A 112551-nucleotide genomic window follows, 5' to 3' on the forward strand; every position below is an offset into this window, starting at 1 on the left:
AGTTCGAGCGCGAGATCGGGCGCCGAGCGCATTCGTTCGAACTCAACGTGCAGGTGCTGCCGTTCTCGCAGCGGGGGATCTGGTGGATCGGCGCTCTCACGGTCGCGGTGACCGACGGGCTGCGCCGCGACGTGGTGTCGTTCGACGCGGCGATCCGGCCGATCATCGCAGAGCTGGCCTGACGCGGCCTGCTGCGCACCGACCGGGTCAGTCGTTCTCGATGATCGTCTCGTGCTCGACCGTGACGACGTGATCATGGCGGCGGGCGAGCCGCTCGAGGATCAGCGCGACGATGCTCGCGAGGGCGAAGCCGATCGGCACCGTCCACAGCAGAAGGAACCCGAACACCTGCCCTGGCGGGTAGACGACGCCGACCGCGTCGGAGGGTTCGTAACTGCCCATCATCGTCAGGATGCCGGCGGCGATGATGCCGAGCACGACGCCGATGCCCATGAACACGCCGAAGCGCGGCACGCGGCGGACGGTCGCCTCGACCGTCTGGGAGGAATCGTGGGAGGACATGCATCCATTCTCCCACCGTTGCCTGTGGGTCGCTCCCCCGTCTTCCGAGCATCTCGACGTCGCTCTGGTGGGGCCCTCGACCTGAGGGTCCTGCGGGCGCTCAGGGTGCTGCGAGTGCTGCGGTCAGGGACGCAGCGGCAGGACGTCCGAGAGGTCCGCGCGGGTGCCCGATGCGCTCACCCGGCCCGAGCCCGCGGCATCCGCCCAGTGCTCCGTGCCCGTGGCGACGGCGATCCAGGTCGCCGGGTCCATCTCGACGACGTTCGGAGGGGTTCCGCGCGTATGCCGAGGGCCCTGGATCACCTGCACGGCGCCGAACGGCGGCACTCGCACCTCGACGCTGTTGCCCGGAGCCTTCTCGTCGAGCAGCTGCAGCAGATAGCGCACGGCAGTGGCGAGCGGGGTGCGCTGCGGCTTCTCGCCCGCGGCATCCGCTCTCCTGACCTCATCGAGCGCCGCGCGGCCATCGATGATGTCGATCTTCCTGGAGGGCATGGGAACAGGGTACGCCGAGCGCAGCACTGCCCTGGAGGCTCTTCGCAGGCATAGGCTCGAGGCGATGAGCCAGAATCCCGACACCCTGCACGGCGCGAGAGCCGAGCTGCTCGCCGCGGCGAAGCGCAGTGAGGGCTGGACGGGGCCTGTGCCACCGGTCGACGGCAGCGCGCATCCGGCGTCCGTGCTCGTGCTGTTCGGCAAGCTCGACAGCACCCCGGCTCAGACCGACGCCACGACCATGGCCGCCGACCTCGACGTGCTGCTGCAGCGCCGAGCGGCCACGCTGTCGTCGCACCCCGGCCAGGTGTCGTTCCCCGGCGGCCGGGCCGAGGATGCGGATGCGGATGCCGTCGCCACCGCCCTGCGCGAGGCCGAAGAGGAGACCGGTCTCGACCCGGCCGGCGTCGAGATCCTCGCCACTCTTGCCGAGATCCCGCTCGCCGCGAGCAACCACATGGTCACCCCCGTGCTCGGCTGGTGGCGTTCGCCATCGCGCGTCGCGGCCGTGGATCACGCCGAGACGGTCGACGTGTTCCGTGTGCCCGTGGCACAGCTGCTCGACCCCAAGACCCGGTTCACATCGACCATTCACCGCATGGGTCGCGCCTGGAAGGGGCCGGCGTTCGACGTCGACGGCACGATCGTGTGGGGTTTCACGGCGATGGTGCTCGATGCGCTGTTCGACGCCGCAGGCTGGACCATGCCGTGGGACCGGTCGGCGGAGCGCCCGGTCGAGCTCTGAGCCGCAACCCGCCGAAACGCGCGCGTCCGCCTCGGTAGTCTGGACGGGTGAAGATTCTCGTCCTCGGTTCCGGTGCCCGTGAGCACGCGATCATCCTCGCCCTGCGAGCAGAGACCGCGGAGCACGAGATCTTCGTCGCCCCCGGCAACGCCGGGATCGCGCAGGACGCGACGCCCGTCACCCTCGACATGCTCGACGGCGCCGCGGTGACCTCCTTCGCCAACGAGCACGCCGTCGACCTCGTGGTGGTCGGCCCGGAGGCCCCGCTGGTCGCCGGTGTCGCCGATGTGCTGCGCGCGCACGGCATTCCGGTGTTCGGCCCCGGCAAGGCTGCGGCGCAGCTCGAGGGATCCAAGTCGTTCGCCAAGCGGATCATGGATGCGGCCGGCGTGCCCACCGGACGAGCGGTGCGCGCCACCACGACCGCCCAGGTCGAGGCCGCGTTCGACGACCTCGGAGCCCCCCATGTGGTGAAGGCCGATGGACTGGCGGCAGGCAAGGGCGTCATCGTGACGTCCGACCGCGCCGAGGCGCTCGCGCACGCCGAGCACTATCTGTCCTCGGGCCCCGTGCTCATCGAGGAGTTCCTCTCAGGCCCCGAGGTCTCGCTGTTCTTCCTGAGCGACGGCGACACCGTGCGGGCGCTCAGCCCCGCGCAGGACTTCAAGCGTGCGCTCGACGGCGACGCAGGTCCCAACACCGGGGGCATGGGCGCATACTCGCCGCTGCCGTGGCTGGCCGACCAGTTCGGCAGCGAGCAGGCCTTCGTCGAAGAGGTCACCCGAGATGTCGCCCTGCCCGTGATCCGTCAGCTCGACGAGGAGGGCACCCCGTTCATAGGCCTGCTCTACGCCGGGCTCATCCTGACTCCCGCCGGTGTGCGCGTGATCGAGTTCAACGCCCGCTTCGGCGACCCCGAGACCCAGATCGTGCTGCCTCGTCTCGTGACGCCGCTGTCGGAGCTGCTGTTCGCCGCGGCATCCGGCACTCTCGAAGACCAGCCCGAGCCGGTCTTCAGCGACGATGTCGCCATCACCGTCGTCCTGGCCAGCGAGGGCTACCCCGAGGCTCCGCAGACCGGTCGCCCGATCGAGGGCCTGGCCGACGCCGCGGCCGTCGAGGGCGTCCGTCTCGTGCACGCTGCGACCGCGAGCCCCGATGCGCCCGGCGGCTCGCTGATCGCCACCGGTGGGCGCGTGCTGAACGTCGTCGCTGTGGCATCGGACTTCCGCACCGCGCGCGACCGGGCATACGAGGCCATCGGCCGCATCTCTCTCGAGGGTTCGCACTTCCGCACCGACATCGCGGCCCGCGTCGCGGAGTAGCTCGCCCCTTCGTCGTTTTCCTGCCGACTCGCGCAGGTACTCCGCCTTTCCGGACGCGGACTCTTGACACCAACAACTTTCTTCAAGAAAGTGACTGGATGCCGCTCCGCTCCGACTGGTCGACAGCCACGTGTCCGATCGCCCGCTCCGCCGATGTGCTCGCCGACCCGTGGGTGCTTCTGATCCTGCGCGAGCTGTTCTCGGGTCGCACCCGCTTCGATGAGCTGCGCGATGCCACGGGAGCCGCCGACTCCGTGCTCGCCCGGCGCCTCGCCTCGATGACCGAGGCGGGCCTCGTGCGGCGCGACGACGAACGGGGGTATCTCCTGACGGAGGTCGGCCGAGAGACCCTCCCGATCCTCCACGCCTACGCGAGATTCACGCGCGTCACCGATCCCGACGGCCCCTGGGGGCTGACCGTCAGCTGCGGGCGCTGCGGCGAGCTCGCGGCATCCGCAGACTGGTGCACGACCTGCGCCGCCCCGCTCGACGCAGACACCACCCGGTGGTCGCGTCGCAGCATGGGCGGCGAGCCGTTCGCGCTCGCATCAGGCACCGCCGCATGACCGCCGAATCGGTCGAGGAGCCGACCGACCTTCCGACACCCACGCCGCCCGCGATGCCGCAGCGCCGCATCCATCCCGCATGGATCGTCGCACTCGTCGCACTGATCGCACTGATCGGAGCCGCCGGGTTCCGTGCTGCACCAGGGGTGCTGATGCTGCCTCTGCAGGACGAGTTCGGCTGGACCACGGCCGAGCTCTCTCTCGCCGTCACGGTCAACCTGCTGCTGTTCGGCCTCACAGCACCGTTCGCCGCCGCCCTCATGCAGCGCTTCGGCATCCGCGCCGTCACCGTGACCGCTCTGCTCGTGATCGGAGCGGGTGCTGCGCTGAGCGTCTTCGTCGCCACCCCGGCGCAGCTCATCCTGACGTGGGGCGTGCTCATCGGACTCGGCACCGGGTCGATGGCGCTGGTGTTCGCGGCCACGATCACCGACACCTGGTTCGCGACCAGGCGCGGCCTCGTGTCGGGCGTGCTCACGGCCGGAAGCGCCACCGGGCAGCTGATCTTCCTGCCGGTGATCGCCGCGGCGGCCGAGGACATCGGCTGGCGAGGGGCATCGCTGATCATCGCCGGGGGTGCGCTCGCGGTCGTCCCCCTGGTCTGGATCTTCGTGCGCAACCGTCCGAGCGATCTCGGCGTCAACCGCTACGGAGACAGCGGACCCGTCACCGTGACCGCACGACCGAAGGGCAGCGCGTGGGGAGCCGCTCGACTCGCGATCACCACACTGCGCGACGCCGCGCGCACCAAGACGTTCTGGGCGCTCGCGATCGGATTCGCGATCTGCGGCGCCACGACCAACGGCCTGATCGGCACCCACTTCATCCCCAGCGCGCACGACCACGGGATGCCGACGACGACCGCAGCCGGGCTGCTCGCCGTGGTCGGGATCTTCGACATCGCCGGCACGGTGTTCTCGGGCTGGCTGACCGACCGGGTGAACCCTCGCATCCTGTTGGCCGCGTACTACGCGCTGCGCGGCGTGAGCCTGCTGTTCCTGCCGAGCCTGCTGTCGGCCGAGGTGCAGCCGAGCATCGTCGTGTTCATCGTGATCTACGGCCTCGACTGGGTGGCGACGGTTCCGCCGACCATCGCACTGTGCCGTGAGGTCTTCGGCGATCGGGGTCCCCTCGTGTTCGGCTGGGTGTTCGCCTCGCACCAGATCGGCGCCGGCATCGCCTCGTTCCTCGCGGGCATGGTGCGCGACCACACGGGCCAGTACACCGTCGCCTGGTTCGCCGCCGCCGGCCTCTGCGCCGTCGCCGCGCTGGTGAGCGCCACGATCCGCCGGCATCCGGCCGCGGTCACGTCGCCCTGATCGCCCGACGACGAAGGCCCCCACCCGGAATCGGGTGGGGGCCTTCGACACCGGAAGACGCTCAGAGGACCTTCGAGAGGAAGTCCTTCAGGCGCTCGTTCTTCGGCGCGCCGAACAGCTCGGCGGGCGGCGCCTCTTCGACGACGACTCCGCCGTCCATGAACACCGTGCGGCCCGAGACCTCGCGGGCGAAGCCCATCTCGTGCGTCACGAGCACCATCGTCATGCCGCCGGACGCGAGGTCACGGATCACCTGCAGCACCTCGCCGACCATCTCGGGGTCGAGCGCGCTGGTGGCCTCATCGAAGAGCATGATCTCGGGGTCCATCGCGAGCGCGCGGGCGATCGCCACGCGCTGCTTCTGACCGCCCGAGAGCGATGCCGGCTTGGCATCCGCCTTCTCGGCCAGGCCCACGCGATCGAGCAGAGCGAGCGCCCGCTCCTTCGCCTCGGCCTTCGACAGTTTGCCGAGCTCGACCGGCGCCAGCGTGATGTTCTCGAGCACGGTCATGTGCGGGAACAGGTTGAAGTGCTGGAACACCATGCCGATGCGCTGGCGCACCTCGTCGAGCTTCACGCTCTTGTCGGTCAGGTCGACGCCGTCGACGATGACATGACCCGACGTCGGCTCCTCGAGCTTGTTGAGGCAGCGCAGCAGGGTGGACTTTCCCGACCCGGACGGACCGATGACCGCGATGACCTCGCCGTCTTCGACCGTCAGGTCGATGCCCTTGAGCACGTGGTTGTCGCCGAACGACTTGTGCAGGTCTCTGACCTCGATCTTGCTCATGCGTTGAACTTCCTCTCCAGGCGGTTCGCGAGCAGCGTGAGAAGCGTGATCACGACGAAGTAGATGATGGCGACGATGGTCAGCACCTGGGCCGACAGGTACGTCGAGGCGATGATCTGGCGCGACACGAACGTGAGCTCGGCGAGCCCGATCACGCTGATCAGCGAGGTGTCCTTGAGGGTGATGATGCCCTGGTTCACGAACGACGGGATCATGATGCGGAAGGCCTGCGGCAGCACGACCTTCCGCATGGTCTTCCAGTGGCCGAGGCCCAGGGAACGCGACGCCTCGGACTGACCGGGGTCGACGGCCTGGATGCCGCCGCGGATGATCTCGGTCATGTACGCACCGGTGTTCAACGAGAGCGTGATGGCGCCCGCGACGAACGGGTTGAACGTGAGCCCGGGGAACAGCTGCGGGATGGCGAAGAACACGAAGAACGCCTGCACCAGGATCGGGGTGCCGCGGAACACGTAGACGTACGCGGTGGCCACCCAGCGGAACGGCGCGAAGGCCGACACCCGGCCGAAGCCGAAGATGAGCCCGAGGATGAACGCCGCCACGATCGCGACCAGCGTCGCGAGGATCGTGAGCCACAGGCCCTCCATCAGAGCGGGCCAGTACTTCACCGCCACGGAGAAGATGTCGGTCGCCTGCGTGCTCTCCTCGCCGCCTGCGAGGTAGCTGTCGACGATCTCATCGTACTCCCCCGAGGCCTTGAGGTTCTCGAGACCCGCGTTGAACATCTCGACGAGTTCGGGGTTCTGGCCCTTGTTGACCGCGAATCCGTATTCGCCGCCGAGCTCCGGCTCGCCGATCAGGCGGAAGCCGGACCCCTGCTGGATGCCGTAGGCGAGCACCGGGAAGTCCTCGAAGTAGCCGACGGCCTGGCCGGCCTTGACGGCATCCACCATGTCGGTCGTGTCCTGGTACGGCGTGATGCGGAAGCCGAATTCGTCCTGGTTCTCCTCGGCGAACGTCTGCCCCTGGGTGCCGGTCTTGACCGCCACCGCTTCGCCGTCGAGGTCGTCGAGCGACTGGATGTCGCTGGACTCGAGCACTCCGAGCTGGATGCCGCTGGTGAAGTACGGCTCGCTGAAGTCGAACGTCTTCTCGCGCTCTTCCGTGATCGACATGCCCGCCATGACGGCGTCGACCTGGTTGGCCTGCAGAGCCTGCACCGCGGCGTCGAACCCGAGCTGGCGGATCTCGACCTCGAAGCCCTGGTCGTCTGCGATCGCGCGCAGCAGATCCATGTCGATGCCGACGAGCTCGCCCTCGGGAGAGGTGAACTCGAACGGCGCGAACGTCGTGTCGGTGCCGATGACATAGGTCTCGGAGTCGTCGGCCGCGGTGGCCGCGGACGCGCCGCCGAGCAGCGCACCGGCCGCGATGAACGCCGTGAGCGCCATCGCCCCGACGGTGCGTCCGAACGCGCGCAGGCGCGCGGAAGCAGGAGAGGGATGTGGGATCACGACGGGTGCTCCTCGGATCGGATGGGCGACAGGATGCTGCCACCGGGATGGTCGTCGACCATCCACCCTAACCGGCGACGGCGTGTCGCCGTGATCCGAGGGCGGTCCGCGCGCTCGCCTCTAGCGGGTGATCCAGTATCGGCGGAGCATCGCGTGCCCCCGCGCCGACTGGTCGCTGACGTCCTGCAGCACGCCTCCGGCACCCTCGATCGTGCGATACGAGCCGACGTTGTCGTCGTCGCAGGTGACGAGCACGCGCTCGAGGCCGATCTCGCGAGCACGTTCGAGCCCGAGACGCAGCGCCGCAGAGGCGTAGCCCTGTCGGCGGCGAGAGGCGCGCACCGAGTAGCCGATGTGGCCGCCCGCCTCACGGAGCCATTCGTTCAACTCGTGCCGGAAGGAGAGGAAACCGACGACCTCGCCATCGTCGACGATCCAGTACAGATCGTTGTGCACGGCGTCGTCGGGCAGGTCGGCCGTGGTGTCGGCGAGCAGCGTCGACTTCTCGATCAGGGCCTCGAGCGTCTCGAGATCCGGGGTGACGGGTGCCTGCAGACCTGAACCGTCGACATGACCGTCGCCGAATTCGGCGACGGCAGCCGCCCAGGAGTCGAACAGGTCGGTGGTGGGCCTCGTGAGCTCGATCGTCATCGCCCGATGACATCACAGGGGCGTTCCCGGCCGCAAACCGGGCATTCCCCACGCGTGTGCGGAAGGCCCGGCTCGCAGGCAGGAGTGGGTCACGCCGCAGGCGCGGGCGCCTCCGTGGGAGCCGACGCGGCAGCATCCGCCCTGTCGTAGCGTCCGAGGAACAGCGAGGCGACGAGGGCGACGACCATCACGCACGCGGGAAGCAGGATCGCCTGCGACATGCCTGCGGCGAACCCCTCGGCGACCTCGGGCGGCAGCGAGCCGCCACCGCTGATGCCCGACGGGGCATCCGCGAGACCGGGCAGGTTCGCCTCGAGACGAGACTGCATGAACGTGGCGATGGATGCCGAGCCGATGACCGATCCGATGGTCCGGGTCGTGTTGTAGATGCCCGCGCCGGCGCCCGCCTGGCGCGGCGGCAGCTTGCGGGTCGCGGTGGTCGCGAGCGGCCCCCACATGCCCGCGTTGCCGATGCCCATGAGCGCCGACGGCAGCAGGAACATCCAGATCTCGGTGCCCATGTTGATCAGCGTCGAGTACCAGACGAGGGCGACGACGACGCAGAGGAGACCCGGGATCAGGATGATGCGCGGGTCGACGCGGTCGAGCAGCTTGCCCGCGAACGGGGCGAGCACGCCCGAGAGCACGGCCATCGGGATGAGCAGCAGAGCGGCCTCGGTCGGGGTGAGGCCGCGAGCGGTCTGCAGGAAGAACATCATCGGCAGCGACATGCTCGTCACCGTGAACCCGACCGCGGCGATGGCGACGTTCGCGCCCGAGAAGTTGCGGTCGCGGAAGAGGGCGAGCGGCACGAGGGCCTCACTGCGCGTGCGCGCCTGCTGCACGATGAACAGCCCGAGCACGATGAGGCCGGTGATGATCAGGCTCCACACCGAGATCGGGCCCCAGATCACACCCCAGTCGAACTTCTCGCCCTCCTGAAGACCGAAGACGATGAGGAACAGCGCGACCGCGCTCAGGATGACACCGAGGACGTCGAAGCGGTGCGGACTCGTCTGCAGCTTGGGCACGAGCCGCCAGGCGAGCACGAAGGCGACGATGCCGACGGGGATGTTCACGAAGAAGATCCATTCCCAGCCGAAGCCGTCGACGAGCAGTCCGCCGACGAGGGGTCCGACGAGCGTGGCGACACCGGCGGTCGCACCCCACAGGCCCATGGCCGCACCGCGGCGCTCGGGCGGGAACGTGCGGGTGATCACTGCCATGGTCTGCGGCGTCATGAAGGCGGCGCCGAGCCCCTGCACGGCGCGCGCCGCGATGAGCATCTCGAGCGAGCCCGAGAGTCCGCACCAGAGCGATGCGAGCGTGAAGATCGCGAGGCCGATGAGGTAGATGTTCTTGGGACCGAAACGGTCGCCGAGGCGTCCGGTGATCAGCAGCGGCACGGCGTATGCGAGCAGGTAGGCGCTGGTGACCCACACCACGTTGTCGAGGTTGTTCGTGGTGGGGTCGAGGGCGGCCTTGATCGCCGGGTTCGCCACCGAGACGATCGTCGTGTCGACGAGGATCATGAAGAAGCCGATGACCAGCGCCCACAGGGCGGGCCACGGGCTGGCGGGACGGTGGCCCGCCGCGAAGGTGCCGGTCGAGGGACCGGATGACGAGGATGCCACGGGCGTGCGTCCCGTCGAGGGAGAGTCGGTCATTGCTGTGCAGCCTTTCGCTGAGCGAGGTAGCGGTCGGTGTTCTCGAAAGCCGTGGGCCCCCAGGGGAACGCCTCGGCCTCGAGACGATCGAGGAGCGAGTCGAGCCAGCGCAGCTCGGCATCGAGCAGCACCTCTTGACGCTCGAATTCGACGAGCACCTGCTCGGGGGCGCCCTTGCGGCGGGCGCCGGTCAGTCCGTCGCGGTGCAGAGCATGCCCTTCCGCGAGTGCAACACGACGGATGCGGAGGCAGTCGACGACGTCGGGGCGCTCGAGGTTGTGCGCTTCCGCGAGTGCAATCCGGAACTCGGCGGGGCGGTCGATGATCGACAGCTCGCGGCGGAGCCAGCCGATGAGCGCGTCACGACCGGCATCCGTGAGCGTGTAGGTGGTGCGCTCGGGGCGATTGCCCTCTCGATCGGTGCCCACCTCGTCGATGAGTCCGCCACGCTGCAGACGACCGACCGTGTGATAGAGCGTCCCGTTGGTGACGGCGAGCAGACGCTCGTCGCGGCGAGCGCGCATCAGACGCACCATCTCATAGGGGTGCATGTCGCCCTCGCGCAGCAGCGCGAGCACCATCACCCCCATCGGGGTCAACCGCTCCGCAGGTTCCTTCGACACGTGCTCCACCTCAAATAGTCCACGTGGACTATACGCCCCTTCAGGCCGGTCGACAAGACGGATGCCGACTGCGGCCGATCTACGCCAAGGCGGCCGCGAGCTGTTCCGGCGTGAGCGGCCGATCCGCGTACACGAGCCGCACCACCCCGGGGTCGGGGTTGCCCGCGTCGGGCGCACGATGCACGAGGTCGAGTCCCAGCTTCCCGGCGACGCGAGCAGAGGCATGGTTGTGCTCGACGAGGTAGGCGATGACGGGCCGATCCGGCGCGATCGCCCTCGCTCTCTCGACTCCGGCCTGCGCCAGCTCCGTCGCCAGCCCCTGACCGTGGTGGTCCCCGGCGATGCGATAGCCGATGTTCCACACCGCTCCGCCCAGCAGGGTGCACCCGCCGTTGCCGACGACCTCTCCGGTGTCGCGCAGACGGGCGACCCACGATCCGAGACCGGCATCCGACCAGCTGCGCTCCCACCGCTCCATCATCCGGATCGTCGTCTCGGGGTCGGTGTGACGCAGGCTCGGATAGTGCGTCCACACCCGCGGATCGCTCTGGATCGCGAAGACCTCGTCGAGGTCGGCGGCGACGGGGCGCGACAGGCGCAGGCGTGGGGTCAAGGTGTCGTCGGTCACGAGTCCAGGCTAGGCACCCCCGCAGACACCGGGCGCCGCCCTCCGGGGTCGCTCAGCTGCTCAGCCTCCGCAGCGCCGAGCCCTTGTGCGCGGCCTTCTCGCCGCTCTTCTCGGACTTCACGATGTACGCAGGCTCATCGTCCGAAGCCGTGAAGCTCTGACCGGCGAAGCGGAAGTCCTTCGTCCGCTTCTCCTCCACCGTGCCGTGCGTTCGTCCTTGGGGCGTGTTCCAGCTCACCCGGTCACCCGTAGACAGGTCCTTCGTCATGACTCCTCCGCTCCGTCGATTCGAGCGTCGCCGATGCCGCGCCGTTCGCACCAGCCCTTGACACGACACCGGCGCCGTCTACCGGGATAATGGGCGGGTGACCACTCCTTCGGACAGCACCGCGCAGACCATCCCCGGCTGGCGCCACATCTACTCGGGCAAGGTCCGCGACCTCTACGCCTCGGATGACGCCGCCGACACCCGCATCCTCGTCGTCGCCTCCGACCGGGTGAGCGCGTTCGACTTCGTGCTGTCACCGGGCATCCCCCAGAAGGGCGCACTGCTCACGCGTCTCAGCCGCTGGTGGTTCAGCCACCTGAGCGACGTTCCGAACCACCTCGCCGAGGGCGACATCCCGGCGAGCGTCGCCGACCGGGCCATGCTCGCGCAGTCGCTGGAGATGCTGCCGGTCGAGTGCGTCGTGCGCGGCTACATCACCGGCTCCGGCTGGGCCGAATACACCGAGAGCGGCACCGTGTGCGGCATCCCGCTGCCCGCCGGTCTGGAGAACGGCGACCGCCTGCCCGAGCCGCTGTTCACACCGGCCTACAAGGCGCCGATGGGCGAGCACGACGAGAACATCACCTTCGAGCAGACCGTCGAGCTCGTCGGCGCCGACCGCGCGGCCGAGCTGCGCGACGTCTCACTCGCCCTCTACACGCGGGCCGCTGCGATCGCCGAGGAGAAGGGTCTGATCCTCGCCGACACCAAGTTCGAGTTCGGGACGGATGCCGACGGCGTGCTGCACCTGGCCGACGAGGTGCTGACGAGCGACTCGTCGCGCTACTGGGATGCCGAGGCCTGGCGCACCGGCTCGACCCCGAGCGAGCGCATGGCGAGCTTCGACAAGCAGATCGTGCGCGACTGGCTGGCCTCGAACTGGGACAAGCAGGGCGAGCCGCCCGTGCTTCCCGAGGACATCGTCGAGCGCACCGCCGCGCGCTACCGCGAGCTGATCGAGCGCCTCGGGGCCTGACGCGCGCACCCTCTCGGGAGGGAAACTGCGCCTCGGGAGGAGAGATTCTCGGGAATTCCCCTCCCGAGGCGCAGAAGTCCGCCCGAAGGAGCGACCGCGCGCACCCAGGGAACACTCAGGAATCGGTAGTGTTGCTCCAGCACTCCCACTCCCCCCGATCCTGAGGAGCCCGCATGCCCCTGTGGAAGACCCACGGAAACGGCCGCACGGTCGAACCCGGCGCCGTCGTCAAGCCCGAAGAGCGCCTGAACTGGCCGGCCACGATCGCGATCGGCGCCCAGCACGTCGTCGCGATGTTCGGCGCCACGTTCCTGGTGCCGACGCTGACCGGCTTCCCGGTCTCGACCACGCTGCTGTTCAGCGGTCTCGGCACCCTCATCTTCCTGCTGATCACCAAGAACCAGCTGCCCAGCTACCTCGGATCGTCGTTCGCGTTCATCGCGCCGATCACCGCCGCGGTCGCCGCCGGCGGCACCGGATCCGCCCTGGCGGGAGTCGTCGCGGTCGGCATCCTGCTCACCGTCGTGGGCCTGGTCGTGCAGTTCGCCGGCCTGCGCTGGGTCGACGCGCTGATGCCTCCGGTGGTCGCCGGTGCGATCGTCGCGCTCATCGGCTTCAACCTCGCCCCCACCGCGTGGAACAACTTCCAGCTCGACCCCGTGACCGCGACCATCACCCTCGTCGCGATCATCCTGTTCGCGGTGCTCTTCCGCGGATTCCTCGGGCGCATCTCGATCTTCCTCGGCGTCGCGGTGGGCTTCATCTACGCCGCCTTCACCGGGTCGTTCGAGGTGCCCAACGCGCTGCGCGGAGGCAAGACGCCCGCAGAGCTCATCGCCGACGCGCCGTGGGTGGGCCTGCCCGAGTTCCAGCTCCCCGACTTCGTCGCGCCCGGCACGTGGTCGACCATCGCCATGTTCCTGCCGGTCGTGCTGGTGCTCGTCGCCGAGAACGTCGGCCACGTGCGCGGTGTCGCCACGATGACGGAGGACCCCGCGATCAACAGGCACACCGGCCGCGCCCTGATCGCCGACGGCGTCGCCACGACGATCGCCGGCGGCTTCGGCGGGTCGGGCACGACGACGTACGGCGAGAACATCGGCGTCATGGCCGCGACCCGCGTCTACTCGACCGCCGTCTACTGGGTCGCCGGCCTCTTCGCGATCCTGCTGGCGTTCTCGCCCAAGGTCGGCGAGGTGTTCAACTCGATCCCCGCGGGCGTGCTCGGGGGTGCGACGACCGCGCTCTACGGCCTGATCGGCATCATCGGCATCAAGATCTGGGTCGACAGCAAGGTCGACTTCTCGCGTCCGGTGAACCAGTACACCGCCGCGGTGTCACTCGTGATCGGCATCGCCGGGTTCTCGATGCAGCTCGGCGACTTCGCGTTCGGCGGCATCGTGCTCGGCACGGTCGCAGCTCTCCTGATCTACCACGTGGGCAACGCGATCGCTCGCGCGCGCAAGACCGGCGCCGACGACCCGAGGCCGCTCGAGGCCGTGGGTCCGCTGGGCGGCGACCCCGCATAACCACGCTCGACCCGCGAACCCGAAGATCCCGGATGCTGCAGCTGCGGCGTCCGGGATCTTCGCGTCCGGCGGCGATCGCGATCAGGCGGCGATCGCGATCAGGCGGCAATCGCGCTCAGTCGATGACGGCGATGACTCCGTCCGGCGCGATCGCCGCTGAGAGCTCGGCGCGGTGCGACAGGATGCCGGCGCGATGAGCGGCGACCGTGGTCTCCATCTTCATCGCGTCGAGCACGGCGACCGGATCGCCCTCGGCGACGTGCGCGCCGTCATCAGCGAGCCAGCGCACGAGTGTGCCGGGCGCCCGCGAGCGCAGTTCGGCCGGGTCGGATGCGGAGGGCGCGGGCCCGGAATCCGCCAGCCCGCCGAGTCCCGCGAGCAGGGCGATCGGCAGCCCGAGCACGACCCGACGTCCGTCGATCTCGACGGGGAAGCGCTGGAGTGCGGCATCCGGAGCGGGAGCCGGGCGCAGCTGAGGCTCGAGCCTCGGCAGCAACGTGCTCTCGATCCACTGCGTGTGCACCGCGAAGGTGTCGGTGGCGAACGCCGCGTCGTCGAGCGCGAGCAGATCGAACGGGATGACGGTGGCCGGCCCCTCGACCACGAGCTCGCGCAGCGCCCGCCGGGCCCGCACGAGTGCCGCATCACGGCTGTCGGCGTGCACGATGAGCTTCGCGATCATCGAGTCGAACGCCGGCTGAACGGCGTCGCCCGCCTCGATCCCGCTGTCCCAGCGCACACCGGGTCCGCCGGGGATCCGCAGCGACTCCACACGACCGGGACTCGGAAGGAACCCGCGACCCGGGTCTTCCGCGTTGATGCGGAACTCGAAGGCGTGCCCTGTCGGCGTCGGGGTCTCGGTGAACGAGATGCCCTCTCCGAACGCGATGCGGAACTGCTCTCGCACGAGATCCGTGCCGGTGACCTCTTCGGTGACCGGGTGCTCCACCTGCAGGCGGGTGTTCACCTCGAGGAAGGAGATCGTGCCGTCTGCGGCGAGCAGGAACTCGACGGTTCCCGCACCGCGGTACTGCACCTCGGCGCAGATCGCTCTGGCCGCGTCGTGGAATCGCGTGCGCTGGTCACTCGACAGCCCCGGCGCCGGGGCCTCCTCGATGAGCTTCTGATTGCGTCGCTGCATCGAGCAGTCCCGGTCGCCGACGACCACGATGCCGCCGAGCCCGTCGCCGAGCACCTGCACCTCGATGTGACGCGGGCTCTCGAGGAACCGCTCGACGAAGCACTCGCCGCGGCCGAAGGCGGCGATGGCCTCCCGGGTCGCGGCGTCGAAGGCGTCGGCGACCTCCGACAGCTCCCGCACCACCTTCAGGCCTCGCCCGCCACCGCCGAATGCCGCCTTGATGGCGATCGGAAGCCCGTGCTGCTCGGCGAAGGACACGGCCTCCGCAGGGCCGGCGAGGGGCTGGTCGGTGCCGGCCGCCAACGGTGCTCCGACGCGCTGCGCGATCCGGCGCGCGGTCATCTTGTCACCGAGCGCATCGATGCTGTCGGGCGAGGGTCCGATCCAGACGAGCCCTGAGCCTTCCACGGCCCGCGCGAACTCCGCGCTCTCCGAGAGGAATCCGTAGCCGGGGTGCACGGCATCCGCCCCGCTCTTCCGCGCCGCAGCGAGTAGCGCATCGATGGAGAGGTACGTGGCGGCAGCGGTGTCTCCCCCCAGACCCAGCGCCTCGTCGGCGAGTCGCACGTGCAGGGCGTCGGCGTCCTGATCGGCGTAGACCGCGATCGACGTGTATCCGGCTTCGGCGCAGGCGCGGATGACGCGCACGGCGATCTCTCCGCGATTCGCGATCAGCACCTTGGTCATGAGGTCTCCTTGACGATGAAACGAACTCGCGCACCGGGCGGCAGCTGCCCGGCGAGGTCGAGGCTGCGATCGGTGAGGGCGCCGATGATCGGATACCCGCCGGTGAGCGGATGGTCGGGCAGGAACAGCACGGGCTGACCGTCCGGAGGCACCTGGATCGCCCCGGTGACAGCACCCTCGCTGGGCAGCTCCCCGCCGACCGACCGTTCCAGGGGCACGACTCCCTCGAGCCTGATGCCGACCCGATCCGAGCGCGGGGTCGCAGTCCACTCCTGAGCGGTGAGGGTGGCGAGCGCTGCCGTCGTGAACCAGTCGTCGCGAGGACCGAGGGTGATCTCGAGCTCGACCAGCTCGCCGGGTGCGGGGAGGGCCCGCGGCATCGCATCGGGCTCGACGGGATGCGGTGCGCGATCGCCGACACGGAGCACGTCGCCTGCGGCGAGCGCCGCCGGGCCGAGACCGGCGAGGGTGTCGCTCGCGCGGCTGTCCAGCGCCGGTTCCGCCGCCACACCGCCGCGGACGGCGATGACGTAGCGCAGCCCGCTCGCGGGGTGCCCGAGAGTGAGCTCGTCACCGTCGACGGTGGCGAAGGGCACTCCATGGGCGATCTGACGCGCCACGCCACCGGCATCGATCAGCTCGAGGGATCCGACGGCACCCGCGACGGCGGCGACCCCGGCACCCCGGAAGCGCAGCACCGCGCCCCCGACGCTCTCGAGCACGGCGGCACCGGTCTCGTTGCCCACGGCACGGTTCGCGTCTCGCATCGCACGACGATCGGCGACGCCTGACGCCGAGACGCCGAGTGCCGCGAAACCCGGGCGACCGGCATCCTGCACCAGCAGCTGCAGTGACGGCCGCACGATCTCGACTGCGGCCGGCATGGGAGAACCCGGGTCCGGCGCACCGGCGACGGCGGGTCGATCGGCGACACCTCGCTCGTCGGCCCGTTCGTCTGCGTCGCCCGACGTCACGACCTGCTCGCGCACGCGTTCGAACCGCACGGTCGTGCCCGGCGACAGCAGCGCAGGCGGGTCGCGGTCGATGTCCCACATCAGGGCATCCGTGCGACCGATGAGCTGCCACCCACCGGGACTCTCACGCGGGTACACCCCGGTGAACTGCCCGGCGAGCGCCACGGACCCTGCGGGCACACGCGTGCGGGGCGACGAGCGGCGCGGCACGTCGAACAGAGGATCGCTGCTCACCACATAGCCGAAACCGGGAGCGAAGCCCGAGAAGGCCACCTTCCAATCGGCACCGAGATGACGATTCACGAGCTCTGCCGCCGACACGCCCAGCAGGGCTGCGGCCTCGTGGAGGTCTTCGCCGTCGTACCGCACCGGCACCGTGACCTCGCCGGTGACCGGCAGGTGAGCGGTGTCGATGTCCGTCGCCGCGAGCGCCTCTGCGAGATCGCCGGCCGAGACGACGAGCGGATCGAAGCGCACGAGCACGGTGCGAGCGCCGGGGATGCGCTCGACCACACCGCGCACTCCGTCCCAGGCGAGGTTCAGGCGCATCGCCTCGTCGAGGTCGGCCGCCTCGACGAGAAGCGCGTGATCGGATGCGGTGAGGATGCGCATCAGACGAGGTACTCGGCATCCGGCACGTCGGTGATGAACATGTACCCCGGTGCGTGGGTGATGGCGAACGGCGGCTTCGAGGCCATGATCGCGGCCTGAGGGGTGACGCCGCAGGCCCAGAACACCGGCACTTCGCCGTCGCGCACCTCGGGGGCATCCCCGAAGTCGGGGCGGGCGAGGTCGAGGACTCCGAGGGATGCCGGGTCGCCGACGTGCACCGGAGCACCGTGCACAGCGGGGGTTCGGCCGGAGATCTGCACGGCATCCGCCACTCGGTCCGCCGCGATCGGCCTCATCGACACGACCATCTCACCGCTCAGGCGACCCGCCGGTGCGCAGGGCACCGAGGTGCGGTACATCGGCACATTGCGACCGAGCTCCTGATGACGGATCGGGATGCCGGCCTCGACGAGTCCGGACTCGAACGTGAAGCTGCATCCGATGAGGAACGAGACGAGGTCCGGATGCTCCGCCCAGGCCGCCGTCGCGTCGGCGACCTCCTCGGCCAGCTCGCCGTCGCGCCAGATGCGATACCGGCCGATGTCCGTGCGGATGTCGCTGCCCGGCGCGAGCCGTGACTCCACCTCTCCCTGCTCGATGACCTCGAGCACGGGGCACGGCTTCGGATTGCGCTGTGCGAAGAGCAGGGTCTCGAAGGCCCAGTCCCCGGGCACGGAGATGAGATTGGCCTGTGTCAGCCCGACCGCGACCCCGCTGGTCGGCTCGGCGTGCCCTGCCCGGATGGCGGCACGGGCCGCGCGCGCGTCGGCGAGCTGGGCTGCGGTGGCGAGGACGGTCATGTCAGACGCCCGCGAACGGTGCGATCGTGATGCCCGCCTGCTGCAGCATCCGCTTCGTCTCTGCCGCCATGGCCACCGAACCAGGGCTGTCTCCGTGCACGCAGATCGACTGCGCGCTGACGGGCACGTCGGTGCCGTCGATCGCGCGGATCACTCCCTCGCCGGCCAGGCGCACCATGCGCTCGGCGACCGCCGCGGGATCGTGCAGCACAGACCCGGGCTCGGTGCGCGAGACGAGCTGCCCGTCGGGCTGATACGCCCGATCGGCGAAGGCCTCTGCGGCAGTCTGCAGCCCCGCGCGCTCGGCGACGTCGAGCACGACACCTCCGGCCAGGCCCAGCAGCACGAGGCTCGGATCGATCGCGCGGATGGCCGCCACCACGTCCTTCGACTGCCGCTCATCGCGGGCGATCGTGTTGTAGAGCGCTCCGTGCGGCTTGACGTAGGCGACCTTTCCGCCGACGGCTGCGGCGAGACCTATCAGCGCCCCGAGCTGGTACTCGACGTGGGCCTGCAGGGTGGCCGAATCGATGTCGACCTTCGTGCGGCCGAAGTTCTCGTAGTCGCGGTAGCCGGGGTGCGCGCCGATCACGACGCCTCCGGCCACCGCGCTGGCGAGGGTCGCGCGGATGCCCTCGGGGCTGCCCGCGTGGAAGCCGCACGCCACGTTCGCACTCGTCACGAGGTCGAGCATGCTCTCGTCGTCGCTGACGATCCGGTCGGCGACGTTCTCGCCGAGGTCCGAGTTCAGGTCGATCGATGCCATGGGGTCACGCTCCGGTTCCGAGGAAGGCGAAGATCGGGCCGACCGAGACGATGCCCATGTACCAGGTGAGCAGCGTCACGACCGTGCCCGCGATGAGCAGCCACAGCGGGTACTTCTTCGAGCCGAGCAGGTCACGACGGAACCAGCCGATGTACATGAAGACCGTGAGGCCGATGGGGAGGATGAGGCCGTTGAAGCCGCCGACGAACACCAGGATCGCAGCAGGGGCCGTGCCGATCGACAGGTAGACGATCAGCGACACGACGATGAAGGCGACGGTGGCCAGCTGCAGCGGCCAGCCGCCCCTGAGCTTCTTCGTGAAGGTCGAGAGGAAGGTCGCCGACGTGTATGCGGCGCCGATCACCGAGCTGATGGCCGCGGCCCAGAAGATCGCGCCGAAGATGCGCAGCCCCGCGTCGCCGAGCACGGCGCCGAAGGCCTGTCCTGCCGGGTTGGCGGCCTGGCTCGACAGGTCGAGCGAGACGCCGGAGGCGACCACACCGAGGATCGCGAGGAACAGCACGTAGCGCATGATGCCGGTGACGAGGATGCCGTTCGCCGCGGCGCGCATCACCGGGCCGGCCTGCTCCGGACCGGTGTGTCCGGAGTCGAGGTAGCGGTGGGCGCCCGAGTAGGTGATGTATCCGCCGACCGTTCCGCCGACGATCGTGGTGATCGTGGCGAAGTTCAGTTCGTCGGGTACGAACGTCTGTCGCAGGGCCTCGCCGATCGGCGGCTGGGCGATCACCGCGACGATCACGGTCATCACGATCATTCCCACGCCGAGCACGATCAGCACGACGTCCATCACCGGGCCCGCCTTCTTGACGAGGAAGATGATGATCGCGAGGGCCGCGGTGAGTGCTCCGCCGAGCTTGGGATCGATGCCGAGCAGGGCGTTGAGGCCCAGTCCGCCACCCGCGATGTTGCCGATGTTGAAGGCCAGGCCGCCGATCACGACGAGCACGGCGATCAGGTGTCCGGAGAACGGGATGGCGCTGTTGGCGAGCTCTCCGGCGCGCTTGCCCGATGAGGTGATCATGCGCCAGACGTTCAGCTGCACTGCGATGTCGATGAGGATCGAGACGAGGATCGCGAACGCGAAGGCGGCCCCCATCGTCGCGGTGAACGTGGCCGTCTGGGTGATGAATCCTGGGCCGATGGCGCTGGTGGCCATCAGGAAGATCGCGCCGATCACGGCGCTGCGGCCTGCCCGCCTCTTGGCTCCGGCGAGGCGGACTTCGTCTTCTGCGGACAGCGGGGCTGCGGTGTTCTCTGACATTGCGGGGGATTTCCCATCGTCGTTGGTGGGTGTCGAGTGACATCCAGTGTAGAACGGATCGAGCAATATTGTTCAACAACTTTGTTTCAGCTGTGCTACGACCGAGTTGCGTTCGCGTGATGCCGCGGTCGCCTCCTCGAACGATCCGCCGCGCCCGCCGCCTACGATGAAGGCATGAACCAGCAGGGCATGCTCGCCGATGCGCTCCGTCAGCAGATCATCGACGGCGCCTTCGCCCCCGGTTCACGGCTGTCGGAATCGGCCCTCGCCGAGCACTTCGGCGTCGCGCGCAACACGCTGCGAGAGGCGTTCCGCGCGCTCTCCGAGCAGGGTCTTCTCGAGCACGTGCCGCACCGGGGCGTCTCCGTCGCGTCGCCCTCGATAGCCGACGTCATCGACATCTACCGAGCACGCCGCGTCATCGAGTGCACGGCGCTCCTGCATTCCGAGCCCGAGCACCCCTCGGTGCAGCGGATGCAGCAGGCGGTGCTCGCCGCCGAGAAGGCCGCCCAGGATGCCGTCCACGACGACGCGGGCGCCTGGCGCGAGGTGGGCAGCGCCAATATGGCATTCCACGTCGCCCTGGTCGATCTCGCCGACAGCCCCCGCCTGGCCCGCACCTATCGCGACCTGGCGGCCGAGCTGCGGCTGGCGTTCCTGAAGATCGACGATCCGCGATCGCTCCACGAGCCGTTCGTGCGCAAGAACCGCGCGGTGCTCGACACCTTCCTCACGCAGGGTGCGCAGGAAGGCGCGGCCGAGCTCGAGCGCTACCTCGTGCAGTCGGAACGCGTCGTGCTCGGTGCGTTCGCCCGGATGCAGCTGGGCTGATCCCGACCCTCGCCGATCGATGTCGGTGCCGGGGTCATTCCTCCGCGCGCAGCGCGCCGGACGCTCTGGTCCTCGCGTCGGGGTCCCGCGGGGCGAGCTGGAGAGGAAGCGGCGCCTGCGGCTCGGGGAGCCCGTAGAGCCGGTGCATCCAGCGGCGAGCGTCTTCGAGAGGATACGTGTCGCCGTAGACGGCGTACTTCATGAAGATGCCCTCGAGGGTGCTGCGCAGCATGATCTCCTCGAGCGCCGGATCCGCGGCGCCGCGTTCGCGGAAGACCCCGCGAACGATGTCCTCCGACGCCCTCGCCTCCTCCGCGTGGCGCTCTTCGGCCTCCGCATACAGGCGGTGGGTGGTCGGCTGCTGCTGCATCGCGAAGACCGCGCGCTGCACCGGAAGGGCGTAGCCCGTGGCGGTGAGGGCGCCGTCGATGATGCCGGCGAGACGGTCGTCGGCCGACCCCTCGGCCTGGGGGATGCCGAACAGCGTCTCGAACCACCGGTCGAGCACTGCGGCGATCAGCCGCTCCTTGTTCCCGAAGTGATAGTTCGCGAGGCCCTGAGCCACTCCGGCTCGCCGCGTGATCTCAGCGATGCTCGCGCCCGAGACGCCGCGCTCGGCGAACAGATCGACCGCTGCCCGCAGGATGGCTTCGCGGGATCGTTCACGCGCCGCCCGGTTGTGTTCGTCTGAACGTGCCATTCGTGTCCCGCTCCCCAGCATCGGACGACTTCGATTTCTCCCCCCGGACGCTATATATTAGCGACTGAATAGCTGTTCAAGCTATGAGCTACGCCAGGCCTCACCCTCAGGAGTGTGATGAGCGCGACAGGATGGTTCATGCGACCCCAGAGGCTCGCACCCTCCGAGCTGTACTCCACGGATGACACCGAGGCGAACGAGATCGCCCTGGGCCTGCTGCAGATCAGCAGCCTGCCGTCCGGCCCGTGGAACGACCCGACGGCCCCCGGCCTCGGAACCGAGGAGAAGTCGCTGCTCGCCGAGCAGTGGGGCATCCACGATCGCGCGGACTGGCTCGGCATGATCGACCACCTGACCACGGTGCGACGACGACGTCATGCCTGGATGCTCCATCTCGCCGTGCGCAACGACCTGCACACAGCCCTCGGGCGGGTGCCGACGACGGAGGAGTGGCTCGCCGCGATCGCCGATGAGGGCGGGGACCGACGCGACGCACGACCTTTCGTCCGCGGCATCGAGCACATCGAGCAGGAGGTGCGCAGGCGAGTCGTCCAAGACGTCGTGACGCCCGACCTCTACGTCCGCACCCTCGACGCGTACGCACTCGGCCAGGCCGTGGTGATGACGACCTGGGGTGTGGCGCTCGGATACGCCGACGTCGCCGAGGCGCGTCGCATCATCCACCGGATCAGCGTCGACACCCGCCCGTCGTTCGTGTCGTGGGCCGATTTCGGCCTGAGCTACATCGCCGGACGCGTCATGCACTGGAGCGACGGCGATCTCGACGAGGACTCGTTCGAGAAGTACGGCGATTCGTCGCCCGTCTTCGCGAGTGCATCCACCGCGAAGCGGAACGGCCCGTGGGCGACGATGCCGTGGCCCGCGGTCATCGATCAGCGGTCTCGGCGCCGTCACCAGTACCGGATCACCTGACCGACCCAGACCCACGGATGCGGGCCGACCTGGAGGGGCGTATGGTCCGCATCCGTGTTCACTTCCGCGCCGGCGGAGACGCGGATCGCGTGGAGCGGCTACGACGAGGCGCGCACCACGAGCTCGGTCGGAAGGATCGTCGTGTGCGCGGGGTCGCGACCGGCGAGGCGCGAGAGCAGCACTCCGGCCATCGCCTCCCCCTGCGCATACATCGGCTGTCGCATCGTGGTCAGCTGCGGTTCGGTGCTCAGCGCGACGGACGAGTCGTCGAATCCGACGAGCGCGACGTCTTCGGGAACGCGGATGCCGGCGGAGCGCAGCGCCGTCAGGGCGCCACGGGCCATGAGGTCGCTGGCGACGAAGATCGCGTCGGGGCGGCCCTCGGCGAGGATGCGGCGCGCCGCATCCGCTCCGCTGGCCTCGCTGTAGTCACCCGCCTCTTCGGCGAACGGCGAGAGCCCGGCGTCCGCCAGTGCGCCGCGGAAGCCCTGCACACGGTCGACCGACGAGACCATCGTCATGGGTCCCGAGATCGTCGCGATGCGTGTGCGGCCGGTCTCGATCAGATGCTGGGTGGCCGTGCGAGCTCCGGCGACGTTGTCGACGTCGACCACGTAGTCACCCTCGCGGATCCGCACCGGTCGGCCACCCCAGACCACGGGCACGGCGTCGGCGACCCGGTCGATGAAGGCGTCGCTGGTGTGGTGAGACACGATGAGCGCACCGTCGACACCGCCGTTGCGCACGAAGCTGGTCATCTTGTCGCCGGGATCGTCGCTCGCGATGAGCAGGTTGAGCAGGTAGTCCGACCCCCGGAGCGCACCCGTGATGCCCGCGACGATCGACGCGAAGAACGGGTCGCCGAAGAAGCGCGTGGTGTCTTCGGGCACGATCAGCGCGATCGCGTGAGTCTGCCTCGACGCGAGCGAGCGAGCCGCGCGATTGGGCACGTAGCTGAGCTCCTCGATCGCGCGCTTCACCGACTCGAGGGCCTCAGGGCTCACCGCCGTCGAGCCGTTGACGACCCGCGACACCGTCGATCTCGACACCCCTGCGGCCGATGCCACCTCTTCGATGGTCGCTCGTGACGACACGGCTCTCCCCTCTGTCCGGCCGCGAGACCGGATGCTCTCGACTGTCGCTGCCGGCGTCAGAGAGCGCGGGCGGCGATGATGCGAGCGTACTCCCGACCGGAGTCCTTCAGACTCCGCTCCTGGGTGTCGTAGTCGACGCGCACGATGCCGAAGCGCTTGTCGTAGCCCCATGCCCATTCGAAGTTGTCGAACATCGACCAGTAGAAGTAGCCGCGCACATCGACGCCGGCATCTGCCGCGTCGAGCACGGCCGCGAGGTGCAGCCGCAGGAACTCGGTGCGGTCGGCGTCGTGCACACGGGTCTCGCCGTCTTCGACCACGGCGACGTCGTCGTAGGCAGCACCGTTCTCGGTCATGTAGAGCACGGTTCCTGCGGGCTCGGCGTAGTCGGTCCACACGCGCTGCAGCAGACGGGTCAGCCCCTCGGGCTGCACCTCCCAGTTCTGGGCGGTGCGCGGCAGTCCGCGTTCGACCGCGTAGATGCCATCGCTCGACGGGTAGGGGCTGCGTGCGGGGCGATCCGTCGCGGGCCCGCCGCTGACCGGCATCTCCGCCGGCGCCGTGCCCGACACGAAGTCACCGTGGTAGTAGTTGACGCCCTGCGTGTCGATGGGCTGCGAGATCACGGCGAGATCGCCGTCATGGACGGCATCCGTGAAGCGCGACACCGCGTCGGCATCCACCGCCCTGATGTCCCTGATGATGTCGTCGGGGTACACGCCGCGGTAGATCGGGTCGAGGAACCAGCGGTTGAACTGGCCGTCGACCCGACGAGCCGCGTCGACGTCGGCGGGATTCGCCGGATCTGCCGGGTCTGCGACGGTGTGGTTCAGGGTGATGCCGAGGTTGAGGCTCGCATCCCGACCGCGCAGCTCGCGCACCGTCTCGCCGTGGGCGAGCAGCAGGTGGTGGGCCGAGAGCAGCCCCTCGGCGACGCTCGTGTGCCCGGGAGCGTGCTCGCCGCCCGTGTAGGAGAGGAACGACGAGCACCAGGGCTCGTTCAGCGTCGTCCACACGTTCACACGGTCGCCCAGTGCGTCGTGCATCGTGCCCGCGTACTCGAGGAAGCGTCCGACGGTGTCGCGGTTCGTCCAGCCGCCGGTCTCCTGCAGCGCCTGCGGCATGTCCCAGTGATACAGGGTCAGCCACGGCAGGATGTCGTTCGCGAGCAGCTCGTCGACGAGGCGCTCGTAGAAGTCGACGCCCTTCGCGTTGACCGCGCCGCCGTCAGGACGCACCCGCGACCACGAGGTCGAGAAGCGGTAGGTCTGCAGCCCGAGCTCCTTCATGAGCGCGACGTCCTGCGGGTAGCGGTGATAGTGGTCGCACGCCACGTCGCCGTTGTCCCCGCCGATGACCGCACCCGGCTCGCGGCTGAAGGCATCCCAGATCGACGCGGTGCGCCCGTCTTCGAAAGCGGCCCCCTCGATCTGGTACGCCGCTGTCGCGGCGCCGAACAGGAAGTTCTCGGGGAAGGCGCGGGTCATAGGGGTCATCCTTTCACCGCGCCCGCCATGATGCCACTGACCAGCTGCCGGCCCGCCACCACGAAGAGGACGAGCAGCGGAAGGGTCGCGAGCACCGCACCGGCGAGCACGATCGAGTAGTCGATGTAATAGCCGGACTGCAGCTGGCTGAGCGCCGTCTGCAGAGTCGGGTTCTGCGGGGAGAGCACGATCAGCGGCCACAGGTAGTCGGTCCACGCGGTCATGAAGGTGAAGAGCCCGAGGATCGCCATGGCGGGCCGAGCCGCCGGGAGGCCGACGGTGAGGAACGTGCGGAACTGGTTGGCGCCGTCCATGCGCGCGGCCTCGATCAGCTCGTCGGGGATCACGTCGACCAGGTACTGCCGCATGAAGAAGACGCCGAAGGCGGTGACCAGGGTCGGCACGATGACCGCGCCGATCGATCCCGTCCAGCCGAGCTCGCGCATCAGCATGAACAGGGGGATGATGCCGAGCTGCGTCGGGATCGCCATGGTCGCGATCACGAAGATCATCAGTCCGTCGCGTCCCTTGAAGCGGAGCTTGGCGAACGCGTATCCGGCGAGCGTCGAGAACGTCACGACCGACAGCGTGATGATGCCGGAGATGAGGAACGAGTTCCCGAGCGCCAGCCAGAACGGGATCGCGTCGAACACCTTGGCGGCGTTGGCGAGGAAGTTGCCGCCGGGGATCAACGGCAGGGTCTCGCCGCGCGTCGAGTTGGTGCCGCTCGCCACGACGACCGACCACCACAGCGGGTAGACGCTGCCGATGATGAATGCGGCGAGCAGCCCGTAGGTGAGGAATCCGGGGCGGCTGCCGATTCCGGCGTTTCCGCCGACGGCGCCTCGGCGCCTGCGGATCTTCTCGGGGACGCTCAGCGCCTGTGTGGCGGTCATCGCGCGTTCTCCTCGGTAGTGGTGGCGATCGTCGAGCCTGCGGCTGCGGCCGTCGCGGCTGCGGCCGCGGCGGTGCGTGCGCGCCGTCGCGCGGCACGGTTCTGGGGAGCATCGCCTGTCGAGATCCGCCTCGAGATGAGGAAGTTGATCACTCCGATGCCCACGATGAGCAGGAACAGCAGGATCGCGACGGCGGATGCTTCGCCGAGGTCTCGACGGAAGAAGGCGAGCTCCCACAGGAACAGCACCGTGGTCTGGAACTGTCGGTCGCTGCCGCCGATTCCGCCCGCGGTCGAGACGTCGAACAGACGGGGCTCGGCGAAGATCTGCAGACCGCCGATCGTGGCCGTGATGATCACGAAGATGAGGGTCGGGCGGATCGTGGGGATCGTGATCGAGAAGAAGCGACGCGCGGCTCCTGCGCCGTCGAGCGCGGCCGACTCGTAGAGGTCGCGAGGCACCGCCTGCATGGCGGCGAGCAGGATGAGGGCGTTGTAGCCGGTCCAGCGGAAGTTCACCATCACGGCGATCGCCAGGTGCGAGAGCGCGGTGTCGTGCTTCCACTGCTGGTCGGCGATGCCGATCAGGTTGAGCAGGTTGTTGGCGAGGCCGTCGGCCTCGTTGAAGATGCTCGAGAAGATGATGGCGACGGCGACGGGCGTGACCACGAACGGGATGAGGATGCTCATGCGCCAGAAGGTGGGGGCGCGGAGGCCGCGATCGAGCAGGTAGGCGATCACCAGGGCAACCGCGAGCTGCGGGATCGCCGACAGCAGGAAGATGCTCAGGGTGTTGAAGATCGAGTTCCAGAACATCGCGTCGCCGAGGATCTCGATGAAGTTCCCTGCGCCGATGAACTCACCCTGCCCCTTGAGCAGGTCCCACTCGTGCACGGCCACCCACACCGTGTAGAGCAGAGGGAAGAGTCCGACCAGCCCGAACAGCAGGAAGAACGGCGAGATGTAGAAGTACGGGGACGCGTTCTGGTCGAACCGCGAGAGGCGGTGCCGCCAGGGACGCCGGCCGGCGGCATCCGCCTTCGGCGCATCGGATGCCGTCTCGCGGCGTTCCGCTGTGAGGGTCATGAGGGGTTCCTTCGTCTGAGTGGCGCGTGTCGTCTCGCTCGGCTCCGCCGTGCTCGCTCAACGACCGGAGAGTCGTCGGTCGTTGAGCGAGGAGCGAAGCCCCGAGACGAGACGCGGTGAGCGTTTCGTCTCGGGCGGCTCCGCTGCGCTCGCTCAACGACCGGAGGGTCAGTCGACCAGCTCGTTCAGGAGCTTGACCGCGGCATCCCAGGCGCCCTGGGTGTCGGTCTCGCCGCGGTCGAGGCCGCTGAGGGCCGGACCGAAGACGTTCTCCTGGATCACCGAGTCATCGGCGCCCTTGAACTGCGCCACGACACCCTTCGCACGCTCGGCGAGGATGGCGCCGGTGGGCGCGTCGTTGAAGAACGCGTTCGGCGTCGCCTCTGCGGAGAGCGTCTCCTGTGCCTCGACGGTGGAGGGGAAGTTGCCCGCGGCGGCGGACTGCTTGACCTGCTGCTCGGGCTGCGTCAGCCAGTCGGCCAGGTCGGCCGCGGCTTCCTTGTGCTCGGAGCTCTCGGGGATCGACAGGAAGGCGCCGCCCCAGTTGGCTGCTCCGCCGGGGAACACGTCGGCGAAGTCCCAGCCGGTCGACGCGTCGCCGCCTCCGGCCTCGACCTGACCCTGCACGACTCCGAGCATCCAGCCGGGGCAGACGAACGTGGCGAAGGTGCCGTCGACGAACGACTTGCCACCGTTCCAGTCCCATGCGGTCTGCGCGGCGGACTGGCCGCCCTCGGTCGCGGAGCCGAGCAGTTCGAAGCGCTCTTTGAGCTCGGCGTTGTCCTCGACGTTGAGCTCGCCATCGGAGGTGTAGTAGCCCTCGTCGAGCTGGTTGACCATGGCGTTCCAGACGAAGCCGGAGTGGTCGTACCAGGCCTTGCCGGTCTTCGCCGTGTACTCGGCGCCCACCGCGAAGTAGTTCTCCCAGTCGCCGTTCAGCAGCTCGGCCACCGACTCGCGGTCGCTCGGGAGTCCTGCTGCCTCGAAGGCTGCGCCGTTGTAGCAGATGCCGCTCGGGCCGATGTCGGTGCCGTAGCCGATCACGCGGCCCTCGGCATCGGTCGCCTGTCCGTACTTCCAGTCGACCCAGTCGGCCTTGCGGTCTTCGATGCCGTAGTCGCGCAGGTCGACGAAGGTGTCGGAGACGTCCATGATGGCGCCGAGCCAGCCCTCCTCGATCGCGACGACGTCGCTGAGGCCCGAGCCTGCCGCGATCTTCGTGAACGCGTCGGTGCGGGCGTTGCCGCCAGTGTCGATGTTGGTCGCCTCGATCGTGACGTTCGGGTTCGCCTTCTCGTACTCGTCGTAGAGGTCGTCGTATCCGAAGGTGCCGAACGTCGTGACGGTCAGCGTGACCTTCTCGTCACCGGTGGCGCTGTCTCCCGAGTCGGCAGAGGCGCAGCCGGCGAGGGCCAGGGCAGAGACGGATGCGACGGCTGCTGCCGTCAGGATCCGCTTGCGGGCACGTGTGTTCACAGTTCACTCCTTTGTGGTGGGTCGTGCGGTTGTGGTGCGTGTGGTGCGTCGGGGCAATGCGTGGAACTCTCGTGGGAGCGCTCCCACGCATTGATGAGAGACTCTATGGGAGCGCTCCCACGAATGTCAAGCCCCCGTGTTGGCGTACCCTTGACCGGTGCCCGACACCGAACTCTCCCCCGCCCTCGTCCGCGCCGAATCGCTGATCCGCAGCATCCCGGACTACCCGGAGGCGGGGATCATCTTCCGCGACATCACACCGCTGCTCGCCGACGCCGAGGCGCTTCAGGCCACGACCGACGCGATCATCGCGCCGTTCGCAGGGCAGTTCGACGTGGTCGCGGGCATCGAGGCGCGGGGGTTCATCCTCGCCGGGGCGGCCGCCATCGCCGCCGGCGTGGGACTCATCCCGATCCGCAAGGCCGGCAAGCTCCCCCGGCCCGCAGCATCCGTCGACTACGCGCTCGAGTACGGCACGGCGACGATCGAGATGCACGACGACCTGCCCGCAGGATCCCGCGTGCTGCTGATCGACGACGTGCTCGCCACGGGTGGCACGCTCGCCGCAGGACGCGAGCTCGTGGAGCGCCTCGGCAGCCACGTCGTCGGGATCTCGGTGCTGTTCGAGATCGACGGCCTGGGCGGCCGCGAGGCCATCGGAGACCTGCACACCGTCTTCCACGCCTGACGCTCGCGCTCTCGCTCAAGGCGCCTGCCGCGAGCCGGTAGACTGGTCGCGCCCGTCCGCCCGCGACTCCCGCGTTTCGACTCCTCGCTGCGCTCGTCGCTCAACGACCGATAGCTGCGGCCTGCGGCCGCCAGGAGGATCCACATGCCCACCATCGTCGTCGACGTCATGCCCAAGCCCGAACTGCTCGACCCGCAGGGGAAGGCCGTCTCTGGCGCATTCTCCCGTCTGGGCGTCGAGGGCTTCACCGATGTCCGCATCGGCAAGCGCTTCGAGCTCACCGTCGAGGGCGAGGTCACCGACGAGATCCTCGCCGAGGCCCGTCGCATCGCCGACGAGGTGCTCTCCAACTCCGTGATCGAAGACGTCGTGGGCATCGAGGTCGCTGCGTGAGCGTCCGCATCGGCGTCATCACCTTCCCCGGCTCGCTCGACGACCGCGACGCTCAGCGCGCCGTGCGCATCGCCGGCGCCGAGCCCGTCGCCCTCTGGCACGGTTCGCACGACCTCGAAGGCGTCGATGCCCTGGTGCTGCCCGGTGGCTTCAGCTACGGCGACTACCTGCGCGCCGGAGCGATCGCCGCGCTGTCGCCGATCATGAGCGAGGTCAAGGACGCAGCCGCCAAGGGCATGCCGATCCTCGGCATCTGCAACGGCTTCCAGATGCTCGTCGAGGCGCACCTGCTGCCCGGCGGTCTGATCCGCAACGACCACCAGCACTTCGTGCGTCGCGACCAGAAGCTCATCGTCGAGAACTCCGACACGGCGTGGACGAACCGCTTCCGCACCGGCCAGGAGATCACGATCCCGCTGAAGAACGCCGACGGCGGCTACATCGCCGACGAAGAGACGCTCGACCGTCTCGAGGGCGAGGGTCTCGTGGCCTTCCGCTATGCGGGCGTCAACCCCAACGGATCGCTGCGCGACATCGCCGGACTCACCAACGAGGCGGGCAACGTCGTGGGGCTCATGCCGCACCCCGAGCACGCCACCGAGGCCGGCTTCGGCCCCGACACCTCGGCCGCCATGCGCTCGGGCCTCGACGGACTCGACTTCTTCACGAGCGCGGTCGCCGCGGTCGTGCGCGTCGCCGCGTAAGCACCGCCTGAGCACCGAAGGGCACGCGGGCGCGCCGGTCAGCAGCCCGCCAGGGCTGGGGCCGGTCGACGCGGCATCCGCACTCCTACCCGGGGTCGATTCCGCACCCCGCACACAGCCGGGGTCAGTTCCGCATCGGAAACGACCGAATCGGATGCCTTTTCGACCCCGCATCGGTCTGAAAAAGCGAAACCGACCTCGCAATCGCAATCGCGTCCGGCGGGAGTCGGCGCCGCTCAGTCGACGGGAAGGCTGAAGGGGTTGTCCCCCGCGGCCGCGAGCAGGTACCACGCCGTCGCGCCGGTGTGCAGGCTGGCGTAGTAGAGGTCGCCGAAGCCGGAATCCAGGCCGTCGGTCGACGTCGCCACGATGCCCTTGCCGTCTCCGTTCGCCGCGTCGCGCTGGCCGAGTCGGATGCTGCTCAGCAGCGCCTCCGCGCGGTCGGCGTCGCCCGCTCCGCCCCTCAGCTTCAGGGCCAGTGCCAGGTGTCCGCTGCCCTCGAACCACACCTTGGAGGTGTCGACGTGACTGATGGACGGGCCGGTATACGGCCCGTCGGTGGCCATGAGGTTCGCGAGCGCCCAGTCGACAGCCGCACCGTACCGCGGGTCACCCGTGCCGAGCAGCGTCCAGGTCTGGGCGTCGAGCGGCACCGGATAGACGTTCGTGGTCGACCCGTCGAGCAGCGTGCCGGTGTCGACGTGACCGTCTGCGCTCTGCATCGCGGCGACGAATGCCGTGGCCACCGCCGCCCTGTCGGCCCACACGGGGTCGCCGGTCAGCTGGGCCAGCTGCGTGAAGAAGCCGGCGATGTCGGTGTTGTGCTCGGTGGACTTCCACTCCAGCGAAGAGCCGTTCTCGAGCTGACCCCCCGTATAGCCGAAGGGAGCCCGCGCCATGTCGGCGGTGTTGGTCTGGATCCACTCGGCGATCCGCACGGCTCCGTCGAGGTACTTCGACTCGCCGGTCGCGTGGAAGAGCCGCGCGAGCGCCATGCCCGCCCACGCCTGGTTGCCCGTGAAGGTGCCCGGGCCGGTGATCTCGACCCGCCCCTGTCGGATGCCGTGGGGTTCGTACGACGTGCGGACTCGCCCGTCGCCGATCGGATCGTTCTCCTGCACGAAGAGCAGGGTGTCGCCGATGGTCTGCGCCCGGCGGATGTCGTCCGGCAGGCCCCTGGCGGTGTACGCGATCACGACGAGTGCGTCGTCGTAGACGAAGGACGGAGTGAAGTCCCACGTCGGCAGGTCGGTGAAGAACCCTCCTTCGTAGCTGCGAGGAAGGCAGTGCCCGGCACCGTCGCAGAACTCGTCGACACGGGCGTCGAGGAACTCGTAAGCCAGGGCGACGGAGAGCGTGGGGTCGGAGGCGACGTCGGCGGTCGGAGCGTCGGAGGGGCCATCACCCGAGGCTGCGGTCGTCGCGCCCGCGACCAGGGCGGCGGCGATGAGCGCGGCGGCGATCATCCACGGAGCCGATCGACGCGACGAACCCGACATCAAGACCCCCTCGGTGTGGACCGCGGTTCGAGTGCACGACCCGCGAGCGACCAGGAGGTCACGTGCAAGATGCTGGCATACCAAGAAGTCCGAGCGGAAGGGGCGAAGGTCTAGTCTTTCGCCTCATCCGGCGTGTCGCGCTCGCGAGTAGCATCCGACGCATGCCCATCACACTGGAGAACGTCGGCATCGCCGTGCGCGACCTCGACGCGACCATCGCCTTCTTCACCGATCTCGGCCTCACTGTGCTCGGCCGCGACGAGGTCAGCGGAGAGTGGGCCGACACCGCAGTCGGCCTCGACGGCAATCATGCGAAGATCGCCGTGCTGCAGACACCGGACGGCCACGGTCAGCTCGAGCTGTTCGAGTACATCCACCCCGACGCGATCGAGACCGAGCCCACGCTGCCGAACGAGATCGGGATGCACCGGGTGGCGTTCTCGGTGGACGACATCGACGATTCCCTGGCCATCGCCGCCCGGCATGGATTCCGGCCCCTGCGGGGAGTCGCGAACTACCAGGACGTCTACAAGCTCACCTACCTGCGTGGCCCGAGCGGGATCCTCGTGATGCTCGCGCAGGACCTCACGAAGGATGCCTCAGCGGGCTAGCCGAGCGCAGGCGGCCAGACGCCGATGATCAGCGCCATGACCACGATCGTGACGAGCTCGTGGGCGATGTTCATGGTGGTCAGCGCTGTCGGGCGCCCCTCGAACGCATCGTGGGTGATGAACCGCGCGGCGGTGAATCCGGCCCACAGCAGCACACCGGTGACGACGGCCGCCCAGAAGAACGACCCGTCGTAGAAGTGCCACGCGATGGCGGAGGCTCCGGCCAGCACCCAGGCCGTCGCGAAGCTCACGAACACGGTGGTGATGATCGCCATCGTCGCGCTCGAGCCCGGGCGATCCATGTCGACGTTCGCGAGCTTCGACCAGCGCGTGCCGAACACCTTCGGGGAGTACCAGATCGTGCCGACGATCATGCTCGACGCGGTCGCGAGCAGAACGGCCCAGTAGTTGATCTCGGGAACCATGACAGCCTCCAGTCGTCGGATGCCCGAAGCCTACTCCCGGGCTGCAAGTCGCTGTGGAGCGGCGTGGAATATCGCGTTGCCGAAACGATTCGATCGCAATGGTGGCAGACCTGCAAGCGTTTGCACTAATCTGATCCCATGGCACAGCTTGAGCAGATCGCAGCCCCCGGTTCCGAGTGGTGGCGCAGCGCGGTCATCTACCAGATCTACCCTCGTTCGTTCGCCGACGCCTCTGGCGACGGCATCGGCGACCTGCCCGGCATCACCAGCCGGCTCGACTCCCTGAAGGAGCTGGGCGTCGACGCGATCTGGCTGAGCCCGTTCATGACGAGCCCGCAGCGTGACGCGGGATACGACGTGGCCGACTACCGCGACGTCGACCCGCTCTTCGGCACGCTCGACGACTTCGACACCATGCTCGACGAGGCGCACGCCCGCGGCATCCGCGTCGTCGTCGACCTGGTCCCGAACCACTCGTCTGCTCAGCACGCCTGGTTCCAGGAGGCGCTGAAGGCGGCTCCCGGCAGCCCCGAGCGAGCACGGTACATCTTCCGCGACGGCAAGGGCGAGAACGGCGAGCTGCCCCCCAACAACTGGGAATCCGTCTTCGGCGGCGGCATGTGGGAGCGCATCACCGAGGCCGACGGCACTCCCGGCCAGTGGTACCTGCACATCTTCGACCCCACGCAGCCCGACTTCGACTGGAACAACGAAGAGGTGCGCGAGGAGTTCCGCTCCATCCTCCGCTTCTGGCTCGACCGCGGCGTCGACGGCTTCCGCGTCGACGTGGCTCACGGCATGATCAAGGCCGAGGGCCTGCCCGACTACACCCCGCCGGCCGACGCCGACTCGATGGGCGGCGGCGAGGACGACGTGCCGTACTGGGGTCAGGACGGCGTGCACGAGATCTACCGCGACTGGCACAAGGTGCTCGCCGAGTACGACGGCGATCGCGCACTGTGCGGCGAGGCCTGGATGCCGACGCTGAAGCAGACCGCGCTGTGGGTGCGCCCCGACGAGATGCACCAGACATTCAACTTCCCGTACCTGATGACCGAGTGGGACGCGAAGGCTCTCGGCGACGTCATCCGCGAATCCCTCGACGCGTTCGGTGCGGTCGGTGCTCCGAGCACCTGGGTGCTGTCGAACCACGATGTCGTGCGCCACGCCTCGCGCCTCGCACTGACCGCCGAGAACCCGCAGGGTGAGGGCATCGGCCCGAACACCCCGCACAAGCCCGACACCGCGATCGGACTCGCCCGCGCCCGCGCGGCGACGACCGTGATGCTCGCCCTCCCCGGCTCCGCCTACCTCTATCAGGGCGAAGAGCTCGGCCTGCCCGAGGCGATGGAGATCCCCGACGCGTTCCGTCAGGACCCGACGTGGTTCCGCACGAACGGCGAGCGCTACGGACGAGACGGATGCCGCGTGCCGCTGCCGTGGGAGGCGGATGCTCCGGCGTTCGGCTTCAACGAGACCGGCGCGTCGTGGCTGCCGCAGCCGGCCGACTGGGCCTCGTACTCGCGCGATGTCGAGGAGGTCGACCCCTCGTCGACGCTCGCACTCTACAAGCGCCTGCTCGCCGGACGCCGGGAGTACGGCTTCGGCAGCGGCTCGCTGGTGTGGGAGGACGCCGGAGCGGATGCGGTGGCATTCCGCCGCGGCGACGTGCACGTGCTCGCGAACCTGGGCACCGAGCCGATCCCGCTGCCCGCCGGCGCGTTCGTGATCCTGCAGAGCCAGCTGTTCGACGGCGGCGCTGTGCCGGTCGACACGGCCGTCTGGTACACCACGGCGTAAGCCGGACACGGTGGGGCCGCGGCATCCGATGGGGATGTCGCGGCCCCACCGACTCAGAGAGGAATCCCCATGGCGAGCATCGATGAGGTCGCCCGGCTCGCCGGCGTCTCGACCGCGACGGTCTCGCGCGCCCTGAGCGGCCGAGGCCACGTGTCGGAGTCTGCTCGCCAACGCGTGCAGGAGGCGGCGGCGGCGCTCGGATACGTGGTCTCGTCTCGAGCCTCGAGTCTGGCGTCGGGTCGCACCCGCAACATCGGCGTGGTGGTGCCCTTTCTCGACCGCTGGTTCTTCAGCACCGTGCTGTCGGGGGTGTCGTCGGCGCTGATGCGCGAGGGCTACGACATCACCCTCTACAACATCACCGCCGACAAGGACGTGCGCCGCCACGTGTTCGACACGTTCCTGCGGCGGCAGCGGGTCGACGCCGTGATCGCGGTGTCGATCGAGCTCGACGCCGACGAGACGCAGCACCTGCTCGACCTCGGTCTGCCGGTGATCGCGATCGGCGGCCCGAATCCGAAGCTCGACACCCTGACGGTCGACGACGTGGCTGTCGCGCAGCTCGCCACAGAGCACCTGATCGGTCTCGGGCACCATGACATCGCCCACATCGGCGCGAACCCCGAGTTCGACATCGACTTCCACATCCCGACGAACCGTCGCCTGGGGTTCGAGAAGGCACTGGCGAAAGCCGGAATCCCCCTGAACCCCGCCTTCCTCGAACCGGCCGACTTCACCGTCGAGGGCGGATACCGCGCGGCGAAGCAGCTGCTCGGCCGCCCGGGCCCCCGGCCCACCGCCGTGTTCGCGGCATCCGACGAGATGGCCATCGGTGCGATCCTCGCCGCCCGCGACCTCGGCTTCGCCGTGCCGGACGACCTCTCGATCGTGGGCATCGACGGCCATGAGCTCGGCGAGTTCTTCCGGCTCAGCACGGTCGACCAGTTCCCGCTGGGTCAGGGTGAGCGCGCGGCGGATGCCGTGCTCGCCAAGCTCGCCGACGGAGAGGCCGCGGGCATACCCGCAGAGCTCCCCTATGAGCTGAACGTCCGAGGAACGACCGCGCGCCTGGTCTGATCGCGCTGGCCCCGCGACGGGCCCACTCTCGTCGTCATCGCGCGCGTCGCGCCACGGCATTCCGACGCGCGAGGATGCTGCCGCCGATGACCGCCGCGATGAGGGATCCCAGCAGCACGCCGATCTTGACGTGCTCGTCGGCGATCGAACTCGACCCGTAGGCGAGCTCGCCGACCAGCAGGGAGACGGTGAATCCGATCCCCGCGAGGAAGGCCATGCCGGTCAGGTCGGGCCAGCGCAGCGTCTCGTCGAGGCGCAGCGCCGGCACGCGGCTGAGCAGGAAGGTGGTCGCGAGGATCCCGATCGGTTTGCCCAAGACGAGTCCGACGATGATTCCGATCGCGATCGGGTCGGTGAGAGCCGACCGCAGCCCCTCGACACCGCCGATGGTGACCCCGGCCGCGAAGAAGGCGAAGACCGGCACGGCGAACAGCGTCGCCACGACGCCCCACCGATCGGCGAAGTGCGGGGCCAGACCGTCGTACACCGGCTCGCCGTCGGCATCCACTCCCCGTGGGACCCTGGCACGCTCGGTCGGCACGACGGGCACGACGAAGCCCAGCAGCACGCCGGCGACCGTGGCGTGGATTCCTGCGGCGTGGATGCAGACCCAGACCGCGACGGCGAGGGGAAGCAGGATCCACCACGCTCGAACACCCTTCTGCACGAGGAGGGCGAATCCGGCGAGCGGAAGCAGGGCGAGCGTGAGCCACGGGAAGCTGATCGTGTCGGTGTAGAACGTGGCGATGATCGTGATGGCGATGAGGTCGTCGATGATGGCGAGCGTCAGCAGGAAGACGCGCAGAGCGGGCGGCAGGAACCTGCCCACCACGGCGATCACGGCCACGGCGAACGCGATGTCCGTCGCGGTCGGGATGGCCCAGCCGCGCAGGGCGTCACCGTCGCCGGCGTTGATGACGGCGAAGATGACCGCCGGCACGATCACTCCGCCGACGGCCGCGGCGATCGGCAGCGCGGCCTGGCGCGGGTCGCGCAGGCGACCGGTGACGAACTCCTCCTTCAGCTCGAGACCGACGACGAAGAAGAAGATCGCCAGCAGGCCGTCGGCCGCCCAGGCACCGATGCTGAGGTCGAGGTGCAGCGCGGGGATGCCGAAGGTGAAGTCGCGCACGGACTCGTACCACGACACCGCGGAGGTGTTGGCGAGGATCAGCGCGGCGACGGTGGCGGCGAGCAGGAGCGAGCCACCGAGGACGTCGCTGCGGGCGTTGTTCCGGATGCCGCGCCACAGCTCGTGCGGAGCCAGGCGGAGACGGGGACGGGAAGGAGAAGTGGACACGAAGAGACCTCACGCGAGAGAAGGGGTGAACGGCGCCTAAGACCACACCCCATCGAGGCGTGGTCTAGTCGCGTGGCGGCGGGCAGCCCGCGATCTCACCGTGCGAAAGTGTGCCCCAGACGCTGGTCCAGCCGTTCGTGCCCGGGTGCATGACGACGCGCATCGACTTCCTCATCGGGGTCGCCGAACGCAGCTCATGCGGAGCGCGCGTCGAGCCGGCGATCGAGAGAAGGGCCATGGAGCAAGCCTATCGGGGTGTGCCTGAGCGATTCAGACGCGTCGCAGCGCTTCTCCGGCCGCGTCGAGCGCGCCGTCGGCGAGAGAGAAATACGCCCACTTGCCGCGCTGCTCGCGAGTGACGAGTCCGGCGTCGGCCAAGAGCTTCATGTGGTGCGAGACGGTGCCCTGCGAGAGGCCGACCGGGGCGGTGAGATCGCAGATGCAGGCCTCGCCGCCCTCCGCCGACGAGATGAGCGAGAGCAGGCGGATGCGCGTGGGGTCTCCGAGTGCTTTGAAGAGGTGCGCGATGCGCTCGGCCTCGGCGACAGGCAGCGCGGCTGCGGTGCCCGGGGTGCAGCAGGCGGTCTGCTCGATCGTCACCGGAAGCGTCATGCGACCATCCTCTCACGTATTGACATTCTTCGATACGTGAGCGACGCTTCTCATATCGATGATTTTCAATCTGAGGAGATGCGATGTCTGAACTGCCCGTCGTGGTGATCGGAGCGGGACCCCAGGGCCTCGCCGCAGCAGCACATCTGATCGAACGCGGTGAAGACGTCGTGGTGGTCGAACGAGGGCAGGGGGCTGCGAGCGCTGTCTCGGAGTGGGGGCATGTGCGCCTGTTCTCGGCATGGCCGGAACTGACCGACTCGGCCGCCCGTCGCCTGCTCGAGCCGACGGGGTGGAGCGCTCCTGCGTCGGGCTACCCGACCGGGGCGGAGTGGCTGAGCGACTACCTGGCGCCGCTCGCGGGTGCCCTGGGAGGCCGCATCCGCTACGCGACGACCGTCACGGGAGTCGCACGCCAGGGGCGCGACAAGGTCGTCGGCGCCGGGCGCAGGAGTTCGCCGTTCGTCGTGCACACCGTCGACGTCGACGGTGTCGAGTCCCGCATCCTCGCCCGTGCCGTCGTCGATGCGAGCGGCACGTGGGGCATGCCGAATCCGGCAGGCGCCGACGGCTTCCCGGCGGTCGGCGAGCGGGCGGCATCCGATCTCATCTCGTATCGCATCCCGGCCGACGTGTCGGAGCTCGCCGGCGAGCACGTCGTCGTCGTCGGAGCGGGGCACTCCGCCACCCATGCGGTGCTGCGCCTGAGCGAGCTGGCTCGCCGGGCACCGGGAACCCGGGTGACCTGGCTGCTGCGCCGAGGCAGCGCCGCGAACGTCTTCGGCGGCGGCAGCGGAGACGAGCTGCCGGAGCGGGCTGCACTGGGCGCTCGCGCCCGCAAGGTCATCGACACGGGCGTGGTCGAGCTGGTCACGGGGTTCCGCGTCGCGGAGTTCCGCGCCGCGGGCGACGGCATGACGATCGTCGCCGAGGACGGACGCGAGGTGGCGGCTGTCGGACGGGTGTTCGCGCTCACCGGCTTCCGTCCGGACACCGGCATCCTGCGGGAGCTGCGCATCGACCTCGACACCTCCCTCGAGGCCGTCGCCGGCATCGCCGCAGAGATCGATCCGAACATCCACTCGTGCGGATCGGTGTCGGCGACCGGCGCGCGCGAGCTCGCACAACCGGAGCTCGGGCTCTTCATCGTCGGCGCGAAGTCGTACGGCCGCGCACCGACGTTCCTCGCGCTGACGGGGTACGAGCAGGTGCGCAGCGTCGCCGCACACCTGGCCGGAGATCACGAGGCCGCGGCCCGCACTGAGCTCGTCCTCCCTGACACCGGCGTCTGCGGCGGATCGGGAGACTTCGGTGAAGCGGATGGTGCAAGCTGCTGCGCCGCACCGAGTGTGCTCCAGATCGGCAGGATTCCGTCGACGTCGCCCGAGCCCGCACGCTCGCTTACCCTGGAGACATCATGACGACCACCACCAAGCCCTCCGTCCTGTTCGTGTGCGTGCACAACGCCGGACGCTCGCAGATGGCCGCAGGCTTCCTGCGCGAGTTCGCCGGAGACCGCATCGAGGTGCGATCCGCCGGTTCCATGCCCGCCGAGCAGATCAACCCGGTCGCGGTCGAGGCGATGGGCGAGCTCGGCATCGACATCACCGCCGAGCAGCCCAAGGTGCTCACGACCGAGGCCGTACAGGCATCCGACGTCGTCATCACGATGGGATGCGGCGACGCCTGCCCGTTCTTCCCGGGCAAGCGGTACGAGGACTGGAAGCTCGACGACCCGGCAGGCCAGGGCATCGACTCCGTGCGTCCGATCCGTGACGAGATCCGCCGCCGCATCGAGACGCTCGCGGGCGAACTGCTGGCCTGACCCCGACCCCTGCGCCTCGGGAGGAGAACTGCGCTTCGGGAGGACGGATGCTGCGGCATCCTCCTCCCGAAGACGAGATCTCCTCCCGAAGGCACGGACGGAGACGGATCAGCAGGCGACTCAGCGGGCGACGATGAGGCCCTGCGTCTTCTCCTGCACGGCCTGGAACCGACGCTGCACGTCGGACCAGTTGACGAGCTCCCAGAACGCCTTGACGTAGTCGGCGCGCACGTTGAGGTAGTCGAGGTAGTAGGCGTGCTCCCAGACGTCGAGCTGCAGCAGCGGGGTGACGCCGAGCGGGGCGTTGCCCTGCTGGTCGAACAGCTGGAAGATGACAGGTCGCGCTCCGACGCTGTCCCACGCGAGCACGGCCCAGCCCGAGCCCTGCACGCCGAGTGCGGTCGCCGTGAAGTGCGCGCGGAAGGCGTCGATCGAGCCGAACGCGTCGGTCAGTGCCGCCTCGAGCTCGCCCTCGGGGTTGCCGCCGCCGTCGGGCGAGAGGTTCTCCCAGAACACCGAGTGGTTGATGTGACCGCCGAGGTTGAAGGCGAGGTCCTTCTCGAGCTTGTTGACCGCGGCGAAGTCGTTCGAGTCGCGGGCTGCGGCCAGCTGCTCGAGCGCGGTGTTGGCACCGGTCACGTAGGCCTGGTGGTGCTTCGAGTGGTGCAGCTCCATGATCTTGCCCGAGATGTGCGGGGCGAGAGCCGAGTAGTCGTACGGCAGCTCGGGGAGGGTGTACGCAGAGGTCATGCTGTTCCTTTCGGTGGGGTTTCAGTGCTGGTCGTTCGGCAGCGAGTGGAATCGGCGGTCGAGATACACGAGCGGGCGGCCGGGCCTTCCGAGCAGCACCTCGTCGATCTCGGCGACCACGACGGTCGATGAGCCGACCGCCACGGTCGACATGGTGTGACCGCGCATCGCCGCTCGCGCCTCAGCCAGATAGGGCTCGCCGGTGGGGAGCGAGCTCCAGCCCTGCTCGGGGGTGAACCGATCAGCGCCGCTCACGGCGAAGCTCTGCGCCAGCGCGGAGTGCTCGTCGTCGATCAGGTGCACGACGAACGTGTCGGCCGAGAGGATCGACCCGGCACTGCCGGTCGCCCTGGTGACCGAGAAGACGATCGCGGCGGGATCGACCGCCACGGACGCGACGCTGGATGCCGTGAGGCCGACCGGCCCCGCGGGGGTCATCGCCGTGATGATCGCGACTCCCGCCGGATGCGCGCGGAACGCGGCCTTGAGCCCTTCACCGACCTCTGAGGGAACCGGCGCTGCGGGGTGCTGCTGACTGCTCATTCGGGTGCCTCCTGGGGCGGAAGTGCGGAGATGATCGGGTGGTCGCGCTCGATGATGCCCAGCTTCGCGGCGCCACCGGGTGACCCCAGCTCATCGAAGAACTCGACGTTGGCCTTGTAGTAGTCCTGCCATTCTTCCGGCAGGTCGTCTTCGTAGTAGATCGCCTCGACGGGGCAGACGGGTTCGCACGCACCGCAGTCGACGCATTCGTCGGGGTGGATGTACAGCGAGCGCTCGCCCTCATAGATGCAGTCAACCGGGCATTCGTCGATGCACGCACGATCCTTGACATCGACGCAGGGAAGGGCGATCACGTAGGTCATAGGGTGGCGGTCTCCGTTCGGGTCACGGTTGCAACCGTATGACCTCAAGTACACTTGAGGTCAAATCGAGGAGGCCGGGATGAGCGCAGACACCGACACGGACCGCACCGTCCACGGCCCTGATGAGCCGTTGACGATCGGCGAGATGAGCAGGCGCACCGGGGTCGCCCCCTCGGCCCTGCACTTCTACGAGAGTCTCGGCCTCATCGCCTCCACGCGCACGGCCGGCAACCAGCGCCGCTACGCCAGACACATGCTGCGCCGGGTGTCACTCATCACGGTGGCGAAACGCCTCGGCATCCCCCTCGCCGACGTGCAGCACGCATTCGCCGATGTTCCGCTGACGCAGACGCCGAGCCACGAGGACTGGCAGCGCGCATCGCGACGCTGGAAGCGGGAGCTCGAGAAGCGCCGCGAGGGCATCGAGCGGCTGGAACGCGAGCTGACCGGGTGCATCGGCTGCGGTTGCCTGTCGATGAAGGCGTGCGGCCTGCTGAACCCGGGTGACGCGCTCAGCAGCCAGGGCGCGGGCCCGCAGCGCCTCCGCGACGAGGACGCCTGAGCGCCCCCGTCGCAGACGATCAGGCCACGGTGAACGCGGCGCTCAACAGCACCTCGTCGCGCGAGCTCGGACCCACGAGCAGTTCGAACGCACCGGATTCGACGCGACGGATGCCGGCGGCGTCGACGATCGAGCACTCCGCCACCGCGAGAACGAGACGCACTCGCGCCGACTCCCCCGGCGCGAGGTCGACCTGACGGTAGCCCTTGAGCTCCCGGTCGGCCCAGCTCACGCTCGTGATGGAGTCGCGCACGTAGACCTGCACGGTCTCGCGCACCGGACGCTCCCCCGTGTTCGTCACCGTCACCTCGGCGATGATCGTGTCGTCGCGACCCAGCGTCGTCGAGGCGAGCGACAGCTCGCCGTACGACACCGTCGAGTACGACAGCCCCTCACCGAACGCCCAGGCCGGGGACTGCGTGAGGTCGGCGTAGCGGTCGCCGTGCTGTCCGCGGATCTGGTTGTAGTACGTGGGCTGCTGACCGACGTGACGCGCGAACGAGATCGGCAGTCGCCCTGACGGCTCGACCGCACCCGAGATGATCTCGGCGAGCGCGCGCCCGCCCTGCATGCCCGGGTTCGCCGCCCAGATCACGGCGGCTGCCTGCGAAGCGGATGCCGGAAGCACCAGCGGCTTGGACGCGAGCAGCACGATCACCACGGGCTTCCCCGTCGCGATCAGCGCGTCGAGCAGCGCGTTCTGCCCACCGATCAGCTCGAGGGTCGCGGTCGAGCGCCCCTCGCCGACGAGCTCGATGCGGTCGCCCACGACGGCGACCACGACATCGGATTCCGCCGCCGCAGCCACGGCCTCGGCGATCAGCGTCTCGTCCGGTGCGCTCGGCACGACGACCGAGGGCCGGGGCTGGCCATCGGGGAACTTCGCGCCCCGAGGGTCTTCCTCGAGCGTGAGGATGTCGGCGCCACGCGCATGCGTGACCGACCACCCCTCGACGCCTGCGAGGCCGTCGAGCACGGTGGTGATCATCTCGCGCGGCTGACCGTCGAGCCATCCGGCCTGGCCGGAGCCACCGGCCCAGTCGCCGAGCTGCGTCTGGGCGTCGTCGGCGAGCGGCCCGACGACGGCGACCTTCAGCGCTGTCGCGGCATCCAGGGGCAGCACGCCGTCGTTCTCGAGCAGCACGATCGAGCGACGCGCGGTCTCGAGGTTGAGTTCGGCGTGCGCGGCGCTGCCGACCACGGCATCCAGGTCGTCCTGCGGAAGCCGCGGGTCTTCGAACAGCCCGAGCTCGAACTTGAGGGTGAGGATGCGGGCCACGGCGTCGTCGAACGCGTCTTCGGCGAGCAACCCGTTCGACACCGCCTCGAGTGCGCCCTCGAAGAAGCCCGGAGTGTTCATGACCATGTCGTTGCCGGCGCTCACGGCGGCGGCCGAGGCGTGGGCGTAGTCGGGCTGCACGTGCTGCTCCCACACCATGCGGCCGACGTTGTCCCAGTCGGTGATGAGTGTGCCTGTGTAGCCCCACTCGCCACGAAGAACGTCGCTGAGCAGCCAGTCGTTGACCGTGATCGGCACGCCGTCGGTCGTCTGGTAGCCGAGCATGAACGTGCGGCATCCCTCGCGTGCGACCCGCTCGAACGGCGGCAGGAACCACGACCGCAGCTTGCGCCGAGAGATGTCGGCCTCGCTCGCGTCGCGTCCGCCCTGCGTCTCGGAGTAGCCGGCGAAGTGCTTGGCCGTCGCGAGGATGGCGGTCGGGTCGTCGAGGCCGTCGCCCTGATATCCGCGCACCATCGCCGAGGCGAGTTCGCCGATCAGGAACGGGTCTTCGCCGAAGGTCTCGTCGATGCGGCCCCAGCGCAGGTCGCGCGCGATGCACAGCACCGGCGAGAAGGTCCAATGGATGCCGGTCGCCGCGACCTCGACCGCGGTCGCCCTCGCGACCTTCTCGACGAGCTCGGCATCCCACGTCGCAGCCATCCCGAGCTGTGTCGGATAGATGGTCGCTCCGGGCCAGAACGAGTGGCCGTGGATGCAGTCCTCTGCGACGAGCAGCGGGATGCGCAGCCGTGTCTGGGAGGTCAGCTCGTTCGCCCGGATGATGCGCTCGGGCGAGGTGTGGAGGATCGAGCCGACGTGCTTGCCCAGCACGTGGTCGTCGAGGTCGTCGCGGGCGTCGAGCTGCAGCATCTGCCCGACCTTCTCCTCGACCGTCATGCGGTCGAGGAGGTCGGCGACGCGCGCCGCGATCGGCAGTTCGGGGTCGAGGTAGGGCAGGGATTCGGTCAGGGTCTGAGAGGTCATCACTTCGTGTTCTGTGTCTTCGTGTCGTGTGTCTGGTTCGTCGTATCGTCCGCGGCGTTCTGCACGGTACCCGAGTCGGTCGCCGGGATGCTGCGCACCGCCGTCACCGGGTCGTTCACGTTGAGCCCCTTCTTCTTCATCGCGCGGGCGCGCTCACCCGCCGACCGCAGCCGCGGGTTGACGTACTCGTCGATGCCGAAGTTGATGAGCGACAGGGCGACGCCGATGATCGCGATGCAGAGCCCCGCGGGCACGTACCACCACCACAGCCGCGGGAACGCGCCGTTCTGCTGCGCCCAGAAGAGGATCGTGCCCCAGTTGAGGTTGCTCACCGGGATCACGCCGATGAAGGCGAGGGTCGTGAGGCCGAGGATCGCCGCCGTGACGGTGCCGACGAAGCTCGACGCGATCAGCGCCATGAGGTTCGGCAGCATCTCGACCGTGATGATGCGGTGCAGCGGTTCGCCGTTGGCGCGGGCGGCCTGGATGAAGTCGCGGTTGCGCAGCGACATGGTCTGCGCGCGCAGCACACGCGCACCCCACGCCCAGCCCGTGAGTCCGAGCACCGCGGCGATCACGATGAGCGGCGGGTTCTCGAACTGCGACGCCACGATGATGATCAGCGGGATGCCGGGGATCACGAGGAACACATTGGTGAGGGCCGAGAGCGACTCGCTCTTCCAGCCGCGCACGTAGCCGGCGATGACGCCGATCGTGATGGCGATGATCGTCGCGATGATGGCCGACAGGAAGCCGACCACGACGACGCCGCGCGTGCCGAAGATCAGCTGGCTGAGCACGTCTTCACCCATGTGCGTGGTGCCGAGCCAGTGATCGAGCGAGGGCGGCTGCCGCAGCGCCGTGCGGTCTTTCTGCGTGGCCCCGTAGGGGGCGAGCAGTGGCGCGAAGATCGCGATCAGCACGAACACCCCGAGGATGATCAGGCCGGCGATCGACTTGGGGTTGCGGAACATGGCGAACGAGTGCGCGAGCTGCGACCAGAAGGTCTTGCGGCCGGGCGCGCCGTCGCGCGCGGTGCGGAACGTCGCGGTCTCCGGCATCCCGGTGGGGACCGTGCTGCCGTCGGGGGCCGTGGTGTCGGTCGAGGTGGGAACGCTCATGTCAGGCCTCCGTCTGGCGCGTGCGCGGGTCGAGGTATGCGTAGACGATGTCGGCGAGGATGTTGGCGACCAGCACCGACAGCGTGATCACCAGGAAGACTCCCTGCATGAGGGCGAAGTCCTTCGCGTTGGTGGCGTCCAGCAGCAGCTTGCCGACGCCCGGGTAGCTGAAGACCATCTCCATGACGATCGTGCCGCCGACGATGAAGCCGATCGACAGCGCGAAGCTCTGGATCTGCGGCAGCACGGCGTTGCGGGCGGCGTATGCCCACAGCACCCGCCTGTTCGGCATGCCCTTCGCCTGCGCGACCGTGATGTAGTCCTCGTCGAGCACCGTGAGCATCATGTTGCGCATGCCCAGCATCCATCCGCCGAGCGACGCGATGATGATCGTGACCGCCGGCAGGGTGCCGTGCATGATCACCTGACCGATGAAGTCGAGGCTCCATTCGGGCGACTGGCCCTTGTCGTAGGCGTGCGACGACGGGAACCATTTGAGCGTCGACGAGAAGATCGCGATCGCGATCAGACCCAGCCAGAAGTACGGGATCGTGTTGAAGAACGTCGTGATCGGGATGAGCGCGTCGAGCCTGCTGCCGCGCTTCCAGCCGACGATCGCGCCGCCGACCGTTCCGAGCGCGAAAGAGATGATCGTCGCGATTCCGACGAGGCCGAGCGTCCACGGAAGAGCGGATGCCAGCACCTCGGTCACCGGACGAAGACCGTGCAGCGTGGAGATGCCGAGGTCGCCGCGGAACAGCATCGCCCAGTAGTCGAGGTACTGCTGCCACATCGACTTGTCGGTGTCGACGCCGAGCAGGATGCGCAGCGACTCCGCAGCCTCGGGGCTGACGTTGCGGTTGCGGGCGAGGTACGAGCTGACCGCGTCGCCCTTCATGAACCGGGGCAGGAAGAAGTTGATCGTGATGGCCGCCCACAGCGTGAACAGGTAGAACCCTGCGCGTCCGGCGAAGAACCGCCAGGGTACGAGCTTCCTCCCCTTCTGCGCGGTGGTCGCCGTCGTGCCGACCTCGAGCGCGTCGCGGTTCTCCTGTTCGATCTGACCCAGATCGGGGGATGCGGTGGTCACAGTGCACCTCCGTGCGAGCCGGTCGTCGCGAAATGCTTGTCGGGGTCGGGAGACGCCGCCCGCAGCTCGCGCGTGTAGGGGTCCTGCGGGTTGAGGATCACGTCGTCAGCATCGCCGTACTCGACGACGCGACCCTGGTTGAGCACCATGATCTTGTCGCTGAAGTGCCGCGCGGTCGCGAGGTCGTGGGTGATGTAGAGCACTCCGAGGCCCTCTTCTCGCTGCAGATCGGCGAGCAGGTTCAGCACCCCGAGACGGATCGACACGTCGAGCATCGACACGGGCTCGTCGGCGACGAGCAGTGACGGACGCGAGGCGAGCGCGCGGGCGATGGCGACGCGCTGACGCTGGCCACCGGAGAGCTCGTGCGGACGGCGGTCGATCACGGCATCCGCATCGAGGCGCACGCGCTCGAGCAGTCGGCGCACCTCTGCCTCGGTCTCGTTCTTGGGCACGACGTCGTCGAGCCGGATGGGGCGCTCGAGGTGGTACCTGATCGAGTGGTACGGGTTGAGCGACGCGAACGGGTCTTGGAAGACCATGCGCAGCTGCTGACGGTACCTCCTCAGGCCCTTGCCGCGCCGGGGAATGGGCGTGCCGTCGAGCCGCACCTCGCCCGACGTGGGCGTCTCGAGCTGGGTGAGGATCTTCGCGATGGTCGACTTGCCGCTGCCCGACTGACCGACGAGACCGATGGTCTGGCCGGAGTTCAGGGTGAAGCTGACGTTGTCGAGAGCCTTGAGCTGACCGGCTCCTCTGACGTTGTAGACCTTGGTGACATCGGCGAACTCGAGAGTCGTCATCGGGTCAGCACTCCTCTCGCGCCGGTGAGACGGGGGAACGACGACAGCAGGGTCTTCGTGTAGTCGTTCTGCGGGTTCGTCCAGATCTGCTCGGCGGAGGCGAGCTCGACGATCTCGCCCTCGCGCATGATCGCGATGCGGTCGCTGATCTCGAGCAGCAGCGGCAGATCGTGGGTGATGAAGATGACCGAGAAGCCGAACTCGTGACGCAGCTGCGAGATCTGCTTGAGGATCTCGCGCTGCACCAGCACATCGAGAGCCGTGGTCGGCTCGTCCATGACCATCAGCTGCGGGCGCAGCGCCAGGGCCATCGCGATCATGACGCGCTGACGCATGCCACCCGACAGCTCGTGCGGGAACGAGCGTGTGCGCTGACGGCCGACCTTGACGATCTCGAGCAGCTCCTCGGCCTCGGCCCTGCGCTGCTTGCGAGTCATGCCGGGCCGGTGGATCTCGAACACGTCCTCGAGCTGCGAGCCGATCGTCGCCACCGGGTTGAGCGCGTTCATCGCGCCCTGGAACACCATGGAGACCTTGTCCCAGCGGAACTTCTGCATCGCATCGACGTCGAGCGCGTTGATGTCGACGTCGACACCGGATGCGTCGTGGAACGTCACGCTGCCGCCCGCGATCACGGCCGGAGCCCGCAGCAGACGCTGCACGCCGTAGGCGAGGGTGGTCTTGCCGCATCCGCTCTCTCCCGCGAGGCCGAGGATCTCTCCTCGCTGCAGTTCGAGCGTCACGTTCTTCACCGCCTCGACGGGCGGATCGACGTCGTACACGACAGAGAAGTCGCGCACGCTGAGCAGGGGTTCTGACATGGGATGTCCTTCGTCGGGGGGCGCGTTTCGTCTCGGTCCTTCGGTCCTCGCTCAACGACCGGGGGGGGTGGCCTCCCCCGGTCGTTGAGCGAACGAAGCGAGACGAAACGCGCCGAATCTGCGTACGACGCCTCGTGCTTACTCGGCCGGCTTCAGCTTCGTGAGGATCTGCACGATGTTCTGCTGAGTCGGGTCGCCCGAGGCATACGGGTCCTCCTCCGAAGGCCACCCGACGTAGTTGCGGGTGTTGTACTCGCCGAGCAGCGGGTGCGCGCCGAGCGGGATCGCCGGGACCTGCTCGACGAAGATCTGCTCGAGCGTCGTGATGGCCGCGGTGCGCTCGTCATCGGACGACGCGTTGGCGTAGGTGTTCAGCGCGTCGGTCGCAGCGGGGTCTTCGAAGCGTCCGAAGTTGAATCCGGCGATGCCCTCGGGCGAGATCCAGCGCGGGTCCATCGTCGACGTGTAGAGACCGTAGGCCGTGCCGCTGTCTTCGAGCCAGTGGATGATGGCCGAGAACGATCCGTCATCGCGGGGTCCTGCCCAGCCGCCCCAGTCGGGCATGTCGATCTTGACCTCGGCGCCGATGGCCTCGGTGACGTCTTCGGCGATGAGCTCCTGCGCGGTGTTCCAGTCGCTCCACCCCGAGGGCACCGAGAGCGTGAACGAGACGGGCGTGCCGTCGGGGTCGATCAGCGCGTCGTCCTTCCAGGTGTATCCGGCTCCCTCGAGCAGGTCGCGCGCCTTCTCGGCATCGACGGAGTACTCCTCGCCCTGGAACTCGGGCTGGATCTCGTCTTCGAGGATCGACGAGAGTCCGGTCACAGACCACACCGGCTCGCTCGCCCCTTCACGGGCGATGTCGACGTACGCGTCGCGATCGATGACCCAGGCGAGGGCCTGGCGGAACGCCACGTCGTCGAACGGCTTCTGCTGCAGGTTCATGAACAGCGTCGCAGAGCCGGTCGTCGGGGCCACGAAGAACTTGTTGTGCTCGGGGTCGGCGTCGAGGAACTGCTCCTGGATCTGCGGGATGAACGCCTGCGCCCAGTCGGCCTCGCCCTGTGCGAGAGCGGTGGTCAGTGCCGTGTTGTCGCCGTAGGAGACGTAGTGCAGTTCGGGAACCGCGAGGTCGCCGCCCCAGTAGTCGTCGCGCGCCTCGAGGGTGACCGACTCGGTCGACCAGTTCGACAGCGCGTAGGGGCCGGTGCCGACCAGGTCGTCGCCCTTGACGGGGTCGGTGGCAGGCTCGTCGAGGTTCTCCCAGATGTGCTTCGGCACGATCGGCACGTGCAGCACGCGGGCCTGGTTCACGTACTTCGACTCGCCGAAGTTCAGCGTCACAGCGTCGCCGTCGACGGTCGCGCCCTCGAACTTGAGGCCCGCGGTGTCGAGCGCAGGGGTCGAGACGAGCTCGTAGGTGAAGACGATGTCGTCGGCGGTGAAGGGCTCGCCATCGCTCCAGGTGACGTCCTTGCGAGGCACGACGGTGAGGGCCGTGTAGTCGTCGTTCCACTCGATGCTCTCGGCGAGCCAGGGGGTGACCCCCCGATCGCCGGTCTGGTTCACGAGGGCGAGGGTCTCGAAGATGACCTTGCCGTAGCCGTACTTCGAGGCCGACGAGTCGCCGACGTAGGGGTTGTTCGACTCGGTGGTGATCGCACCGTCGGGCTTGGCGATCGTCAGGGCTGCGCCGCCTGCTCCGGCGTCTCCGTCGTTCGATCCGCCGGCTGCGCAGCCGGCGAGGGCCGAGACGCCGAGGGCGGAGATCGCCGCGACAGCGATCATGGACTTTCTGAGCTTCATTGCTTCTCCTTGGGCACGGGTCGTTGTGCTGTGTGGCTGTCGGTGCACGGGCATCCGACCTCATTCGCTTACTGGCGAGAAAGTAAGCTGGTGCGAGGTTACCCGCCAGTAAGTAGAGTTGGCAAGTACGATCCAGTGCAGGATTCGGTGCAGAAGAGGATGGACCATGTCGAAGGATGCTGTCGCCCACACGTCCGTCCGGCCTGCCACCCGCGAGAAGCGGGAGCAGATCCTCAAAGCCGCCGTCGAGATCTTCGGCAACAAGGGGTCGACGAACGGCACTCTCGCCGACGTCGCGGAGCAGGTGGGCATCACCCACGCCGGCGTGCTGCACCATTTCGGCTCGAAGCAGAAGCTGCTGCTCGAGGTGCTCGCCTACCGCGACCAGGCGGACGTCGCAGAGCTCGCCGAGAAGCACATCCCCGGCGGGCCGGAGCTCTTCCTGCACCTCGTGCGCACGGCGGTCGCGAACGAACGGCGCCCCGGCATCGTGCAGGCCTACACCGTGCTGTCGTCGGAGTCGGTGACCGACAACCACCCCGGTCGCGACTACTTCGAAGACCGCTACACGACCCTTCGGCGCGAGGTCACCGACGCGTTCCACCTGCTGTGCGCGCAGGAGGGCGTGACAGAGCCCGACACCGTGGCCACCGCCGCCGCCAGCATCCTCGCCGTGATGGACGGGCTGCAGCTGCAGTGGCTGCTGCACCGCGACGTCTTCGACCTGGGCGAGGCGAGCGAGTTCGCGATCCGCTCGATCGTCAACGGTGTGCTGCACCCCGGACCGGCACTGGAGTCGTACCGCCGCGACTAGGTGCCACGACTAGGCTCGGGGCCATGACGATCGACCTCGAAGCGCTCTACACAGACCTGCACCAGCACCCTGAACTGTCGTTCCAGGAGACGCGCACCGCCGGCATCGCGGCCGGTCACCTGCGGGATCTCGGCCTCGAGGTGCACGAGGGCATCGGCGTCACCGGGGTGGTCGGCATCCTGCGCAACGGCGAAGGTCCGGTCGTCTGGGCGCGCGCCGACATGGATGCACTGCCCGTGGGCGAAGAGACCGGCCTCGCCTATGCCAGCACCGCGACCGGCATCGACCCCGCCGGCAACACCGTGCCTGTCATGCACGCCTGCGGTCACGACATGCACGTCACCGCCATGATCGGTGCGGTCGAGAAGCTCGTCGCCGAGAAGGACGACTGGTCGGGAACCGTGGTCGTGCTGATCCAGCCCGCCGAGGAGTACGGAGCAGGCTCCCGCGCCATGCTCGACGCCGGCCTCCGTGACCTCGTGCCGCACCCCGATGTCGTCCTGGGCCAGCACGTCACTCCCCTGCCCGCCGGCACGATCGGCGTACGCCCAGGCACCCAGATGGCGGCATCCGACGGCCTCACCGTCGTGCTGCACGGACGCGGCGGTCACGGCTCGCGGCCGCACTCGACCATCGACCCCGTCGTCATGGCCGCGGCGACCGTCATGCGACTGCAGACCATCGCCTCGCGAGAGGTCGACCCCCGCGACGTCGCCGTGGTGACGGTCGGCTCGATCCACGCGGGTCTGAAGAACAACATCATCCCCGCCGAGGCGAAGCTCGAGCTCAGCCTGCGCTACCCGAACGACGAGATGCGCGACAAGGTGCTCGCGAGCGTCGAGCGCATCGTGCGCGCCGAGGCCGCGGCATCGGGAGCAGAGCGCGAGCCCGAGATCCGCACAGACCACACCCTGCCGCCGACGATCAACGATGCGGATGCCACGGCACGCGTCACGTCGGCGCTGCAGCGCGCGCTCGGTGAGGCGTCGGTGATCGACCCCGGCATGTTCACCGGCAGCGAGGACGTGTCGTGGTTCGCCCGCGACACCGGGGCGCCCCTGGTGTTCTGGTTCTGGGGCGGTGTCGATGCCGCGAAGTTCGCCGCGGCATCGGCGGCCGGAACCCTCGACAAGGATATCCCGACGAACCACTCGCCCTTCTTCGCACCGGAGATCCACCCGACGATCGAGGTCGGCGTCACGGCGCTGTCGGCGGCTGCGCGCGAGTTCCTCGACTGAGACTGTTCCCTCGCCGTTCACAATTCAGCATGGACGGCCGGAACCGGGCCGCAACCCTGCCCTGAGCCCGCGGAACGCGCGTTCTCTGCTGAATTGTGAACGCGAAGCGGGGCTGACTCAGCCGCCGATGGCGTTCATGCCGCGGGCGGGCTGCAGGAATGACGGGTCGTTGATCGCGTGCCCCGGCAGCTTGCCGTGCACGCACGAGCGCAGCATGGCGCCGATCCCCTCTGCGCGGTGACCCGCATCGGGGGCCTCGCCCCCGCGCAGCACACCGATCAGGTCGTATTCGGCGTTGGAGAACAGGCAGTTGCGCAGCTGACCGTCGGCCGTCAGGCGCAGCCGGTCGCACGCGCCGCAGAAGGGGGCGGTGACCGAGGCGATCACGCCGACCTCGTGCGGGCCGCCATCGATGCGCCACTTCTCGGCCGGCGCTCCGCCGCGTCCGGGAACGGGCTCGAGACTCCACCGCGCGCCGAGCTTCTCGAGGATCTCCTCGCGCGTGACCATCGAGGCGCGGTCCCACGTGTGGCCGGCGTCGAGCGGCATCTGCTCGATGAAGCGCAGCTGCGCGCCGACCTCCATCGCGAACGCCACCAGTTCGGGCAGCTCGTCGTCGTTCACACCGCGCATCGCGACGGTGTTGAGCTTGAGCGGGCGGAGCTCGGATGCCGCCGCTGCCGCGATGCCCTCGAACACGTCGTCGATGCGGTCGCGGCGGGTGAGGTCGGCGAAGCGCTGACGGTCGACCGTGTCGATGCTGATGTTCAGGCGTGTGAGCCCGGCGTCGATCAGCGCGGGCAGGTGCTTCGCGAGCGTGATGCCGTTGGTGGTCATGGCGACCTCGACGGGGCCCTCGTCGCCCTGGATCGCCGAGACGCGGCGAACGACCTCGACGATGTCGGCGCGCAGCAGCGGTTCACCGCCCGTGAGCCGGAAGGTGCGGATGCCGAGCGAGGCGGCCACTGTGGCGACCTCGACGATCTCGTCGGTCGACAGGATGCTGGTGCGCGCGAGCCATTCGTTGCCCTGCTCGGGCATGCAATACGTGCAGCGCAGCGAGCAGCGGTCGGTCAGCGAGATGCGCAGGTCGCGGTGCACGCGACCGTGCGTGTCGACGAGGCCCTGCGACGCGGGCGCCGAGTCAGCGGCGATCACGGGGTTCGGCGAGCGCACACCGATCACGACCGGCACGGCCGTCATCGCAGTCTCCCTCTCCCCGACATGTTCCGAGACTACCCGCGCGTTCGGTGTCGGGGCCCGTCTGGCGCGACGACCGGCATATTGCCAGGTCGCGGAGCCGGTCGGCTCGGACGGGACCGCATGGCTGCTGTTCCCCCACCTGGCGGCATTCACGGCCGCATCCGATCAGCCATTCGGGATACCGCCGACACCCGGAGCCGCGGCGAATCAGGCTCGACCGTTCTCCTTCGCGGCTTCGCGCACCGCCGTGTGCTCCAGGTTGGCGAGCAGTTGGAGGCGCTCATGGGTGGCCGAGCCCGGCTCAGCAGAGAAGACGATCATCGAGAGCCCCCGGTCGGACGCGAGGTCCATGGCCTGGAATGTGAGGTCCAGGTCTCCGACCACGGGGTGGTGCACCTTCTTCACCCCCGTGCGGTGCTCCCGCACATCGTGGGCTCCCCACAGCGTACGGAAGAGATCGCTGCGGGTGGAGAGCTCACCGACGAGATCGCTGAGCTTCCGGTCGTACGGCGACCGACCTGCCTCGGCACGGAGCACAGCGACGATCTGACGCGTCTGCGCGTCCCACTCCCGGTAGAAGGACTGGGCGCGTGGATCGAGGAACATGAACCGTGCCGCATTGGCCGGGGGATGCGCGTCATCGAGCATCTCGGAGAACAGCGCCCGACCGAGGGCGTTGGTCGCGACCGCGTCGAGACGACCGTTCTGCACGTAGACGGGAACGGTGGAGATCGCATCGATCGTCTGCCGCAAGCCCGGCGTGAGCTGCTGCGCCCGTACGGGACGACGACGCGGCTGCAGATGCGCTCCGGCGTTCGCCGCCCTGATGAGGTCGTGCAGATGCGCGTGTTCGGCATCGTCGAGCTGCAGGGCCCGGCTGACTCCGTCGATGACCTGCTCCGACACCCCGGCCGCGTTGCCGCGCTCGAGGCGCTTGTAGTACTCGGCACTCATTCCGGCGACGAGGGCGACCTCTTCTCGGCGCAGCCCCGGCACCCGACGACGACCGCCGAAGTCGGGCAGCCCGACTTGCTCTGGGGTGAGCTTGGCACGCCTCGTCGTGAGGAACTCGCTGATGGCGTCGTGGGTCTCCATGCCAACGACGGTACGCCGATCCGCTCGGTCGAGAGGGGTCCTGTCGGTGCACCCATAGACGGGGCCACGCTAACTCGGGCCGAAGAGCGTTGACTCGAATCATCATCCGACAGAAGGAACAGTCATGAAGAACGCACACCTCGGAAGCCTGGACGTCTCGCGCATCGGCCTCGGCGCCATGACCATGGCGGGCACATACACGACCGGGGGTGGCCTCGACAACGACGAGTCCATCCGCACCATCCACCGCGCCGTCGACCTGGGCGTCACCCACATAGACACCGCCGAGATCTATGGGCCGTACCTCAGCGAGGAGATCGTCGGTCAGGCCATCAGGGGGCGCCGCGATCAGGTGAAGATCGCCACCAAGTTCGGGCTCGTCTCACACTCCGGCGGCGGACCGGGTGTGACCGACAGCAGCCCGGAGAACGTGAAGGCCGCCGTGGAGGGCTCCCTGCGACGCTTGGGCACCGACCACATCGACCTCTACTACCAGCACCGTGTCGACCCGAACACGCCGATCGAAGACACGGCAGCCGCGGTCGCCGACCTGGTCGCCGAAGGCAAGGTACTGCACTTCGGGCTCTCCGAAGCCTCCGCGCAGACGATCCGACGCGCGCACGCCGTGCATCCGGTGTCGGCGCTGCAGACCGAGTACTCGCTGTGGACCCGTGATGTGGAGTCGGAGATCCTGCCGCTGCTGCGCGAACTGGGCATCGGCTTCGTTCCCTACTCACCGCTCGGACACGGTCTGCTGACCGGTCAGATCCGTTCAGCGGCCGACATCCCCGACGACGACTGGCGCAAGACCAACCCGCGGTTCGTGGGCGAGAACTTCACGCGAAACCTCCGCCTCGTCGACGAGGTGCGCGCGATCGGAGCCGAGATCGGCGCGACGCCGGCGCAGACCGCCCTGGCGTGGATCCTCACTCGCGGCGACGACATCGCGCCCATCCCCGGCACGCGCCGCGTTGCCCGAATGGAGGAGAACACCGCCGCGGACGCCGTCGAGCTCACCGCCGACCAGGCCGACCGGCTGACCGCGCTCGAACCGGCTGCGGGCGCACGGCATGACGACGCGAACATGGCCACGATCGACAGGTGAATCGGCTGTGCGGATGAACCATCGATGCTGGTGGCTTTCCGGCTGACGAGTCCCCGGGTGGCCGGCGGAGAGGCCGAATCCGATCAGCCATCCGGGATGCCGTGAGCAATCCGGCGCAGCGGAGGCGGACTCAGGTGACGGCGACGAATCCCACGAGCGCCGGGTCGATGCGCAGCCGCAGCCTGTCCCCGACCGTGAGGCCCCCGGCAGCATCCAGCGACAGGTCGACCGCACCCGCATCGGTGTGCACGCGCACACCTCCCAGCGTGGGCTCGAGGCGCGTCACCACGGCCGTCCACGACTCCGGGCCAGCCTCCGCGACCTGGACATCCCCCGGACGGAACACCGCGGCGAGCGCGGCACCGTCCGTCGCAGCGAGCTCACGCGACGCAGGATCGGCGCTGGTCAGCCGCACATCGCCGCCGCGCCACGCACCCTGGCTCGCGACGCCCACCAGGCGATTGAGCCCGGCGATCGAGGCCACGAACCTGGATGCCGGGGCGGCGAGCACGTCGCGCACCGGCCCCTCCTGCGTCACGCGGCCAGCCTCGACGACGATCAACCGATCGGCGAGCGCGACGGCATCCGCCGCATCGTGGGTGACGGCGACGGTGGTGGTCGAGGCGAGCTGATCGCGCAGCATCCGCCTGATGTCGCCTGCGGTCTCGGGGTCGAGGGCGACGAGCGGCTCGTCGAGCAGCACGACGCGAGGGGATGCGGCGAGCGCACGAGCGACCGCGACGCGCTGCTGCTCGCCTCCGGACAGCTCGTGCGGCATCCGCTCTCCCGAGCCCGGGAGCCCGACCCGTGCGAGCCAGTCGTCAGCGCCTGCGCGGGCAGCACGATGCTCGATACCCGCAGCGCGCGGACCGAAGGCGACGTTCTCGCCGACCGAGAGATGGGGGAACAGCCTCGGCTTCTGCCCGAGCAGCACGACACCTCGGCGCATCGGCTCCGTGCGCACTCGTGGCTTGGCGACACGATCGACGACGCGCCCCTCGACCGCGATCTCTCCGGCATCGAGCGACTGGAGTCCGGCGATCGCCTGCAGCAAGGTCGACTTTCCCGCACCGCTCGGGCCCATCACGGCCACTGTCGCGCCAGCGGGCACCTGCAGCGACACGTCGACGACGAAGTGCTCACGCTGCACGACGACGTGGGCGCGAAGACCCTCTGCGCCGGTCATCGCGCCGCCCCGGGACGCCATCCACGCACGAGCAGCAGCACGAGGATCGCGGTGGCGAGCAGCAGCAGTGCCAACGCGACGGCGGCCCCCTGCGTCACTCCCGCACCGTTGAACGCGGTGTAGATCGCGAGCGGCATGGTCTGTGTGACCCCGGGGCGATTGCCGGCGAAGAGCGCAGTGGCTCCGAACTCGCCGATGGCCCGGGCGAAGCACAGCACCACTCCGGCGACGATGCCGGGCGCGGCGAGCGGCAGCGTGATGCGGCGGAGGATCGTCCAGCGTCCGGCGCCCAGAGCCGCCGCCGTGCGCTCGTACTCGACCCCGGAGGTGCGCACGGCACCCTCGACGGCCAGCACCAGGAAGGGCAGCGCCACGAAGGTCTGCGCGAGCACGACGGCCGGAGTGCTGAACGAGAGGCCGAGGCCGCCGAACCACCCCGCTCGTCCGAACAGGTAGAGCAGCGCGACGCCGCCGACCATGGGCGGCAGCACGAGCGGAACGGTGACGGCGGCCCGCAGCACGGCGGCGAGACGCGGGCCGGAACGGGCGATCGTCAGAGCCAGCGGCACTCCGATCACGATGCAGAGCACGGTGGCGATGAGCCCCGTGCCGAGCGAGAGCAGCAGCGCCGATCGTGCGGCCTCCGACGTCACGTCGGAGATGAAGGTCGACCACTCGACGCGGGCGACGAGAGCCGCCAGCGGAAGGATGAGGAACGCGAGACCGATCAGGGCGGGGATGGCCAGTGCGCGCGGCGCGTATCCGTGCGAGACCGCAGCGCTCACGGCGCCCCGAAACCGTGGTCGGCGAGGATCCGCTGGCCCTCGTCCGAGAGCACGAAGGCGACGAACTCCTCAGCCCCCGCCGAGTTCGATGCCTCGGACAGCGCTGCGATCGGATAGTGGTTGACGACCTCGTCGGCACCGTCGGGCACGATCGCCTCGACATCGTCGCGGCCGACCACGTCGGTCGCGTAGACGAGCCCGGCGTCCGCCTCGGAGGCGGCGACCTTGGTCAGCACCGCGGTCACGTTCTGCTCGAGGCTGGCCGCCTCGACCGTGACGCCCGCGTTCGAGAGCAGCGTGGCGGATGCCGCACCGCACGGTACCTCGGGGGCGCACAGCACCGTGGTGACGTCGGCCAGGTCGTCGAGGGTCTTCACGCCGCCGGGGTTGCCCGTCGGCACGGCGATCACGAGAGTGTTGGAGGCGAACAGGGTCGGATCGACCGCGGCATCCTCGAGCTTGTCCATGTTGGCCTCGTCGGCTGAGGCGAACACGTCGGCCGGGGCGCCCTCGAGCAGCTGGGTGACCAGCGTCGACGATCCGTCGTACACGCCGGTGAACCGCACGTCGGGATTCTCCTGCTCGAACGCGTCGCCGATCTCGTCGAAGGCGCTGGACAGCGACGCGGCGGCATACACCGTGAGCTCGCCGCTCACCGCGCCCGCGGACGCCCCCTCAGTGCCGGCGGGTGTCGGCGACTCGACGGCACACCCGGTCAGCACGAGGGCGGCGGCAGCCAGTGCGATCGCGACGGTTCGGCGCGGTGTGCGGCGCATGTCAGGCCTTCGGCACTTCGACGACGACCTGCGTCGCCTTGACGGATGCCGTGGCCAGAGAACCCACCTCGAGGTGCAGATCGCGTGCCGCCTCGGCCGACATGAGGGAGACGACGCGATGCGGACCGGACTGCAGGTCGACCTGCGCCATCAGCCCGTCGATCTGCACACGGGTCACGATGCCGACGAAGCGGTTGCGGGCGCTCGAGTGGGCGTCGCTGGATTCGTGCGCCTCATCGGCCAGCTCGACTGCCCGCGCTGCGAGGGCATCGCCGGGGATCTCGGCGGGCACTGCATCGGTCGTCGGCAGCAGGCCCTGATCGACCCAGCGCCGTACGGTGTCGTCACTCACGCCGAGCAGCTGCGCGGCCCGGGCGATTCGAAAGGTCTGCATGCGTGAACATTACCGCGAATGCGGATGCTGCAGGACAAATCGACCGCATATGCGGAGCGTGACACACTGGCGCGACCCCGTCCGCTCTCCGACGTCGACGAATCTGCCTGGCTTCACCGCGACGTCGCACGCCGGGCATAGCCTGGTGCCATGCAGCCGCTCGTCGCACCCGCCCCCGCCCTCGATCCGGCGGAGCTCGTCCGCACCGCCCGGCACGCCGTGCTCGCGGGCATCGGCGAAGAGGGGCAGCGCCGACTCTCGGCCGCCCATGTCGCGGTCGTCGGTGCCGGCGGCGTCGGCTCCCCCGTGCTGCTCGCGCTGGCAGCCGCCGGCATCGGCACCATCACCGTGGTCGACGACGACGTGGTCGAACTGACGAATCTGCAGCGCCAGCTCGCGCACCGCGTCGAAGACATCGGCCGCCCCAAGACCGCCTCCGCCGCCCGCGCGATCACGGCCCTGTCGCCCGACGCCGACGTACTGCTCGCCACTGAGCGACTCGACTCCGAGAATGCCGAGCGCCTGTTCGCCGGCGCCGACATCGTGGTCGACACGAGCGACTCCTTCGCCACCCGCCGCGACGTCGCGGCCGCGACCGAGGCCCTCGGCATCCCTCTCGTCTGGGGAGCCGTGCAGGAGTGGCACGCACAGGCCACCGTGTTCTGGTCGAACCCGCCCGAGAGCGATCCGGTCGTGCTGACCGACCTCTTCCCACTCGGCACCGAGGGCGAGCCGCCGAGCTGCGCGCAAGTGGGCGTGCTGGGTGCGCTGTGCGTGCAGGTCGGAGGGATGCTGGCGACCGAGGTCGTGAAGCTCGTCACCGGCGCGGGCGAGCCGCTGCTCGGACGCCTCGCCATGATCGACGCCCTCACCTCGAGGCAGCACGAGATCGCGATCCGCTCGGCGGTGTCGGCATGAGCGCCGCAGGAGGCGGCCGCCGATCGGTCGAGGAGCAGCTCGCTCGCGTGCTCGACGCCGTGCGCACCCTGCCCGGTGAGACACGGGCGATCCGCGACGCCGCCCATCGCACCCTCGCCGAGCCGGCGACGGCAGCCCACGACATCCCCCTCTTCGACAATTCCGCGATGGACGGCTTCGCGGTGCGAGCGACCGATGTCGCCGCGGCATCCGAGGAGAAACCCGTGGTGCTGCGGGTCGTCGCAGACCTGCCCGCCGGGGTGTCGGACGACCCGCCGCTCGCGGCAGGCGAGGCCGCGCGAATCATGACCGGCTCCCCTGCCCCGACCGCGGCGGATGCGATCGTGCCCTTCGAAGACACTGCGGGAGGCCTCGCTGACTCTCTGGGCGAGGTGCGAGTGCTGCGCGCGCCGGCCGCCGCCGGAGCCTTCATCCGTCGCCGCGGCGCCGACCTGAGATCCGGGGATGCAGTGGTGCACGCGGGCGAACGTCTGGGCGCCTTCCAGCTCTCCGCAGCCGTCGCCGCCGGGGTCGCGAGTGTGACCGTGAGCCGGGCGCCGCGCGTCGCCGTGGTCTCGACCGGCAGCGAACTGCTCGAACCTGGCGAGAGTGCCGCCCGCGGCCGCATCCCCGATTCCAACGGCCCCCTGCTCGAGCTGCTCGTCGCGGATGCCGACGCCGAGGTCGTGCTCGTCGCCCGTGTGGCCGATGACGCCGAGGCCGTGCGCACCGTCACGGCGACGGCGGTCGAGCGCGGTGCCGACGTGATCGTGTTCACGGGCGGTGTGAGCGCCGGTGCCTACGAGCCCGTCCGCGGTGCGTTCGACGGCCGCGGCGAGGTCGAGTTCGCGAGCGTCGCGATGCAGCCGGGCAAGCCGCAGGCGTTCGGCGTGCTCGACACCGGCACCCTCGTGTTCGGACTGCCTGGCAACCCTGTGAGCGTCGCTGTGTCGTTCGAGGTCTTCGTGCGACCGGCGCTGCTCGCACTGCAGGGTCGCACCGAGATCCATCGCCCCCGCGCATCCTTCACCGCCGATGCGTCCTGGACGCCCCCTCCCGGCCGCCGTCAGTACCTCCCCGCGGTCGTCGACCTCGCGAACCGCACAGTGCGCCCGGCGACCGCCGGAGGCTCGGGCTCGCACCTCGCCGGAGGTCTCGCCAGAGCGCGTGCATTCGCGATCGTGCCCGCAGAGGTCGAGGCCGTCGCCGTGGGCGATGCGATCGATGTCATGCTGGTCGAATGAGCTTCACGCACCTCGACTCGGCCGGCCATGCCCACATGGTCGATGTGACCGGCAAGCAGCCGACCGTCCGCACCGCCACCGCGCGCGGCTTCGTGCGCTGCAGCGCCGACGTGATCGCCGCGCTGCGTGACGGCACCGCTCCCAAGGGCGACGTGCTGGCGGTCGCCCGCATCGCCGGCATCCAGGCCGCCAAGTCGACGCCGACCCTGCTGCCGCTCGCTCACGTGATCGGTGTGCACCGCGCCAACATCGAGCTCGACATCGTCGACGACGGCGTGCATGTCGAGGCGACCGTCGGCACCGCCGACCGCACCGGCGTCGAGATGGAGGCGCTCACGGCCGTGTCGGTGAGCGCTCTGGCGATCGTCGACATGATCAAGGGCCTCGACCGGTCTGTGGTCATCGAAGACGTGCGCATCGTGGCGAAGTCGGGCGGACGCTCGGGCGACTGGGTGCGCGAGGGAGAATCGCGATGACCCGCGTGCGCTACTTCGCCGCCGCAGCCGAGGCGGCAGGCGTCGATGCGGAAGAACGGCATGAGACGTCGCTCGAAGCCCTGCGCGCCGCGGTCGTGGCGGAGCATCCGGCTCTCGTCGACATCCTGCCGCGGTGCGCGGTCATGGTCGACGGTGTGCGCAGCGACGACGACCGGCCGCTCGACGACGCCCAGCTGATCGACGTGCTGCCTCCCTTCGCCGGGGGCTGACTCGGGCGTCGGCTCAGCCGCCGATGCCCTTCCACGACGTGGAGCCGTCGGACTCGACCTGACGCTTCCACACGGGCAGCGACGTCTTGATGTCCTCGATCACCGCGCGGCACACCTCGAAGGCCTCGGCGCGATGCTCGGCGGCGACCGCGATGACGACGGCTGCATCACCCACATCGAGTCGACCGATGCGGTGGCTCACGGCCACCACCACTCTCGCGTCGCCGACGGCATCCGCCGCAGCCTCTTCGGCGATGCGTCGCAGCGTCGACTCGGCATCGGGGTGCGAGCTGTACTCGAGCCCGACCACCGCAGTCGTCGCATCGGGGTCGTTGTCGCGCACGCGACCGATGAACGTCGTGACCCCACCCAGGGCGGGATCATCGACCGCGGCGAGATGTGCGTCGACGTCGAGACGCTCTTCGGAGATCGCAGCGATCCGCACCTCGTTCACGAGTGGTCACCGCCCGCGACCTGGTCGACCACGTGTCTCGCGACGGTCAGCACGACGGGAACCCCGGATGCCACGGCCCGCGGGGATCCCGGAAGATTCACCACGAGGACTCCGGCGGGGTCGACGATGCCGGCGACTCCGCGAGACAGCACCGACAGCGGAGTGTCGGCGAGACCGCTGCGGCGCAGCTCCTCGGCGAGGCCCGGCACCTCACGGGTGATCGCCCGACGGGTGCCCTCCGGGGTCTCATCGCGCGGTCCGACGCCGGTCCCCCCGGTGGTCACGATCAGTTTCACGCCGCGCGCGACCGCCCGGCGCAGCGCGTCAGCGACCGAGGAGGCACCATCGGCGATGACCTCGGCATCCGGGCAGTGCCACCCGGCATCTCTCAGCAGGCCGACCGCGATGGGGCCGCCCCGATCTTCTCGTTCACCCGCGAAGGATCGGTCGGAGACGGTGATCACACAGGCGGGGAGCGACGTCATGGCTCCCACACTAGGGCGAGATCCGGCAGGACGCGCCGGCATCACGCGACGCGGATGAGCGAGCGCTGCCAGCCCGACGAACCGTTCGGCGCGATCGGCGCACGCTCTTCGATCTGCATGTCGCCGTTCTTGTTGATCGCCCGTACGGCCACATAGTGCGTTCCGGGGGTGGCATCCCACTCCATGAACCACTGCACCCAGGTGTTCTCATTGATCGGGGCAGAGAGGGTCGCCGGCATCCATTCGCCCTCATCGATGCGCACCTCGACGCGCTCGATGCCCACCGTCTGCGCCCAGGCGACACCCGCGATCGGGATGCGCCCGGCGTCGACCGCCTGGCCCACCTTGGGGGTGTCGACGCGCGAGGCGAACTTGATCGGTGCCTCGGCGCTGTATCCGCGAGGTGTCCAGTAGGCCTCATCCTTGTCGAAGGTCGTGACCTTCAGCTCGGTGAGCCACTTCGTCGCCGACACGTAGCCATACAGGCCGGGCACGACCATGCGCACCGGGAAGCCGTGCTCGAGGGGCAGCGGCTCGCCGTTCATGCCCACCGCCAGGATCGCGTCGATGTTGTCGTCGGTCAGCGACGACAGAGGCGTGCTCGCCGTGTAGCCGTCGACGCTCTTCGACAGCACCATGTCGGCACCCGACTTCACGCCGGCCTTCTTCAGCACATCGCGCAACGGCACACCGAGCCACTTCGCGTTTCCGACGAGGTCGCCGCCGACCTCGTTCGAGACGCAGGTGAGGGTGATCGCATACTCGTCGAGTCCCATGTCGAGGATGTCCTGGAAGCTCATCTCGACCCGCTGATCGACCATGCCGTCGATCACCAGACGCCAGGTGCTGGGGTCGATCGTGGGCACGGTCAGTGCGGTGTCGACGCGGTAGAAGTCCTTGTTGGGAGTGAAGAGCGTGCTGAGTCCGGGGATGTCGAGCTCGGCGCCCTTCGGCACGGTGACGGTCGACTTCGGCGCGGGCAGCTTGAGCGCGTCGCGGATCGTCGCGACGGAGGCGACGGTCATGCTCACGGCGCGCGAGGCGATGCCGACGACGACGGCCGAAGCGCTGGCGATGCCCGCGAGGACGAAGAACTGACGGCGCCCCATCGCCTTCGGGGGCTGCTCGACATCCTGGCCCACCGTCTCGCGATCGGTCACGGCGAGACCCTCGCCCTTGCGGTCGGTCATCGCGACGGGAACGGCCGACGCCTTCCACGTTTTCAGACGGCGGATCAGGAGGACGATCAGGATCGACCCTGCGATGGTGCCGAGCACGGGAGGCAGGAAGGCGAGGGCCGTGACACCGGCCCTGGTCACGATCGCGGCGGTGGAGAGCGCGCCCGCGACCGCCAGGGCGATCACGCCGAGCGGGGGACGGAGCAGCTGCAGGATTCCGGCGATCGCCGACGCGATCACCACCGCGAGACCGAGACCGACCAGCAGCGCGATCTTGTCGTACTCGCCGAAGGTCGCGATCGCGAACTCCTTGAACGGCTGGGGCACGATGTCGATCACGAACCCGCCGACCGCGAGTATCGGACTCGCTGAGCGCGCGAAGATCAGCGCGAACAGCTCGGCGGTGGCGAGGAAGACGGCCCCGCTGATCACACCCGAGAGTGCGGCCCAGAAGATGAATCGTCTGCCTGTGCTGCGCTGAGTGCCTTTGCTGCGCTGTGCCATGGTCTGCTCCTTCGCACCGCCGACGGTGTGGTCAGCGTTTGTTCGGAGCGGAGACGCGAACGGATGGGCGCGCGGGAGCTGTCGCTAGAGGCGGCGCGCGGTGATGGTGTCGCGGTCCTGCAGCTGACGCAGGGTGCGCAGGCATCGGGAGCACAGGATCTCGACACGACGAGGGTGGTTCTCGCCGCAGACGCAGTCGACGGTCACGCGCCATTTGGCCTTGCGGCCGCAGGCGGCGTACGCCTCGTCGTCACCGTGGTCGCACTCGCAGAGCTGGCGTCCGCGATCGTCGAGACCGGGGAGCTCCGCAAGGGTTCGCTCGACGTCGGAGACCGGGGGCTGCTGCGTTTTCACCACCTGCCGATGTTCCCAGGGGTGCGCGGCTGCGCGCAACACGGTCGCGCGGGCGGCACACCGCGGTCCTCGCGTGCGCCGCCGTGCACGATTCAGCACGAAAGCCGCGAGAACGGCCAGGACACCCCCAGAACCGGCCCATTCGATGCGCTCATGCTGAATTGTGAACGAACCGCTTGCGCACCCATCGCGCGGGCGGCGGGTCAGACCTGCACGACGTGCGGCGGGGGCGGCGGGGCGAGCTGGCGCTGCGGCACCCCGTGTGCCTCGCGGTGCAGGCGCTCCATGCGGCTGTCGAGCTCGGCTGCGGCCTCGGCCGCGTCGGTCAGGCTCTCGACGAGGTGCGAGGGCACCTGATTCGAGAACTTGTAATAGATCTTGTGCTCGAGGCTGGCCCAGAAGTCCATCGCGATCGTGCGGAATTGCACCTCGACCGGCACTGACAGAGCTCCGGTCGACAGGAACACCGGCACCTCGATGATCGCGTGCAGGCTCTTGTACCCGTTGTCCTTGGGGTTCGCGATGTAGTCCTTGACCGTGACGACGGTCACGTCGTCCTGAGCAGTCAGCAGATCGAACAGGCGATACACGTCGGCGACGAAACTGCAGGTCACACGCACGCCCGCGATGTCGGTGATCTCCGAGCGGATGCGCGCGAAGTCCGGCTCGGCGATGCCCTTGCGCGCGATCTTCTCGACGATGCTGTCGGGAGTCTTCAACCGGCTCTTCACGTGCTCGATCGGGTTGTAGGCGTGATGGTGGGTGAACTCGTCGCGCAGGATCCCGATCTTCGTCTCGACCTCCCGCATGCCGAACTCGTACTCGCGCAGAAAGCGCTGGAACTCGTCGCGGAGCTCCCGAGTCTGCTGGATCGCGTCGTCGGTGACCTGAAGAGACGTCATGCCTTCGACGTTATCCGTCCGTGATCGGAAGTGGCTGTGCATCTTCGATGGAGTCGAGAACCTTGACGATGTCGGAGGCCGGGTCTAGAACGGAGGACATGACCAGCGCAGGAGAGAAGTGGACCGAGGCGTACGTCGAAGCCTGGAAGTCGAACGATCCCCAGCAGATCTCCGCGCTCTTCAGTGAAGACTCGATCTACCTCACCAGCCCCGACGCCGAGCCGCGCGTCGGCCGGGCGGACATCGTCGCCGGCTGGCTCGACGACCTCGACGAACCGGGGACGTGGTCGTTCGACTGGTGGATCGTGCGCGAAGACGACGAGTTCGTCGTGGTCGAGGGGCGCACGAAGTATCCGGCGGAGCGCGACTACGTGAACCTCTGGATCGTCCGGCTGGATGCGGAGGGGCGGGCGACCGCCTTCACCGAGTGGTACATGCCTCGCCCTCATCAGGAGTGACCGCGACAGTGGCCCGTGAGGATTCCGTTAGGGACGCTCGAGCACCCGTAGGGATTCCGTGAGGAACGCGTGAGGAAGGCGTTTGCGGGCGTAATGTCGCCCGACGTGTCAGAAGAAACCCGCGGCAACACCGATGCTCCTCCTCGCGTGAAGCGCATCCTGATCGGCGACCCGCTGACGAGTGCGCAGGTCGATGATCAGCTGCTCCCCAAGAAGATGGCGTTGCCGATCTTCGCATCGGATGCGCTGAGCTCGGTCGCCTATGCGCCGCAGGAGCTGGTGATGATCCTGCTCATCGGCGGGCTCACCTTCCTGTCGTTCACGCCGATCGTCGCGGTGGCCGTGGTGGTGCTGCTGATCGTCGTGGTGCTCAGCTACCGGCAGCTCATCAAGGCCTACCCATCGGGTGGCGGCGACTACGAGGTCGCCTCGAAGAACCTCGGCGAGATCCCCGGCGTCATCGTGGCGGCGGCCCTGCTGGTCGACTACGTGCTGACGGTCGCCGTGTCGGTCGCTTCCGGTGTCGACAACATCATCTCGGCCGTGCCCGGGCTCGATCCCCTGCGGGTCGAGCTCGCGGTCGGATTCGTGATCCTCATCATCATCGTGAACCTGCGCGGGGTGCGCGAGGCGTCGCTCGTCTTCGCCATCCCCACCTACGTGTTCATCGGCTCGGTGGGCTTCATGATCGTGACGGGACTCATCCGCACGTTCCTCGGCGATGCACCGGTGGCGTCGAGCGCCGAGTTCGCCGTGCACTCCGAAGACCTCGGGCAGGCTGCGGTCATCCTCCTGATCCTGCGCGCGTTCTCGAGCGGATGCTCGGCCCTCACCGGCGTCGAGGCGGTGTCGAACGGCGTGCCCGCCTTCCGCACGCCCAAGGTGCGCAACGCGCAGACCACGCTCGTGCTGATGGGTTCGATCGCGGCCTGCCTCTTCGCCGGTCTCACCGCACTCGCGCTGATCACCGGGGTGCACTACGCCGAGAACCCGTGCGACCTGATCGGCTTCGACTGCTCGAACCCGCAGCCGAGCCTGATGGCGCAGATCGCCTCGGCGACGTTCGGCGGCGGCAGCATCCTGTTCTTCATCATTCAGGCCGCGACCGCGTGCGTGCTGCTGCTGGCGGCCAACACCGCCTTCAACGGCTTCCCGCTGCTCGGCTCGGTGCTCGCCCGCGATGGATACGCGCCCAAGGCGCTGAACACCCGCGGTGACCGCCTGGTGTTCTCGAACGGCATGATCGTGCTCGGCATCGCCGCGATCGCGGTGCTGGTGGTGTTCCAGGCGAAGCTCACCACGCTGATCCAGCTCTACATCATCGGCGTCTTCGTGTCGTTCTCGCTCGGGCAGATCGGCATGGTGCGTCACTGGAGGCGCATCCTGCGCGGGCCGGCCGAGAAGACGCCAGGATCGGGGATCGACGGCGCCTCGGCATCCGATCGCCGCTCGGCGAGGATCGGCCTGGTCATCAACTCGGTGGGTGCCGCGATGACCGTCGCGGTGCTGCTGATCGTGACGATCACGAAGTTCACGCACGGCGCGTACCTGGTGTTCTTCGCGATCCCGGTGTTGGCGTTCCTGATGATGGGCGTGAAGCGGTACTACCGCGACGTCGAGCACGAGATCGCGATCGACGACACGACGAAGTTCGGCGCGACGGGCGACCTGGCGATCGTGCTCGTCAACCGTCTGCAGAAGCCCGTCATCAAGGCCATCGACTATGCGGTCGCCGCGAAGCACGGCAAGACGCTGGCGGTGCACGTCGCCGTGGCATCCGACGATGCCGCGCAGCTGCAGAAGGAATGGGCCGACCACCTCGTGCCGATCCCCCTGGTGATCGTCGAGTCGCCGTTCCGGTCCTTCGCTCAGCCGGTGACCCAGTTCATCACGCAGTACCGCGAGAAGCACGGCTCGTCGGTGGTCACGGTCTACCTGCCGCAGTACATCGTGGGGCACTGGTGGGAGACATTCCTCCACAACCGGCGCTCGCGTCGGCTCGCCAACCAGCTGATGCTCGTGCACGGGGTGTCGATCACGCTCGTGCCGTGGCTGCTCGACTCGTCCGAGCTGATCTATGGACGGCGCTCGCGTCCCCTGCCCGGGCAGGAGCGTGCCGGGCGCCCGGTCGTCGTGAGCGGGCGTCGCGCGCACCGGCCCGAAGGTCCGCCCGAGAGCTGACGCTGCTCAGGATGCGGCGAGCACACCCCCGAGGATTCTTGCCGCCTCCGGGAAACGCGACGGGTCGGCGTGGGCGTAGTTGAGGCGCACATACGACCCGGAGGGCTCGGCCGGGAACCACTCGGACCCGGGAGAGATGATGAGGCCGCGCGCCTCGCATGCGCGAACGATTGCGACGACATCGGTGCCCTCCGGTAGCCGCGCCCAGAGATTGAGGCCGCCGGTCGGCACCGTCTCGACGATCGCCGTCGGCGCGTGCTCGGCGAGGCTCGAGAGCAGCAGATCTCGTCGCGCCCGCAACTGTTCTCTGAATCCACGAAGGTGAGTCCGCCAGGCCGGTTGGGTCACGACGTCGAGCGCTGCGGCCTGCAGCACCCCGCTCACGTACATCGACTCGGCGGCGCGGTCGGCGAGGATGCGTTCGCGAGCCGGGCCGCGGGCGATCAGCGCTGCGATCCGCAGCGACGGTGAGACGCTCTTGGTCAGCGAGCGGAGATAGACGACATGGCCGTCATCGTCCATCGCCGCGATCGGCCGCGGATCGCCCTCGATGGCCAGATCGTGCGCCCAGTCGTCTTCGATGAGGAAGGCCCCGTGTCGACGCACGCTTTCGAGCACGGCGAGGCCCGTCGCCGCCGGCCACCTGGCGCCGGTCGGGTTCGCGAATGTGGGTTGCGCGTAGAACGCGCGAGCCCCGGTCTCGGCGAAGGCTCGCTCGACGGCATCCGGATCCGGACCGTGGGGGCCCGACGGGATCGGCACCAGAACCACCCCTGCCTGCTCAGCAGCGAGCAGCGCACCCCAGTAGGTGGGGGACTCGATCAGCAGCGGCTGGCCGGCGCCGACCACAGCTCGGAAGATCGAGCTCAGCCCGCTCTGACTGCCCGCGATCACGAGAGCATCCCTCGCGGATGCCGGAGCGACGTCTGCCGGTGCGGATGCCGCGAGCTCGGCGGCGAACCATGCCTGGAGTTCGGGCAGCCCGGCGGCGGGTGAACGGGTGAGCGCCGAGGAGGTGCGCGCCGCGCGGGTGATCGCCTGGCGGACGAGCCGTTCGGGAAGCAGCTCGACGGCGGGGTACCCCGAGTGCATGCCGATCGCATCGGGGGCGACGGTGCGCTGCGTCGAGGTGAGACCGGCGAGTCGGGCGGGAGGCGCCCCGAGGGCGGATGTCTGCCATCCGTAGTCCGCAGCGCGGGGCGGTCGCTGCGCCCGCACGAACGTGCCTGCTCCGGGCCTCGACTCGACAAGCCCCAGTCGCGCCAGGTGTGCCATGGCCTTCTGCACCGTCACGGGGCTCGCACCGTACTCCGCGACGAGGGCGCGATTCGACGGCACGCGGGCGCCCGGCGGAGCCGACGCGATCCACCGGCGGAGGCCGGCCACGATTCGGTCACTGCTATCCTGACTCATGAAACAAAAGAGTAGCGTTATCGTCCGCCCACGTGCGCCGCTATCCTCGAGTCCCGGACTCTGGTGGGGACTCCTCGGCGTCACCGCCTTCTCGTTCACTCTCCCGTTCACCCGCATCGCGGTCGGCGGCCTCTCGCCGCTGTTCATCGGATCCGGCCGCGCGGTGGTCGCCGCAGCACTCGCCGCCCTGGCGCTGGCGGTGACACGTCAGCATCCACCCACCAGGGCGCAGTGGTGGCGCCTCGCGATCGTCGCCGGCGGCGTGGTCGCGGGGTTCCCCCTGCTGACGTCGTTCGCCATGACCGCTGCGCCGGCGAGCCACGGCGCCGTGGTGATCGGCCTGCTGCCCGCAGCGACAGCCGCGATGGTGGTGCTGCGCACCCGCGAGCGCCCCGGACGAGCGTTCTGGTGGTTCGCTGCTGTGGGTGCCGCCGCGGCGGTCGTCTTCGCCTCACTGCAGAACGGTGGCCTGGGCGAACTCCATTGGGCCGATCTGCTGTTGTTCGGCGCGGTGCTCGCGGCGGCCATCGGCTACGCCGAGGGCGGGTTGCTCGCGCGGGAGCTCGGATCGTGGCAGACCGTGTCCTGGGCGCTCGTGCTCGCGGCGCCGCTGATGCTCGCGCTCACGCTGGGATCGGCGCTCACCCACCCGCCATCCGCCTCGCCGGTGCAGTGGCTCGCCTTCGCGTACCTCGCCGTGGTCAGCATGTTCCTCGGATTCTTCGCCTGGTACCGCGGGCTCGCGATCGGGCCCATGGCCCAGGTCAGCCAGATCCAGCTGGTCCAGCCCGTGATGAGCATCGCCTGGGCCGCGCTGCTTCTTCACGAGCAGATCGGCTGGCCCACCGCACTGGGTGGCATAGCCGTCATCCTTTCCGCCGCGCTCGCCGTGCGCACCCGACTGATCCATCCCCGACCCACCACTCACCCCCTGAACGAGGAGTTCTGATGCGCCACACACCCCGCTACCTGATGACCGACCCACTCGAGGTGAAGCGCCTCATCCGCGGCAACCCGTGGGCCACGTTCGTGTCGCCCGCGAGCACCGGACTGGTCGCCTCGCACTATCCCGCCCTGCTGATCGAAGACGAGTACGAGATCGTGATCGCGAGTCACTTCGGCCGACCCGACGAGCAGCTTCACGAGCTGGGAGACCACGAGATCCTCGTGATCATCCAGGGTCCTCACGACTACGTGTCGCCGAGTCTCTACACGCCGGGCGACCTGGTGCCGACCTGGAACCACGTCACCGCCCACCTCTACGGCACACCCGAGATCCTCAGCGAGGAGGAGAACTACGCCATGCTCGCGCAGCTCACCGACCACTTCGAGAAGGGCACGCCGCACGGGCGCAGCCTGTCGGAGGATGAGGCCGGCACACGTCGCGCGGCGAAGGGCACCGTGGGCCTGAGAATGCGTGTCGACCGCTTCGATGCGCGCGCCAAGCTGAGCCAGAACAAGTCTCCCGAGGTGCGACACAACATCACGGGGCATTACGAGCGGACGAACGCGGCGCTCGCGGCCGAGATGCGGCGCGTCGCGGATCAGACGTCTCAATAGGCTGGGGCGATGACAGATTCGCCGCGCACCGACGTCTGGCCCGTCCGCACCGATCGCCTGCAGATCCGACCGATGAGCGCCCCCGATGTCGACGGGATGTGGCAGTGGCGGCGGCTGCCCGACGTGAACCGCTGGCTCGGGCTGGCGCCTGGAACGATCGAGGCGTTCCGCGAGCGATACCTCGACCCTGAGCGGCTCGCCTCGATGCACATCGTCGAGCTGCTGCCCGCAGACGACGACCTGGCGCCCGTGCCGATCGGCGACATCATGATCAGGATCGGCGACGGGTGGGCGCAGCTCGAGGTCGCGGATCAGGCGAAGGGCGTCGAGGCCGAGCTCGGATGGGTGCTCGACCCGGACCACACAGGGCGCGGCTACGCGACCGAGGCGATCCGCGCGGTGATCGACGTCTGCTTCGGTCCGCTGGGGCTGCGCCGCGTGCACGCCGGCTGCTTCGCCGACAATGAGCCGTCATGGCGCCTCATGGAGCGACTCGGCATGCGTCGAGAGGAGTTCAGTCGCAAGACCGCTCTGCACCGGTCGGGCGAGTGGCTCGACGGACTGAACTACGGCATCCTCGCCGAGGAGTGGACGCCGACGGTCAGAGGTCTGTGACCCCGTCGACCACGAAGGTGTAGAGGTCTCTGACCAGGTCGGTCGCCTCGAGCCGGTCGCGATCGCGCGCGGCGGCGACCAGAACGTCGACGACCGATCGCAGCATCGCGGGGTTGCGAGGTCGGCTGAGCGAGCGGATGCCGAGCACCAGCGCAGGTCTCTTCGACGCGTGCAGGGCGCTCAGGTATCGGTTGCGCGAGAACACCGCGAGCAGGTCGAGCAGCTCCCACAGCCCCTCTGCTCCGACGACCTGGTCGTTGTCGTCGGTCTCCCAGAGTTCTCTGACGGTCGCCGCCCTCGCGGCGAACTCAGTGACCTGCGCCTCGGTCGCGTGCGCGATGCCCAGGTCGGCCGCCGCGATCGACAGCCCCGAGCACTCGGCGGCGACGGCGACGAACCACGCGGGGGTCGGTGTCACGACGACGGACGCCCTGTTGAGCCGGTGGTCGATCAGGTGCATCGCCTCGAGCGCGCCGAGGGCCGATCGCACGGTGCCGGCGGCGACGTTGAGGCGCTGCACGAGGGCCGTGACCGACAGGGGGTCGCCGGGGGCCAGCTCGCCCGACTCGATCGATTGCGCGAGCGAGTCGACGACGGCATCCGCTCTCGAGGTGAAGAGAGGCAGTGGCTGCTCGACCCCTCCCAGCAGTCGCGTGGAGTTCAGCTTGTCGATCCGCCGGTCGGGCATGTCATTCCCCGGGTGATCGGCCGATGCGTGTCGGATCGCCGGAGGCAGATACGGCGGCGAGCGCAGCCGCCGCTCGGAGCGGCTCGATCGTCGATCTCAGGAACAGAGGTTCGATGACCTCGCGCACCCCGACGCCATCCCGTCGCTCGAGCAGCGCGCGCAGCTGTTCGAGACCCGTGCGCATGAAGTCGACGAGCTCGGCGGCGACCGGTTGCGCTGGCACTGTTCTGGTCAGGTGCAGGGCGAGCTGCCCGTCGAGGATGTCGATCATCGTCTGGTTGTGGGCGCTCAGCACGATCTCACCCCACAGCGCGTACCAGAGGCTGAGCCCCTCACGGCTGGAGGCTTCTGCCAGGCCGGCGGCGAGCAGACCGTCGATGCGCCCCTGCAGCGACGCGACCTGTTCGTCGGTGTAGGTCGGCACGGCTTTGACCGCGCAGTATCCGATCATCGCGACGGCGGTCTCGACCCGGTCGGCCTGGGCGTCGAGATCGACCGGGGCGACGCGAGTGAACCGGTTGGTGCTGACTTCGATGAGCCCGAGGTCGGCGAGGCGGTTCAGGGCCTCGCGGATGGGCGTGCGGGAGACGCCGTATTCGGCCTGCAGATCCTGGTCGCGGATCTCTTCGAGGGGCTGCATGCGCCCAGAGATGATCTCTTCGGCGAGCGTGGCGAAGACCTGGTCGCGGATCAGCTGCCGCGGCCGAATCGGCAGAGATGCGCTGATGTCGCCCACGGGCACACTTTATGCCGGTGTGATGCCCGCGCACCATACATCAGGCACTGAAGTTTCACCGGATCCGGCGAGATGTGCGTAGCGTGGAGGCGTAGGGCAGCGACCCTCACCCGGCACACACTCCCCATGTCGTGCTGCGGACCTCCCCCAGATCCCGTGACCTGCGTCGCTGCCCTTTTCCCTACCCCGGGCCAGCGCCGGGATGAACGGTCTCAGCCTGCGACGAACGCGAGCACGAGAGTGGCGACCAGCACCGTCGGCACGGCGACGATCGCACCCCAGAGCATCAGGCTGCCCCAGCGGATCTCGACGCCCAGCGACACCACTCTGTGGTGCCAGAGCAGCGTGGCGAGCGACGCCCACGGTGTGATCAGCGGTCCGAGATTCACCCCGATCAGCAGTGCCATGAGCGCGACCGGGTCGCCGGCGGTGGGTTCGAGGATCAGGTAGGCGGGCAGGTTGTTGACCCCGTTCGCGGCGAGCGCTCCCGCTGCCGAGAGACGCAGCAGCTCTGCGGGCGCGTGTCCACTGGTCGCGAGGACCGACAGGACGTCGAGGATGCCGTTCGCGTGCGCGGTCTCGACCACGACGAACAGGGCCGCCGCCAGGCCGATCGCCTGCCATGGCACGAGCGAGAGTCGCAGCACATGACGACGCCGGATGCCGAACACGACGATGAGCACGAGCGCGGCGACCGTCGCGGGGATCCAGACGTCATGGGTCACTGCGAGCAGGGGCATCAGGAGCAGCAGGATGCCGGAGGCCGCCCAGAAGAGCACCCGGTCGGAAGGGTCACCGCCTGTCGGAGCGCGATACCCGCCGAAGAGCGTGCGTCGGTGTCGCAGTGTGAGGATCACGACGGGCACGAGCACCCCGACGAGCGTCGGCGCCCAGCTCAGCGCGAGGAACGCGAGCGGGTCGTCACCGATTGACCGTGCCGCGAGCAGGTTCGTGAGGTTCGAGACGGGCAGTGCGAGAGATGCAGTGTTCGCCAGCCACACCGTGACGAGGGCGAACGGCAGCGGAGGGATGCCGACGCTCTGCGCGAGCACGACCACGACCGGCGTCACGATGACCGCCGTGGTGTCGAGCGACAGGAACACCGTGCTGATGACGGCGAGCACCACGACAGACAACCAGAGCAGGATGACGCGCCCGTGCCCCCACCGAGCCAGACGCTGAGCGACGACGTCGAACACCGCGGCATCCCGGGCCAGCTCGGCGACGATCGTGATCGCGATGACGAATCCGAGCACGGGTGCGATGCGGGCACCGAGCGCCCCGGCATCCGAGGGTGGGAGGACGCCCGTGACGATGCAGACGAGTGCCACGGCGATGAGCGCCAGGACGATGATCGTCCCTGCTCCCAGCCGCCGTCGCGTCGCACTCACTCGCTGAGTGTAGATCCGGTGAGGGTGTGATCCGGTGAGTGTCCGTCTCGCGGCCTGTCAGCCGGGTGTGGTCAGGCGTCCCAGGGGAGCTTCACCACCGGCAGGATGTAGACCCGCCCCATGACGGCGGTCGGATGCTTCGCCATGAAGCTCGCGGCCTCGTCGATCGACTCGGCGGTCACGATGTCGTAGCCCGCGAACCACTCCTTGAACTCGGGGAACGGACCGTCGGTGACGAGCACCTTGCCGTCTCGCACAGCCACGGACTTCGCCTCCTCAGGGCCTGCTACGGGTGCACCGTCGCCCAGCCGGCCGGCCGCGTCGCCTTCCTCCGCCCAGTCTTCGAGCAGGCGCTGATCCTCTCCCTGCGGCATCGTGCCGCCAGTCGGGTCGGTCATGTGGATCACGAGGTACTTGTTGCTCATCTGCTCTCTCCGTTCGACGTGGTCCCGGAGGGTCCGGGCACGAGTGGCACCGCGATCTCATCGCGGCGCCGGGTCAGGTGGGCGATCTCGGCGTCGTTGCTCGCCAACGAGATCGCTCGGTCGTAGGCGTCCATGGCATCTGCAGGTCTGCCCGCCGCGCGCAGCAGCTCGGCCCGAGTCACGTGCAAGCCATGGAAGTCCGCCAGTGCATCGCGCAGCGACTCGACGATGACCAGCGCCTGCTGTGGTGAGTCCCGTTCGGCGATCGCCACGGCCTTGCCCAGGGTGACGACCGGACTCGGGTCGACGCGCTCCAGCTGCTCGTAGAGCTCGACGATGCGTTGCCAGTCGGTGAGCTCAGCATCCACGGCCGCCGCATGCACCGCATTGATCTGGGCGAGCAGCGTGTAGCGACCGGGAACCGCCCCGCGCAGTCGGTCGAGAAGCGACAGGCCCTCGTCGATCAGCTCACGATTCCACAGCCCGCGGTCCTGCTCATCGAGCCGCACGAGCTCGCCTTTCGCCGTGATCCGGGCCGGAGAGCGCGCCTCGCTGAGCAGCATCAGCGCCAGGATCCCCGCGACCTCTGCGTCGTCGGGCAGCAGCTCTCTCACGAGTCTGGTGAGCCGGATCGCCTCGGTGGTCAGCTCGCTGCGGAGCGCCGGCATCTCGGAGCCGGATGCGAAGTAGCCCTCGTTGAACACGAGATAGAGCACCGCCAGCACCCCGTCGATGCGCACGCGCAGATCTTCAGGCGCGGGCACCTGATAGGGGATCTGCGCGGTCTTGATCTTCGACTTCGCTCGTGTGATGCGCTGCCGCACAGCGGATTCCTGCATCAGGAAGGCTCGCGCGATCTCCTCGACCGTGAGGCCGGCGACCACGCGCAGAGTGAGGGCGACGCGCCCTTCGAGCGACAGCGCCGGATGGCAGCACGTGAAGAGCAGGCGCAGCCGATCGTCGTCGATGGCGCCGGTCGGCTCGGGCGGTTCGGGATCGTGCAGCATCAGTGCCTCCCGCTGCTTCGCGTCGCGGGACGACTCCCGACGCAGCCGATCGATGGCCTTGCGATAGGCGGTGGTGGTGATCCATCCGCCCGGATTCGGTGGCACGCCCTCGGCCGGCCACCGCTCGACTGCAGAGGCGAACGCCTCGGCGGCCATCTCCTCGGCGAGCCCGAGATCACCGCAGCGCCGCGTCAGACCGGCGACGATCCTCGCCCACTCCTCGCGGTACACCTGGGCGACGCGCACGTCGATGTCAGCGCGTCGCGACCGCCCGGCATCCGCAATCATCGCGTCATTCCGTGACGAGACCCCTGGGCGCCGCCCCATCGCGTCATGTGTGCTCTCTCCATCCGGTCGAACCAGCAGGATCTGCAGCGAACCAGCCGTCACCATGATCATTGCCGCTCACGGCGTCGGCGAGAAGGGCCGCCCGTCCAGACGCGGCGAGCGCGAGCCCACAGCGACGGCCGCCTGATCATGCCGGGATGCTCGAGGGCGACGCGGCGCCGCTCGATGGTCTGCTCTGCCTCCTCTGCCTCCAGCCGGTAGAGAACACTCGCCATCATCGGATCGTTGTACACGTCGTCACCGTGCCTCTCATCTGCGAGACCACCCGAAACGGTCGCCTCCTACCTGCACCACGAACGACGACGGCGGGATGCGACATCGAGGCGCGAAAAAGTCCACACGACCTCGGAACGTGAGCAACTCGCATGCATCCCGCACGCCCCCGTAGGCAAAACGTGAGGATCGCCATATGCCGGTCCGCACGGGAGTTGTATCGAGTCTCGTGCTCGACATCATCTACATCGCGCTGACTCTCGCGCTGTTCGCCCTCGTCTCCCTGGTCGCGAAGGGGGTGGAACGACTGTGATCGTCTTCGAGATCATCGCCGCCGCCCTCGCCGTGGCCGCCGTCGTCTACCTCGTGGTGGCTCTCGTCGCCCCGGAGAAGTCCTGATGGGCGCCGGCTCTTCGATGAACGCCGAACTCTGGTTCGGCATCCTCCAGGCCGCCGTCCTGATCGTCGCCCTCGTACTGCTCTACCGCCCCGTCGGGGACTACATGGCGCACGTCTTCAGCACCCCTCGTGATCTGAAGGCCGAGCGGGGCATCTACCGTCTGATCGGCGTCGACCCGGCATCCGAGCAGACGTGGCGTGCCTACGCCCGCAGCGTCCTCGCGTTCTCGGTCGTCGGCCTGCTGCTCGTCTACGGGCTGCAGCGTCTGCAGGGCTTCCTGCCCGAGTCGCTCGGACTCCCGGCCGTGCCCGAGGGGCTGGCGTTCAACACCGCCGCGTCTTTCGTCGCGAACACCAACTGGCAGTCGTACTCGCCCGAGCAGACGATGGGCTACACCGTGCAGCTCGCGGGCCTCACAGTGCAGAACTTCGTCTCGGCCGCCGTCGGCCTGGCCGTCGCCGTCGCACTGATCCGCGGCCTGGCCCGTCGCGGCTCGACCACGATCGGCAACTTCTGGGTCGACCTGATCCGCGGACTCGGACGCATCCTGCTGCCGATCGCGCTGCTCGGCGCGATCGCCCTGATCGCGGGCGGCGTGGTGCAGAACTTCGCTGGCTTCACCGATGTGACCACCGTCTCCGGGGGCACGCAGACCATCCCCGGTGGGCCGGTCGCCTCACAGGAGGCCATCAAGCTGCTCGGCACCAACGGCGGTGGCTTCTTCAACGCCAACTCGGCGCACCCGTTCGAGAATCCGACGGGCTGGACCAACCTGCTGCAGATCCTGCTGATCCTGGTGATCCCGTTCGCACTCCCCCGCACGTTCGGCCGCATGATCGACGACAACCGCCAGGGCTACGCGATCGCGGCCGTCATGGGAACGATCTTCCTGATCTCGACCTTCGCCCTCTCGGCACTCGAGCTCGCCGGCCGCGGCAGCGCTCCCGAACTCGCAGGGGCGGCCATGGAGGGCAAGGAGGCGCGCTTCGGCATCCTCGGATCCACGCTCTTCGGCAGCGCCAGCACCCTGACGTCGACCGGCGCCGTCAACTCGATGCACGACTCGTACACGGCACTCGGCGGCATGATGCCGATGCTCAACATGATGCTCGGCGAGGTCGCCCCCGGCGGCGTCGGATCGGGTCTCTACGGCATGCTCGTGCTCGCGATCATCGCGGTGTTCGTCGGCGGACTGCTCGTCGGCCGCACCCCCGAGTACCTCGGCAAGCGCATCGGCCCGAAGGAGATCAAGCTCGCGAGCCTCTACATCCTCGTGACGCCCACCCTCGTGCTGGTCGGCACGGCCCTGAGCTTCGCGATCCCGGGCATCCGGGCGGACGTCGAGGCGACCAGCATCCTCAACCCCGGCGTGCACGGCATGAGCGAGGTGCTCTACGCGTTCACCTCGGCGTCGAACAACAACGGCTCCGCCTTCGCCGGCCTCACCGCGAACACCCCCTGGTTCAATACCGCACTCGGCATCGCGATGCTGCTCGGCCGCTTCCTGCCGATCGTGCTCGTGCTTGCTCTCGCCGGATCGTTCGCCGCGCAGCAGCGCGTGCCGGAGAACACCGGAACGCTGCCCACGCACCGACCGCAGTTCGTCGGCCTCCTCTCGGCCGTCACGGTCATCATCACGGCACTCACCTACTTCCCCGTGCTCGCATTGGGACCCCTCGCTGAAGGACTCGTCTGACATGACCCTCATCACCACCCCCTCCGAGACGCCGTCGGAACAGCAGGATGCCGCGGCATCCGCCTCGACCGAACCGCCCCGAGCGTTCGGCTGGGCGCAGCTGACCCAGGCCCTGCCGGGCGCGCTGCGCAAGCTCAACCCCGCCTCGCTCGTGCGCAACCCCGTGATGCTGCTCGTCTGGGTCGGCGCCGCGTTCACCACCGTGCTCGCGATCGCCGAGCCCTTCCTCGGAGGCCCCGCCGACTCGGGCGGAACCCCGGTGCCCGCGCCGTTCACCTGGGGCATCGCCATCTGGCTGTGGCTCACCGTGCTGTTCGCCAATGTCGCCGAGTCGGTGGCCGAGGGCCGCGGCAAGGCCCAGGCTGCGAGCCTGCGCAAGACCCGCACCAGCACCATGGCACGCAAGGTCGTCCGGTACGACGCCGGTGCGGATGCCACGGCAGAGCGCTCCGAAACCGTCGACGTCTCGTCGGCCGAGCTCCAGCGCGACGACATCGTGATCGTCGCGGCGGGAGAGCTGATCCCCGGAGACGGCGACATCGTCGCGGGCATCGCGACCGTCGACGAGTCGGCGATCACCGGCGAGAGCGCTCCGGTCATCCGCGAATCCGGCGGAGACCGCAGCGCCGTCACCGGCGGCACACGGGTGCTGTCTGATCGCATCGTCGTGCGCATCACCTCGAAGCCCGGCGAGACGTTCGTCGACCGCATGATCGCCCTGGTCGAGGGCGCGAGCCGTCAGCGCACCCCCAACGAGATAGCGCTGAACATCCTGCTCGCGAGCCTGTCGATCGTGTTCGTCGTCGTGGTGCTGGCGCTCAACCCGATCGCGTCGTACGCGGCCTCGCCCGTCAGCATCCCGGTGCTGATCGCCCTGCTCGTGTGCCTGATCCCCACGACGATCGGCGCCCTGCTCTCGGCCATCGGCATCGCCGGCATGGACCGCCTCGTGCAGCGCAACGTGCTCGCCATGTCGGGCCGCGCGGTCGAGGCCGCGGGAGACGTCACCACCCTGCTGCTCGACAAGACCGGCACCATCACCTACGGCAACCGACAGGCCCACGAGGTGCTGCCGCTCGCGGGGGTCGACCCCGAGGAGCTGCTGCGCGTCGCCGCCCTCGCATCCCTCGCCGACCCCACGCCCGAGGGAGCGTCGATCGTCGCGTTGGCCGCGTCTCACGGCATCCAGGTCGAGGAGCCGGTCGGAGCCGTCGTCGTGCCGTTCACCGCGCAGACCCGCATGTCCGGCCTCGACCTGCCCGACGGCACGCAGATCCGCAAGGGTGCAGGCTCGGCGATCAGCGCCTGGCTCGGACTCGACTCGAATGCCGAGCTCACCACCCTGACCGACGGCGTCGCGTCGAGCGGCGGCACCCCCTTGGTCGTCGCCGTGAAGCCTGCCGAGGGCATCGGCGAAGTGCTCGGCGTCGTGCACCTCAAGGACATCGTGAAAGACGGCCTGCGCGAGCGGTTCGAAGAGCTCCGCAGCATGGGCATCCGCACCGTCATGATCACGGGCGACAACCCGCTGACCGCCGCCGCGATCGCGAAGGAGGCAGGGGTCGACGACTTCCTCGCCGAAGCGACTCCCGAGCAGAAGCTCGAACTGATCAAGCGCGAGCAGGAGGGCGGCCGCCTCGTCGCGATGACAGGCGACGGCACGAACGACGCCCCGGCGCTCGCCCAGGCCGACGTCGGCGTCGCGATGAACACCGGCACGTCGGCAGCGAAGGAGGCCGGCAACATGGTCGACCTCGACTCCGATCCCACGAAGCTCATCGACATCGTGCGAATCGGCAAGCAGCTGCTCATCACCCGCGGAGCCCTCACGACGTTCTCGCTCGCGAACGACATCGCCAAGTACTTCGCCATCATCCCGGCGATGTTCATGGGCGTCTTCCCCGGCCTCGCGGCGCTCAACATCATGCAGCTGCACTCGCCGGCATCCGCCGTGACCAGCGCGATCATCTTCAACGCCATCGTGATCGTGTTCCTGATCCCGCTGGCACTCCGAGGAGTGAAGTATCGCCCGGCGAGCGCCTCGCAGATCCTGCAGCGCAACCTGCTCGTCTACGGCCTCGGCGGCGTGATCGCACCGTTCATCGGCATCAAGCTGATCGACCTCGTGATCACCCTCATCCCCGGCTTCTGAGCGCGACTCACCGCGTTTCGTCTCGGGGCTTCGCTCCTCGCTCAACGACCGGGCGAGGTCACCCGCTCCTCGCTCAACGACCGACTTCTTTGAAAGGCATCCCATGTCCTCCTCTCGCACCGTGGCCCGCACCACCGGCGTCGCCATCCGCGCGATGCTCGTGCTCACCCTCGTGCTCGGCGTCGGCTACACCCTGGTGGTCACCGGCATCGGCCAGCTGCTGATGCCGTTCCAGGCGAACGGCTCGCCGCTCGCAGACGACAAGGGCAGCTCGCTGATCGGGCAGTCCTTCACGGATGCCGACGGCGAGGCGCTTCCCGAGTACTTCCAGTCGCGTCCGTCTGCCGCCGGTGACGGCTACGACGGAGCGGGCTCGAGCGGCAGCAACCTGGGGCCCGAGAACCCCGACCTCGTCACGGCGATCGGCGAGCGTCAGGCGGCCATCGCCGAGCGCGAAGGAGTGAGTCCTGATGCCGTTCCGGCCGACGCCGTGACGGCATCGGGCTCGGGCCTCGACCCGCACATCAGCGTCGCCTACGCCCTGCTGCAGGTGCCGCGGGTGGCCGAGGAGCGCGGCCTGCCCGAACAGCAGGTGCGCGACCTCGTGGAGTCTAGGATTCAAGGGCGGGATCTGGGATTCCTCGGCGAAGAACGCATCAACGTCGCCGAACTCAATCTCGCGCTCGATGAGCAGGAGGGCTGATGACGGCAGAGCGGATGCCGCGGCGCGGCCGACTCCGCGTGCTGCTCGGCGCAGCCCCCGGTGTCGGCAAGACCTTCGAGATGCTCGTCGAAGGTCGCCGACTGCTCGACGAGGGCAGAGACGTCGTGATCGCGATCGTCGAGACTCACGAGCGCGCGGCGACGGCGGCGCAGACCATCGGCATCCCCGAGGTGCCTCGCCGCACCGATCTGCACCGAGGCGTGCCGCTGAGCGAGATGGACCTGCAGGCGGTTCTCGCTCGGCACCCCGAGATCGCGCTGGTCGACGAGCTCGCCCACACCAACACCCCCGGTTCGCAGAACGCGAAGCGCTGGCAGGACGTCGACGCGCTGCTCGACGCGGGCATCGACGTCGTCACGACCGTGAACGTGCAGCACATCGAGTCGCTGAACGCCGTGGTCGAGAAGATCACGGGCATCGCTCAGCAGGAGACGATCCCGGATGCCGTGGTGCGCGCCGCCGACGAGATCGAGGTCGTCGACCTGGCGCCGCAGTCGCTGCGCGATCGACTCTCGGCGGGCCTCGTCTACCCGGCCGAGCGGATCGACGCGGCGCTGTCGAACTACTTCCGCCTCGGAAACCTGACGGCGCTGCGCGAACTCGCGCTGCTGTGGCTCGCCGACGAGGTCGACAGTGCGCTGCGCAGCTACCGCGCCGACCACGGCATCGAGGGCACCTGGCAGGCGCGCGAGCGCGTGGTCGTCGCCCTCACCGGTGGCCCCGAGGGCGAGACGCTGCTGCGTCGAGGGGCCCGCATCGCCGCCCGCTCGGCCGGTGGCGAGCTGCTCGCAGTGCACATCGCCGCACAAGACGGCCTCCGCGACGAGACCCCGGGGGCACTGGCCGCCCAGCGCTCACTGGTCGAGTCGCTCGGCGGCAGCTTTCACCAGATCATCGGCGACGACATCCCCGGCACGCTCGTCGAGTTCGCGCACGGCGCCGACGCCACGCAGCTCGTGATCGGCGTCAGCCGACGCGGTCGCCTCGCGGCCGCGCTCACCGGACCCGGCATCGGGTCGGAGGTCATCCGCCGCTCGGGCGATATCGACGTGCACATCGTGACGCACGCCGCCGCGGGCGGGCGCGCTGCGCTCCCCCGCATCACCGGCGGCGCGCTCGGCTGGCGACGCCAGCTGCTCGGCTTCGTGATCGCGCTCATCGTCGGACCACTGCTCTCGTGGGCGATGTTCGCGTTCCGCAGTCCCGAGTCGATCACGGTCGAGGTGTTGGCCTTCCAGCTGCTCGTCGTGATCGTCGCGCTCGTGGGCGGGCTGCGACCGGCCGTCTTCGCGGCGGTGCTCTCGGGCATCACACTGGACTTCCTGTTCGTCTCGCCGATCTTCACCATCACGATCGCGCATCCGCTGCACGTGCTCGCCCTCGCGCTGTATGTGATCATCGCGATCCTCGTCAGCATCATCGTCGACCAGGCCGCACGGCGAGCCCGCACGGCCCAGCGCGCCGCCGCCGAGGCCGAACTCCTCGCCGCGGTCGCCGGCAACGTGCTCCGCGGAGACAACGCCGTGCTCGCGATGGTCAGTCGCACGCGCGAGGCCTTCGGCCTCACCGGTGTGCGCCTGCTCACCGCCGAGGGCGAGGTGCTGGCGAGCGACGGCGAACCCGTGCCAGACGGTCGGGCAACCTCGATTCCGGTCGGCGCGGGCGGATCGTCTCCCGCCGTGCTCGAGCTGCACGGCGAGCCCCTCGACACCCCCGCCCGACGACTGCTCGATGCGATCGTCGCCCAGCTCGCGGCGGCCATCGAGCACACCGACCTGCGTGCCACAGCGCGCGAGGTCGCCGCTCTCGCCGAGACCGACCAGGTGCGCAGTGCGCTGCTCTCGGCGGTCAGTCATGACCTTCGCCGACCACTGGCCTCGGCCGTCGCCGCGATCGGCGGACTCCGCGGGGCGCACAGACTGTCGGCATCCGATCGGGAAGAACTGCTCGCCACGGCGGATGAGAGCCTCGCCACCCTGTCGTCGCTGGTCACGGATCTGCTCGACGTCAGTCGCGTGCAGGCGGGAGTGCTCGCCGTCTCGAGCATGCGACTCGATGTCGCGGGTCCCGTGCTGGCGGCGGTCGATGAACTCGGCCTCGGCCCCGACGACGTGGAGCTGGCATTGGATGCCGACCTGCCGGCGGTGTCGGCCGATCCGGTGCTGCTGCAGCGAGTGCTGGTGAACGTGATCGCGAACGCGCACCGCCACTCGCCCGCCGACAGTCGGGTGATCGTGTCGACGAGCACCCTCGGCGAGCGCGCCGAGATCCGCGTCATCGACCGGGGCAAAGGCGTGCCCGCAGAGAATCGCGACCGCATCTTCCAGCCGTTCCAGCGCCTCGGCGACACCGACAACACCACCGGTCTCGGCCTCGGCCTCGCGCTGTCGCGCGGATTCGCCGAGGGCATGGGCGGTACCCTGACACCCGAGGACACCCCCGGCGGTGGACTCACCATGGTCATCTCGCTGCCGCTGGCAGGAGAGCCCGATCTCACGCAGGAGGAGACGGAGTGAAGCTCCTCATCGCCGATGACGACCCGCAGATGGTGCGGGCGCTGCGCATCACCCTCGCCGCCCACGGCTACGAGGTGGTCGTGGCCGCCGACGGTGCCGCTGCCGTGGCCGCCGCCGCGCAGACGCACCCCGACATCATCATGCTCGACCTCGGCATGCCGCGGCTCGACGGCATCGAGGTGATCCAGGCGCTGCGCGGCTGGACGACCGTGCCGATCATCGTCGTCTCCGGCCGCACCGGATCAGCGGACAAGGTCGAGGCGTTGGATGCCGGAGCCGACGACTTCGTCACCAAGCCGTTCCAGGTCGACGAGCTGCTCGCGCGGCTGAGGGCGCTGTCTCGCCGGTCGGTGCCGGCCGGCGGCGAGTCGACCGTCGGATTCGGCGACGTCGTGGTCGACCTCGCGACGAAGACCGTCACCAGGGCGGGCACGCGGGTTCATCTCACGCCCACCGAGTGGCGCATGCTCGAGCATCTCGCCCGGCATCCGGGCGCCCTGGTGACTCGGCAGGATCTGCTGAAGGAGATCTGGGGCAGCGAGCAGGTCTCCGACTCCGGCTACCTGCGGCTGTACATGTCGCAGCTGCGCAAGAAGCTCGAGGCCGAACCGAGCGCACCGGCACACCTGCTCACCGAGTCGGGGATGGGTTACCGGCTCGTCCTCTGACCCCGGCGTGCCGTTCTCGTCATTCCCGGTTCACAACTCAGCATGAACTTGCGGCGGCCGGCGGAACAGACGGGTTCAGGGCGTTCGGCCGCAGTTCGTGCTGAATTGTGAACGGTGTGCGTGATCAACGCTTCATGATGGTGACCTCGACGGTGTCACCGATGTCCTTGCCCAGCGACTTCCGCGCCTTCGCGTTCAGCGACACCATGTGTCCACCCGTACCGGTCACCATCGCGCCGACGTTCTCGAGCTTCACATCGTCTATCAGGGCGTCGACCCTGACCGTCTTCCCGGTTCCGAAGAACTCGGCGGAGCCGGGTATCTCGACGCAACTCCACGTCTCGCCCTTGACCTCGACACCGATCGTGGTGTGAAAGCTCAGCTGATCCGTACTCATGAGAACAGGCTATTCGCGACCGAGCGCTGAATCAGAGCGCGATGTCGGCGCGCGGGCGGCGCAGCACTCCCCAGACGCCTGCGGCGACGAGGACGATCGCGACGATGATCGCGGCGATGGCGGTGACGGTGCTCTCGGGTTCGCCGGTCAGGCGACCGACGGCCAGCCAGCCGAGGCCCCACGCGGTCGCGACAGCGGGGGCGATGCGCCGAGTGACGAGCGCGCTGGCCACTCCGATCACGAGCACGACGGCGAGCACGGCTACCGCCCAGATCTCAGCCTGGTCTGCCCACGCTGCCGGGGCGATCTGCGTGAACCACGCCGTCGTGTTGGCCACGGTCGCGATGGTGACCCAACCGAAGTGCAGGCCGTTCGCGCCGTCGACCACGATGCGCTCGGGCCAGGTCCGGGCACGGCTGCGGCCGAGGATCACGATGACACGAGCGAGGGTGGCGAGCAGCAGTGCGATCACGAGCACCGTCAGCGGAAGAGACAGGAACTGCGCCGTCACGAGCCAGAGCCCGTTCAGGATCATCGATGCAGCGATCCATCCGCCGACCGCGCGCTGACGTTCATCCGCCCGCTGCGGCGGAAGCGCCTGCCACACCGTGTAGGCGATGAGGCCGAGGTAGATCAGCGACCAGATCGAAAAGGCGGGGCCGGCCGGGGCGAGATACGACCCCTGCGCCGAGAGCGCTCCGTCTTGCAGCTCGCTGACCGAGGTGCCACCGAAGGCGCCGGACCCCACAGCCGCGGCTATCAGCATGAACGTGGCCGAGGCGATGATGATCGACTGGCGGGCGATGTCCTGCGTCCGGGATTCCATGCTCGCACCATACGCGCGTGAGCGCGGGAGCACACCAGCCTTGACACCGGCATCCGAGAAGGCTAGCCAGGCTAGCTAAATCCCTCGAGTGCGCCGCGGTCAGGCGGCGACGGCGGCGTCGATCAGCACCTCGGCCGCATTGCGCGCCTGCACGGCGACCTGCGGATCGGCCGCGATGGCCGCTGTGCTCTGGGCCCCCTCCGCGAGGATCGACAGCTGCGCGGCGAGCGATGCCGGCGCCCCGGCCGCGACCACGAGCCCCGCCATATACGCCTGGAAGGAGGCCTTGTGGTCGCGGACGATCTTGGCCACCTCGGGGTTCGTGCCGCCGAGCTCGCCGAACGCGTTGATGAAGGCGCAGCCGCGGAAGTCGTCGGTGCAGAACCAGTCCTCGAGATACCCGTAGACGGCGAGCAGTCTGTCGCGCGGATCAGCCCCGGCATCCGCCACCGCCCCCGTGAGTCCCGACTCCCATTCCCCGTGCTTGCGGGCGAGGACAGCCGTGACGATGTCGGTCTTCGACGGGAACAGCGCATAGAGGCGGCGCAGCGACACGCCGGCCGCGGCCCTCAGCTCGTCCATGCCGACAGCCGCGTATCCCTTGCGGTAGTAGAGCTCGTCCGCCGCCGCGAGGATCTGTTCACGCACCGTTTGCTCCGTCATATCCTCAGTGTACTTGACATGAGAACGAGCGTTCTCTACAGTGGACAACATCAGCCGAGAACGACCGTTCTCACAGGATCGAAAAGGATCAGGATCATGGGTTACATCACCGTCGGAAACGAGAACAGCACCCCGATCGAGCTCTACTACGAAGACCAGGGATCGGGCCAGCCCGTCGTCCTGATCCACGGCTACCCGCTCGACGGACACAGCTGGGAGCGCCAGACCCGCGAGCTCCTCGCTCAGGGCTACCGCGTCATCACCTACGACCGCCGCGGATTCGGTCAGTCGTCGAAGGTCGGCACCGGATACGACTACGACACCTTCGCCGCCGACCTCAACACGGTGCTCGAGACCCTCGACCTGCGCGACGTCGTGCTCGTCGGCTTCTCGATGGGCACCGGCGAGCTCGCCCGCTACGTCGCCACGTATGGCCACGACCGCGTAGCCAAGCTCGCGTTCCTCGCCTCGCTCGAACCGTTCCTCGTGCAGCGCGATGACAACCCCGAGGGCGTGCCGCAGGATGTGTTCGACGGCATCGAGGCCGCAGCCAAGGGCGACCGCTTCGCCTGGTTCACCGACTTCTACAAGAACTTCTACAACCTCGACGAGAACCTCGGCTCGCGCATCAGCCAGGAGGCCGTCACCGGCAGCTGGAACGTCGCGATCGGCAGCGCTCCTGTCGCCGCCTACGCCGTGGTCTCGTCGTGGATCGAGGACTTCCGCGGCGACGTGGATGCAGTGCGCGATGCCGGCAAGCCCACGCTGATCCTCCACGGCACCAAGGACAACATCCTGCCGATCGACGCCACCGCCCGCCGGTTCCACCAGGCAGTGCCCGCGGCGACCTACGTCGAGGTCGAGGGCGCCCCGCACGGCCTGCTCTGGACCCACGCCGACGAGGTCAACGCCGCGCTGAAGGACTTCCTCAGCAAGTGACGCACCCTTCCGTTCGTTGAGCGAGGAGCGCAGCGACGAGACGAAACGCGGTGAGGATGCAGGGGCTCAACGCTCCGGTGTCCTCACCGCGTTTCGTCTCGCTCCGCTCGCTCAACGAACAGAAGCATCCGGTGCTGACCCGACCACGGATTCAGGACGCAGCCGGATGCCGTCAGCGCTTGACCGTCACCGTGAGCGCTTTGCTCTCGGTACTGCCCGCGGCGTTCACGAACTCCACACGGTAGGTGTGCTTTCCCACCGACCGCCCCGACACCGGCACCGTCACACGCTGCGCGGCGGGGCTGTTCGCGACCATGTCGCCCTCGGAGATCAGCACACCGTCTTCGTACAGGCGGTACGAGGTCGCGTTCGTGCCCCACCACATGTCGGCGGTGAGCGTGTACGACCCGTCGCCGTCCCAGTTGTCGGCCGACAGCACGGGTGTGCCGGGAGCCGCATCCTTCACCTTCACCGTCACGGGCTTCACCGCCGTCACGCCTCGCGAGTTGACCAGTTCGCCGGTGTAGACGTAGCTGCCGTTCGCCTTGCCGGTCACGGCGACCTGTGCCGTCTGCGCACCGGTGCCTCCGAACGTCAGCGGCACCGTCTCGATCAGCACACCGTTCTCGAACACTCGCAGCTTGGTGGCGTTCTGCCCCCACCACAGATTCATGGTGAGCGTGAAGTCGCCGTCGAGCAGCCCGGTGTCATGGCCGTTGTCGTGCGACAGCACTCCACGAGCCGGGGCGGCCGTCGCCGAGTCCTTCCGCACGAGTGCGTCGACGGCGTTATCGAGCGTCGCCACGGCTCCTGCCACGGCATCCTCACTCGGGCTGATCGCTGCGAGCACGATGTCGGCACGCGCGATCGCACCGGGCATGGCGGTCGTCGACGACTCGACATACGTCGTCAGGTCGAGAGCCGCAGCCGCGTCGCGCCGCTCCCGCAGCTGCGTGGTGTCGGCACCGGGCATCGGTTCGCGCACGAGCTCGAGATCGTCGATCGTGCCCCACGCCCCCGCCGGCAGCGCCGCGGAGATCCGCACGGTCGCCGTGCCCTCGGCACCCACCTGCAGCGCCTCGGTCGTCGGCGTCGACCACACCCGCCAGCCGTCGAACCCGAAGGCCGCAGCGGGGCCCGCTGCAGGTGACGACGAGAGCGACAGCGAAGCCCGCCCGTCCGAGCCTTCACCGTCGCCCTGCAGCGACGCCCGTGCGACGTACGACCCTGCGGGCAGCCCGCTCACGGTCTGCGACAGCTCGAACGAGTATCCGGATGCCGCGTAGAAGTGCGCCGAATGGGTGCCGCTCCGAGGGTCATCCCATGCTCGCAGGGTGAGGCCCGACCCGGTCGCGCTCCACATGCTCGTGTCCGCATCCTCGAATCCAGGGTTGCGCAGATAGTTGCGCGCCGCGACCGACACTGTGGCGGAGGCCGCGAGTCCCGCTTCGGTCACGCCCGCGATCGCATACTCGCCGACGCCCTCGATGTACTCCGCGCCGGTCGACCACGTGACGGTCTGCTGCTCCGACGAGCCGTCGTTGTAGAGCACGGATACTTCGCCGGGCAGCTCGACCGCATCGCCCTCGACCAGCTGCAGCGCCACGGGCTGCACCGACTCGACAGCGCGAGGGGCCTGGGCTCCGGTGCGCACGTAGGAGAAGATGTTCAGCGCATCGGATGCCGTGCCGTCGAACCCGAACAGCGCCTGGTTGTCCCACGCGGATCCGCCGAACCACTGGCCGGCATCATGCGGCTCGTACTCGCCGGCGAAGCTCGACGCCCATCCGGATCCGTCGCGCTCCCACAGCACCTTGTTCTGCTCGAGCTGAGCGGGCGTGCCGACTGGCAGCCATGCGGGCTCCCAGTAGTACACGCCGATACCGGCCTCGCCGACGTCGGCGACAGCCTGCACGACCGCGCGCACCGCATCGGCCTGACCCTGCACGCTCACCGGATACTGCGTCGCCTCGGACGGCAGGTCGACCACATTGCCGTGGCCGTCTCCGTCGTCGAGCGTGAACGCCCACGAGGTCTCGGCGACCATGACCTTCTTGCCGTACGTCTCGGCGACGTGCGAGAGCACCGCCGTGAGGTTCTCGGGGGTGCCGTGCCAGAACGGGTAGTACGACGACGCGAACACGTCATAGTCGACGTCGCGGCGGTCGAGCTGGGCTGCGACGTCGGCATAGAAGCCGGCCCGCTCGGGGTTGGTGAAGTGTACGGCGACGAGAGTGTCGGGCGCTTCGGCGCGCACGGCGGCAGAGCCTGCCGAGAACACCTTCGCCATGTCGTCCCAGCCGCGCACCCCGGCGACGCCGCCGTTGGTCTCGTTGCCCACCTGCACCATGCGCAGATCGATGCCCGCATCCACCAGTCGTCGCACGGCATCACGGGTGAAGGTGCCGACCTCGGCGGCGACCTGGTCGGCCGTCATCCCCTGCCAGGCCTTGGGCACCTGCTGCTTGGCGGGGTCTGCCCAGAAGTCGGAGTAGTGGAAGTCGACGAGCACGCCGAGTCCGGCATCCGTCGCGCGCTGCGAGATCTCGATCGCACGGTCGACGTCGACGTCGCCGCCGCCGTAGCCGTTGCCGTTCGCGTCGAACGGGTCGTTCCACACCCGCACCCGCACATCGGTGATCCCGGCGTCGGCGAGGATCTCGAACAGATCGCCCGGCGTGCCGTCGGAGTCTCGGAACACGACGCCCGACTCTTCGAGAGACAGCACCGACGACACGTCGACGCCGCCGATGAAGTCGTCGGGCAGGTTCTCGACCCGAGGGACGGTGATGCCGGCATCCACCGGTTCGGTGGCGGCGACAGCAGCCGCCACGGATGCCGGGGATGGCGCGGCCGACGCCGGCAGCGCGACGCCGATCAGGGCGACGGCGGTGACCGTGGCCAGGGCGGAGGAGAGAAGGGAACGCGTGCGACGGTGCATGACGGCCTTTCGAGCGGTGCGGAAGAGGGGATCAGCCCTTGACGGATCCCTGGGTGAGCCCGCCGACGATGTACTTCTGCAGCGAGAAGAACAGCGCGAGCACGGGCACGGCGGCGACCACGACACCGGCGGCGAAGAGCCCCCAGCGCGAGGTCAGCTGGTTCGAGACCCACTGGTACATGCCGACGGCGAGGGTCCAGTTGTCCTCGGAGGTGAGGATGATCTTCGACAGGATGAAGTCGCCGAACGCCGCGAGGAACGCGAGCAGGGCGACGACCGCGAGGATCGGCACGACCAGCGGCATGATGAGCCGCCAGAAGATCTGCGCATGGCTGGCGCCGTCGATCTTCGCCGACTCGTCGATCTCGACGGGGATCGTGTTGAAGAAGCCGTACATCAGGAACGTGTTCGCGCCGAGTGCGCCGCCGAGGTAGACGCAGATCAGGGCGATCTTCGAGTTGATGCCGAGAGCAGGGACCACGTCGCCGAGGGTCTGCAGCATCAGGAAGATGGCGATGAACGCCAGCGCCTGCGGGAACATCTGCAGCACGAGCAGGGTGGTGAGGCTCGCGCGCCGCCCGCTGAAGCGGAAGCGCGAGAACGCATAGGCGCCGCAGGCTCCCATCAGCACCGAGCCCACCGCGGTCACGCCGCCGATCAGCAGGGTGTTGCCGAACCACACCCAGTAGCGCGATTCGCCGAGGGCGATGTAGTTCGCGGGATCGAACGCACTGAACAAAGCGCTGGATGCCGCAAGGCTGCCGTTCGGGTTGAGCGACGCCGACAGCACGTAGACGAGCGGGAACGCGGCGAAGAACAGCACGCCTGCGGCCAGGATGTACTTCCATCCGACCTCGCCCCACCACCGACGCCGTCGAGCGCCTGCGCGCGCGGCATCCGCCTCGTTCGATGAACCGGTCACGATGACTCTTGTCTCACTCATCACTGGTACTCCTCGAGCTTGCGGGTCTGTCGGAAGCTCAGCGCTGAGATGAGACCGACCACGATGAAGGCGATGATCGACAGCGCGCTCGCGAGGCCGTAGTCGGCCGCACCACCTGAGACGCCCGAAACGTCGTAGATGGCCGAGACCAGGATGTCGGTCGAGCCCAGTGCGTACGGAGCGCCGGCGATGGCCGGCCCGCCGTTGTTGAAGGTGTAGATCACGGTGAAGTTGTTGAACGCGACGGCGAATGAGGCGATCAGCAGGGGGGCGGTCGACACGAGCAGCAGCGGCAGCACGATCGCGCGGAACCGCTGCAGCTTGTTCGCACCGTCGATCTCGGCCGCTTCGAGCGTCTCGCCCGGCAGCGACTGCAGCGCGCCCGTGCACACGAGGAACCAGTACGGGTAGCTCAGCCACACGTTCACGAAGATCACCGCGGCCCGGGTGAGCCACGGGTCGCCGAGCCAGTTGATCTGCGAGCCGAAGAAGAACAGGTCGTTGATCACGCCGAACTCGGCGTTGAACATGCCGCGGAACAGCAGCGCGGCCATGAACGCGGGGAACGCGTAGGGAAGGATGAACAGCGCCCGCAGGAACCGGCGACCCTTGACGCGCGGGTCGTTGTAGACGATCGCGAGGCCGAGTCCGACGGCGAAGCTCAGCACGACCGACAGGATCGCGAACGCGAAGGTCCAGACCGTGACGCTCAACAGGGTGCCCGCGAGGTTCGCATCCGTGAAGAGCTTGAGGAAGTTGGCGAACCCGACGTTCACCGACCACCCCGTCGGCAGCGCCGTGCCGTCTGCAGCCACGAACGCACCGAGATCGGTGGCCGTGTAGACCGTGCCCGACTGCGTGTCGGTGATCGTCTGCGCCTCGGCATCCCACACCAGCGTCGGTTCGTAGACCGAGCCGGTCGAGCCCTCTCGGGTGCGGATCGAACCGTCGTTCGGGTCGTCCGAGACCGGCACCCTGAGGTCCTTGATCGTCGCTCCGAGTGTCGGATCGGTCAGCACGGTCGCCCGCGGGACGACCTCCCACCCGGGCACCTCGCTCGGGGCGCCGGTGGTGCCGATCTCGGCATCCGATGCGGTGGTCAGCGGTTCGGTCGCGGATCCGACCTGCACGTCGCCGTCGTCGTCGACGATCGCGAAGCCGAGCTCGTCGCCGCGCTGCACTATCGAGAGCGGGTAGTCCGACGAGCCCTCGATGCGACGCTCGCCCTGGATCAGCGCGGCCTCGACCGCCTGCTCCTGCGTGCCGACGTGACCGGTGCCGTAGTTCGTGAAGGCGATGTACGCCGTGTAGCCGAAGATGAAGACCTGGAAGACGAGCAGGAAGATCAGCCCGGGGAGCAGGTATTTCAGCGGCAGCGCCTTGCGGGTGAAGTACACCCAGTCGGCGATGATGACCAGCAGCACGACGACGCCGAGAACGATCCACGACTCGGCACTCCAGGCCGAGATCGCGGTCATGATGCCGAAGGCGTTGACCAACGCCATCAGGGCGAGCTTGATGAGGAAGCCCCAGCCGAGGCCGCGGAAGCGACGGGCGTGGGATTCGCGCGAGGGCTTCACCACGGGGGTGGGGGCCTCGGCCGGTGGTGCCTGGATCGTCATGTCATCAGTCCTGTCTGGCGGGGCGTTTCGTCTCGCTCCGCTCGCTCAACGACCGGGAATGTTCGTTGAGCGAGGGAGCGAAGCGACCGAGACGAAACGCCCCACAAGTCGGGTCAACCCGCGAGAGTCGTCTCGAGGTCGGCGACCATGGTGTTCCACGTCGACACGGGGTCGGCGCCGTTGATGATCTGCGCCTGCGCGGCGTTCCAGAGATCCCAGACAGAACCCATCTCGGGGATCGACGGCATCGGCACGCCGCTCTGGGCGGAGGCCACGAAGCCGGCGGTGATCGGGTCGGACGAGACCTCGTCGGCGAGCGTCGACCACGCGGGGATGCGGGGGTCGGCCTCGTAGAGGGCACGCTGCGCGTCTTCGGTGCCGAGGTAGTTCACGAGGAACTCCTGGGCGAGGAGGGCGTTCTTGCTCTTGCTCGAGAGGTAGAAGCCCTGCACGCCGACGAACGGGGCTGCGGGCTCGCCGCCCGCAGAGGGGATCGGGTTCACGGCGACGTCGATGCCCTCGAACGCGCTGATGGCCCACGGGCCCTGGATCGTGTACGGGGCCTTGCCCGACGCGAACAGCTCGTTGTTGATGTCGTAGTCGACGGTGGTCGAGATGTAGCCGGTGCCGCTCGAGCCGTTGGCGCCGAGCCAGCTGGCGAACGCCTCGCCGGGTGCGCCGCCCATGCCGACCTCGCTCGTGTACGAGCCGGTGTCGTCCTGCACGAAGACGGGGGCGCCGAACGAGGTCTGCAGTCCGTACATCGTGTATCCGTCGCCGGTCTCGCCGCCGGTGTTGATGACGAACGGACGCTCGGTGCCCGCCGCGACGCCCTTGGCGATCATGTCGTCCCAGGTGGCCGGGGCCTCTGCGCCGACGAGGTCGACGTTCTGCACGAGGGCGATGGTCTCGAGCGAGTACGGCATCGCATACAGCTGGCCGTCGTAGGTCATGGCGTCGAGAGCGACCTGCTCGAACTCCGACGCCTTGTCGCCGAGGTCGATCGTGTCGACGACACCGGCCGCGACGAGCGCGCCGAGCCAGTCGTGCGCGCCGACCGTGATGTCGGGTCCCTCGCCGGTCGGGACCTGCGCGATGAAGTCGTTGCGGAGGTCCTCGAAGTTCTTCTGAACGAGGGTGACCTTGGCTCCGGTCTCCTCTTCGAACGCCTCGGCGGCTGCGGTGATCGCGGCTTCGCGCTCGGCGTCCGTCCAGATGACGAGTTCAGCGCCGTCGCCGGATGCGGCGTCGTCGCCGCCTTCGGGTGCGCCGGCGGAGCAGCCCGCGAGGACCACGGCCGCGGCCAGAGCGAGTGCGCCGACTCCGATGTGCTTGCGCATGCGTTTTCCTATCTGTCGTGGCCGACGATGCGCTGCGCGTCATCGCGACCGGGGTGGGTGTTGCTGTGTGGTTCGTGGTGGTGCAGGGTGATGCGGGTCGTGCGGGTCGTGCTGTCAGTGGGAGGTGCGGATGACGGCGACCCCGCCCGCCGCGATCGTCAGGGCGCCCGAGATCTCGGCGCCGCTGAGGAGCTCGACGCCTACGGCTTCGAGCTCGACGTCGTCATCACGGTGGTTCACGGCGATGCGGTAGACCGCGTCGGCGCCGTGACGGGTGATGACCTCGAGGCCTTCGGCGACACCCGACGGGGTGACGTCGGCATCCGCGTAGACCTCGTGCAGGAGCGCGCGCATTCCCGCCGCATCCAGCCGGGTGCCGACGTACCAGCCGGTGCCCGCCCCGTGACGGTGACGCGTGATCGCGGGCTCGCCCTCACCGGGTCCGCCCGAGAAGTTCGCGATGACCTCGGCTCCTTCGAGCGCGATGTCCTCCTGCCAGACGTCGGCGATGATGCCGTCGTGATCGACCCAGTCGAGTCCGTGGCTCTCGCCCTCGCGCAGCGGCAGGAACTCCTCGACCGTGAGCCCAAGGGCCTCACGCAGCGGGGCGACGAAGCCACCGGCGTGCACGGCGTCGTTCTCGTCGACGATGGCCGAGAAGAAGGAGACCAGCAGGGTGCCGCCGTCGTTCACGTAGGCGGTGAGGTTCGCGGCATCTGCGGCGCTCAGCATGTACTGCGCCGGGGCGACGACGAGGCGGTAGCCCGAGAGGTCCTGGCCCGGCAGGGCGAAGTCGACCGTGATGCCGTCACGCCACAGCTGCTCGTAGAAGCGGCGAACCTGGGCGGCGTGCGTGACATCTTCGGAGGGGCGCCATTCGAGGTCCTGTGCCCAGAACGACTCGAAGTCCCAGAGGATCGCGACGTCGGCTTTCACCGTGCTGCCCTGCACCTCGTCGAGGCGGCCGAGCGCGGCACCCAGATCGACGACCTCCCGGAAGACCCGCGACTCGGTGCCGGCGTGCGGCAGCATCGCGGAGTGGAACTTCTCGGCGCCCGAACGGCCCGCGCGCCACTGGAAGAACAGGATGCCGTCGGCTCCGCGGCCGAGGTGCGTGAAGGAGTTGCGCTGCATCTCGCCGCGACGCTTGGCGATGTTGCGCGGCTGCCAGTTCACGGCCGAGGTCGAGTGCTCCATGAGGATCCACGGCTTGCCGCCGCCGACCGACCGGCTGAGGTCGGCTGCGATCGCGAGCCCGATGTGCGCGTCCTCGTCGGCGGCCCACAGGTAGTGGTCGTCAGAGACGATGTCGACCTCGCGGCCCCAGGCCCACAGGTCTGTGGTCCAGCTCTGGTTCGCCATGAAGTTCGTCGTGACCGGCTGATCGGCGTGCGCGCGGATCGCGTCGCGCTCGGCGATGAAGCACGCACGCAGCTGGTGATCCGTGAAGCGCGCGAAGTCGAGGCGCTGAGCCGGGTTCACGACGCTCGGGGCGATGGCGGGCGCACCGACGTGCTCCCACGCCGAATAGTGCTGACCCCAGAAGGCGGTGCCCCACGCGCTGTTCAGCGCATCGAGCGAGCCGTACTTCTCCTGGAGCCAGAGCCTGAAGGCGGCGACCGCGTTCGGCGAGTAGTCCTCGCCGACGGGAACGCCGTACTCGTTGTGCACGTGCCACAGCACGACGGCCGGATGCTGCGCATAGCGCGCCGCGAGAGCATCCGCGATCCGCACGATCGCCTCGCGGTAGGCCGGTGACGAGTGCGAGGCCATGCCGCGCGAGCCGAAGCCCATCGTGCGTCCCTCGCGGTCGATCACGTGGGCGTCGGGGTGGTTCGCGAAGAACCACGCGGGCGGCGATGCCGTGGGCGTGCCCAGGTCGACCTTGATGTCGTTCGCGTGCAGCAGGTCGAGCAGCTCGTCGAGCCAGGAGAAGTCGAACTCGCCCTCGGCGACCTCGATGAGCGCCCACGAGAAGATGCCGACGCTGACCAGGTTGACCCCGGCCTCGCGCATCAGGATGACGTCTTCGCGCCACGTCTCGGGCGACCACTGCTCGGGGTTGTAGTCGCCGCCATAGGCGATTCCGCGCAGCTCAGGCCAGGCGTGGGGCGAGGTCATCGGCACTCCATCGGGTCGGTGTGGTCGTGGTGCGGGTCCCGGCGTGCTGTCGCTCATTCGACTGGGACCGGTCTCAGCCTGACTCATGAGAGTGACTGGGACCGGTCTCAGTTCTACCCCAGGTCTGCCATCGATCACAACTGCCGTTACCGAACTGAGACCGGTCCCAGGTTGGACTACCGCTCGATGCGATGCTGTGGGTAGAGTCACAGGCGATGAGTGATGTCAGCGCGAAGCGCAAGCCGACGATCCGCCAGATCGCGGCGCAGGCGGGGGTGTCCCGCAGCACGGTCTCGCGTGTGATCAACGGCGGGCACTGGGTGTCCCCCGATGCCAGGCAGGCCGTCGAAGAGGCGATCCTCGCCACCGGCTACACGGCGAACCATCACGCGCGCAGTCTCGCGACGGGCCGCGCCGGTTCACTGGCGTTTCTGCTGACCGAGCCGCAGCAGCTGCTGTTCGACGACCCGACCTTCGCACTGCTGCTGCGCGGAGCGGCCGAAGCCCTCGCGCAGCGGGCGATGACACTGGTGCTGCTCGTCGCCGGAACGCCCGCCGAGCGCGAGAGCGTCGCCCAGTTCCTCAGCGCCGGTCACGTCGACGGCGTCATGCTGATCTCATCGCATGAGTCCGACCCGCTGCTCGATCAGCTGATCGAGGTCGGCATCCCCACCGTCTGCTGCGGCCTGCCCCTCGGACACGAACGAGAGCTCTCGACGATCTCGGTCGACGAAGTCGCCTCAGCCCGCATGATGGCCGCGCACCTCGTGGCGCAGGGCCACCGCCGCATCGGCATGATCACGGGCCCCGACGACACCCCCGGCGGGCGCTACCGCCTGGTCGGCTTCCGCGAAGAGCTCGGCGAGCAGTTCGACGAGACGCTGGTCGAGGTGGGCGACTACTCGTACGAATCAGGGCAGGCCGCCATGACGAGGATGCTCGAGCACGACGTCGACGCCGTGTTCGCAGCATCCGACCGGATGGCCGCCGGAGCGATCGCCGCCGCCCGCCGTGCCGGACGCCGCGTGCCGGAGGACATCGCGATCGCCGGGTTCGACGACTCGGGCCTCGCCGCCACGCACGAGCCTCCGATCACGACCATGCGTCAACCCTGGGATCAGATCAGCGCTCAGATGGTCGCCGTGCTGCTCGAGGTCATCGCCGGAGCATCCCCCCGCTCGGTCATCCTCGACACCGAGCTCGTGGTGCGCGAGAGCGCGTGAGGCTCGGGCTGCGCGCTCACGTATCGACTTAGATCAGCGAATCCGGACGTGACCCGCCAAGGGGAACCAATGGCGGTCGCGCAACGGAGATTCGTCGCCGATGCTGACCCACGTCCCTTCTACGACGGGGGTGGCTTTCGAAGTCCATACTCCGAAGTACGCACACGGCGTCGGCCAGGGATAACCGTCTTGAGGTGATTCGACGATGTTTCGCACTGCTCCCGAGAAGGTCAACTGCGACCGGCGGCCGGTGACCCGCTCGGCGAGATCAGCGATCGCGAGCATGCCGCTCGGGTCGTCGACTCCGACATGACGCATGGGCAGGTCGAGGCGGCTGTTCTCGTCTCGCGGCACACAGAAGACCTGATCGCCCTGTCGCAGAAACAGCCGGACAACGCACATCGGCCGAGGCGGGGTGCTGCGACGAATCACCTCGGCCCTGCCGTGGCGGGGAAGCCACGCGGCATCCGGCGTGACGTGGATGAGCGTCTCGTCGTCGGCAATCACATGGCGAGCGTAGCGGCTGAACGGCGATGACGATTGAGAGCGCGTCGCTCTCGCGACCGCACTCAGCATTCGACAGGATCTTTCGCGGGCGTTGTCGCGGAACTGTTCGTCGGGCCGATCTTCCACCGCTGGCTGCTTCGCAGCCGACCGTTCGATGCGGAATGGGTGACCGCTCACGTGGAGCGGGTCCTGCGAAGCGTCGGCGCAGGGTGACATCAATCGCGGATCGTGCGGCTCACTCGAAGGTCGTGATGGCGAGGTCGATCATCGGCAGGCTGTCGCGCGGCACGACGACAGTGCAGACCACGTTCTCATCGACGCGGAAACCCACCGCGTAGACGAAGGGATCGGTGTCGATCTGCACACCCGGCCGATTCCGGCCATCCACCGCGACGACGGCATCCCTGGCCGCCGATGTCTTCGCCTCCCAGCCGCCGTCGTCACCCTCGCTCGGCAGGTCGGGGAGTCCGAGCTCCTCACGGAATCTGTTCCGCAGTATGTGATTGGCGTGGTCGACCAACTGCTGCGAGAGCGCGTGCCGCTCGGGATCGGGCGACGCCTGCCAGCTGGTGCGCACCGCCTCCCAGAGCATCGGGTACTTGAGCAGCTGAGCCCGCTCGATCAGCCACGCTGGGCGGCCCCACGGCGGTTCCTCCTCGATCGATCGTCGGATGCCGGGGTCCAGCTCGATCTCGTTGCGCGGGTCGGAATGGTCGTCGGGATTCCTCCACAGCGTGTAGGTGAGCGACACCGACGACTCCGCCAGTCCCATCGGCGCGCCCGCTGACGCCGACGCGCCCATCTCCATGAACGAGGCACCCGGTATGCGCGTGAGCGACGGCTGTGGCCGCAGCTGGAAGACCGGGTAGGACAGCCCGCGCACGCGAGCTTCGAAATCGGCGCTCGGGTCAGGGGCGTCCATCGGCACTACTCCGGCGTACTCCATCCGCCCAGTCTGACCTCTGCCGTGGCGGAACTCCAGGACTCAAAGCGCGACGCGAACCGTTGCGCGGCCGACCGCGCGAAAGCAGGCGGCTCAGCCGCGCATCGCGACGCCTCGGCGCCAGTAGCCCATGAAGGCGACCTGGGAGCGGTCGATGCCGAGGTCCTTGACCAGGTGACGGCGCAATGTGGTGACGACGCCGCTCTCGCCGGCGATCCAGAAGTAGCGCTCGGCGGGAGCATCCGCCGCCGCGATCTCCTCGCCGAGGCCCGAGTAGTCGGGGGTTTCCCAGAGCAGGTCCTCGGACTCGATGTCCTTCACGTCGATCTCGTCGGCGGCATCCGCATCGCCGAGGTACTCGAGCACGGCGGGGATGAGACGCACACCGTGAGGCTCGCCCGCATCGCGGGGCAGCCAGTGCACCTCGACGCCGGCGGGAGCGTCGATGCGCAGGATGTCGGCGGGAGTCGGCACCTCGATGAACGCGCAGCCTCGGAGGTCGCTCGGGGCGTCTTCGAGGATGCGGGCGATCGCGGGAGCCGCGGTCTCGTCACCGGCGAGAACGACCGACGTCGCGGTGCCCGGCTCGTACTCGGCACCGCCGTGAGCCGCTGAGGCGACCCCGCGACGCGGTCCGACGATGAACAGCTCCTGGCCGGCGGCGGCCGCATCGGCCCACCTCGACGCGGGGCCCGTCAGTCCAGGCGCCAGATGCAGCACGAAATCGACGTCGAGCTCGGTGCCGGCATCCGTCACGCGAAGCTCGCGCACCGAGTAGGTGCGCATGGATCCGCGCTCGTCCTCGGGCACGGCGAGGAACGACCCCCACCAGTCGTCGGTGTCCCGATCGAGCTCGGGAAGGATGCCGGATGCCGGCGGGAACACGATCTTGATCCGAGAGTCGAAGGTGTCGCCGGGCGTGCCGAACTCGAAGAGGTCGTCACCGCCGAAGGTGACGCGCACGAAGTTCGGCGACACCCGTTCGACCGCGCGCACCTCGGCGCGGGCCAGCACGTAGGTGGGGCGTTCGGTCGTCGTCTCAGCGGACATGATGCCTTCCGATCGGGGTGACCATCGGCTTTCCCGAGACCGGGTCGATGGTGATCTGGTTCGCGAGGTCGAAGACCTCTTCGACGAGCTGGGCGGTCACGACATCCTGCGGAGCGCCGGTGGCGTGCACCCTGCCCTCCTTCATCGCGACGAGCTCGTCGGAATACCGCGCGGCGAGGTTGAGGTCGTGCAGCACCATGACGATCGTGGTGCCGCGCGAGACGCTCAGGTCGGTGAGCAGGTCGAGCACCTCGACCTGGTGCGCGACGTCGAGGAACGTCGTCGGCTCGTCCAGCAGCAGGATGTCGGTCTCCTGCGCGAGTGCCATCGCGATCCACACGCGCTGACGCTGGCCACCCGAGAGCTCGTCGACGCTGCGGTCGGCGAGGTCGGTGGTTCCGGTCGCCTCGAGGGCGTCCGCCACGATCTCGTAGTCGTGGGCACTCCAGCGGGCGAGCATCTTCTGGTGCGGATGCCGGCCACGACCCACGAGGTCGGCGACGGCGATGCCCTCCGGCGCGACGGGCGACTGCGGCAGCAGACCGAGGATGCGCGCGACCTCCTTGGTGGGGCGCGCGTGCACCGACTTGCCGTCGAGCACGATCTGGCCGGCGGTCGGCGAGAGCAGACGCGCGAGCGAGCGCAGCAGCGTCGACTTGCCGCATCCGTTGGCTCCGACGATCGTCGTGATCTTGCCGGGGGCGATCGCGAGGTCGAGGCCGTCGATGATCGTGCGGTCGCCGTAGGCGAGCGTGACGGACTCGGCCGTCAGAGTGTGCGCCTCGGTCACAGTGAGCCTCCCGAGCGGTTGGTGCGGATGAGCAGGAAGATGAGATACGGAGCGCCGAGCACGCCGGTGATCACGCCGACCGGGTAGCGATCCCCGAACGCGAACTGGCCGAGCAGATCGCCGCCGAGCACCAGCACGGCACCGACGAACGCGCTCGGAAGCAGCAGGTTCGCTCCCGGGCCGGTGATGCGGGCGGCGATGGGACCCGCCATGAACGCGACGAACGCGATGGGGCCGCAGGCCGCGGTCGCGAAGGCGAGCAGGGCGACGGCACCCAGGATGAAAAGCAGGCGGGTGGTGTTGACCCGCACGCCGAGACCGGACGCCGAATCATCGCCGAGTTGCATGGCTCCGAGCGCGCGCCCCTGCGAGAGCAGCAGCGGCATCAGCACCGCCGCGGCTATCGCGAGCGGCATGACGCGCTCCCACGAGGCATTGTTCAGGCTTCCGGTGAGCCACTGCATCGCGGTCTGGATGTCCCAGCTCGCTGCGCGCGACAGCATGTAGGAGATGACGCTCTGCAGCATCGCCGCGACGCCGATGCCGATCAGGATCAGTCGTGTGCCGGCGAAGCCGTTCTTGATCGACAGCAGGTAGATGATGCCCGCGGTCACGATCGCTCCGACGAGAGCCAGGAGCGAGACCACGGGGCCGTTCAACGACAGCACCACGATGCCGAACACCGCAGCGGCGCCGGCGCCGTTCGAGATGCCGATGATGTCGGGAGACGCGAGCGGGTTGCGGAGCAGCGTCTGGAACGAGACGCCCGCGATGCCGAACGCGAACCCGGCGAGGATCGCGAGCACCGCGCGGGGCAGACGCAGCTCACCCACCGTGAACGACGCCCCCGGAACCGTCTCGCCCACGATGACGCGGATCACCTCGTCGAGCGGATAGAACGTGTTGCCGATCATCAGGGCGACGGCGAACAGCACCACGAGCATCGCGCCGAGAACGATGGTCGCGACCGCGTGGCGGCGGTGTCGCGAGCGACGGCCGGCGACGATCGCGGCGACGGACCCGCCCCTTCGTTCGGATGCCGCAGGAGTCTGGGCCGCAGCTCGGTCAATGGTGCTCACAGTTCACGCACCTTCTGACGGCGGACGATCCAGATGAAGAACGGGGCTCCGATGATCGCGGTGATGATGCCGACCTGGATCTCCTCCGACGAGGGCGCGATCACGCGGCCGACGATGTCGCTCGCGAGAAGCAGCGCTGCGCCGGCCATGGCCGAGAACGGCAGAAGCCAGCGGTGGTCGGTGCCGATCAGCATCCGGCAGACGTGCGGAACGACGAGTCCGACGAAGCCGATCGGACCCGCGATGGCGGTGGCGGCGCCGGCGAGGATCACGGCGCCGAGCGCCGACATGAGGCGCGTGCGGAAGACGTGCTCGCCGAGACCCTTGGCCATGTCGTCGCCGAGGGCGAGGGAGTTCATGCCGCGGGCGCTCACGAAGCAGATCAGCGCTCCCAGCGCGAGCACGGGCGCCGTGATCGCGATGCGCGGCCATTCGGCGCCGCCGACGCCCCCGATCTGCCACGACTGGAATGCCTGCAGGAGGTCGACGCGCGGCAGCATGATGGCGCTGATGAGCGAGGCGAAGGCGGCCGACGTGGCTGCACCCGCGAGGGCGAGCTTGAGAGGAGTGGCGCCGCCGCGGCCGAGCGAGCCGACCGTGTAGACGAAGGCTGCGGCGAGTGCGGCGCCGATGATCGCGAGCGCCATCTGGCTGTATGCGTCGGTGAGGCCGATGAACGCGAGACCGATGACGACGGCGAGCGAGGCGCCGTTCGAGACACCGAGGATGCCGGGATCGGCGATCGGGTTGCGGGTGACCGCCTGCATCGTCGCGCCGGAGAGGGCGAGGGCGGCACCCACGAGGAGCGCGAGCACGGTGCGCGGGAAGCGCTTGATGATCGCGGCCTGGGCGAGGGTGTCATCCTGCCCGCTGAGCGCGGCGAAGATGTCGTCGATGCTCACGGAGCGCACGCCGAAGCAGATCGACAGGATGCAGAGCACGAGCAGCACTCCGAGACCGACGAGCAGCCAGAGCGAGCGCGCCCATGCCGGGCGCCGCAGGTCTGCGGTGCCCGGCATGGGAAGGGTGACAGCGGTCACGGGAATTCAGTGCGCGAGGGTGACGCTGAAGGTCACTTCGCGGCGAGCGGTGCCGCCAGCAGGCCGAGGTAGTCGGAGAGACCCCACGGGATCGACAGCGGCGAGGGGTTCGCCGACGCGGCGATCGGAGTGGCATCCGGGAGGATCGCGATGCGGCCCTCGGCGATGGCCGGGATCTTCGACAGCAGCGGGTCTGCCTGCAGCGTCGCGATGAGCGACTCGTCGCCGTAGGTCACGAAGACGTCGACGTCAGCGAACTTGTCGGCCTCTTCGGAGCTCACGGTCAGATAGAACTGGTCGCTGTCGGCGTTCTCCTCGACGACGGACGGCAGAGGAAGGCCCAGGTCGTCGTGCAGGTATCCGGGGCGCGTGTCGATCGCCGTGTAGTAGCCGACCTGGCTCAGGTCGCTCGGGTCGATGTAGGCGAAGAGGACCTTCTTGTCCTTGAGAGCGCTGTTCTCCTCGAGAGCGGCCTCGGCGTCGGCGTGCAGATCCTCGATGAGGGCATCGCCCTCTGCTTCGAGTCCGAGAGCCTTCGAGTTCATCTCGATCATCTCGTCGACCGGCGTGCCCCAGGCGACCTCGGGGTACGCGACGACCGGAGCGATCTTCGAGAGAGTGTCGTACTCCTCCTGCGTGAGGCCGGAGTACGAAGCGAGGATCACATCGGGCTCGGTGTCGGCGACGGCCTCGTAGTCGATGCCGTCGGACTCGTCGAACAGCACGGGCTCTTCACCGCCGAGCTCGTCGAGCTTCTCCTCGACCCAGGGCAGGATGCCGTTGTCGTCGTCGTCGCCCCACGTGGCCTTGCTCATGCCGACGGGAACGATGCCGAGCGCGAGGGGAACCTCGTGGTTCGCCCAGGCGATCGTCGCGACGCGCTCGGGCTTGGTCTCGATGGTGGTCTCGCCGTACGCGTGCTCGATCGTGACGGGGAAGGCACTGTCATCGGCGGGGTTGCCGCCGGCGGAGTCGGAGGTCGAGTCGTTCGACGGCGTCGCGCAGGCCGTGAGGCCGAGGGCGAGGGCCGCGGCGACACCGGCGGCGAGAAGACGAGAGGTGCGCACAGGCATTCCCTTCGGGTTGGGATGAGGGGGTGCGGCGCAGAGGGGCGCCAGGCTTTGGTAAGCCTGGCCTAATCTAACAGAAAGTTAGGCAAGCCTCATCTCGGGTTCGGGCGCCGGGCGGCGTCCATCCCGCGCGTGCGGGGTCAAAAACGCATGTCCGGATGCAGGCTCGATCCCGCAGCGGTCAGTAGCGAGTCCGCGCGTGCGGGGTCAAAAACGCATCCCCCACGCCCGATTCGGATGCTTTATTGACCCCGCACGCCCGCTCAGATGCGTTATTGACCTCGCACCGCATCACGTCCGTCTCGGAAAGCGCTCGGGCATAGAGAAAGCCGGCCGGATCCGTGAGGATCCGACCGGCTTCAGGAAGTCTGCTCGCGCTCAGAGAGCGCGGATGTTCGCAGCCTGCATGCCCTTGGGGCCACGCTCAGCGTCGAATTCGACCTTCTGGTTCTCACGGAGCTCCTTGAAACCGGAGCCGGTGATTGCCGAGTAGTGGGCGAAAAGGTCGTCCGTGCCGTCATCGGGAGCGATGAAGCCGAAGCCCTTTTCAGCGTTGAACCATTTCACAGTGCCAGTGGCCATGTGTTTTCTACTTTCTTTTCAAACGGCCGCTTGCGCGGCCTGCGCCGTGACGGAACGTCCGACATACGCGCAAGCTCAACGTACCACGGCATCCTGACGTGAAACCCCGAACTTCGGATTCTTTTGCAGGACCGCCGCCTCGGTGCGCGTGCTGACGCCGAGTTTTCGCAGCACGGCCGACACGTGAACGCTCACCGTCTTGACGCTGATGAAGAGCCGCTCGCCGATCTGACGATTGCTCAGCCCCTCGGCGATCAGGTCGAGAACCTGCCGTTCGCGGGCCGTGAGCGGGTCGGACTCTTCCGCGCGCTGCGCACTCGCCGGTACCGCCGCGAGGCCTGCCGCAGCCGCGAACGCACCGATCGTCCGGGTGAGAAGAACGTGCCCGAGGCGTTCGGCCTCGTTCATCGCATGGGCGAGCACCGCCGTCGCCTCGGAGCGATCGCCGGCATCGACCAGCAACCGGGCGAGCTCGAGCCGAGTGATGAGGCGGAAGGTCACGGGCACGTCGTCGCCGTCGGCGAGTTCGACGGCTTCTCGCAGGCTCGGTGTCGACGGCGACAGCAGCGACTCGAGAATCGACCACCACGTGTCGCCGAGCAGCTGACCCGGCTGGGCGAGCCACGCCGCTCGGACTTCGTCGCTCGCCTCGCTGACGTCGACACCCGCCGCTCGGAGCTCGGCGATCAACCAGCCCGCCTCGAGAAGAAGCCGCCTCTGGTGCAGGAAGACCGGACCGTCATCGGCGAGCATCGCGCGGACCTCGTCGAGTGCACCTGCGAGGTCTCCTCCCCCCTCGGCGACGGCGACCCGCATCATCACCTCGTCATACCAGATCTGCCGCTCGACACGACCGGTCTCCTCGAAGGCGGGATGCCACTCGCGCAGGATCTCGGCCGCCTCGTCGTGTCGCCCTCGCCACGAGAGCACGCGCACGCGGGTCATCGTGGAGTACATGTGAGAGATGCGCAGCGTCCTCTGCGCGAGTTCGCGGGACAGCATCCCCTCGACCCGGTCGATCTCGCCCATCTCGAGCAGCGGCACGGCCATGTTCTGCGTCATGATCGCACCGGTCGTGCGTTCGACGCCGAATGCTCGCGCTCGGGCCAGGCCGTCTTCGGCGACGGAGACGGCATCTCTGTAGCGCCCGAGCAGCCCGAGCAGGTCGGAGTAGTTGACGCGATATCGCATCTCGGGGCTCGCACCCCGCGCCAGATCGAGCGCGGCCGCATACTCCCGGTGCCCTGCCTCGAGATCACCGAGATGCGCTCGAGCCCCGCCGCGGACGTTCGCCGCGATCGACGCCTCATCGTCGGCGCCGACCCGCTCGGCGCGCTCACCGGCCTCGGTCGCCAGCGCGATCGCCTCATCGAGTCGCCCGGCGATCATGTAGCGACTCGCGAGCTGATTGAGCACCGATGCGCGCAGTCGATCGTCGTCCACCTGCCTCTCGAGGATCTTCAGCGACTGCTGCAGCAGCTGGATCGGCCCCGATCGGCCGAGGTGCATCATGTAGTAGGCCTTGTCTCGCAGCAGACTCGCATGCATGCGCGGGTCGACGGTGTCGGGGTCGACCTCCCCGAGCGCGAGATTGACGACGGCCAGCGCCCGCTCGCCGTCGCCTGCATTGCGCAGCACCGACCCCAGGGTGCGGAGCATGTCGAGGCGACCGAGACCCGCGATGCTCTCGGCGTCTGGCACCTGGATCCACAGATCGAGGGCGAGCTCTCCGAAGCGTGCCGCGCTCGCGAAGGCGAACCGCGACTTGGCATCGAACATCGCGGCGACGGCCGCGGCGAGCGCTCGGTGGTCGTCTTGCGCGAGCTGCCAGTGATAGGCGAGCGCGGCCGAGTCGGCGGTGTCGGAGCCGTCGCCGTTCTCCTCCAGCGCCTCGGCATACGCTCGGTGCAGCCGCGCCCTCTCACCCGGAAGCAGATCGTCGTGCACGGCCTCGCGCAGCAGCGCGTGCCGGAATCGATAGTCGTCGTCGGCCACGACGAGGATGCCGCTGAGCGTCGCCTCACGGATCGCCTCATCGAAGCGCGCCTCGGCCAGACCCGCGAGCCGCGTGACCAGCGGATGGGTCAGCGGACGCTCCGCCCCCGAGACCACCTGCACCACCCTCCTCGCGTCATCGCCGAGTCGGTCGAAACGGGCCAGCAGCAGATCACGCAGGCTGCCCGGAAGCGGACCCGAGGAGCATCCGGCGAGCTCTTCGACGAAGAAGGGAACTCCTTCGGCGCGGTCCTGGATGCGCTCGAGCGCCGCATCGCTGAGGGGCTGCCCGGTGATCGATTCGGCGAGCTGGCGAACCGCCGAGGCCTCGAGCCGTTCGACGGTGACCCGCTCGAGCAGGCGCGCGCGAGTGGACTCGCCGATGAACCGGCTGACCGCGTCTCCGCGGCGGACGTCGTCGGAGCGGCAGGTGAGGAGAAGAAGGATGCGCCCATGGGTCAGCGTGCGCAGCAGGAAGGAGAGGAGCGCGAGGGTCGATTCGTCCGCCCAGTGCAGGTCTTCGACGACGAGCACCTGCGGCGCATGCTCGGCCGCAGCCTCGATGAGTGCCGCGATCGCATCGCGCAGCCTGTCTGGGCTGGTCTGCGAGCGCTCGGTGGGATTGAGTTCGGGCAGCAGCATCCCCAGAGCCTTGACGCCGACACCGAGCTCTTCGCGCACGCGATCCGCGCCCATGCGCGTGACGATCGAGCGAAGAATGCCGGTGATCGGCCCGAAGGGCGTGCGCGAGGCCCCGAGATCGAGGCACCACCCGACATGCACATCGGCTCGGTTGACCACCTCGGCGCCGAACTCGCGCAGCAGCCGGGACTTGCCTATGCCCGCCTCGCCCTCGATGAGCGCCGCGAGCGGAACCCCCTCGACGACTCGGTCGAAGAGGCCACGCACGACTGCGATCTCGGCCTCTCGGCCGACCATCGCAGCGCTCGCGGCGGAGAGTGACATGGACTCATCGTCCCACTCCCCTCCGACATCCGGGCGGGGTGGCGCGGTCGGTGCCAGGGATGCCGAACTCACCGAACCGCCGCGGGCTCGCAGCAGACGGCGGCCAGTCTGGCGGCTGGTGCAGCGGGCGCCATTTCAGCGGGCGCAGCGACCCGCGAGGCTCGCGGAGCGACCGTCGTGGTGCGTGGGGCGGCCGCGGCGGCATCCGGCGCAACGTCCGCGGCAGCATGCGCGGAGGCATCCGGTTCATTCGACTGTCGCCGGGTGACTGTGCGCAGCATCCGCTGTCCGAACCGTCCCACCGGACCGGGCGTCCGCGGGACGATCTGGTCGGCGTGCTCGGCGAGGAAACGACGGCGTTCAGCCGCCTGCTCCAGACGCTCGTTCTCGTACTCGCTGATCTTCTCGGCGAAGTAGGGGTGCTCGTACATGACATCTCCTCAGTTGGGATGTCCTCAGACTCCGCTCTGAGGTGCCCCGTCGACATCGGGAGGATGCCCTATCTTCTGCGTCGAGCGCGCCCTAGGCCGCAGGCAGGCAGACTGCGAGCAGGCAGCGAAAGAGGCCCGGGCGGTGATGGGGGCACCACCGCCCGGACCTCGGATCAGGGGTCGATCAGGCGTCGACGTCGCCGCGCCAGGCACCGGTCTCGGCGCCGCGCTTCTCGATGAACTCCTTGAAGTTCTTCAGGTCCTTCTTCACGGCGTGCGAGCCGGCGCCGACGAGCGAGCCGACCTTCTCGAGAAGGCCCTCGGGCTCCCAGTCGATCTGCACCGTCACGCGAGTCGTGAGGTCCTCGAGCTTGTGGAAGGTCACCACGCCCGCGTGCTCGGTGTCGCCACCGACGCTCTTCCAGGCGACGCGCTCGTCGGGGTGCTGCTCGGTGATCTCGGCGTCGAATTCACGCGTCGCACCGCCGACCTTCACGGTCCAGCGGTTGTGCGTGTCATCGATCTGGACGATCGACTCGACCTCGTCGAGGAAGTGGGGGAAGCTCTCGAACTGCGTCCACTGGTTGTAAGCGATGTCGACCGGAACGTGTACGTCGATGGTCTCGATGATCTGCGCCATGTGATGCTCCTCACTGTTCGTCGTTCGTGTGATCCCATTCAGCTGCATGCGACGGGGATCCGCGACGGGGTTGACATCGAGGGCGCCACGACCGAGCATGCGCGCGAGTAGCGTGGAGTGCATGCGCATCCACGCCGCGATCCGCGCCTCGAAGCGCTCGCCCCTGCTGCAGGTGGTGAAGTCCGCCGCGGCGACGATCGCCGCGTGGCTGCTGGCCGGCTGGGTGGTTCCGGGGCAGTTGCCCGTGTTCGCCGCGATCGCAGCGCTCCTCGTCGTGCAGCCGAGCGTCAACCAGTCGCTGTCGAAGGCGCTCGAGCGCAGCATCGGCGTGATCGTCGGCGTCGTGATCGCGGTGGCTCTCGGCCTGCTGCTGGGTTCGCCGAGCTGGATCGTGCTGCTCGCCATCGTCGTGGCGATGCTGGTCGCGTGGGCGTTCAAGGCGACGCCGGGCACCGGCAACCAGGTCGCGATCTCGGCGATGCTCGTGCTCGCCCTCGGTTCGACCCCCGACTATGCGATCGCGCGCATCTTCGAGACCCTGATCGGCGTGGTCATCGGCATCGTCGTGAACGCGCTGATCGTGCCGCCGGTGCTGGTCGCCCCCGCCCGCCGCGACCTCGGACTGCTCGGCAGCGAGCTCGCCGCGAGCCTCGACCGTCTGGCCGACGCGCTGCCCGAACCGCAGACGCCCGCGAAGCTGCAGGAGCTCATGCTCGAGGCCCGGCTGCTGCGCCCGATGAAGGATGCCGCCGAGGCCTCCATCGCGGCCGGCGAGGAGTCTCTCACCCTGAATCCGCGTCGCTCGACGCACCGCGAGGAGCTCCGCGAGATGCGGGCGCTGCTCGAGCGACTGTCACCGATCGTGACGCAGACCATCGGGATGACCCGTGCGTACTTCGACCACTACGACGACTCGATCGGCCAGGAGCCGGCCGTCACGGCGATCGCCGAGCAGCTGCGGCGTGCGGGGCATGACGTGCGGCTGGCCGTGCAGATCGCCGACGTGTCACCCGAACCCGAGACCCTGACTTCGGCGATCCCCGCGCTCACGGCGCCGCTCGTCATCCGGCCGCCGTCGTCGACCCACTGGATCCTGATCGGGTCGCTGATGGAAGACCTCCGGCGCATCCGCGGGGAGCTCGTCGAGGAGGAGTGAGCGCTGCCCACTCACGAGGGGGCGGCGGTGGGGTCAGTCCTGGTCGGGGTCGTCGGCGAGCACGTCGCCGTCGTCGTCGGAGGCAGGGCCCGAGGGGACGGCCGTCGCCGGCTCTCCCTTGTTGTCTTCGGTGCCGAGGTTGTCGTTCTCCTCCGCACCGGGCGACGGCTCTGTGCTGATGTCGTTGCGCTCGGACTCGATGTCATTGCTGTCGCGGTTCATGCGCGTTCCTCTCGTCGGCGTTCGGTCTGCGTGCACGCGAGGTTACGGGCCATCAGCCCCTGAAGCGCGGGCCTTGACAAGCACCCGAGGCCTACCCTGGTCACATGCCCGACATGACCGTGCCCGAAGCCCTCGCCGAACTGGCAGCCCTCGAGGATCCGAAGATGCGCGCCGCCAACGAGAAGCGCGGCGACGACCACGGCATGAACCTCAGCCGGCTGCGCGGGGTGGCCAAGCGCATCAAGACCGACCAGGCCCTCGCGAAGGACCTGTGGGCGACCGGCGAGACGTCCGCCCGTCTGCTCGCGCTGCTCATCTGCAAGCCACGCGAGTTCACCGCGGATGAGCTCGACGCGATGCTGCGCCAGACCCAGGCCCCCAAGATCAACGACTGGTTCGTGAACTACGTCGCCAAGAAGACTCCTCTCGCTGAAGAGCTGCGACTGCGCTGGTTCGACGACGCAGACCCGACGGTCGCCGCCGCCGCCTGGTCGCTCACGACCGTGCGCGTGGCGAAGGATGCCGACGGCCTCGACCTCGAGCACCTGCTCGACCTGATCGAGCGCGACCTGGTGGATGCCCCGAAGCGCCTGCAGTGGGCGATGAACGAGACGCTCGCGAACATCGGCATCTTCCACCCGCAGCTGCGGGCCAGGGCGCTGGAGATCGGTGAACGCCTGCAGGTGCTCGCCGATTACCCCACCGCCCCCGGCTGCACCTCGCCGTTCGCCCCGATCTGGATCGGCGAGATCGTGCGCAGGCGCGAGGGCTGAGCATCCTCATCGGATCCCCTCGTACGCTGAGGCCATGAGCACGCACATCGCCGCACAGCCCGGTCAGATCGCCCCCATCGTCCTGTTCCCCGGCGACCCGCTGCGGGCGAAGTGGATCGCCGAGAACTTCCTCGACGGCGCCGAGCTGTATTCCGAGACCCGCGGGATGCTGGGCTACACCGGCACCTGGAACGGCCACCGCGTCTCGGTGCAGGGGTCGGGCATGGGGCAGCCGTCGATGGCGATCTATGCGAGCGAGCTGTTCGAGGAATACGACGTGCAGACGATCGTGCGCGTCGGCTCATGCGGGGCGCTGACCGAGAAGCTCAAGGTGCGCGACATCATCATCGCGAACGGCGCCTGCACCGATTCGGGCATCAACCGCGTGCGCTTCCACGGACTCGACTACGCACCCGTCGCGGACTTCGGGCTGCTGCGCGCCGCGGTCGAGGCGAGCGAGGCCGAGCCGCTCGACGCCGCCGTGCACGTGGGCCTGCTGTTCTCGAGCGACCAGTTCTACAGCACGCGCCCCGAGCTCACCGAGCCGTTCGTGCAGCACGGCGCGCTCGGCGTCGAGATGGAGGCCGCAGGGCTGTACACCCTCGCGGCGTTCCACGGGCGCCGCGCCCTGGCCATCTGCACGGTGTCGGATCACATCGTCACGGGCGAGCAGACCACCGCCCAGGAGCGCGAGCAGACGTTCGGCGACATGATCCGCATCGCGCTGCGCGCCGCGACCTCGGTCTGAGGCGTTCACAATTCAGCATGAGATCGTGCTGACCGCTCGAATCCGGTGATCTCGGCCGCATCGGACGATTCCCTGCTGAGTACTGCACGAGGTTCGCCCGTGCCGGAGGTGGGATGATCGACAGACCATGCCTGCGATCCTCGACCACACGACGCTGACCGACGGATCCGATGCGGATGCCGTCTACACGGCGTTCGTCGAGTGGGCGGAGTCGACCGGCATCAGTCTCTACCCCGCGCAGGACGAGGCTGTCATCGAGATCGTCTCGGGCAACAACCTGATCCTGTCGACGCCCACCGGCACCGGCAAGTCGCTCGTCGCGGTCGGGGCGCACTTCGCGGCACTCGTCGAGGGGCGTCGCTCGTTCTACACGGCGCCGATCAAGGCGCTCGTCAGCGAGAAGTTCTTCTCCCTCGTCGACGTGTTCGGCGCCGCGAACGTCGGCATGATCACCGGCGACTCCTCGGTCAACCCCGATGCGCCGATCATCTGCTGCACGGCGGAGATCCTCGCGAACCTCGCACTGCGCCAGGGCACGGATGCCGCGGTGCACCAGGTCGTCATGGACGAGTTCCACTTCTACGCCGACCCCGATCGAGGGTGGGCGTGGCAGGTGCCGCTGCTCGAGCTGCCACAGGCGCAGTTCATCCTGATGTCTGCGACGCTCGGCGATGTCTCGCAGCTGTCGAGCGACCTCACCCACAGAACGGGCCGCGGCACGGCATCCGTCACGGGCGTCGAGCGTCCTGTGCCGCTGCACTACTTCTACGAGACCACGCCGATCCACGAGACGATCGACGACCTGCTCGGCACCGGCCAGGCCCCGATCTACGTCGTGCACTTCTCGCAGGCGGCGGCGATGGAGCGGGCACAGGCGCTGTCGAGCACCAAGGTCGCCACGCGTGAGCAGCGCGATGAGATCGCCGCGCTGATCGGCGGATTCCGGTTCACCACCGCCTTCGGCAAGACCCTCTCGCGGTTCCTGCGTGCGGGCATCGGCGTTCACCATGCCGGGATGCTGCCGAAGTACCGGCGCCTCGTCGAGCAGCTCGCCCAGCGCGGACTGCTGCGCGTGATCTGCGGCACGGACACCCTCGGCGTCGGCATCAACGTGCCCATCCGCACGGTGCTGCTCACGGCTCTGACGAAGTTCGACGGCACCCGGATGCGGCAGCTCAGCGCGCGCGAGTTCCACCAGATCGCGGGGCGAGCGGGACGCGCGGGCTTCGACACCGCCGGCACCGTGGTCGCCCAGGCTCCCGAGCACGAGAGCGACAACATCGCCGCGATCAAGAAGGCCGGCGACGACCCGAAGAAGAAGCGCAAGATCATCCGCAAGAAGGCACCCGACGGCTTCGTGTCCTGGGGCGAGCCGTCGTTCCGCAAGCTGATCGACGCGGAGCCCGAGACACTGACCTCGCACATGCAGATCACGAGCGCGATGATGCTCAACGTGATCGGCCGCGGCGGCGACGTGTTCGGCAACATGCGTGCGCTGGTCTACGACAACCACGAGCCTCGCAAGAGGCAGCGCGAGCTCGCACTGCGCGCCATCGGCATCTACCGGACGCTGCTCGAATCGGGCGTCGTCGAGCAGACGGACGACGGCGAGATCCGCCTCACCGTCGACCTGCAGCCGAACTTCGCGCT

General features: G+C 68.8%; 114 protein-coding genes (2 of these 114 running past the window's edge). 42 read left to right on the plus strand and 72 right to left on the minus strand.

Going from position 1 to position 112551, the window contains the following annotated elements; all coding sequences use genetic code 11:
* Positions 1–182, plus strand: partial view of a hypothetical protein gene (locus RU09_RS04615; RefSeq protein ID WP_042538002.1) — the 3' portion only. 451 nt of this gene lie to the left of the window's left edge; only the last 182 of its 633 coding nucleotides appear in the window; its start codon lies beyond the left edge, outside the window; the stop codon is at positions 180–182.
* A gap of 25 nt (positions 183–207) precedes the next feature.
* Here RU09_RS04615 and RU09_RS04620 read toward each other — a convergent pair whose 3' ends face one another.
* Both RU09_RS04620 and RU09_RS04625 read right to left on the minus strand, forming a co-directional pair.
* Positions 208–522 (minus strand): hypothetical protein, encoded by a 315-nt coding sequence (locus RU09_RS04620; protein WP_042538004.1) that lies wholly within the window; start codon positions 520–522, stop codon positions 208–210.
* Positions 523–645: 123 nt separating this feature from the next.
* A complete protein-coding gene (locus tag RU09_RS04625; RefSeq protein WP_042538320.1) occupies positions 646–1017 on the minus strand; it encodes a sterol carrier family protein in 372 nt (123 codons plus the stop codon).
* A gap of 64 nt (positions 1018–1081) precedes the next feature.
* On the opposite strand from RU09_RS04625, the gene RU09_RS04630 reads away from it, so the two are divergent.
* From RU09_RS04630 to RU09_RS04645, 4 genes are all read left to right on the plus strand, one after another.
* On the plus strand, positions 1082–1762 hold the full coding sequence (locus RU09_RS04630; protein ID WP_042538006.1) for an NUDIX hydrolase: 681 nt from the start codon (positions 1082–1084) through the stop codon (positions 1760–1762).
* Between the two features lie 47 nt (positions 1763–1809).
* Positions 1810–3087: a phosphoribosylamine--glycine ligase gene (gene purD / locus RU09_RS04635; protein ID WP_042538009.1), complete on the plus strand. Its 1278-nt coding sequence runs from the start codon at positions 1810–1812 to the stop codon at positions 3085–3087.
* Between the two features lie 98 nt (positions 3088–3185).
* Complete coding sequence (locus RU09_RS04640) at positions 3186–3653, plus strand: winged helix-turn-helix transcriptional regulator (protein ID WP_042538011.1); 468 nt, start codon at positions 3186–3188, stop codon at positions 3651–3653.
* On the plus strand, positions 3650–4972 hold the full coding sequence (locus tag RU09_RS04645; RefSeq protein WP_042538013.1) for an MFS transporter: 1323 nt from the start codon (positions 3650–3652) through the stop codon (positions 4970–4972). Before RU09_RS04640 ends, RU09_RS04645 begins: the two co-directional genes overlap by 4 nt.
* Positions 4973–5033: 61 nt before the next feature.
* Here the strand turns inward: RU09_RS04645 and RU09_RS04650 are convergent, their stop codons facing one another.
* The 7 genes from RU09_RS04650 to RU09_RS04680 form a co-directional block, all read right to left on the minus strand.
* Positions 5034–5762 (minus strand): amino acid ABC transporter ATP-binding protein, encoded by a 729-nt coding sequence (locus RU09_RS04650; RefSeq protein ID WP_042538015.1) that lies wholly within the window; start codon positions 5760–5762, stop codon positions 5034–5036.
* Entirely contained in the window at positions 5759–7237 is a 1479-nt protein-coding gene (locus RU09_RS04655) for an amino acid ABC transporter substrate-binding protein/permease (RefSeq protein WP_042538017.1), read from the minus strand. Before RU09_RS04655 ends, RU09_RS04650 begins: the two co-directional genes overlap by 4 nt.
* 120 nt (positions 7238–7357) lie before the next feature.
* On the minus strand, positions 7358–7888 hold the full coding sequence (locus RU09_RS04660) for a GNAT family N-acetyltransferase (protein ID WP_042538019.1): 531 nt from the start codon (positions 7886–7888) through the stop codon (positions 7358–7360).
* 89 nt (positions 7889–7977) lie between these two features.
* Positions 7978–9555 carry a DHA2 family efflux MFS transporter permease subunit gene (locus RU09_RS04665; protein WP_042538021.1) on the minus strand — a complete coding sequence of 526 codons (1578 nt, stop codon included), beginning with the start codon at positions 9553–9555 and terminating at the stop codon, positions 7978–7980.
* On the minus strand, positions 9552–10178 hold the full coding sequence (locus RU09_RS04670) for a PadR family transcriptional regulator (RefSeq protein WP_197065959.1): 627 nt from the start codon (positions 10176–10178) through the stop codon (positions 9552–9554). Before RU09_RS04670 ends, RU09_RS04665 begins: the two co-directional genes overlap by 4 nt.
* A 79-nt stretch (positions 10179–10257) precedes the next feature.
* Positions 10258–10806, minus strand: coding sequence for a GNAT family N-acetyltransferase (locus RU09_RS04675; RefSeq protein WP_042538026.1), 549 nt, complete (start codon positions 10804–10806; stop codon positions 10258–10260).
* A gap of 52 nt (positions 10807–10858) precedes the next feature.
* Positions 10859–11074 carry a DUF2945 domain-containing protein gene (locus RU09_RS04680; protein ID WP_042538029.1) on the minus strand — a complete coding sequence of 72 codons (216 nt, stop codon included), beginning with the start codon at positions 11072–11074 and terminating at the stop codon, positions 10859–10861.
* A gap of 97 nt (positions 11075–11171) precedes the next feature.
* Between RU09_RS04680 and RU09_RS04685 the strand changes: the two genes are divergently transcribed.
* Both RU09_RS04685 and RU09_RS04690 read left to right on the plus strand, forming a co-directional pair.
* Positions 11172–12050: a phosphoribosylaminoimidazolesuccinocarboxamide synthase gene (locus tag RU09_RS04685; RefSeq protein ID WP_042538031.1), complete on the plus strand. Its 879-nt coding sequence runs from the start codon at positions 11172–11174 to the stop codon at positions 12048–12050.
* A gap of 173 nt (positions 12051–12223) precedes the next feature.
* Positions 12224–13579: a uracil-xanthine permease family protein gene (locus tag RU09_RS04690; protein ID WP_042538034.1), complete on the plus strand. Its 1356-nt coding sequence runs from the start codon at positions 12224–12226 to the stop codon at positions 13577–13579.
* Positions 13580–13694: 115 nt separating this feature from the next.
* Here the strand turns inward: RU09_RS04690 and RU09_RS04695 are convergent, their stop codons facing one another.
* Genes RU09_RS04695 through RU09_RS04715 form a run of 5 tightly spaced genes read right to left on the minus strand, consistent with a single transcriptional unit; the run spans position 13695 to position 19841 of the window.
* Positions 13695–15407, minus strand: coding sequence for an acetyl/propionyl/methylcrotonyl-CoA carboxylase subunit alpha (locus RU09_RS04695; RefSeq protein ID WP_042538036.1), 1713 nt, complete (start codon positions 15405–15407; stop codon positions 13695–13697).
* A complete protein-coding gene (locus tag RU09_RS04700; RefSeq protein WP_042538038.1) occupies positions 15404–16993 on the minus strand; it encodes a 5-oxoprolinase/urea amidolyase family protein in 1590 nt (529 codons plus the stop codon). Before RU09_RS04700 ends, RU09_RS04695 begins: the two co-directional genes overlap by 4 nt.
* The gene (locus RU09_RS04705) at positions 16993–17793 is read right to left on the minus strand and encodes a putative hydro-lyase (RefSeq protein WP_042538040.1); all 801 of its coding nucleotides are present in this window, start codon (positions 17791–17793) and stop codon (positions 16993–16995) included. Before RU09_RS04705 ends, RU09_RS04700 begins: the two co-directional genes overlap by 1 nt.
* 1 nt (position 17794) lies before the next feature.
* Positions 17795–18559: a LamB/YcsF family protein gene (locus RU09_RS04710; protein WP_042538041.1), complete on the minus strand. Its 765-nt coding sequence runs from the start codon at positions 18557–18559 to the stop codon at positions 17795–17797.
* A 4-nt stretch (positions 18560–18563) separates the two neighbouring features.
* Entirely contained in the window at positions 18564–19841 is a 1278-nt protein-coding gene (locus RU09_RS04715) for an NRAMP family divalent metal transporter (RefSeq protein ID WP_042538044.1), read from the minus strand.
* Between the two features lie 174 nt (positions 19842–20015).
* On the opposite strand from RU09_RS04715, the gene RU09_RS04720 reads away from it, so the two are divergent.
* Positions 20016–20672, plus strand: a complete 657-nt coding sequence (locus RU09_RS04720) for a GntR family transcriptional regulator (RefSeq protein WP_042538046.1) — start codon at positions 20016–20018, stop codon at positions 20670–20672.
* Between the two features lie 34 nt (positions 20673–20706).
* On the opposite strand, the gene RU09_RS04725 is transcribed toward RU09_RS04720, so the two are convergent.
* Positions 20707–21372, minus strand: coding sequence for a TetR/AcrR family transcriptional regulator (locus RU09_RS04725; RefSeq protein ID WP_042538048.1), 666 nt, complete (start codon positions 21370–21372; stop codon positions 20707–20709).
* Positions 21373–21510: 138 nt separating this feature from the next.
* Here RU09_RS04725 and RU09_RS04730 point away from each other — a divergent pair, with 138 nt between their 5' ends.
* Entirely contained in the window at positions 21511–22305 is a 795-nt protein-coding gene (locus RU09_RS04730) for a DUF1266 domain-containing protein (RefSeq protein WP_197065961.1), read from the plus strand.
* Between the two features lie 98 nt (positions 22306–22403).
* Here the strand turns inward: RU09_RS04730 and RU09_RS04735 are convergent, their stop codons facing one another.
* From RU09_RS04735 to RU09_RS04755, 5 genes are all read right to left on the minus strand, one after another.
* Positions 22404–23399 carry a LacI family DNA-binding transcriptional regulator gene (locus tag RU09_RS04735; protein ID WP_042538052.1) on the minus strand — a complete coding sequence of 332 codons (996 nt, stop codon included), beginning with the start codon at positions 23397–23399 and terminating at the stop codon, positions 22404–22406.
* Positions 23400–23455: 56 nt separating this feature from the next.
* Positions 23456–24886 carry a GH1 family beta-glucosidase gene (locus RU09_RS04740; protein WP_197065963.1) on the minus strand — a complete coding sequence of 477 codons (1431 nt, stop codon included), beginning with the start codon at positions 24884–24886 and terminating at the stop codon, positions 23456–23458.
* Positions 24887–24891: 5 nt separating this feature from the next.
* A complete protein-coding gene (locus tag RU09_RS04745; RefSeq protein ID WP_042538056.1) occupies positions 24892–25782 on the minus strand; it encodes a carbohydrate ABC transporter permease in 891 nt (296 codons plus the stop codon).
* Positions 25779–26867 carry a carbohydrate ABC transporter permease gene (locus RU09_RS04750; RefSeq protein ID WP_042538059.1) on the minus strand — a complete coding sequence of 363 codons (1089 nt, stop codon included), beginning with the start codon at positions 26865–26867 and terminating at the stop codon, positions 25779–25781. The genes RU09_RS04745 and RU09_RS04750 overlap by 4 nt, the downstream gene beginning before the upstream one ends.
* 168 nt (positions 26868–27035) lie before the next feature.
* Positions 27036–28343 (minus strand): ABC transporter substrate-binding protein, encoded by a 1308-nt coding sequence (locus RU09_RS04755; RefSeq protein WP_042538061.1) that lies wholly within the window; start codon positions 28341–28343, stop codon positions 27036–27038.
* Between the two features lie 157 nt (positions 28344–28500).
* Between RU09_RS04755 and RU09_RS04760 the strand changes: the two genes are divergently transcribed.
* The 3 genes from RU09_RS04760 (at position 28501) to purQ (ending at position 30128) form a co-directional block, all read left to right on the plus strand.
* Positions 28501–29031 (plus strand): adenine phosphoribosyltransferase, encoded by a 531-nt coding sequence (locus tag RU09_RS04760; protein WP_042538063.1) that lies wholly within the window; start codon positions 28501–28503, stop codon positions 29029–29031.
* A 144-nt stretch (positions 29032–29175) separates the two neighbouring features.
* On the plus strand, positions 29176–29424 hold the full coding sequence (purS, locus tag RU09_RS04765; RefSeq protein ID WP_042538064.1) for a phosphoribosylformylglycinamidine synthase subunit PurS: 249 nt from the start codon (positions 29176–29178) through the stop codon (positions 29422–29424).
* Positions 29421–30128 (plus strand): phosphoribosylformylglycinamidine synthase subunit PurQ, encoded by a 708-nt coding sequence (purQ, locus tag RU09_RS04770; RefSeq protein ID WP_042538067.1) that lies wholly within the window; start codon positions 29421–29423, stop codon positions 30126–30128. Before purS ends, purQ begins: the two co-directional genes overlap by 4 nt.
* A gap of 236 nt (positions 30129–30364) precedes the next feature.
* Here purQ and RU09_RS04775 read toward each other — a convergent pair whose 3' ends face one another.
* The gene (locus RU09_RS04775; RefSeq protein ID WP_231567467.1) at positions 30365–31594 is read right to left on the minus strand and encodes a hypothetical protein; all 1230 of its coding nucleotides are present in this window, start codon (positions 31592–31594) and stop codon (positions 30365–30367) included.
* Between the two features lie 194 nt (positions 31595–31788).
* Between RU09_RS04775 and RU09_RS04780 the strand changes: the two genes are divergently transcribed.
* Positions 31789–32238, plus strand: a complete 450-nt coding sequence (locus RU09_RS04780; protein WP_042538071.1) for a VOC family protein — start codon at positions 31789–31791, stop codon at positions 32236–32238.
* On the opposite strand, the gene RU09_RS04785 is transcribed toward RU09_RS04780, so the two are convergent.
* Positions 32235–32663: a DUF1761 domain-containing protein gene (locus RU09_RS04785; RefSeq protein WP_042538072.1), complete on the minus strand. Its 429-nt coding sequence runs from the start codon at positions 32661–32663 to the stop codon at positions 32235–32237. The two genes, RU09_RS04780 and RU09_RS04785, sit on opposite strands and share 4 nt — an antisense overlap.
* A 138-nt stretch (positions 32664–32801) precedes the next feature.
* Here RU09_RS04785 and RU09_RS04790 point away from each other — a divergent pair, with 138 nt between their 5' ends.
* Complete coding sequence (locus RU09_RS04790) at positions 32802–34463, plus strand: glycoside hydrolase family 13 protein (RefSeq protein WP_042538073.1); 1662 nt, start codon at positions 32802–32804, stop codon at positions 34461–34463.
* Between the two features lie 69 nt (positions 34464–34532).
* Positions 34533–35540 (plus strand): LacI family DNA-binding transcriptional regulator, encoded by a 1008-nt coding sequence (locus RU09_RS04795; protein ID WP_042538074.1) that lies wholly within the window; start codon positions 34533–34535, stop codon positions 35538–35540.
* A 34-nt stretch (positions 35541–35574) separates the two neighbouring features.
* On the opposite strand, the gene nhaA is transcribed toward RU09_RS04795, so the two are convergent.
* The 3 genes from nhaA to RU09_RS04805 all read right to left on the minus strand — a co-directional run bounded on the left by nhaA (position 35575) and on the right by RU09_RS04805 (position 37452).
* A complete protein-coding gene (gene nhaA / locus RU09_RS04800; protein ID WP_052492858.1) occupies positions 35575–36840 on the minus strand; it encodes a Na+/H+ antiporter NhaA in 1266 nt (421 codons plus the stop codon).
* A gap of 64 nt (positions 36841–36904) precedes the next feature.
* Complete coding sequence (locus tag RU09_RS18670; RefSeq protein ID WP_164481681.1) at positions 36905–37078, minus strand: hypothetical protein; 174 nt, start codon at positions 37076–37078, stop codon at positions 36905–36907.
* Between the two features lie 32 nt (positions 37079–37110).
* On the minus strand, positions 37111–37452 hold the full coding sequence (locus RU09_RS04805; protein WP_042538075.1) for an ArsR/SmtB family transcription factor: 342 nt from the start codon (positions 37450–37452) through the stop codon (positions 37111–37113).
* Between the two features lie 83 nt (positions 37453–37535).
* On the opposite strand from RU09_RS04805, the gene RU09_RS04810 reads away from it, so the two are divergent.
* Both RU09_RS04810 and RU09_RS04815 read left to right on the plus strand, forming a co-directional pair.
* The gene (locus RU09_RS04810; protein ID WP_042538076.1) at positions 37536–38873 is read left to right on the plus strand and encodes an FAD-dependent oxidoreductase; all 1338 of its coding nucleotides are present in this window, start codon (positions 37536–37538) and stop codon (positions 38871–38873) included.
* The gene (locus RU09_RS04815; RefSeq protein ID WP_042538078.1) at positions 38870–39277 is read left to right on the plus strand and encodes an arsenate reductase ArsC; all 408 of its coding nucleotides are present in this window, start codon (positions 38870–38872) and stop codon (positions 39275–39277) included. The genes RU09_RS04810 and RU09_RS04815 overlap by 4 nt, the downstream gene beginning before the upstream one ends.
* A gap of 120 nt (positions 39278–39397) precedes the next feature.
* On the opposite strand, the gene RU09_RS04820 is transcribed toward RU09_RS04815, so the two are convergent.
* Genes RU09_RS04820 through fdxA form a run of 3 tightly spaced genes read right to left on the minus strand, consistent with a single transcriptional unit; the run spans position 39398 to position 40893 of the window.
* Complete coding sequence (locus RU09_RS04820) at positions 39398–40027, minus strand: superoxide dismutase (protein ID WP_042538081.1); 630 nt, start codon at positions 40025–40027, stop codon at positions 39398–39400.
* A 21-nt stretch (positions 40028–40048) separates the two neighbouring features.
* Positions 40049–40570: a flavin reductase family protein gene (locus RU09_RS04825; protein WP_042538083.1), complete on the minus strand. Its 522-nt coding sequence runs from the start codon at positions 40568–40570 to the stop codon at positions 40049–40051.
* Positions 40567–40893 carry a ferredoxin gene (gene fdxA / locus RU09_RS04830; RefSeq protein WP_042538086.1) on the minus strand — a complete coding sequence of 109 codons (327 nt, stop codon included), beginning with the start codon at positions 40891–40893 and terminating at the stop codon, positions 40567–40569. The genes RU09_RS04825 and fdxA overlap by 4 nt, the downstream gene beginning before the upstream one ends.
* 79 nt (positions 40894–40972) lie before the next feature.
* Here fdxA and soxR point away from each other — a divergent pair, with 79 nt between their 5' ends.
* On the plus strand, positions 40973–41455 hold the full coding sequence (gene soxR, locus RU09_RS04835; RefSeq protein WP_042538088.1) for a redox-sensitive transcriptional activator SoxR: 483 nt from the start codon (positions 40973–40975) through the stop codon (positions 41453–41455).
* A gap of 19 nt (positions 41456–41474) precedes the next feature.
* Here the strand turns inward: soxR and RU09_RS04840 are convergent, their stop codons facing one another.
* From RU09_RS04840 to RU09_RS04865, 6 genes are all read right to left on the minus strand, one after another.
* Positions 41475–43721, minus strand: a complete 2247-nt coding sequence (locus RU09_RS04840) for a glycoside hydrolase family 3 N-terminal domain-containing protein (RefSeq protein ID WP_042538090.1) — start codon at positions 43719–43721, stop codon at positions 41475–41477.
* Positions 43721–44842: an ABC transporter permease gene (locus tag RU09_RS04845; protein ID WP_231567468.1), complete on the minus strand. Its 1122-nt coding sequence runs from the start codon at positions 44840–44842 to the stop codon at positions 43721–43723. The genes RU09_RS04840 and RU09_RS04845 overlap by 1 nt, the downstream gene beginning before the upstream one ends.
* 1 nt (position 44843) lies before the next feature.
* Complete coding sequence (locus RU09_RS04850) at positions 44844–45932, minus strand: ABC transporter permease (protein ID WP_042538094.1); 1089 nt, start codon at positions 45930–45932, stop codon at positions 44844–44846.
* The gene (locus tag RU09_RS04855) at positions 45929–46735 is read right to left on the minus strand and encodes an ABC transporter ATP-binding protein (RefSeq protein WP_042538096.1); all 807 of its coding nucleotides are present in this window, start codon (positions 46733–46735) and stop codon (positions 45929–45931) included. The genes RU09_RS04850 and RU09_RS04855 overlap by 4 nt, the downstream gene beginning before the upstream one ends.
* A complete protein-coding gene (locus RU09_RS04860; protein ID WP_042538098.1) occupies positions 46732–47556 on the minus strand; it encodes an ABC transporter ATP-binding protein in 825 nt (274 codons plus the stop codon). Before RU09_RS04860 ends, RU09_RS04855 begins: the two co-directional genes overlap by 4 nt.
* Positions 47557–47694: 138 nt before the next feature.
* Positions 47695–49362, minus strand: coding sequence for an ABC transporter substrate-binding protein (locus RU09_RS04865; RefSeq protein WP_042538101.1), 1668 nt, complete (start codon positions 49360–49362; stop codon positions 47695–47697).
* A gap of 166 nt (positions 49363–49528) precedes the next feature.
* Between RU09_RS04865 and RU09_RS04870 the strand changes: the two genes are divergently transcribed.
* Positions 49529–50176 carry a TetR/AcrR family transcriptional regulator gene (locus tag RU09_RS04870; protein WP_042538103.1) on the plus strand — a complete coding sequence of 216 codons (648 nt, stop codon included), beginning with the start codon at positions 49529–49531 and terminating at the stop codon, positions 50174–50176.
* Between the two features lie 23 nt (positions 50177–50199).
* Entirely contained in the window at positions 50200–51414 is a 1215-nt protein-coding gene (locus tag RU09_RS04875; RefSeq protein WP_042538106.1) for an amidohydrolase, read from the plus strand.
* A gap of 117 nt (positions 51415–51531) precedes the next feature.
* Here RU09_RS04875 and moaA read toward each other — a convergent pair whose 3' ends face one another.
* Positions 51532–52617, minus strand: a complete 1086-nt coding sequence (moaA, locus tag RU09_RS04880) for a GTP 3',8-cyclase MoaA (RefSeq protein ID WP_042538109.1) — start codon at positions 52615–52617, stop codon at positions 51532–51534.
* Between the two features lie 207 nt (positions 52618–52824).
* A complete protein-coding gene (locus tag RU09_RS04885; RefSeq protein ID WP_042538110.1) occupies positions 52825–53712 on the minus strand; it encodes a helix-turn-helix transcriptional regulator in 888 nt (295 codons plus the stop codon).
* Between the two features lie 124 nt (positions 53713–53836).
* Between RU09_RS04885 and RU09_RS04890 the strand changes: the two genes are divergently transcribed.
* A complete protein-coding gene (locus RU09_RS04890; RefSeq protein WP_042538112.1) occupies positions 53837–54817 on the plus strand; it encodes an aldo/keto reductase in 981 nt (326 codons plus the stop codon).
* Between the two features lie 130 nt (positions 54818–54947).
* Here RU09_RS04890 and RU09_RS04895 read toward each other — a convergent pair whose 3' ends face one another.
* The 4 genes from RU09_RS04895 to RU09_RS04910 are packed head-to-tail and all read right to left on the minus strand — an operon-like array spanning position 54948 to position 57958.
* The gene (locus RU09_RS04895) at positions 54948–56003 is read right to left on the minus strand and encodes a sulfate/molybdate ABC transporter ATP-binding protein (RefSeq protein WP_052492870.1); all 1056 of its coding nucleotides are present in this window, start codon (positions 56001–56003) and stop codon (positions 54948–54950) included.
* Positions 56000–56788 carry a molybdate ABC transporter permease subunit gene (gene modB, locus RU09_RS04900; RefSeq protein ID WP_042538116.1) on the minus strand — a complete coding sequence of 263 codons (789 nt, stop codon included), beginning with the start codon at positions 56786–56788 and terminating at the stop codon, positions 56000–56002. The genes RU09_RS04895 and modB overlap by 4 nt, the downstream gene beginning before the upstream one ends.
* Positions 56785–57564, minus strand: a complete 780-nt coding sequence (modA, locus tag RU09_RS04905; protein WP_042538118.1) for a molybdate ABC transporter substrate-binding protein — start codon at positions 57562–57564, stop codon at positions 56785–56787. Before modA ends, modB begins: the two co-directional genes overlap by 4 nt.
* 1 nt (position 57565) lies before the next feature.
* Entirely contained in the window at positions 57566–57958 is a 393-nt protein-coding gene (locus RU09_RS04910; RefSeq protein ID WP_042538120.1) for a TOBE domain-containing protein, read from the minus strand.
* A 150-nt stretch (positions 57959–58108) separates the two neighbouring features.
* Here RU09_RS04910 and RU09_RS04915 point away from each other — a divergent pair, with 150 nt between their 5' ends.
* Genes RU09_RS04915 through RU09_RS04930 form a run of 4 tightly spaced genes read left to right on the plus strand, consistent with a single transcriptional unit; the run spans position 58109 to position 60826 of the window.
* Entirely contained in the window at positions 58109–58876 is a 768-nt protein-coding gene (locus RU09_RS04915) for a HesA/MoeB/ThiF family protein (protein ID WP_042538122.1), read from the plus strand.
* Positions 58873–60120: a molybdopterin molybdotransferase MoeA gene (locus RU09_RS04920; RefSeq protein ID WP_042538124.1), complete on the plus strand. Its 1248-nt coding sequence runs from the start codon at positions 58873–58875 to the stop codon at positions 60118–60120. Before RU09_RS04915 ends, RU09_RS04920 begins: the two co-directional genes overlap by 4 nt.
* Positions 60117–60596, plus strand: a complete 480-nt coding sequence (moaC, locus tag RU09_RS04925; protein ID WP_042538126.1) for a cyclic pyranopterin monophosphate synthase MoaC — start codon at positions 60117–60119, stop codon at positions 60594–60596. Before RU09_RS04920 ends, moaC begins: the two co-directional genes overlap by 4 nt.
* The gene (locus RU09_RS04930; protein ID WP_042538128.1) at positions 60593–60826 is read left to right on the plus strand and encodes a MoaD/ThiS family protein; all 234 of its coding nucleotides are present in this window, start codon (positions 60593–60595) and stop codon (positions 60824–60826) included. The genes moaC and RU09_RS04930 overlap by 4 nt, the downstream gene beginning before the upstream one ends.
* 13 nt (positions 60827–60839) lie before the next feature.
* Here the strand turns inward: RU09_RS04930 and RU09_RS04935 are convergent, their stop codons facing one another.
* From RU09_RS04935 to RU09_RS04955, 5 genes are all read right to left on the minus strand, one after another.
* On the minus strand, positions 60840–61280 hold the full coding sequence (locus tag RU09_RS04935) for a molybdenum cofactor biosynthesis protein MoaE (protein ID WP_042538130.1): 441 nt from the start codon (positions 61278–61280) through the stop codon (positions 60840–60842).
* Complete coding sequence (locus tag RU09_RS04940) at positions 61277–61765, minus strand: MogA/MoaB family molybdenum cofactor biosynthesis protein (RefSeq protein WP_042538132.1); 489 nt, start codon at positions 61763–61765, stop codon at positions 61277–61279. The genes RU09_RS04935 and RU09_RS04940 overlap by 4 nt, the downstream gene beginning before the upstream one ends.
* 41 nt (positions 61766–61806) lie before the next feature.
* The gene (locus RU09_RS04945; RefSeq protein ID WP_042538134.1) at positions 61807–63447 is read right to left on the minus strand and encodes a molybdopterin-dependent oxidoreductase; all 1641 of its coding nucleotides are present in this window, start codon (positions 63445–63447) and stop codon (positions 61807–61809) included.
* An 84-nt stretch (positions 63448–63531) separates the two neighbouring features.
* Positions 63532–63804 carry a hypothetical protein gene (locus RU09_RS04950; protein WP_042538136.1) on the minus strand — a complete coding sequence of 91 codons (273 nt, stop codon included), beginning with the start codon at positions 63802–63804 and terminating at the stop codon, positions 63532–63534.
* Positions 63805–64004: 200 nt separating this feature from the next.
* The gene (locus RU09_RS04955) at positions 64005–64703 is read right to left on the minus strand and encodes a GTP pyrophosphokinase (RefSeq protein WP_042538139.1); all 699 of its coding nucleotides are present in this window, start codon (positions 64701–64703) and stop codon (positions 64005–64007) included.
* A gap of 98 nt (positions 64704–64801) precedes the next feature.
* Here RU09_RS04955 and RU09_RS04960 point away from each other — a divergent pair, with 98 nt between their 5' ends.
* Both RU09_RS04960 and RU09_RS04965 read left to right on the plus strand, forming a co-directional pair.
* On the plus strand, positions 64802–65161 hold the full coding sequence (locus RU09_RS04960; RefSeq protein WP_042538141.1) for a nuclear transport factor 2 family protein: 360 nt from the start codon (positions 64802–64804) through the stop codon (positions 65159–65161).
* Positions 65162–65254: 93 nt separating this feature from the next.
* Positions 65255–67342: an APC family permease gene (locus tag RU09_RS04965; protein WP_042538142.1), complete on the plus strand. Its 2088-nt coding sequence runs from the start codon at positions 65255–65257 to the stop codon at positions 67340–67342.
* 6 nt (positions 67343–67348) lie between these two features.
* On the opposite strand, the gene RU09_RS04970 is transcribed toward RU09_RS04965, so the two are convergent.
* Positions 67349–68755, minus strand: coding sequence for an aminotransferase-like domain-containing protein (locus RU09_RS04970; protein ID WP_042538144.1), 1407 nt, complete (start codon positions 68753–68755; stop codon positions 67349–67351).
* Between RU09_RS04970 and RU09_RS04975 the strand changes: the two genes are divergently transcribed.
* The 3 genes from RU09_RS04975 to RU09_RS04985 are packed head-to-tail and all read left to right on the plus strand — an operon-like array spanning position 68754 to position 70930.
* Complete coding sequence (locus tag RU09_RS04975) at positions 68754–69704, plus strand: DMT family transporter (protein ID WP_042538146.1); 951 nt, start codon at positions 68754–68756, stop codon at positions 69702–69704. The two genes, RU09_RS04970 and RU09_RS04975, sit on opposite strands and share 2 nt — an antisense overlap.
* Complete coding sequence (locus tag RU09_RS04980) at positions 69704–70315, plus strand: FMN-binding negative transcriptional regulator (protein WP_042538148.1); 612 nt, start codon at positions 69704–69706, stop codon at positions 70313–70315. Before RU09_RS04975 ends, RU09_RS04980 begins: the two co-directional genes overlap by 1 nt.
* Before the next feature lie 9 nt (positions 70316–70324).
* On the plus strand, positions 70325–70930 hold the full coding sequence (locus RU09_RS04985) for a GNAT family N-acetyltransferase (RefSeq protein WP_042538150.1): 606 nt from the start codon (positions 70325–70327) through the stop codon (positions 70928–70930).
* On the opposite strand, the gene RU09_RS04990 is transcribed toward RU09_RS04985, so the two are convergent.
* From RU09_RS04990 to RU09_RS05015, 6 genes are all read right to left on the minus strand, one after another.
* On the minus strand, positions 70917–71618 hold the full coding sequence (locus RU09_RS04990; RefSeq protein WP_042538152.1) for a GntR family transcriptional regulator: 702 nt from the start codon (positions 71616–71618) through the stop codon (positions 70917–70919). The genes RU09_RS04985 and RU09_RS04990 overlap by 14 nt on opposite strands.
* Before the next feature lies 1 nt (position 71619).
* A complete protein-coding gene (locus tag RU09_RS18025; protein WP_156145869.1) occupies positions 71620–72354 on the minus strand; it encodes a GntR family transcriptional regulator in 735 nt (244 codons plus the stop codon).
* A 212-nt stretch (positions 72355–72566) separates the two neighbouring features.
* The gene (locus RU09_RS05000) at positions 72567–73745 is read right to left on the minus strand and encodes an SLC13 family permease (protein ID WP_197065965.1); all 1179 of its coding nucleotides are present in this window, start codon (positions 73743–73745) and stop codon (positions 72567–72569) included.
* Between the two features lie 71 nt (positions 73746–73816).
* Complete coding sequence (locus RU09_RS05005; RefSeq protein ID WP_052492860.1) at positions 73817–74170, minus strand: YciI family protein; 354 nt, start codon at positions 74168–74170, stop codon at positions 73817–73819.
* Positions 74167–75465, minus strand: coding sequence for an RNA polymerase sigma factor (locus tag RU09_RS05010; RefSeq protein ID WP_042538332.1), 1299 nt, complete (start codon positions 75463–75465; stop codon positions 74167–74169). The genes RU09_RS05005 and RU09_RS05010 overlap by 4 nt, the downstream gene beginning before the upstream one ends.
* A gap of 107 nt (positions 75466–75572) precedes the next feature.
* Entirely contained in the window at positions 75573–75758 is a 186-nt protein-coding gene (locus tag RU09_RS05015; RefSeq protein WP_042538153.1) for a hypothetical protein, read from the minus strand.
* 289 nt (positions 75759–76047) lie between these two features.
* Here RU09_RS05015 and RU09_RS05020 point away from each other — a divergent pair, with 289 nt between their 5' ends.
* The 6 genes from RU09_RS05020 (at position 76048) to RU09_RS05045 (ending at position 83894) form a co-directional block, all read left to right on the plus strand.
* Complete coding sequence (locus RU09_RS05020) at positions 76048–76137, plus strand: potassium-transporting ATPase subunit F (protein ID WP_042538155.1); 90 nt, start codon at positions 76048–76050, stop codon at positions 76135–76137.
* Positions 76138–76154: 17 nt separating this feature from the next.
* A complete protein-coding gene (gene kdpA, locus RU09_RS05025) occupies positions 76155–77834 on the plus strand; it encodes a potassium-transporting ATPase subunit KdpA (RefSeq protein ID WP_042538334.1) in 1680 nt (559 codons plus the stop codon).
* A gap of 1 nt (position 77835) precedes the next feature.
* Positions 77836–79986 carry a potassium-transporting ATPase subunit KdpB gene (gene kdpB, locus RU09_RS05030; protein WP_042538157.1) on the plus strand — a complete coding sequence of 717 codons (2151 nt, stop codon included), beginning with the start codon at positions 77836–77838 and terminating at the stop codon, positions 79984–79986.
* A gap of 103 nt (positions 79987–80089) precedes the next feature.
* Positions 80090–80689, plus strand: a complete 600-nt coding sequence (gene kdpC, locus RU09_RS05035) for a potassium-transporting ATPase subunit KdpC (RefSeq protein WP_042538159.1) — start codon at positions 80090–80092, stop codon at positions 80687–80689.
* 14 nt (positions 80690–80703) lie between these two features.
* Complete coding sequence (locus RU09_RS05040; protein WP_042538336.1) at positions 80704–83226, plus strand: ATP-binding protein; 2523 nt, start codon at positions 80704–80706, stop codon at positions 83224–83226.
* The gene (locus tag RU09_RS05045) at positions 83223–83894 is read left to right on the plus strand and encodes a response regulator (RefSeq protein WP_042538161.1); all 672 of its coding nucleotides are present in this window, start codon (positions 83223–83225) and stop codon (positions 83892–83894) included. Before RU09_RS05040 ends, RU09_RS05045 begins: the two co-directional genes overlap by 4 nt.
* Before the next feature lie 124 nt (positions 83895–84018).
* Here RU09_RS05045 and RU09_RS05050 read toward each other — a convergent pair whose 3' ends face one another.
* The 3 genes from RU09_RS05050 to RU09_RS05060 form a co-directional block, all read right to left on the minus strand.
* On the minus strand, positions 84019–84291 hold the full coding sequence (locus tag RU09_RS05050; protein WP_042538163.1) for a DUF1905 domain-containing protein: 273 nt from the start codon (positions 84289–84291) through the stop codon (positions 84019–84021).
* 31 nt (positions 84292–84322) lie between these two features.
* Positions 84323–85117: a tryptophan-rich sensory protein gene (locus tag RU09_RS05055; RefSeq protein WP_042538165.1), complete on the minus strand. Its 795-nt coding sequence runs from the start codon at positions 85115–85117 to the stop codon at positions 84323–84325.
* 99 nt (positions 85118–85216) lie between these two features.
* On the minus strand, positions 85217–85780 hold the full coding sequence (locus RU09_RS05060; protein WP_042538167.1) for a TetR/AcrR family transcriptional regulator: 564 nt from the start codon (positions 85778–85780) through the stop codon (positions 85217–85219).
* A 96-nt stretch (positions 85781–85876) separates the two neighbouring features.
* Between RU09_RS05060 and RU09_RS05065 the strand changes: the two genes are divergently transcribed.
* A complete protein-coding gene (locus RU09_RS05065; protein WP_042538169.1) occupies positions 85877–86719 on the plus strand; it encodes an alpha/beta fold hydrolase in 843 nt (280 codons plus the stop codon).
* Between the two features lie 172 nt (positions 86720–86891).
* Here the strand turns inward: RU09_RS05065 and RU09_RS05070 are convergent, their stop codons facing one another.
* The 5 genes from RU09_RS05070 to RU09_RS05090 all read right to left on the minus strand — a co-directional run bounded on the left by RU09_RS05070 (position 86892) and on the right by RU09_RS05090 (position 95686).
* Complete coding sequence (locus tag RU09_RS05070; RefSeq protein WP_042538172.1) at positions 86892–89660, minus strand: glycosyl hydrolase 53 family protein; 2769 nt, start codon at positions 89658–89660, stop codon at positions 86892–86894.
* Between the two features lie 31 nt (positions 89661–89691).
* Complete coding sequence (locus RU09_RS05075; RefSeq protein ID WP_042538175.1) at positions 89692–90603, minus strand: sugar ABC transporter permease; 912 nt, start codon at positions 90601–90603, stop codon at positions 89692–89694.
* On the minus strand, positions 90603–92225 hold the full coding sequence (locus tag RU09_RS05080; RefSeq protein WP_042538177.1) for an ABC transporter permease subunit: 1623 nt from the start codon (positions 92223–92225) through the stop codon (positions 90603–90605). The genes RU09_RS05075 and RU09_RS05080 overlap by 1 nt, the downstream gene beginning before the upstream one ends.
* Positions 92226–92338: 113 nt before the next feature.
* Positions 92339–93565, minus strand: coding sequence for a sugar ABC transporter substrate-binding protein (locus tag RU09_RS05085; RefSeq protein ID WP_042538179.1), 1227 nt, complete (start codon positions 93563–93565; stop codon positions 92339–92341).
* A gap of 114 nt (positions 93566–93679) precedes the next feature.
* Positions 93680–95686 (minus strand): beta-galactosidase, encoded by a 2007-nt coding sequence (locus RU09_RS05090; RefSeq protein WP_042538181.1) that lies wholly within the window; start codon positions 95684–95686, stop codon positions 93680–93682.
* Between the two features lie 215 nt (positions 95687–95901).
* Here RU09_RS05090 and RU09_RS05095 point away from each other — a divergent pair, with 215 nt between their 5' ends.
* A complete protein-coding gene (locus RU09_RS05095; protein ID WP_042538338.1) occupies positions 95902–96909 on the plus strand; it encodes a LacI family DNA-binding transcriptional regulator in 1008 nt (335 codons plus the stop codon).
* Between the two features lie 33 nt (positions 96910–96942).
* On the opposite strand, the gene RU09_RS05100 is transcribed toward RU09_RS05095, so the two are convergent.
* The 11 genes from RU09_RS05100 to RU09_RS05150 all read right to left on the minus strand — a co-directional run bounded on the left by RU09_RS05100 (position 96943) and on the right by RU09_RS05150 (position 108002).
* Positions 96943–97416: a hypothetical protein gene (locus RU09_RS05100; RefSeq protein ID WP_042538340.1), complete on the minus strand. Its 474-nt coding sequence runs from the start codon at positions 97414–97416 to the stop codon at positions 96943–96945.
* 235 nt (positions 97417–97651) lie between these two features.
* The gene (locus RU09_RS05105; RefSeq protein WP_042538183.1) at positions 97652–98362 is read right to left on the minus strand and encodes a hypothetical protein; all 711 of its coding nucleotides are present in this window, start codon (positions 98360–98362) and stop codon (positions 97652–97654) included.
* Between the two features lie 90 nt (positions 98363–98452).
* The gene (locus tag RU09_RS05110) at positions 98453–99409 is read right to left on the minus strand and encodes a siderophore-interacting protein (protein WP_042538185.1); all 957 of its coding nucleotides are present in this window, start codon (positions 99407–99409) and stop codon (positions 98453–98455) included.
* A complete protein-coding gene (locus RU09_RS05115) occupies positions 99399–100199 on the minus strand; it encodes an ABC transporter ATP-binding protein (RefSeq protein WP_042538187.1) in 801 nt (266 codons plus the stop codon). Before RU09_RS05115 ends, RU09_RS05110 begins: the two co-directional genes overlap by 11 nt.
* The gene (locus RU09_RS05120; RefSeq protein WP_079112091.1) at positions 100196–101278 is read right to left on the minus strand and encodes a FecCD family ABC transporter permease; all 1083 of its coding nucleotides are present in this window, start codon (positions 101276–101278) and stop codon (positions 100196–100198) included. The genes RU09_RS05115 and RU09_RS05120 overlap by 4 nt, the downstream gene beginning before the upstream one ends.
* Positions 101275–102297: a FecCD family ABC transporter permease gene (locus RU09_RS05125; protein ID WP_042538343.1), complete on the minus strand. Its 1023-nt coding sequence runs from the start codon at positions 102295–102297 to the stop codon at positions 101275–101277. Before RU09_RS05125 ends, RU09_RS05120 begins: the two co-directional genes overlap by 4 nt.
* A gap of 53 nt (positions 102298–102350) precedes the next feature.
* Complete coding sequence (locus RU09_RS05130; RefSeq protein WP_042538345.1) at positions 102351–103385, minus strand: iron-siderophore ABC transporter substrate-binding protein; 1035 nt, start codon at positions 103383–103385, stop codon at positions 102351–102353.
* Between the two features lie 381 nt (positions 103386–103766).
* A complete protein-coding gene (locus RU09_RS05135) occupies positions 103767–103970 on the minus strand; it encodes a cold-shock protein (protein WP_042538190.1) in 204 nt (67 codons plus the stop codon).
* Positions 103971–104045: 75 nt separating this feature from the next.
* Positions 104046–106931, minus strand: a complete 2886-nt coding sequence (locus tag RU09_RS05140) for a helix-turn-helix transcriptional regulator (RefSeq protein WP_042538193.1) — start codon at positions 106929–106931, stop codon at positions 104046–104048.
* A gap of 68 nt (positions 106932–106999) precedes the next feature.
* Positions 107000–107362, minus strand: a complete 363-nt coding sequence (locus RU09_RS05145; RefSeq protein WP_042538196.1) for a hypothetical protein — start codon at positions 107360–107362, stop codon at positions 107000–107002.
* A 184-nt stretch (positions 107363–107546) separates the two neighbouring features.
* Positions 107547–108002 (minus strand): SRPBCC family protein, encoded by a 456-nt coding sequence (locus RU09_RS05150; RefSeq protein ID WP_042538348.1) that lies wholly within the window; start codon positions 108000–108002, stop codon positions 107547–107549.
* 121 nt (positions 108003–108123) lie between these two features.
* Between RU09_RS05150 and RU09_RS05155 the strand changes: the two genes are divergently transcribed.
* Positions 108124–109158 carry an FUSC family protein gene (locus tag RU09_RS05155; protein ID WP_042538197.1) on the plus strand — a complete coding sequence of 345 codons (1035 nt, stop codon included), beginning with the start codon at positions 108124–108126 and terminating at the stop codon, positions 109156–109158.
* A gap of 33 nt (positions 109159–109191) precedes the next feature.
* Here the strand turns inward: RU09_RS05155 and RU09_RS05160 are convergent, their stop codons facing one another.
* The gene (locus tag RU09_RS05160) at positions 109192–109380 is read right to left on the minus strand and encodes a hypothetical protein (protein WP_042538199.1); all 189 of its coding nucleotides are present in this window, start codon (positions 109378–109380) and stop codon (positions 109192–109194) included.
* 104 nt (positions 109381–109484) lie between these two features.
* On the opposite strand from RU09_RS05160, the gene RU09_RS05165 reads away from it, so the two are divergent.
* The 3 genes from RU09_RS05165 to RU09_RS05175 all read left to right on the plus strand — a co-directional run.
* Complete coding sequence (locus RU09_RS05165; RefSeq protein WP_042538201.1) at positions 109485–110153, plus strand: DNA alkylation repair protein; 669 nt, start codon at positions 109485–109487, stop codon at positions 110151–110153.
* Positions 110154–110187: 34 nt separating this feature from the next.
* Positions 110188–110901 carry a purine-nucleoside phosphorylase gene (gene deoD / locus RU09_RS05170; protein ID WP_042538203.1) on the plus strand — a complete coding sequence of 238 codons (714 nt, stop codon included), beginning with the start codon at positions 110188–110190 and terminating at the stop codon, positions 110899–110901.
* Positions 110902–111028: 127 nt separating this feature from the next.
* Positions 111029–112551: the 5' portion of a DEAD/DEAH box helicase gene (locus RU09_RS05175; RefSeq protein WP_042538205.1), read on the plus strand. The gene runs 991 nt beyond the window's last position; 1523 of the gene's 2514 nt are visible here — the first part of the coding sequence; its start codon is at positions 111029–111031; the stop codon falls past the right edge of the window.

The organism is Microbacterium sp. MEJ108Y, from assembly GCF_000834175.1.
Taxonomy (GTDB): Bacteria; Actinomycetota; Actinomycetes; order Actinomycetales; family Microbacteriaceae; genus Microbacterium; species Microbacterium forte.

Excerpts from the sequence above, each read along its gene's own strand:
- RU09_RS04620 (WP_042538004.1), bottom strand. The coding sequence starts at position 522 with ATGTCCTCCCACGATTCCTCCCAGACGGTCGAGGCGACCGTCCGCCGC.
- RU09_RS04625 (WP_042538320.1), bottom strand. The coding sequence starts at position 1,017 with ATGCCCTCCAGGAAGATCGACATCATCGATGGCCGCGCGGCGCTCGAT.
- RU09_RS04630 (WP_042538006.1), top strand. The coding sequence starts at position 1,082 with ATGAGCCAGAATCCCGACACCCTGCACGGCGCGAGAGCCGAGCTGCTC.
- RU09_RS04640 (WP_042538011.1), top strand. The coding sequence starts at position 3,186 with ATGCCGCTCCGCTCCGACTGGTCGACAGCCACGTGTCCGATCGCCCGC.
- RU09_RS04645 (WP_042538013.1), top strand. The coding sequence starts at position 3,650 with ATGACCGCCGAATCGGTCGAGGAGCCGACCGACCTTCCGACACCCACG.
- RU09_RS04650 (WP_042538015.1), bottom strand. The coding sequence starts at position 5,762 with ATGAGCAAGATCGAGGTCAGAGACCTGCACAAGTCGTTCGGCGACAAC.
- RU09_RS04660 (WP_042538019.1), bottom strand. The coding sequence starts at position 7,888 with ATGACGATCGAGCTCACGAGGCCCACCACCGACCTGTTCGACTCCTGG.
- RU09_RS04665 (WP_042538021.1), bottom strand. The coding sequence starts at position 9,555 with ATGACCGACTCTCCCTCGACGGGACGCACGCCCGTGGCATCCTCGTCA.
- RU09_RS04680 (WP_042538029.1), bottom strand. The coding sequence starts at position 11,074 with ATGACGAAGGACCTGTCTACGGGTGACCGGGTGAGCTGGAACACGCCC.
- RU09_RS04690 (WP_042538034.1), top strand. The coding sequence starts at position 12,224 with ATGCCCCTGTGGAAGACCCACGGAAACGGCCGCACGGTCGAACCCGGC.
- RU09_RS04695 (WP_042538036.1), bottom strand. The coding sequence starts at position 15,407 with ATGACCAAGGTGCTGATCGCGAATCGCGGAGAGATCGCCGTGCGCGTC.
- RU09_RS04700 (WP_042538038.1), bottom strand. The coding sequence starts at position 16,993 with ATGCGCATCCTCACCGCATCCGATCACGCGCTTCTCGTCGAGGCGGCC.
- RU09_RS04705 (WP_042538040.1), bottom strand. The coding sequence starts at position 17,793 with ATGACCGTCCTCGCCACCGCAGCCCAGCTCGCCGACGCGCGCGCGGCC.
- RU09_RS04710 (WP_042538041.1), bottom strand. The coding sequence starts at position 18,559 with ATGGCATCGATCGACCTGAACTCGGACCTCGGCGAGAACGTCGCCGAC.
- RU09_RS04715 (WP_042538044.1), bottom strand. The coding sequence starts at position 19,841 with ATGTCAGAGAACACCGCAGCCCCGCTGTCCGCAGAAGACGAAGTCCGC.
- RU09_RS04720 (WP_042538046.1), top strand. The coding sequence starts at position 20,016 with ATGAACCAGCAGGGCATGCTCGCCGATGCGCTCCGTCAGCAGATCATC.
- RU09_RS04725 (WP_042538048.1), bottom strand. The coding sequence starts at position 21,372 with ATGGCACGTTCAGACGAACACAACCGGGCGGCGCGTGAACGATCCCGC.
- RU09_RS04730 (WP_197065961.1), top strand. The coding sequence starts at position 21,511 with ATGCGACCCCAGAGGCTCGCACCCTCCGAGCTGTACTCCACGGATGAC.
- RU09_RS04740 (WP_197065963.1), bottom strand. The coding sequence starts at position 24,886 with ATGACCCGCGCCTTCCCCGAGAACTTCCTGTTCGGCGCCGCGACAGCG.
- RU09_RS04745 (WP_042538056.1), bottom strand. The coding sequence starts at position 25,782 with ATGACCGCCACACAGGCGCTGAGCGTCCCCGAGAAGATCCGCAGGCGC.
- RU09_RS04750 (WP_042538059.1), bottom strand. The coding sequence starts at position 26,867 with ATGACCCTCACAGCGGAACGCCGCGAGACGGCATCCGATGCGCCGAAG.
- purS (WP_042538064.1), top strand. The coding sequence starts at position 29,176 with ATGCCCACCATCGTCGTCGACGTCATGCCCAAGCCCGAACTGCTCGAC.
- RU09_RS04775 (WP_231567467.1), bottom strand. The coding sequence starts at position 31,594 with ATGATCGCCGCCGCGCTCATCGCCGCCGCCCTGGTCGCGGGCGCGACG.
- RU09_RS04780 (WP_042538071.1), top strand. The coding sequence starts at position 31,789 with ATGCCCATCACACTGGAGAACGTCGGCATCGCCGTGCGCGACCTCGAC.
- RU09_RS04785 (WP_042538072.1), bottom strand. The coding sequence starts at position 32,663 with ATGGTTCCCGAGATCAACTACTGGGCCGTTCTGCTCGCGACCGCGTCG.
- RU09_RS04790 (WP_042538073.1), top strand. The coding sequence starts at position 32,802 with ATGGCACAGCTTGAGCAGATCGCAGCCCCCGGTTCCGAGTGGTGGCGC.
- RU09_RS04795 (WP_042538074.1), top strand. The coding sequence starts at position 34,533 with ATGGCGAGCATCGATGAGGTCGCCCGGCTCGCCGGCGTCTCGACCGCG.
- RU09_RS18670 (WP_164481681.1), bottom strand. The coding sequence starts at position 37,078 with ATGGCCCTTCTCTCGATCGCCGGCTCGACGCGCGCTCCGCATGAGCTG.
- RU09_RS04805 (WP_042538075.1), bottom strand. The coding sequence starts at position 37,452 with ATGACGCTTCCGGTGACGATCGAGCAGACCGCCTGCTGCACCCCGGGC.
- RU09_RS04810 (WP_042538076.1), top strand. The coding sequence starts at position 37,536 with ATGTCTGAACTGCCCGTCGTGGTGATCGGAGCGGGACCCCAGGGCCTC.
- RU09_RS04815 (WP_042538078.1), top strand. The coding sequence starts at position 38,870 with ATGACGACCACCACCAAGCCCTCCGTCCTGTTCGTGTGCGTGCACAAC.
- RU09_RS04820 (WP_042538081.1), bottom strand. The coding sequence starts at position 40,027 with ATGACCTCTGCGTACACCCTCCCCGAGCTGCCGTACGACTACTCGGCT.
- RU09_RS04825 (WP_042538083.1), bottom strand. The coding sequence starts at position 40,570 with ATGAGCAGTCAGCAGCACCCCGCAGCGCCGGTTCCCTCAGAGGTCGGT.
- fdxA (WP_042538086.1), bottom strand. The coding sequence starts at position 40,893 with ATGACCTACGTGATCGCCCTTCCCTGCGTCGATGTCAAGGATCGTGCG.
- soxR (WP_042538088.1), top strand. The coding sequence starts at position 40,973 with ATGAGCGCAGACACCGACACGGACCGCACCGTCCACGGCCCTGATGAG.
- RU09_RS04840 (WP_042538090.1), bottom strand. The coding sequence starts at position 43,721 with ATGACCTCTCAGACCCTGACCGAATCCCTGCCCTACCTCGACCCCGAA.
- RU09_RS04845 (WP_231567468.1), bottom strand. The coding sequence starts at position 44,842 with ATGAGCGTTCCCACCTCGACCGACACCACGGCCCCCGACGGCAGCACG.
- RU09_RS04855 (WP_042538096.1), bottom strand. The coding sequence starts at position 46,735 with ATGACGACTCTCGAGTTCGCCGATGTCACCAAGGTCTACAACGTCAGA.
- RU09_RS04860 (WP_042538098.1), bottom strand. The coding sequence starts at position 47,556 with ATGTCAGAACCCCTGCTCAGCGTGCGCGACTTCTCTGTCGTGTACGAC.
- RU09_RS04865 (WP_042538101.1), bottom strand. The coding sequence starts at position 49,362 with ATGAAGCTCAGAAAGTCCATGATCGCTGTCGCGGCGATCTCCGCCCTC.
- RU09_RS04870 (WP_042538103.1), top strand. The coding sequence starts at position 49,529 with ATGTCGAAGGATGCTGTCGCCCACACGTCCGTCCGGCCTGCCACCCGC.
- RU09_RS04875 (WP_042538106.1), top strand. The coding sequence starts at position 50,200 with ATGACGATCGACCTCGAAGCGCTCTACACAGACCTGCACCAGCACCCT.
- moaA (WP_042538109.1), bottom strand. The coding sequence starts at position 52,617 with ATGACGGCCGTGCCGGTCGTGATCGGTGTGCGCTCGCCGAACCCCGTG.
- RU09_RS04885 (WP_042538110.1), bottom strand. The coding sequence starts at position 53,712 with ATGGAGACCCACGACGCCATCAGCGAGTTCCTCACGACGAGGCGTGCC.
- RU09_RS04890 (WP_042538112.1), top strand. The coding sequence starts at position 53,837 with ATGAAGAACGCACACCTCGGAAGCCTGGACGTCTCGCGCATCGGCCTC.
- RU09_RS04895 (WP_052492870.1), bottom strand. The coding sequence starts at position 56,003 with ATGACCGGCGCAGAGGGTCTTCGCGCCCACGTCGTCGTGCAGCGTGAG.
- modA (WP_042538118.1), bottom strand. The coding sequence starts at position 57,564 with ATGCGCCGCACACCGCGCCGAACCGTCGCGATCGCACTGGCTGCCGCC.
- RU09_RS04910 (WP_042538120.1), bottom strand. The coding sequence starts at position 57,958 with ATGCAGACCTTTCGAATCGCCCGGGCCGCGCAGCTGCTCGGCGTGAGT.
- RU09_RS04915 (WP_042538122.1), top strand. The coding sequence starts at position 58,109 with ATGCAGCCGCTCGTCGCACCCGCCCCCGCCCTCGATCCGGCGGAGCTC.
- RU09_RS04920 (WP_042538124.1), top strand. The coding sequence starts at position 58,873 with ATGAGCGCCGCAGGAGGCGGCCGCCGATCGGTCGAGGAGCAGCTCGCT.
- moaC (WP_042538126.1), top strand. The coding sequence starts at position 60,117 with ATGAGCTTCACGCACCTCGACTCGGCCGGCCATGCCCACATGGTCGAT.
- RU09_RS04930 (WP_042538128.1), top strand. The coding sequence starts at position 60,593 with ATGACCCGCGTGCGCTACTTCGCCGCCGCAGCCGAGGCGGCAGGCGTC.
- RU09_RS04940 (WP_042538132.1), bottom strand. The coding sequence starts at position 61,765 with ATGACGTCGCTCCCCGCCTGTGTGATCACCGTCTCCGACCGATCCTTC.
- RU09_RS04945 (WP_042538134.1), bottom strand. The coding sequence starts at position 63,447 with ATGGCACAGCGCAGCAAAGGCACTCAGCGCAGCACAGGCAGACGATTC.
- RU09_RS04955 (WP_042538139.1), bottom strand. The coding sequence starts at position 64,703 with ATGACGTCTCTTCAGGTCACCGACGACGCGATCCAGCAGACTCGGGAG.
- RU09_RS04960 (WP_042538141.1), top strand. The coding sequence starts at position 64,802 with ATGACCAGCGCAGGAGAGAAGTGGACCGAGGCGTACGTCGAAGCCTGG.
- RU09_RS04965 (WP_042538142.1), top strand. The coding sequence starts at position 65,255 with ATGTCGCCCGACGTGTCAGAAGAAACCCGCGGCAACACCGATGCTCCT.
- RU09_RS04975 (WP_042538146.1), top strand. The coding sequence starts at position 68,754 with ATGAAACAAAAGAGTAGCGTTATCGTCCGCCCACGTGCGCCGCTATCC.
- RU09_RS04970 (WP_042538144.1), bottom strand. The coding sequence starts at position 68,755 with ATGAGTCAGGATAGCAGTGACCGAATCGTGGCCGGCCTCCGCCGGTGG.
- RU09_RS04980 (WP_042538148.1), top strand. The coding sequence starts at position 69,704 with ATGCGCCACACACCCCGCTACCTGATGACCGACCCACTCGAGGTGAAG.
- RU09_RS04985 (WP_042538150.1), top strand. The coding sequence starts at position 70,325 with ATGACAGATTCGCCGCGCACCGACGTCTGGCCCGTCCGCACCGATCGC.
- RU09_RS04990 (WP_042538152.1), bottom strand. The coding sequence starts at position 71,618 with ATGCCCGACCGGCGGATCGACAAGCTGAACTCCACGCGACTGCTGGGA.
- RU09_RS05005 (WP_052492860.1), bottom strand. The coding sequence starts at position 74,170 with ATGAGCAACAAGTACCTCGTGATCCACATGACCGACCCGACTGGCGGC.
- RU09_RS05010 (WP_042538332.1), bottom strand. The coding sequence starts at position 75,465 with ATGATTGCGGATGCCGGGCGGTCGCGACGCGCTGACATCGACGTGCGC.
- kdpA (WP_042538334.1), top strand. The coding sequence starts at position 76,155 with ATGAACGCCGAACTCTGGTTCGGCATCCTCCAGGCCGCCGTCCTGATC.
- kdpB (WP_042538157.1), top strand. The coding sequence starts at position 77,836 with ATGACCCTCATCACCACCCCCTCCGAGACGCCGTCGGAACAGCAGGAT.
- kdpC (WP_042538159.1), top strand. The coding sequence starts at position 80,090 with ATGTCCTCCTCTCGCACCGTGGCCCGCACCACCGGCGTCGCCATCCGC.
- RU09_RS05040 (WP_042538336.1), top strand. The coding sequence starts at position 80,704 with ATGCCGCGGCGCGGCCGACTCCGCGTGCTGCTCGGCGCAGCCCCCGGT.
- RU09_RS05050 (WP_042538163.1), bottom strand. The coding sequence starts at position 84,291 with ATGAGTACGGATCAGCTGAGCTTTCACACCACGATCGGTGTCGAGGTC.
- RU09_RS05055 (WP_042538165.1), bottom strand. The coding sequence starts at position 85,117 with ATGGAATCCCGGACGCAGGACATCGCCCGCCAGTCGATCATCATCGCC.
- RU09_RS05060 (WP_042538167.1), bottom strand. The coding sequence starts at position 85,780 with ATGACGGAGCAAACGGTGCGTGAACAGATCCTCGCGGCGGCGGACGAG.
- RU09_RS05065 (WP_042538169.1), top strand. The coding sequence starts at position 85,877 with ATGGGTTACATCACCGTCGGAAACGAGAACAGCACCCCGATCGAGCTC.
- RU09_RS05070 (WP_042538172.1), bottom strand. The coding sequence starts at position 89,660 with ATGCACCGTCGCACGCGTTCCCTTCTCTCCTCCGCCCTGGCCACGGTC.
- RU09_RS05075 (WP_042538175.1), bottom strand. The coding sequence starts at position 90,603 with ATGAGTGAGACAAGAGTCATCGTGACCGGTTCATCGAACGAGGCGGAT.
- RU09_RS05080 (WP_042538177.1), bottom strand. The coding sequence starts at position 92,225 with ATGACGATCCAGGCACCACCGGCCGAGGCCCCCACCCCCGTGGTGAAG.
- RU09_RS05085 (WP_042538179.1), bottom strand. The coding sequence starts at position 93,565 with ATGCGCAAGCACATCGGAGTCGGCGCACTCGCTCTGGCCGCGGCCGTG.
- RU09_RS05090 (WP_042538181.1), bottom strand. The coding sequence starts at position 95,686 with ATGACCTCGCCCCACGCCTGGCCTGAGCTGCGCGGAATCGCCTATGGC.
- RU09_RS05095 (WP_042538338.1), top strand. The coding sequence starts at position 95,902 with ATGAGTGATGTCAGCGCGAAGCGCAAGCCGACGATCCGCCAGATCGCG.
- RU09_RS05105 (WP_042538183.1), bottom strand. The coding sequence starts at position 98,362 with ATGGAGTACGCCGGAGTAGTGCCGATGGACGCCCCTGACCCGAGCGCC.
- RU09_RS05110 (WP_042538185.1), bottom strand. The coding sequence starts at position 99,409 with ATGTCCGCTGAGACGACGACCGAACGCCCCACCTACGTGCTGGCCCGC.
- RU09_RS05125 (WP_042538343.1), bottom strand. The coding sequence starts at position 102,297 with ATGCCGGGCACCGCAGACCTGCGGCGCCCGGCATGGGCGCGCTCGCTC.
- RU09_RS05135 (WP_042538190.1), bottom strand. The coding sequence starts at position 103,970 with ATGGCCACTGGCACTGTGAAATGGTTCAACGCTGAAAAGGGCTTCGGC.
- RU09_RS05140 (WP_042538193.1), bottom strand. The coding sequence starts at position 106,931 with ATGTCACTCTCCGCCGCGAGCGCTGCGATGGTCGGCCGAGAGGCCGAG.
- RU09_RS05145 (WP_042538196.1), bottom strand. The coding sequence starts at position 107,362 with ATGTACGAGCACCCCTACTTCGCCGAGAAGATCAGCGAGTACGAGAAC.
- RU09_RS05150 (WP_042538348.1), bottom strand. The coding sequence starts at position 108,002 with ATGGCGCAGATCATCGAGACCATCGACGTACACGTTCCGGTCGACATC.
- RU09_RS05155 (WP_042538197.1), top strand. The coding sequence starts at position 108,124 with ATGCGCATCCACGCCGCGATCCGCGCCTCGAAGCGCTCGCCCCTGCTG.
- RU09_RS05160 (WP_042538199.1), bottom strand. The coding sequence starts at position 109,380 with ATGAACCGCGACAGCAATGACATCGAGTCCGAGCGCAACGACATCAGC.
- RU09_RS05165 (WP_042538201.1), top strand. The coding sequence starts at position 109,485 with ATGCCCGACATGACCGTGCCCGAAGCCCTCGCCGAACTGGCAGCCCTC.
- deoD (WP_042538203.1), top strand. The coding sequence starts at position 110,188 with ATGAGCACGCACATCGCCGCACAGCCCGGTCAGATCGCCCCCATCGTC.